Source organism: Salana multivorans (assembly GCF_003751805.1).
Classification (GTDB): domain Bacteria; phylum Actinomycetota; class Actinomycetes; order Actinomycetales; family Beutenbergiaceae; genus Salana; species Salana multivorans.
In genome coordinates, this window is record NZ_RKHQ01000002.1 from 511,340 (window position 1) to 626,682 (window position 115,343).

Annotated in this window: 100 protein-coding genes, 4 tRNA genes, 1 pseudogene and 1 riboswitch (1 of these 106 cut by a window edge); of the genes and pseudogenes, 23 read left to right on the forward strand and 82 right to left on the reverse strand. The window is 73.7% G+C overall.

Features of this window, described 5'->3' with window-relative positions; translation table 11 throughout:
- The first annotated feature begins 203 nt into the window (after positions 1-203).
- Both EDD28_RS14565 and EDD28_RS14570 read left to right on the forward strand, forming a co-directional pair.
- The gene (locus EDD28_RS14565) at positions 204-797 is read left to right on the forward strand and encodes a MerR family transcriptional regulator (protein ID WP_123740480.1); all 594 of its coding nucleotides are present in this window, start codon (positions 204-206) and stop codon (positions 795-797) included.
- 74 nt (positions 798-871) lie between these two features.
- A complete protein-coding gene (locus EDD28_RS14570; protein WP_123740481.1) occupies positions 872-2,122 on the forward strand; it encodes an acyltransferase family protein in 1,251 nt (416 codons plus the stop codon).
- On the opposite strand, the gene EDD28_RS14575 is transcribed toward EDD28_RS14570, so the two are convergent.
- Positions 2,019-2,750, reverse strand: coding sequence for an aminoglycoside 3'-phosphotransferase (locus tag EDD28_RS14575; protein WP_123740482.1), 732 nt, complete (start codon positions 2,748-2,750; stop codon positions 2,019-2,021). The genes EDD28_RS14570 and EDD28_RS14575 overlap by 104 nt on opposite strands.
- Positions 2,751-2,791: 41 nt before the next feature.
- Here EDD28_RS14575 and EDD28_RS14580 point away from each other — a divergent pair, with 41 nt between their 5' ends.
- On the forward strand, positions 2,792-3,472 hold the full coding sequence (locus EDD28_RS14580; protein ID WP_123740483.1) for an HAD-IA family hydrolase: 681 nt from the start codon (positions 2,792-2,794) through the stop codon (positions 3,470-3,472).
- Between the two features lie 14 nt (positions 3,473-3,486).
- Here the strand turns inward: EDD28_RS14580 and EDD28_RS14585 are convergent, their stop codons facing one another.
- The 3 genes from EDD28_RS14585 to EDD28_RS14595 form a co-directional block, all read right to left on the reverse strand.
- A complete protein-coding gene (locus tag EDD28_RS14585) occupies positions 3,487-3,924 on the reverse strand; it encodes an MmcQ/YjbR family DNA-binding protein (protein WP_123740484.1) in 438 nt (145 codons plus the stop codon).
- A 62-nt stretch (positions 3,925-3,986) separates the two neighbouring features.
- Positions 3,987-4,379: a type II toxin-antitoxin system VapC family toxin gene (locus EDD28_RS14590; RefSeq protein ID WP_170169509.1), complete on the reverse strand. Its 393-nt coding sequence runs from the start codon at positions 4,377-4,379 to the stop codon at positions 3,987-3,989.
- Positions 4,376-4,594: an antitoxin gene (locus EDD28_RS14595; RefSeq protein WP_123740486.1), complete on the reverse strand. Its 219-nt coding sequence runs from the start codon at positions 4,592-4,594 to the stop codon at positions 4,376-4,378. The genes EDD28_RS14590 and EDD28_RS14595 overlap by 4 nt, the downstream gene beginning before the upstream one ends.
- 136 nt (positions 4,595-4,730) lie before the next feature.
- Between EDD28_RS14595 and EDD28_RS14600 the strand changes: the two genes are divergently transcribed.
- Positions 4,731-4,955: a hypothetical protein gene (locus EDD28_RS14600; RefSeq protein ID WP_123740487.1), complete on the forward strand. Its 225-nt coding sequence runs from the start codon at positions 4,731-4,733 to the stop codon at positions 4,953-4,955.
- 133 nt (positions 4,956-5,088) lie between these two features.
- Here EDD28_RS14600 and EDD28_RS14605 read toward each other — a convergent pair whose 3' ends face one another.
- Positions 5,089-5,610 carry a pyridoxamine 5'-phosphate oxidase family protein gene (locus EDD28_RS14605; RefSeq protein WP_123740488.1) on the reverse strand — a complete coding sequence of 174 codons (522 nt, stop codon included), beginning with the start codon at positions 5,608-5,610 and terminating at the stop codon, positions 5,089-5,091.
- Between the two features lie 640 nt (positions 5,611-6,250).
- Here EDD28_RS14605 and EDD28_RS14610 point away from each other — a divergent pair.
- The 3 genes from EDD28_RS14610 (at position 6,251) to EDD28_RS14620 (ending at position 10,567) form a co-directional block, all read left to right on the forward strand.
- Entirely contained in the window at positions 6,251-7,543 is a 1,293-nt protein-coding gene (locus tag EDD28_RS14610; RefSeq protein ID WP_123740941.1) for an MFS transporter, read from the forward strand.
- A 68-nt stretch (positions 7,544-7,611) separates the two neighbouring features.
- A complete protein-coding gene (locus EDD28_RS14615; protein ID WP_123740489.1) occupies positions 7,612-8,100 on the forward strand; it encodes a hypothetical protein in 489 nt (162 codons plus the stop codon).
- 220 nt (positions 8,101-8,320) lie between these two features.
- Positions 8,321-10,567, forward strand: a complete 2,247-nt coding sequence (locus EDD28_RS14620; protein WP_245968097.1) for a 6-phosphofructokinase — start codon at positions 8,321-8,323, stop codon at positions 10,565-10,567.
- Between the two features lie 9 nt (positions 10,568-10,576).
- Here the strand turns inward: EDD28_RS14620 and EDD28_RS14625 are convergent, their stop codons facing one another.
- Genes EDD28_RS14625 through EDD28_RS14640 form a run of 4 tightly spaced genes read right to left on the reverse strand, consistent with a single transcriptional unit; the run spans position 10,577 to position 15,912 of the window.
- Positions 10,577-12,193, reverse strand: coding sequence for a cation:proton antiporter family protein (locus EDD28_RS14625; protein ID WP_123740491.1), 1,617 nt, complete (start codon positions 12,191-12,193; stop codon positions 10,577-10,579).
- 3 nt (positions 12,194-12,196) lie between these two features.
- Positions 12,197-14,563, reverse strand: coding sequence for an ATP-binding cassette domain-containing protein (locus tag EDD28_RS14630; protein ID WP_123740492.1), 2,367 nt, complete (start codon positions 14,561-14,563; stop codon positions 12,197-12,199).
- Positions 14,564-14,620: 57 nt separating this feature from the next.
- Positions 14,621-15,151 carry a shikimate kinase gene (locus EDD28_RS14635; RefSeq protein ID WP_123740493.1) on the reverse strand — a complete coding sequence of 177 codons (531 nt, stop codon included), beginning with the start codon at positions 15,149-15,151 and terminating at the stop codon, positions 14,621-14,623.
- Complete coding sequence (locus EDD28_RS14640) at positions 15,148-15,912, reverse strand: type I 3-dehydroquinate dehydratase (protein ID WP_170169510.1); 765 nt, start codon at positions 15,910-15,912, stop codon at positions 15,148-15,150. The genes EDD28_RS14635 and EDD28_RS14640 overlap by 4 nt, the downstream gene beginning before the upstream one ends.
- A gap of 200 nt (positions 15,913-16,112) precedes the next feature.
- Here EDD28_RS14640 and EDD28_RS14645 point away from each other — a divergent pair, with 200 nt between their 5' ends.
- Positions 16,113-16,454: an RNA polymerase-binding protein RbpA gene (locus EDD28_RS14645; protein WP_123740495.1), complete on the forward strand. Its 342-nt coding sequence runs from the start codon at positions 16,113-16,115 to the stop codon at positions 16,452-16,454.
- 17 nt (positions 16,455-16,471) lie between these two features.
- Here EDD28_RS14645 and EDD28_RS14650 read toward each other — a convergent pair whose 3' ends face one another.
- The 8 genes from EDD28_RS14650 to EDD28_RS14685 all read right to left on the reverse strand — a co-directional run bounded on the left by EDD28_RS14650 (position 16,472) and on the right by EDD28_RS14685 (position 26,026).
- On the reverse strand, positions 16,472-17,248 hold the full coding sequence (locus EDD28_RS14650) for a polyprenol monophosphomannose synthase (RefSeq protein WP_123740496.1): 777 nt from the start codon (positions 17,246-17,248) through the stop codon (positions 16,472-16,474).
- Positions 17,245-18,831: an apolipoprotein N-acyltransferase gene (gene lnt, locus EDD28_RS14655; protein WP_245968098.1), complete on the reverse strand. Its 1,587-nt coding sequence runs from the start codon at positions 18,829-18,831 to the stop codon at positions 17,245-17,247. The genes EDD28_RS14650 and lnt overlap by 4 nt, the downstream gene beginning before the upstream one ends.
- Positions 18,832-19,153: 322 nt before the next feature.
- A complete protein-coding gene (locus EDD28_RS14660) occupies positions 19,154-19,954 on the reverse strand; it encodes a serine/threonine-protein kinase (protein ID WP_123740497.1) in 801 nt (266 codons plus the stop codon).
- Complete coding sequence (locus EDD28_RS14665; RefSeq protein ID WP_123740498.1) at positions 19,951-22,788, reverse strand: DEAD/DEAH box helicase; 2,838 nt, start codon at positions 22,786-22,788, stop codon at positions 19,951-19,953. The genes EDD28_RS14660 and EDD28_RS14665 overlap by 4 nt, the downstream gene beginning before the upstream one ends.
- A 9-nt stretch (positions 22,789-22,797) precedes the next feature.
- On the reverse strand, positions 22,798-23,760 hold the full coding sequence (locus EDD28_RS14670) for a diacylglycerol/lipid kinase family protein (protein WP_123740499.1): 963 nt from the start codon (positions 23,758-23,760) through the stop codon (positions 22,798-22,800).
- A 7-nt stretch (positions 23,761-23,767) separates the two neighbouring features.
- The gene (locus EDD28_RS14675; protein ID WP_123740500.1) at positions 23,768-24,097 is read right to left on the reverse strand and encodes a hypothetical protein; all 330 of its coding nucleotides are present in this window, start codon (positions 24,095-24,097) and stop codon (positions 23,768-23,770) included.
- Entirely contained in the window at positions 24,097-25,077 is a 981-nt protein-coding gene (locus EDD28_RS14680; RefSeq protein WP_123740501.1) for a helix-turn-helix transcriptional regulator, read from the reverse strand. Before EDD28_RS14680 ends, EDD28_RS14675 begins: the two co-directional genes overlap by 1 nt.
- Complete coding sequence (locus tag EDD28_RS14685) at positions 25,070-26,026, reverse strand: helix-turn-helix transcriptional regulator (RefSeq protein WP_148059637.1); 957 nt, start codon at positions 26,024-26,026, stop codon at positions 25,070-25,072. Before EDD28_RS14685 ends, EDD28_RS14680 begins: the two co-directional genes overlap by 8 nt.
- A gap of 74 nt (positions 26,027-26,100) precedes the next feature.
- Between EDD28_RS14685 and EDD28_RS14690 the strand changes: the two are divergent.
- Both EDD28_RS14690 and EDD28_RS17990 read left to right on the forward strand, forming a co-directional pair.
- Positions 26,101-27,267 (forward strand): annotated as a pseudogene (locus EDD28_RS14690) (DUF3866 family protein); the annotation flags it as partial.
- A 6-nt stretch (positions 27,268-27,273) separates the two neighbouring features.
- Positions 27,274-27,621 (forward strand): DUF952 domain-containing protein, encoded by a 348-nt coding sequence (locus EDD28_RS17990; RefSeq protein WP_245968152.1) that lies wholly within the window; start codon positions 27,274-27,276, stop codon positions 27,619-27,621.
- A 23-nt stretch (positions 27,622-27,644) separates the two neighbouring features.
- On the opposite strand, the gene EDD28_RS14695 is transcribed toward EDD28_RS17990, so the two are convergent.
- The 5 genes from EDD28_RS14695 to EDD28_RS14715 form a co-directional block, all read right to left on the reverse strand.
- Complete coding sequence (locus EDD28_RS14695; RefSeq protein ID WP_245968099.1) at positions 27,645-28,127, reverse strand: PH domain-containing protein; 483 nt, start codon at positions 28,125-28,127, stop codon at positions 27,645-27,647.
- A 2-nt stretch (positions 28,128-28,129) separates the two neighbouring features.
- The gene (gene hisG, locus EDD28_RS14700; RefSeq protein ID WP_123740504.1) at positions 28,130-28,972 is read right to left on the reverse strand and encodes an ATP phosphoribosyltransferase; all 843 of its coding nucleotides are present in this window, start codon (positions 28,970-28,972) and stop codon (positions 28,130-28,132) included.
- A gap of 68 nt (positions 28,973-29,040) precedes the next feature.
- A complete protein-coding gene (locus EDD28_RS14705) occupies positions 29,041-29,304 on the reverse strand; it encodes a phosphoribosyl-ATP diphosphatase (RefSeq protein ID WP_123740505.1) in 264 nt (87 codons plus the stop codon).
- 22 nt (positions 29,305-29,326) lie between these two features.
- Positions 29,327-30,373 carry an ABC transporter substrate-binding protein gene (locus tag EDD28_RS14710; RefSeq protein ID WP_123740506.1) on the reverse strand — a complete coding sequence of 349 codons (1,047 nt, stop codon included), beginning with the start codon at positions 30,371-30,373 and terminating at the stop codon, positions 29,327-29,329.
- 30 nt (positions 30,374-30,403) lie between these two features.
- The gene (locus EDD28_RS14715) at positions 30,404-31,216 is read right to left on the reverse strand and encodes an ABC transporter permease (RefSeq protein WP_123740507.1); all 813 of its coding nucleotides are present in this window, start codon (positions 31,214-31,216) and stop codon (positions 30,404-30,406) included.
- A 92-nt stretch (positions 31,217-31,308) separates the two neighbouring features.
- Positions 31,309-31,451, reverse strand: a riboswitch (FMN riboswitch).
- Positions 31,452-31,554: 103 nt separating this feature from the next.
- Here EDD28_RS14715 and EDD28_RS14720 point away from each other — a divergent pair.
- Positions 31,555-32,133, forward strand: coding sequence for a hypothetical protein (locus EDD28_RS14720; RefSeq protein WP_123740508.1), 579 nt, complete (start codon positions 31,555-31,557; stop codon positions 32,131-32,133).
- Here EDD28_RS14720 and rpe read toward each other — a convergent pair.
- Positions 32,130-32,807, reverse strand: a complete 678-nt coding sequence (gene rpe / locus EDD28_RS14725) for a ribulose-phosphate 3-epimerase (protein WP_123740509.1) — start codon at positions 32,805-32,807, stop codon at positions 32,130-32,132. The two genes, EDD28_RS14720 and rpe, sit on opposite strands and share 4 nt — an antisense overlap.
- A gap of 55 nt (positions 32,808-32,862) precedes the next feature.
- Between rpe and EDD28_RS14730 the strand changes: the two genes are divergently transcribed.
- The gene (locus tag EDD28_RS14730) at positions 32,863-33,843 is read left to right on the forward strand and encodes a squalene cyclase (RefSeq protein ID WP_123740510.1); all 981 of its coding nucleotides are present in this window, start codon (positions 32,863-32,865) and stop codon (positions 33,841-33,843) included.
- On the opposite strand, the gene EDD28_RS14735 is transcribed toward EDD28_RS14730, so the two are convergent.
- From EDD28_RS14735 to EDD28_RS14785, 11 genes are all read right to left on the reverse strand, one after another.
- Positions 33,840-35,282, reverse strand: a complete 1,443-nt coding sequence (locus tag EDD28_RS14735; RefSeq protein WP_123740511.1) for an RsmB/NOP family class I SAM-dependent RNA methyltransferase — start codon at positions 35,280-35,282, stop codon at positions 33,840-33,842. The two genes, EDD28_RS14730 and EDD28_RS14735, sit on opposite strands and share 4 nt — an antisense overlap.
- On the reverse strand, positions 35,279-36,292 hold the full coding sequence (locus EDD28_RS14740) for a methionyl-tRNA formyltransferase (protein ID WP_425469985.1): 1,014 nt from the start codon (positions 36,290-36,292) through the stop codon (positions 35,279-35,281). The genes EDD28_RS14735 and EDD28_RS14740 overlap by 4 nt, the downstream gene beginning before the upstream one ends.
- A gap of 23 nt (positions 36,293-36,315) precedes the next feature.
- Positions 36,316-38,403, reverse strand: coding sequence for a primosomal protein N' family DNA-binding protein (locus EDD28_RS17520; protein ID WP_170169511.1), 2,088 nt, complete (start codon positions 38,401-38,403; stop codon positions 36,316-36,318).
- A 46-nt stretch (positions 38,404-38,449) separates the two neighbouring features.
- Positions 38,450-39,043 (reverse strand): GNAT family N-acetyltransferase, encoded by a 594-nt coding sequence (locus EDD28_RS14750; RefSeq protein ID WP_123740512.1) that lies wholly within the window; start codon positions 39,041-39,043, stop codon positions 38,450-38,452.
- On the reverse strand, positions 39,040-40,242 hold the full coding sequence (gene metK / locus EDD28_RS14755) for a methionine adenosyltransferase (RefSeq protein WP_123740513.1): 1,203 nt from the start codon (positions 40,240-40,242) through the stop codon (positions 39,040-39,042). Before metK ends, EDD28_RS14750 begins: the two co-directional genes overlap by 4 nt.
- Positions 40,243-40,516: 274 nt before the next feature.
- Positions 40,517-41,788, reverse strand: coding sequence for a bifunctional phosphopantothenoylcysteine decarboxylase/phosphopantothenate--cysteine ligase CoaBC (gene coaBC, locus EDD28_RS14760; protein WP_123740514.1), 1,272 nt, complete (start codon positions 41,786-41,788; stop codon positions 40,517-40,519).
- Between the two features lie 2 nt (positions 41,789-41,790).
- Positions 41,791-42,054, reverse strand: coding sequence for a DNA-directed RNA polymerase subunit omega (rpoZ, locus tag EDD28_RS14765; RefSeq protein WP_123740515.1), 264 nt, complete (start codon positions 42,052-42,054; stop codon positions 41,791-41,793).
- Between the two features lie 133 nt (positions 42,055-42,187).
- The gene (gene gmk, locus EDD28_RS14770) at positions 42,188-42,781 is read right to left on the reverse strand and encodes a guanylate kinase (RefSeq protein WP_123740516.1); all 594 of its coding nucleotides are present in this window, start codon (positions 42,779-42,781) and stop codon (positions 42,188-42,190) included.
- Between the two features lie 8 nt (positions 42,782-42,789).
- Positions 42,790-43,101, reverse strand: a complete 312-nt coding sequence (gene mihF, locus EDD28_RS14775) for an integration host factor, actinobacterial type (RefSeq protein ID WP_123740517.1) — start codon at positions 43,099-43,101, stop codon at positions 42,790-42,792.
- A 175-nt stretch (positions 43,102-43,276) separates the two neighbouring features.
- A complete protein-coding gene (locus tag EDD28_RS14780) occupies positions 43,277-44,080 on the reverse strand; it encodes a tyrosine-protein phosphatase (protein WP_148059638.1) in 804 nt (267 codons plus the stop codon).
- Between the two features lie 146 nt (positions 44,081-44,226).
- Complete coding sequence (locus EDD28_RS14785; RefSeq protein WP_123740519.1) at positions 44,227-46,548, reverse strand: helix-turn-helix transcriptional regulator; 2,322 nt, start codon at positions 46,546-46,548, stop codon at positions 44,227-44,229.
- Positions 46,549-46,909: 361 nt separating this feature from the next.
- Between EDD28_RS14785 and EDD28_RS14790 the strand changes: the two genes are divergently transcribed.
- Together EDD28_RS14790 and EDD28_RS14795 are read left to right on the forward strand one after the other, a co-directional pair.
- Complete coding sequence (locus tag EDD28_RS14790) at positions 46,910-53,554, forward strand: DUF5979 domain-containing protein (RefSeq protein ID WP_123740520.1); 6,645 nt, start codon at positions 46,910-46,912, stop codon at positions 53,552-53,554.
- Between the two features lie 513 nt (positions 53,555-54,067).
- Positions 54,068-54,721: a dihydrofolate reductase family protein gene (locus tag EDD28_RS14795; RefSeq protein WP_123740521.1), complete on the forward strand. Its 654-nt coding sequence runs from the start codon at positions 54,068-54,070 to the stop codon at positions 54,719-54,721.
- 57 nt (positions 54,722-54,778) lie between these two features.
- Here the strand turns inward: EDD28_RS14795 and pyrF are convergent, their stop codons facing one another.
- The 27 genes from pyrF to aspS all read right to left on the reverse strand — a co-directional run bounded on the left by pyrF (position 54,779) and on the right by aspS (position 85,056).
- Positions 54,779-55,657, reverse strand: coding sequence for an orotidine-5'-phosphate decarboxylase (pyrF, locus tag EDD28_RS14800; protein ID WP_123740522.1), 879 nt, complete (start codon positions 55,655-55,657; stop codon positions 54,779-54,781).
- Positions 55,654-59,004, reverse strand: a complete 3,351-nt coding sequence (gene carB / locus EDD28_RS14805) for a carbamoyl-phosphate synthase large subunit (protein ID WP_123740523.1) — start codon at positions 59,002-59,004, stop codon at positions 55,654-55,656. Before carB ends, pyrF begins: the two co-directional genes overlap by 4 nt.
- Positions 59,004-60,173: a glutamine-hydrolyzing carbamoyl-phosphate synthase small subunit gene (gene carA / locus EDD28_RS14810; RefSeq protein WP_123740524.1), complete on the reverse strand. Its 1,170-nt coding sequence runs from the start codon at positions 60,171-60,173 to the stop codon at positions 59,004-59,006. The genes carB and carA overlap by 1 nt, the downstream gene beginning before the upstream one ends.
- Complete coding sequence (locus tag EDD28_RS14815; RefSeq protein ID WP_211339239.1) at positions 60,170-60,751, reverse strand: PH-like domain-containing protein; 582 nt, start codon at positions 60,749-60,751, stop codon at positions 60,170-60,172. The genes carA and EDD28_RS14815 overlap by 4 nt, the downstream gene beginning before the upstream one ends.
- On the reverse strand, positions 60,748-62,091 hold the full coding sequence (locus EDD28_RS14820) for a dihydroorotase (protein ID WP_123740525.1): 1,344 nt from the start codon (positions 62,089-62,091) through the stop codon (positions 60,748-60,750). Before EDD28_RS14820 ends, EDD28_RS14815 begins: the two co-directional genes overlap by 4 nt.
- Complete coding sequence (locus tag EDD28_RS14825; RefSeq protein ID WP_123740526.1) at positions 62,088-63,068, reverse strand: aspartate carbamoyltransferase catalytic subunit; 981 nt, start codon at positions 63,066-63,068, stop codon at positions 62,088-62,090. Before EDD28_RS14825 ends, EDD28_RS14820 begins: the two co-directional genes overlap by 4 nt.
- On the reverse strand, positions 63,065-63,664 hold the full coding sequence (gene pyrR / locus EDD28_RS14830; protein ID WP_123740527.1) for a bifunctional pyr operon transcriptional regulator/uracil phosphoribosyltransferase PyrR: 600 nt from the start codon (positions 63,662-63,664) through the stop codon (positions 63,065-63,067). The genes EDD28_RS14825 and pyrR overlap by 4 nt, the downstream gene beginning before the upstream one ends.
- A 75-nt stretch (positions 63,665-63,739) precedes the next feature.
- On the reverse strand, positions 63,740-64,366 hold the full coding sequence (gene nusB / locus EDD28_RS17995) for a transcription antitermination factor NusB (RefSeq protein ID WP_342769948.1): 627 nt from the start codon (positions 64,364-64,366) through the stop codon (positions 63,740-63,742).
- A gap of 1 nt (position 64,367) precedes the next feature.
- On the reverse strand, positions 64,368-64,925 hold the full coding sequence (gene efp / locus EDD28_RS14840) for an elongation factor P (RefSeq protein ID WP_123740528.1): 558 nt from the start codon (positions 64,923-64,925) through the stop codon (positions 64,368-64,370).
- Positions 64,926-64,986: 61 nt separating this feature from the next.
- A complete protein-coding gene (locus EDD28_RS14845; RefSeq protein ID WP_123740529.1) occupies positions 64,987-65,424 on the reverse strand; it encodes a hypothetical protein in 438 nt (145 codons plus the stop codon).
- A gap of 110 nt (positions 65,425-65,534) precedes the next feature.
- Positions 65,535-66,119 (reverse strand): helix-turn-helix transcriptional regulator, encoded by a 585-nt coding sequence (locus EDD28_RS14850; RefSeq protein ID WP_123740530.1) that lies wholly within the window; start codon positions 66,117-66,119, stop codon positions 65,535-65,537.
- A 79-nt stretch (positions 66,120-66,198) separates the two neighbouring features.
- Entirely contained in the window at positions 66,199-67,278 is a 1,080-nt protein-coding gene (aroB, locus tag EDD28_RS14855; protein WP_123740531.1) for a 3-dehydroquinate synthase, read from the reverse strand.
- Positions 67,271-67,828: a shikimate kinase gene (locus EDD28_RS14860; protein ID WP_170169513.1), complete on the reverse strand. Its 558-nt coding sequence runs from the start codon at positions 67,826-67,828 to the stop codon at positions 67,271-67,273. Before EDD28_RS14860 ends, aroB begins: the two co-directional genes overlap by 8 nt.
- Positions 67,825-69,012 (reverse strand): chorismate synthase, encoded by a 1,188-nt coding sequence (aroC, locus tag EDD28_RS14865; RefSeq protein WP_123740533.1) that lies wholly within the window; start codon positions 69,010-69,012, stop codon positions 67,825-67,827. Before aroC ends, EDD28_RS14860 begins: the two co-directional genes overlap by 4 nt.
- 124 nt (positions 69,013-69,136) lie before the next feature.
- Positions 69,137-69,868: a prepilin peptidase gene (locus EDD28_RS14870; protein WP_148059639.1), complete on the reverse strand. Its 732-nt coding sequence runs from the start codon at positions 69,866-69,868 to the stop codon at positions 69,137-69,139.
- Between the two features lie 2 nt (positions 69,869-69,870).
- Positions 69,871-70,758 (reverse strand): shikimate dehydrogenase, encoded by an 888-nt coding sequence (locus EDD28_RS14875; protein WP_123740535.1) that lies wholly within the window; start codon positions 70,756-70,758, stop codon positions 69,871-69,873.
- Positions 70,759-70,780: 22 nt separating this feature from the next.
- Positions 70,781-72,295 carry an endolytic transglycosylase MltG gene (locus EDD28_RS14880; protein ID WP_148059640.1) on the reverse strand — a complete coding sequence of 505 codons (1,515 nt, stop codon included), beginning with the start codon at positions 72,293-72,295 and terminating at the stop codon, positions 70,781-70,783.
- Complete coding sequence (locus EDD28_RS14885; protein WP_123740537.1) at positions 72,274-73,521, reverse strand: endolytic transglycosylase MltG; 1,248 nt, start codon at positions 73,519-73,521, stop codon at positions 72,274-72,276. Before EDD28_RS14885 ends, EDD28_RS14880 begins: the two co-directional genes overlap by 22 nt.
- Entirely contained in the window at positions 73,518-73,988 is a 471-nt protein-coding gene (ruvX, locus tag EDD28_RS14890; RefSeq protein ID WP_245968100.1) for a Holliday junction resolvase RuvX, read from the reverse strand. Before ruvX ends, EDD28_RS14885 begins: the two co-directional genes overlap by 4 nt.
- Before the next feature lie 14 nt (positions 73,989-74,002).
- Positions 74,003-76,708 (reverse strand): alanine--tRNA ligase, encoded by a 2,706-nt coding sequence (gene alaS, locus EDD28_RS14895; protein WP_123740539.1) that lies wholly within the window; start codon positions 76,706-76,708, stop codon positions 74,003-74,005.
- A gap of 72 nt (positions 76,709-76,780) precedes the next feature.
- The gene (locus tag EDD28_RS14900) at positions 76,781-77,104 is read right to left on the reverse strand and encodes a hypothetical protein (RefSeq protein WP_123740540.1); all 324 of its coding nucleotides are present in this window, start codon (positions 77,102-77,104) and stop codon (positions 76,781-76,783) included.
- Positions 77,104-77,466 (reverse strand): DUF948 domain-containing protein, encoded by a 363-nt coding sequence (locus EDD28_RS14905; protein ID WP_123740541.1) that lies wholly within the window; start codon positions 77,464-77,466, stop codon positions 77,104-77,106. Before EDD28_RS14905 ends, EDD28_RS14900 begins: the two co-directional genes overlap by 1 nt.
- A 191-nt stretch (positions 77,467-77,657) precedes the next feature.
- On the reverse strand, positions 77,658-78,281 hold the full coding sequence (gene rpsD, locus EDD28_RS14910) for a 30S ribosomal protein S4 (RefSeq protein WP_123740542.1): 624 nt from the start codon (positions 78,279-78,281) through the stop codon (positions 77,658-77,660).
- Positions 78,282-78,510: 229 nt separating this feature from the next.
- Positions 78,511-79,908, reverse strand: coding sequence for a replication-associated recombination protein A (locus EDD28_RS14915; protein ID WP_123740543.1), 1,398 nt, complete (start codon positions 79,906-79,908; stop codon positions 78,511-78,513).
- Between the two features lie 96 nt (positions 79,909-80,004).
- Complete coding sequence (locus tag EDD28_RS14920; protein WP_123740544.1) at positions 80,005-82,299, reverse strand: MMPL family transporter; 2,295 nt, start codon at positions 82,297-82,299, stop codon at positions 80,005-80,007.
- A 133-nt stretch (positions 82,300-82,432) separates the two neighbouring features.
- Positions 82,433-83,245 carry a GNAT family N-acetyltransferase gene (locus tag EDD28_RS14925; RefSeq protein ID WP_123740545.1) on the reverse strand — a complete coding sequence of 271 codons (813 nt, stop codon included), beginning with the start codon at positions 83,243-83,245 and terminating at the stop codon, positions 82,433-82,435.
- Positions 83,242-85,056 (reverse strand): aspartate--tRNA ligase, encoded by a 1,815-nt coding sequence (gene aspS / locus EDD28_RS14930; protein WP_123740546.1) that lies wholly within the window; start codon positions 85,054-85,056, stop codon positions 83,242-83,244. The genes EDD28_RS14925 and aspS overlap by 4 nt, the downstream gene beginning before the upstream one ends.
- A gap of 388 nt (positions 85,057-85,444) precedes the next feature.
- Between aspS and EDD28_RS14935 the strand changes: the two genes are divergently transcribed.
- Complete coding sequence (locus tag EDD28_RS14935) at positions 85,445-87,262, forward strand: DEAD/DEAH box helicase (protein ID WP_211339240.1); 1,818 nt, start codon at positions 85,445-85,447, stop codon at positions 87,260-87,262.
- A gap of 78 nt (positions 87,263-87,340) precedes the next feature.
- Here EDD28_RS14935 and hisS read toward each other — a convergent pair whose 3' ends face one another.
- Complete coding sequence (gene hisS, locus EDD28_RS14940) at positions 87,341-88,732, reverse strand: histidine--tRNA ligase (protein ID WP_123740946.1); 1,392 nt, start codon at positions 88,730-88,732, stop codon at positions 87,341-87,343.
- Between the two features lie 147 nt (positions 88,733-88,879).
- Here hisS and EDD28_RS14945 point away from each other — a divergent pair, with 147 nt between their 5' ends.
- From EDD28_RS14945 to EDD28_RS14955, 3 genes are all read left to right on the forward strand, one after another.
- Entirely contained in the window at positions 88,880-89,731 is an 852-nt protein-coding gene (locus EDD28_RS14945) for a peptidylprolyl isomerase (protein ID WP_123740548.1), read from the forward strand.
- Complete coding sequence (locus tag EDD28_RS14950; RefSeq protein ID WP_245968101.1) at positions 89,728-91,572, forward strand: DUF349 domain-containing protein; 1,845 nt, start codon at positions 89,728-89,730, stop codon at positions 91,570-91,572. Before EDD28_RS14945 ends, EDD28_RS14950 begins: the two co-directional genes overlap by 4 nt.
- A 66-nt stretch (positions 91,573-91,638) precedes the next feature.
- A complete protein-coding gene (locus tag EDD28_RS14955) occupies positions 91,639-92,226 on the forward strand; it encodes a hypothetical protein (protein WP_123740549.1) in 588 nt (195 codons plus the stop codon).
- A 12-nt stretch (positions 92,227-92,238) separates the two neighbouring features.
- Here the strand turns inward: EDD28_RS14955 and EDD28_RS14960 are convergent, their stop codons facing one another.
- The 19 genes from EDD28_RS14960 to EDD28_RS15050 form a co-directional block, all read right to left on the reverse strand.
- Positions 92,239-94,581 (reverse strand): RelA/SpoT family protein, encoded by a 2,343-nt coding sequence (locus tag EDD28_RS14960; RefSeq protein WP_123740550.1) that lies wholly within the window; start codon positions 94,579-94,581, stop codon positions 92,239-92,241.
- A gap of 33 nt (positions 94,582-94,614) precedes the next feature.
- A complete protein-coding gene (gene secF, locus EDD28_RS14965; RefSeq protein WP_123740551.1) occupies positions 94,615-95,706 on the reverse strand; it encodes a protein translocase subunit SecF in 1,092 nt (363 codons plus the stop codon).
- Entirely contained in the window at positions 95,706-97,883 is a 2,178-nt protein-coding gene (gene secD, locus EDD28_RS14970; protein WP_245968102.1) for a protein translocase subunit SecD, read from the reverse strand. The genes secF and secD overlap by 1 nt, the downstream gene beginning before the upstream one ends.
- 49 nt (positions 97,884-97,932) lie before the next feature.
- Positions 97,933-98,313, reverse strand: coding sequence for a preprotein translocase subunit YajC (gene yajC, locus EDD28_RS14975; RefSeq protein WP_123740552.1), 381 nt, complete (start codon positions 98,311-98,313; stop codon positions 97,933-97,935).
- A gap of 60 nt (positions 98,314-98,373) precedes the next feature.
- The gene (ruvB, locus tag EDD28_RS14980; protein ID WP_123740553.1) at positions 98,374-99,405 is read right to left on the reverse strand and encodes a Holliday junction branch migration DNA helicase RuvB; all 1,032 of its coding nucleotides are present in this window, start codon (positions 99,403-99,405) and stop codon (positions 98,374-98,376) included.
- 4 nt (positions 99,406-99,409) lie between these two features.
- Complete coding sequence (gene ruvA / locus EDD28_RS14985; RefSeq protein ID WP_123740554.1) at positions 99,410-100,027, reverse strand: Holliday junction branch migration protein RuvA; 618 nt, start codon at positions 100,025-100,027, stop codon at positions 99,410-99,412.
- Between the two features lie 53 nt (positions 100,028-100,080).
- The gene (ruvC, locus tag EDD28_RS14990; protein ID WP_123740948.1) at positions 100,081-100,731 is read right to left on the reverse strand and encodes a crossover junction endodeoxyribonuclease RuvC; all 651 of its coding nucleotides are present in this window, start codon (positions 100,729-100,731) and stop codon (positions 100,081-100,083) included.
- 171 nt (positions 100,732-100,902) lie between these two features.
- Positions 100,903-101,664 (reverse strand): YebC/PmpR family DNA-binding transcriptional regulator, encoded by a 762-nt coding sequence (locus EDD28_RS14995; protein WP_123740555.1) that lies wholly within the window; start codon positions 101,662-101,664, stop codon positions 100,903-100,905.
- A gap of 121 nt (positions 101,665-101,785) precedes the next feature.
- A complete protein-coding gene (locus EDD28_RS15000; RefSeq protein ID WP_123740556.1) occupies positions 101,786-102,358 on the reverse strand; it encodes an NUDIX hydrolase in 573 nt (190 codons plus the stop codon).
- Positions 102,359-102,383: 25 nt separating this feature from the next.
- Positions 102,384-103,850, reverse strand: a complete 1,467-nt coding sequence (locus EDD28_RS15005; RefSeq protein WP_245968103.1) for a PrsW family intramembrane metalloprotease — start codon at positions 103,848-103,850, stop codon at positions 102,384-102,386.
- A 130-nt stretch (positions 103,851-103,980) separates the two neighbouring features.
- On the reverse strand, positions 103,981-104,562 hold the full coding sequence (locus EDD28_RS15010; RefSeq protein WP_211339241.1) for a hypothetical protein: 582 nt from the start codon (positions 104,560-104,562) through the stop codon (positions 103,981-103,983).
- A complete protein-coding gene (locus tag EDD28_RS15015; RefSeq protein WP_123740557.1) occupies positions 104,559-105,734 on the reverse strand; it encodes a glycosyltransferase family 4 protein in 1,176 nt (391 codons plus the stop codon). The genes EDD28_RS15010 and EDD28_RS15015 overlap by 4 nt, the downstream gene beginning before the upstream one ends.
- A complete protein-coding gene (locus tag EDD28_RS15020; protein WP_123740558.1) occupies positions 105,734-106,702 on the reverse strand; it encodes a phosphatidylinositol mannoside acyltransferase in 969 nt (322 codons plus the stop codon). The genes EDD28_RS15015 and EDD28_RS15020 overlap by 1 nt, the downstream gene beginning before the upstream one ends.
- Positions 106,699-107,352, reverse strand: coding sequence for a phosphatidylinositol phosphate synthase (gene pgsA, locus EDD28_RS15025; protein ID WP_123740559.1), 654 nt, complete (start codon positions 107,350-107,352; stop codon positions 106,699-106,701). Before pgsA ends, EDD28_RS15020 begins: the two co-directional genes overlap by 4 nt.
- Before the next feature lie 2 nt (positions 107,353-107,354).
- Positions 107,355-107,981, reverse strand: coding sequence for an HIT family protein (locus tag EDD28_RS15030; RefSeq protein ID WP_123740560.1), 627 nt, complete (start codon positions 107,979-107,981; stop codon positions 107,355-107,357).
- A gap of 3 nt (positions 107,982-107,984) precedes the next feature.
- A complete protein-coding gene (gene thrS, locus EDD28_RS15035) occupies positions 107,985-110,018 on the reverse strand; it encodes a threonine--tRNA ligase (RefSeq protein ID WP_123740561.1) in 2,034 nt (677 codons plus the stop codon).
- A 114-nt stretch (positions 110,019-110,132) separates the two neighbouring features.
- Positions 110,133-110,207, reverse strand: a tRNA-Val gene (locus EDD28_RS15040).
- 5 nt (positions 110,208-110,212) lie between these two features.
- Positions 110,213-110,283 (reverse strand) — tRNA-Cys (locus EDD28_RS15045).
- A 42-nt stretch (positions 110,284-110,325) separates the two neighbouring features.
- Positions 110,326-110,398 (reverse strand) — tRNA-Gly (locus EDD28_RS15050).
- A 283-nt stretch (positions 110,399-110,681) separates the two neighbouring features.
- Here EDD28_RS15050 and EDD28_RS15055 point away from each other — a divergent pair.
- Positions 110,682-110,753 (forward strand) — tRNA-Val (locus tag EDD28_RS15055).
- Positions 110,754-110,885: 132 nt separating this feature from the next.
- On the forward strand, positions 110,886-111,842 hold the full coding sequence (locus tag EDD28_RS15060) for a hypothetical protein (protein WP_123740562.1): 957 nt from the start codon (positions 110,886-110,888) through the stop codon (positions 111,840-111,842).
- A 27-nt stretch (positions 111,843-111,869) separates the two neighbouring features.
- Here the strand turns inward: EDD28_RS15060 and EDD28_RS15065 are convergent, their stop codons facing one another.
- A complete protein-coding gene (locus tag EDD28_RS15065; RefSeq protein WP_123740563.1) occupies positions 111,870-112,934 on the reverse strand; it encodes a LacI family DNA-binding transcriptional regulator in 1,065 nt (354 codons plus the stop codon).
- Positions 112,935-113,096: 162 nt separating this feature from the next.
- On the opposite strand from EDD28_RS15065, the gene EDD28_RS15070 reads away from it, so the two are divergent.
- The 3 genes in view from EDD28_RS15070 to EDD28_RS15080 are tightly spaced (at most 2 nt apart) and all read left to right on the forward strand, a layout consistent with a single transcriptional unit that may run on beyond the window.
- Complete coding sequence (locus EDD28_RS15070; RefSeq protein WP_123740564.1) at positions 113,097-114,386, forward strand: extracellular solute-binding protein; 1,290 nt, start codon at positions 113,097-113,099, stop codon at positions 114,384-114,386.
- Positions 114,383-115,318: a carbohydrate ABC transporter permease gene (locus tag EDD28_RS15075; RefSeq protein ID WP_245968104.1), complete on the forward strand. Its 936-nt coding sequence runs from the start codon at positions 114,383-114,385 to the stop codon at positions 115,316-115,318. The genes EDD28_RS15070 and EDD28_RS15075 overlap by 4 nt, the downstream gene beginning before the upstream one ends.
- A 2-nt stretch (positions 115,319-115,320) precedes the next feature.
- A protein-coding gene (locus tag EDD28_RS15080) for a carbohydrate ABC transporter permease (protein WP_123740565.1) crosses the window boundary here: on the forward strand, positions 115,321-115,343 show its start. Its footprint extends 859 nt past the window's final position; only the first 23 of its 882 coding nucleotides appear in the window; it begins with the start codon at positions 115,321-115,323; its stop codon lies off the right edge, out of view.

A 115,343-nucleotide genomic window follows, 5' to 3' on the forward strand; every position in this document is an offset into this window, starting at 1 on the left:
TCAGGTGAAGCATGAGACTCTCCGGTGCGACACGCCGTCGGCGTGTCGCGGGCACGGACGTTGACGCCCGGGTGCGCCGTCCCTAGGTTGGCTACGATGGTGGACGGACACCATCGGGACGGGACCGCCGACGGCGTGGTCCCGCGGCCAGCACAGCAGGTAGCGCGGCACCGGGACGGTGTCGTGAACGGGAGGAGTCCGGCGTGGCGACGAGCAAGGCGGATGCAGTGCCGACGCACCAGATCGCCCAGGGTCTGCTGTTCGGTGAGGAGCTGCCCGACCTCGACGAGTTCACGGGCTACCGCGGCCCCGTCGCGTGCCGCGTCGCGGGGATCACCTACCGTCAGCTCGACTACTGGGCGCGCACCGGCCTCGTCGAGCCGACCGTCCGCAACGCCACCGGCTCCGGGACGCAGCGCCTCTACTCCTTCCGCGACATGCTCGTGCTCAAGGTCGTCAAGCGCCTGCTCGACACGGGCGTCTCGCTCCAGCAGATCCGCGCCGCCGTCGACCACCTGCGCGAGCGCGGGGTCGAGGACCTCGCCCAGATCACGCTCATGAGCGACGGCGCCTCCGTCTACGAGTGCACGTCGCCCGACGAGGTGTTCGACCTCGTCCAGGGCGGCCAGGGTGTCTTCGGCATCGCCGTCGGCCGGGTCTGGCGCGAGGTCGAGACCTCGATCGCCGAGTTCCCGACGGAGGCCGCCGAGACCTCCCAGGACGGGTCCGACGACGACGTGGTCCACCCGGGCGACGAGCTCGCCCGCCGCCGCGCCGCGAGGCTCCGCGCCGTCTGAGCCCCGTCCGCGGTCCGTCGACCGCGCGACGCCCGCCCGGCCGTGCGGCCCGGGGCGAGACGTACCCTGAGGTGATGTCCGAGCTCCGCCCGACCACCGGTCGGTCAGCCGCGCCGCGGCTTCGAGCCATGGACGCGCTGCGCCTGGTCGCCGCGCTCGCCGTCGTGCTGTTCCACTTCACGGCTCGCGACCACGTGCGCTGGGGGAGCGACCGCCTGCCGCACGACGTCTTCGGGGCGTTCTCCGGGGTGACCGTCTACGGGTACGCCGGGGTGCACCTGTTCTTCGTCGTCAGCGGGTTCGTCATCCTCATGTCGGTCTGGGGCCGGAGCGTCCCGCAGTTCCTCGCGTCGCGGGTGAGCCGGCTCTACCCGGCGTACTGGGTCGCGGTGCTGCTGACCGCGACGCTGCGCTGGTGGTGGCCGACGTTCGGCACCGTCCCAGCAGGGGCCGTCGCCGTCAACCTCACGATGACCCAGGACGCCTTCCACGTCGAGCGGGTCGACGGGGTCTACTGGACGCTCTGGGTCGAGCTGCAGTTCTACCTGCTCATGCTCGGCTTCCTGCTGTGGGGGATCACGGCCCGACGCGTGCTGGCCGTGGCCGCGATCGCGCCGCCGGCCATGGTCGCGCTCTCGTTCCTCGCGCCGAGGGCCGAGGCGGCGGTCGGGCTGCTCGGCTGGGCGCCCCTGTTCGCCGCCGGGATGGTGCTGTTCGTCATCCACCGGGAGGGCTCGAGCCTCGCGCGGTGGGCCGTCGTCGTCGGCAACGCGCTGCTGGCGGCGGTCGCGTCCGGGCTGCGGACCGTCGGCGCGATCGACGCCGTGGCGAGCGGCGGGCACGTGGTGCCGGTGGTGCTGGGAGCCGTGGCGGTCGCGGTCGTCGGGCTCGTCGCCGCGGTTGCGCTGGTGCCGACGCTGCGCGACCTCGACTGGGCGATCCTCACCGCGCTCGGCGCGCTGACCTACCCGCTCTACCTCATCCACGAGTACGTCGGGTGGGCGATCATCGAGACCACGCACGAGGCCCTGGGCCGCTGGCTCACGCTCGCCGTCGCCGTCGGGGGGTGCCTCGGCCTCGCGTGGCTGCTCCACCGGTTCGTCGAGGAGCCCGTGCACCGTCCGATGCGCCGGTGGCTGCAGACCCGGTTCGAGCGGGTCGGCGAGCTCCTGCGCGCCGCGGTCCGGCGCCCGGGTGCTGTCGCCGCGGACGCTAGAGGTACTAGAGGTACAGGTCGAGCACCCGGTAGAACGTCAGGCGCTCCGGATCGGCTCCCGTCGCCTCCGCGAGCTCCCGAGCCCGTGCCGGACCGAACGCGGGGTTGAGTCGAACGTCCGCCATCGATCGGTGCAGCAGCGCGAGGTCGAGGTGCCGGTCGGCGACGCCGAGGCGTCCGACGTCGAGCACGCCGGTCGGGCGCAGCGTCCCGGGATCGAGGTGGAAGTTCGGTAGGCACAGGTCGCCGTGGCAGACCGCGAGGTCGGCGGGCTCGGCCGCGCGGACGCGGTCGAGGATCGGGGCGTCGACCACGACCGCCGGCGGTGAACCGGCCGCCCGGGCGAGCGGGACCGTGACGGCGAGCCGACGGTCGAACGGGCAGTCGGCGGGGGAGAGGGCGTGCAGGGCCGCGAGCAGCTCGACCATCCCGCGCACCGCCCGTGCCGCGTCGGTGCGCGGGACGGAGCTGCCGGGGACGCCGGGCAGCGCACACGTCACGAGATGACTGACGCGGACGGCGGCGCCCGCCTCGTCGCTCCCGTCGACCCAGTCCAGGACGCGGGGCGCGCCGACGGGCGTCGTGGCGAGCCAGGTGAGCCGGTCGTGCTCGGCGGCCAGGGCGGTCCGCTCGACGCCGGTGGCGGACTTGACGTAGCTGCGACCGTCGGGGCTGCGGCGCACGACGGCGGCGCTGTGGCCGATGGTGACCCGGTCCCAGTCGTCGAAGGCCGCCATGGGGCACAACGGTAGCCGGGGGGCGTGGCTAGGGTCGGGGGATGCCGCTCACGATCCACGCCGCAGGCGTCCTCCTCGACATGGACGGGACGCTCGTGGACTCCACGGCCGTCGTCGAGCGGCTCTGGGTCGAGTGGGCGCGGGCGCACGCGCTGGAGCCGGCCGCCGTGCTCGGCGTCGTCCACGGCCGGCAGAGCCACGCGAGCATGGCGCTCCTGCTGCCCGAGCGGCCGCACGAGGCGAACCTGGCGGACGCGGCGCGGATGCTCGAGCAGGAGGTGGTCCAGCTCGACGGGGTGGTCGAGGTGCCCGGCGCCGCGGCCTTCGTCGCGTCCCTCGCGGGCACGCCGCACGTGCTGGTCACTTCCGCGTCGCGCGCGCTCGCGCACGCGCGGATGCGCGCGGCGGGCGTCGCGGTGCCGGAGGCGGCGGTCACGGCGGAGATGGTGCGGGCGAGCAAGCCCGACCCCGAGGGGTTCCGTCGGGGTGCCGAGATGCTCGGGGTGGAGCCGGGGGAGTGCGTCGCCTTCGAGGACTCCGAGGCCGGGATCGCGGCGGCGCGGGCGGCGGGGATGCGGGTCGTCGGGGTCGCCGTCCCGGTTGGTTCCGCGGCGGCGCGGGCAGTCGACTGGATCGTGCCCGACCTGCGGGAGGTCCGCGTCGTGATGAGCGGGGACGGCGGGGGAGTGACGATCGAGCTGCCCGACCGCGCGCCGGACTGAGGGTCAAGAAATGGTCAAGACTCGCGGGGGAGTCGGTCGTCGTCGGCGGGTGCGTTGTCGGCCAGCCACTGCCGGGCGACCCGCGCGGGCGCCCGCGTCAGCCACGCCTCGACGACCAGCTCGCGAAGATCGTCGGGGGAGACGCGGTCCAGGCGGCACAGGACGGCCGGGTAGCCGTCGAAGTGCGGGATGGTGAACACCGTGTCCGGTAGCTCGGCGAGCAGCGCGTCCTTCGTCTCCAGCGAGTCGGTGCGGACGCCGAGGACGACACCGTCCGGCCAGGAGCTGCCGAGGCTCGCCAGGGTCGCGAGGTCGGTCTTGCTCGGGCCGCGCTCCCAGACGAAGCCGCCGCTGGTGGTGCGCCACACCGCGCCGCCGCGGTGGCCGTCGACGGTCTCGGTCACCCCGGGCAGCCCCATCGCGATCGCGCGCACGTCGTCGAGGGTTGCCATCCCAGGATTGTGCTCTCGACAGGGGTCGTCGCGCTAGGAGCAGGCCGGCCGTCGTTGGTGAGCTACGGCAGCACGGTGTACCCCATCTGCCGTGCCTTCGAGGCGAGGCGCTCGTCGAACGTCAGAATCGGGTTGGCGTCCGAGACCGGTCCGGCGCTGAGGATGACGAGACAGTCGGGGATGGGGAGTCCAGCGGACGACCTCATCAGCGCGACGTCGAGGGGCGACGCGACCCGATCGAGCGGTGAGACCCCCAGCTCCTGGATGGCGGCCCAGACCTGCTGTGCCGCCGCGCGGCCGAGCTGAGCGGGGCCTGCCAGGACCTCGGCGATCGTGACCTCGTGCATGCCGAGAGGTTTGCCCAGGCGGGATCCGAGGAGTGCGACGGCTTGTTCGTGGTTCGCGTTCGCGCCGTCGAGGAATCCGATGACGACGTTCGCGTCGAGAACGTTCACTCCGCCCACTCGGCATCGAGGTCATCGAGGACGTTCGGTGGGAACATGCCGGTGGCCGAGCCGGCGAGGTCCTCGAGCGGTGTGGGAGCGGTCCGAACGGCGTCGTGCAGAAGTCGTCGGAGGTACTCGGACTGCGAGATGCCGAGGCGCGCCGCGCCGGCGGCGATACGGGCAGCGTCCCCGTCGGGGACGGCTCGGACGAGGATGTCGACCATCCCAGAATGATAGCATGGTGCGATATCATCCGCTAGGGCTGCGGTCACTGTCGGCTGGGCCGCCGGAGCGAGGGCGTCCCGTCTCGACGTCTCGACCAGATCGTGCCGGCGCTCACCGCGCATTGAGGACGGTGGTGTGCTCACCGCGTTCCGCGGCCTCGACGGCGTCGCGTCCTTCGGTGCCGACAGCGCCGGGCTCACCTCGGGGAACGTTGCGACGCCGCTGGCCGACGGCGCGCTGATCGTCGACCGCGCCGGCGTCAACCTGGACAACCAGCCGATCGCTCCCGACCACGTCGTCGGGACGCTGTACGCGGACCGCGACGCCCGCGAGTGGCTGGCGACGCAGGGGTGTGGCTAGCCGTCCCGCGCGTCGTCCTCGGGGGAGCACGCGATGCTGCTCGCTGTCGTCCTCTTCGTTCTACTGGAGACGCTGCATATCGAGGTTGGTCGTACTGCCGAGCCAAAGGGTGCGCCCGGTACCTGGGAGGGCTCTACGCGCCATCTGGTCGCCAGGTCTGGCGAGGGTGGTGGCCGGTGCGTCGCAGCCAGTGGTCGGTGTAGAGGATCCGGTGTGGCGTGATGACCGTCAGCGGATCCATCGGTGGCTCGTCGAGTGGCCGACCGCGCTCCGCGTGGTCGGATTGCCACCGGAAGGCCTCCCAGTACCGGTCGGCCTCTGGATCGACTCGCTCAAGAGTTCTGGCTGTGCCGAAGATCTGGGCGCCGCGGCTGCTTGCTTGGCCGACCAGCGGTGCGACGATTCCGGCTGAGACCCTGGGGTCGCGCCTGAGGTTGCGGGACTTCACCGAGGCGTTCCAGCTCGTGTAGAAGATCTCAAACCCGAGGCTGTAGTAGCGCACGGGCGTGGCGGCAGGGCTGCCGTCGGCGTTGACGGTTGCCAGGACCGCCACGTTGTTGGTGGACAGCAGGTTCAGGATGCGCTCCTCCAGCACTGCGCGCTCAAGGACACCATGCGGCGTCGGTCCTGCGAGCCAGGGATTCGTCAGAGGCATGAGTTCAGGGTGCCACGCGCTCGGGCGCAGCCGGCTACTCGCGGCGGCTGCCAGCGAGCCAGTTTCTCCTCGGAGGCATTAGGGCCCGGGTACGCGTCGGCCGGCGTAGCGGGCCCAGGGTTCGGCGGCGGCGGCTGCGTGGTTGTGGGCGGTGACGGCGTGGTACCCGAGCGCATCTGCCACGAGGGAGGGCGGGCATTCCACGACGAGTTCGCCGAGCGCGCGGTGGCGCCCGCCGAGGAGGTTGGTCCCAAGATCGCGCAGCCGGTCCATGACGGTGTTCGGGTGGAGATGTTGGCCAGCGCGCGTACTTGGGAACAGCCACGGGCTGTCGGGCCCGGCGCCAGTGCGCAAGTTGGGGCGGTTGGCGGCGTGGGAGCGCACGAGTTCAGCGAACGGTTCAGGAACGTCGAGAGAAGAGTTCGATTAGGTCGGCTCGGATCACGCCCGGACGGGGCGTCGCCGTAGGCCAGACAGGGGTTCCGGAGCGCAGTCGTCCGATCCCAAGGGGAGGGTGCGGCTGTTGCATCTGCTGCGATACGCAGGGGTTGTAATGACATAATGTCCATTATCGGCGTGAGGGGTGTGCGGCTGGGACCAGCCGTCCGGCGCCCACGGCGTGCCCACTACGCTCGACAGCGTGAGCGGCGAGAGACCCCCGGGTGCGGCCACCGCCACGACGCCGCCACGCGAGATCCTTCGCCATCCGGCGTTCGCCTACTTCTGGGGCGCGACGACGATCCGCGCCTTCGGCGGTGCGATCGCCGGGGTCGCGTTCCAGGTGCTCGTCGTCACGGTCGTCAACGCGACCCCGATGCAGATCAGCGTCTTGAGCGCGCTCGGTGTCGTGCCGTACCTCTTCCTCGGCCTGATCGTCGGCGCGCTGATGGATCGCTGGCGGCGCCAGCGCACCCTCGTGCTCACCACCATCGGGCGCGCGCTGACCCTCGCCGCGATCCCGGTGCTGCTGCTCCTGGACGCACTCGACTTCCGGTCCCTGGCCGCCGTCGTCCTCGTGCTCGGCGTGCTCACGCTGTTCGGCGACTCCGCGTCGCAGCCGCTGCTGCCACGCATCGTTCCGCAGCGGTCGCTCGTGATGGCCAACGCACGGCTCGGTCAGAGCCAGACCGTGGCGGAGACGACGGGGCCGGCGCTGGGAGGCGCACTGTTCACCCTCGTCGGGGCGCCGACCCTCTTCGCGTTCGACGCGGTCATCAACCTGATCGCCGCCGGTCTGCAGGCGCGGATCAGGGTCGACGAGCCGAAGCCGAGACCGCGCCCGGCGGGACGGCACGTCGGGCACGACATCGCCGATGGCATCCGCTACACCTACCGGCATCCGACCCTGCGCCCCCTCGCGCTCTCGGTGCACGTCTGGTTCCTCGGCAACAGCATCGTCACGACCGTCTTCGCCGTCTTCGTCCTGCGTCAGCTGGCCCTTCCGACGTGGGCGTACGGCGTCGCGCTCGCGATCGGGGGCGCCGGCGGCTTCGTCGGAGCGATGATCGCGCCCCGCGTCGGCTCCGGGCTCGGCGCGGGCAGGGCGATCCTGCTGGGTCGCGTCCTGGTCGCCGTGCCGTGGCTCGTGCTCGCTCTCGCTCCGCTCACCGCCGACAGCGGCGTCGCCGCCATCCTCGGAGTCGTCGCGACCGCGCAGTTCCTCTACTGCCTGGCCATGGGCATCGAAGACACCAACGACATCTCCTATCGCCAGTCGGTCGCGCCGGACGCCATCCAGGGACGAATGAACTCGACGATCCGCACCGTGAACCGCGTCGTGTTCCTGTTCGGCGCTCTCCTGGCCGGTCCGCTCATGACGCTCCTCGGCTTCCAGCTCACGATCGGCATCGGCGCGGGCGTCTTCGTCGTGGCCGCGCTGGTGATCGCGCTCTCGCCGCTTCGCGACGCCCGGCACGAGGGCGCACCCGACTGATCGGGCACGCCCCTCCCCCGGCGTCCGTCCGGTCCCGACCGGCGTCGAGACCTCGGTAGCCTGGCGGGATGCCGCGCGAGACGTCCGCACCGACGACCCCAGCCCCCGAGAAGGGCGCCGTCGTGCGCGGGATGCGCGCGGCCCTGCCGGCCATCGCCGCCACGGCGGTGCTGCTGGTCCTGGACACCGCCGTTCGCGGCCTCGCCGGCAGCGCGCCGAGCGTGGCGGCGGCGCTGCTCTCGGGACCCGCCACCGTCCTGCTCGTGTTCCTGCTGCCGGCAGCGCTCGTCGCGCTGGCCGTCGTCGCCTTCCTCGCGACGATGCAGGGCAGGGCGCCCACGGTTCGGACCGCATCGCTCCTCGTCGGCCTCTCGACGCTCGCGTGGATCGGGACCGCCAACCGGACGCTCGTCGGGCTCCTCTACGCCGCCGTCATCGCGATCGGCGGCGCGCTGATCGGCTGGATCATGAGCCAGCCCTGGCCGCGGACGCGGCGCATCGTCGCCTCGCTCGGGATCGCCGCCGGCGCGCTCGTGGTCCTCGGCTTCGGCTCGTAGCCGGCCCGGCCCGCCGCTCCCCCGCGGTGTCCACCCCGGCACCGGATGACGACGAGAACCCGGTCCGCCACGGGACACGGCGGTGACGGTGTCCACCGCGGGACCGCCCGGTGTCGCGGAGCCGAACCAGCGGTGGCCATCGACCCGGCACACCGCCGCGACGCTCGCGGGAGACCTTGGTCGTACCGACGACCCCGCGGCATTCGGCAGGATGGTGCCCATGGCACTCGACCACCACGCCACCGACCGCTCGGGTCACGGCGCCCCTCTCCGGATCGGCATCCTCACCAGCGGCGGTGACGCGCAGGGCATGAACGCGGCCGTGCGCGCCGTCGTGCGGACCGCGATCAGCCGCGGCGCCGAGGTCTACGCGATCTACGAGGGCTACCAGGGCATGATCGACGGCGGCGACCGCATCCGCCGGTTCGGCTGGGAGGACGTCGGCAGCATCCTCAACAAGGGCGGCACGACGATCGGCACGTTCCGGAGCAAGGAGTTCCGCGAGCGCTCGGGCCGGCTCCGCGCCGCCCGCAACCTGCTGCTCCTCGGGATCGACCGGATCGTGGTGATCGGCGGCGACGGGAGCCTGTCCGGGCTCGACCTGTTCCGGGCGGAGTGGCCGGGCCTGCTCGCGGAGCTGGTCGAGAACGGGGAGATCGCGCCGCAGATCGCCGAGGCCCACCCGACCCTCATGATCGCTGGCCTCGTCGGGTCCATCGACAACGACCTGGTCGGCACCGACATGACGATCGGCGCGGACAGCGCGCTGCACCGGATCGTCGACGCCATCGACGCCCTGGCCAGCACCGCGGCCAGCCACCAGCGCTCGTTCGTCGTCGAGGTGATGGGACGCCACTGCGGCTACCTCGCCCTCATGAGCGCCATCGCAGGCGGGTGCGACTACGTCCTCATCCCCGAGCACCCCCCGGCCGATGGCTGGGAGGACCGGATGTGCGCCGAGCTGCGCCGCGGACGGGCTGCCGGGCGGCGCGACAGCATCGTCATCGTCGCGGAGGGCGCCCGCGACCGCGCGGGCAACCCGATCACCTCCGAGTACGTCCGCCAGGTCATCGAGCGCGAGCTCGACGAGGACACCCGCGTCACGATCCTCGGCCACGTCCAGCGCGGTGGCGTGCCGTCGGCGTTCGACCGCTGGGCCTCGACGTGGCTGGGCTACACGGCCGCCGAGGAGCTGCTCGCGGCGACCCCCGACTCCGAGGCGAACGTCATCGGCATCCGCGGCAACCGGATGTCGGCGATCCCGCTCGTCGAGGCCGTCCGCCAGACCCGCGAGGTCGCCGCCTGCATCGAGCGCGCCGACTACGAGGAGGCCATGGCGCTGCGCGGCAGCTCGTTCACGGAGATGACGAAGATCTTCCGCGAGCTGGCCGAGCCCTCCCGCGTCGACGCCTCCGACTGCGCCAAGCGGATCGCCATCGTCCACGCGGGCGGCCTCGCGCCGGGGATGAACACGGCGGCGCGCGCCGCCGTCCGGCTCGGCATCTCGCGCGGGCACACGATGCTCGGCGTGCGCAACGGCTTCCACGGCCTGCGCGACGGCGAGATCGAGGAGATGGACTGGGGCACGGTCGAGGGCTGGACCGCCGACGGCGGGGCCGAGCTCGGCGTCCGGCGCAGCGTCCCGAAGCTGGACTGGCTCTACTCGATCAGCCGCTCCCTCGAGGAGCACCGCGTCGACGCGCTCCTCGTCATCGGCGGCTGGAACGCGTACGAGTCGGCCCACCTGCTCTACTCCGAGCGCGAGCGCTACCCCTCCTTCACCATCCCGACCGTCTGCGTCCCGGCCAGCATCGACAACAACCTGCCGGGCTCCGAGCTGTCGATCGGGTGCGACACGGCGCTCAACGTGCTCGTCGAGGCGATCGACCGGCTCAAGCTCTCGGGCAGCGCGACCAAGCGGGCGTTCGTCGTGGAGACGATGGGGCGCTACTGCGGCTACCTCGCGCTCATGAGCGGCCTCGCCGGCGGTGCCGAGCGGGTCTACCTGCACGAGGACGGCGTCCAGATCACCGACCTGGTCCGCGACATCGCGTGGCTGCGGGAGAGCTTCGCCGCCGGCCGGCGACTCTTCCTCGCCGTCCGCAACGAGAACGCGAGCGAGAACTACACGACCGACTTCATGGCCCGGCTCCTGCGGGAGGAGGGCGGTGACCTGTTCGACGTGCGCCAGGCCGTCATCGGGCACATCCAGCAGGGCGGCTCCCCCACGCCGTTCGACCGGCTGTTCGCGACGCGGCTCACCTCGCACGCGATCAACCTGCTCGGCGACGAGCTGGCGGCCGGCACCAGCAAGGGCTACTACGTCGGCCTCATGGGGTCGAAGGTCGGCGCCTCACCGATCGCGCACATGATGGAGCACATGGACAAGGAGTTCCGCCGGCCGCTCGACCAGTGGTGGCTCGCGCTGCGCGACGTCTCCAAGGCGGTCGCGGGCGAGGCCCACTGACCCGCTCCCCTACAGCTCCTGCGGCGTGTCCGGGGCCGGCAGCAGCGGTCTCCCGCGGGCCAGCCGGTTCGCCTGGTCGGCCAGCTCGGCGCCGGCGCCGGCGTAGACGTTGAACGCCTCGTCGACGCCGTGCTCGCGCGCCCAGGTGACCTCGTCCTGGTACCGCGCCACGGTCGCGACCTTGCCGTCGTACCCGGACTCGCGCAGGCAGTCGAGCGCCGTCACGTTCGCGCCGTGCTCGTGCATGGCGAGCACGGCCGTGCGCACCGAGTCGCTGCGCCGCAGCCGGTTCCAGAAGTCGAGGTCGGTCGCGTCCCCGAGCACGACGTCGCGTCCCTCGGCCCGGTGGGTGCGCACGCGCGCGTCGTCGTAGTCGACCCCGACGACGCGCAGCCCGTGCACGTCCCGCATCCGGTCGTAGGCGGCGACGCCGACGCGGCCCATCCCGAGGACGACGACCTCCGCGTCGCCGGCGTCGGCCGGCAGCTCCTCGGGGTGCATCCGGGACAGCGGCTGCTTCGGCAGGCGCAGCGCGAGCTTCTCCACCATGAGGTGCCCGCGGCCGTTGAGCAGCGCGGCGACGACGAAGCTGAGCGCGACCGCGATCGAGATCTCCACCAGCCACGTCGAGCCGAGCAGCCCGGCCTCGACGCCCATCGCGACGACGATGAGCCCGAACTCCGAGTAGTTCATGAGCGACAGCCCCGCGAGCAGCGACGTGCGCAGCCGCAGCCTCAGCAGCCACATGAGCGCGACGTACAGGGCGCCCTTGAACGGCAGCAGCAGCACCATGAAGAGCGCGATCTCGAGGATCGGCAGGTCCGGCAGCCCGGTCAGCCCGATCGAGACGAAGAAGCCGACGAGCAGCAGCTCCTTGATGTGGAACAGCGAGCGCGCCAGCTCCGACGCCGCCGGGTGCGACGCGAGCAGGATGCCCATGACGAGCGCGCCGAGGTCACCCTTGAGCCCCACCGCCGAGAACAGCCAGTAGCCGGGAACGAGCGCCATGACGACGCCGAACAGCGACTGCATCTCGCCGTGCCCGATCCGGCTCCACGCCCAGCGCAGCACCCGCGAGGCCGGCCATAGCAGCACCAGGGCGAGCGCCCAGGGGCTCGGCAGGTGTCCGCTCGTCGCCGTGAGGAACACGACCGCCGCGATGTCCTGGATGACGAGGATGCCGATGGCCACCCGGCCGTACAGCGAGTGCGACTCGCCGCGCTCCTCGAGCACCTTGACGACGAACACCGTGCTGGAGAACGACAGCGCGAACGCGAGCAGCGCGAACGTCTGGACGCTCTGCCCCGTGATCATCGGCAGGCCGACGAGCGAGGCGGCCCACAGCACGCCCGTGCCGAACGCAACGGACAGCACGAGGTGCGACGTGGCGGTCAGCCAGACCTCGCGCCGGATGAGCATGCGCAGGTCGAGCTTGAGGCCGATCCCGAACAGCAGGAGCGTGACGCCGAGGTCGGCGATCGTGTCGATGGCCGGCAGGTACGGCTCGTGCATCCAGTTGAGCACGAAGCCCGCCGCGAGGAAGCCGACCAGCGGCGGCAGCTTGAGCAGGACGGCGGCGAACCCCAGGACGAGGGTGACGGCGAGGTAGACCGCGACGACCTCCACGGCTCAGCCGCTCGTCCGCGTGCCGGCGGCGACGTAGCGCGCGAGGTGCTCCCCCGTCGTCGTCGATCGTTGCGCGACCAGCTCGGCCGGCGGTCCGGAGAAGACGACGCGGCCGCCGTCGTGCCCCGCCCCCGGTCCGAGGTCGATGATCCAGTCGGCGTGCGCCATGACGGCCTGGTGGTGCTCGATGACGATGACCGACGTGCCCGACTCCACGAGCCGGTCCAGCAGCGCGAGCAGGTGGTCGACGTCGGCGAGGTGGAGGCCGGTGGTCGGCTCGTCGAGCACGTAGACCGTCCCCTTCTCCCCCATCCGCGCCGCCAGCTTGAGTCGCTGCCGCTCGCCGCCGGACAGCGTCGTGAGCGGCTGGCCGAGCGTGAGGTAGCCGAGCCCGACGTCGACCATCCGACGCAGGACGGCGTGCGCGGCCGGGGTCGCCGCCGGTCCCTCGCGGAAGAACGGCTCGGCCTGCGCGACGGGCATCTCGAGCACCTCGGCGATGTTCCGGCCGCCGAGCGTGTACTCCAGGACGGAGGCGTCGAACCGCCGGCCCTCGCAGTCCTCGCAGCGCGTCGTGACGCCGGCCATCATCGCCAGGTCCGTGTAGATGACGCCGGCGCCGTTGCAGGTCGGGCAGGCTCCCTCCGAGTTCGCGGAGAAGAGCGCCGGCTTGACGCCGTTGGCCTTGGCGAACGCCTTGCGGATCGGCTCGAGCAGCCCCGTGTACGTCGCCGGGTTGGACCGCCGGGAGCCCTTGATCGCGCGCTGGTCGATGACGACGACGCCCTCGCGGCCCGCGACGGACCCGTGGACGAGCGAGCTCTTGCCCGAGCCGGCGACGCCCGTGACGACGACGAGCACGCCGAGCGGCACGTCGACGTCGACGTCCTCGAGGTTGTTGAGCGTCGCCCCGCGCACCTCGAGCGTCCCGGTCGGCGTCCGGACCTCCTCCTTGAGAGCGACGCGGTGGTCGAGGTGGCGACCGGTGAGCGTTCCGCTGGTGCGCAGCCCGTCGACCGAGCCCTGGTAGACGACCTGTCCCCCGGAGCTGCCGGCGCCCGGTCCGATGTCGACGGCGTGGTCGGCGATCGCGATGGTCTCGGGCTTGTGCTCGACGACCAGCACCGTGTTGCCCTTGTCCCGCAGCGCGAGCAGCAGCCGGTTCATCCGCTCGATGTCGTGCGGGTGCAGGCCGATCGTCGGCTCGTCGAAGACGTAGGTGACGTCCGTGAGCGAGGAGCCGAGGTGGCGGATCATCTTGGTCCGCTGGGACTCCCCGCCGGACAGCGTCCCGGAGGACCGGGCGAGCGAGAGGTAGCCGAGGCCGATCTCGACGAACGAGTCGAGCGTCTCGACCAGCTTCTCCACGAGCGGCGCCACGTCCGGGTCCTCGATCTCCCGCACCCACGCCGCGAGGTCGCTGATCTGCATCGCGCAGGCCTCACCGATGTGGATGCCGCGGATCCTCGAGGACCGCGCGCCCTCGTTCAGCCGGGTGCCGCCGCACTCGGGACAGGTCCGGAACACGATCGCCCGGTCGACGAACGCACCGATGTGCGGCTGCATCGCCTCGCGGTCTTTGGACAGGAACGACTTGCGAATGCGCGGGATGAGGCCCTCGTAGGTGACGTTGATCCCCTCGACCTTGATCCGCGTCGCCTCCTTGTGCAGGAGGGCGTCCAGCTCCTTGGGCGTGAAGTCACGGATCGGCTTGTCCGGGTCGAAGTAGCCGCACTCGCGGTAGATCCGCCCGTACCAGCCGTCCGCCGTGAACCCGGGGACGAGCAGCGCGCCCTCGCTGAGCGACCGGTCGGCGTCGAAGAGCTGGGTGAGATCGAAGTCGGAGACGTTGCCGAGACCCTCGCACCGCTCGCACATGCCGCCCGTGATCGTGAACGAGCGCCGCTCCTTGACCTGCCGGCCGCCCTTCTCCACGGTGACGGCGCCGGCCCCGCTGACCGAGGCGATGTTGAACGAGTACGCCTTCGACGAGCCGAGGCTCGGCCGGCCGAGTCGGCTGAACAGGATCCGCAGCATCGCGTTCGCGTCCGTCGCGGTGCCGACGGTCGAGCGGGGGTTGGCCCCCATCGACTCCTGGTCGACGATGATCGCCGTCGTCAGCCCCTCGAGCACGTCGACGTCGGGGCGCGCCAGCGTCGGCATGAACCCCTGGACGAAGGTCGAGTAGGTCTCGTTGATGAGCCGCTGGGACTCGGCGGCGATCGTGTCGAAGACGAGCGAGCTCTTGCCGGAGCCGGACACGCCCGTGAACACGGTGAGCCGCCGTTTCGGAAGGTCGACGTCGATGTCGGCGAGGTTGTTCTCCCGCGCGCCGCGGACCTGGATCACGTCATGGCTGTCTGCTTGCATCGCACGCGACGCTAACAGGTCGTCGTCACCGAGGTGTGACGCACGTCTCCCGTGGACTCAGGCGTCGGGCAGCAGCGCGAGGATGCGCCGCGCGACGGCCGCCGGCGTGCCGCGATCGGTCGTGACGACGTGCGACGCGACCTCCTCGTAGACCGCGCGCCGCTCCGCCGCGATCCGGTTCCACCGCTGCCGAGGCGACTCGCCGTCGCCGTGCAGCATCGGGCGACGCTGGTCTGTGCCGATCCGCAGCAGCGCCTGTCGCGCCGACACGTCGAGGAACACGACCACGCCCCCGTCCGCGCGATAGCCGGCCAGGGCGCGGCGCGTGTCCGGGTGGAGCACGGCTCCCCCACCGAGCGCGAGGACGCCGGCGGTCGTGCCGAGCGCCTCGACCACGACGTCACGCTCGATCTCGCGGAACGCCGGCTCACCGTCGGCGGCGAAGATCTCCGCGATCGTGCGGCCGGCGCGCTCCTCGATCATCGCGTCCGTGTCGTGGATCGCGACGCCGAGCGCGGTGGCGGCGCGGCGTCCGACGGCGCTCTTGCCCGAGCCCATCGGGCCGCACAGCACGAGCGTCGGCCTCATCGGGCCGCCTCCCCGAGCAGGTCGAGCACCTGCGCGGCGGCGCGCACGTCGAGCTGGCCGGGGGCCGACCCCTCCCCCAGGCGCGCGAACGTCAGCGGCGCGCGCCACAGCGCGCCGCCGACGCGGGACAGCACGCCGAGCCGGCCCATCGCGACGGGCAGCACGACACGGTTCAGCGCCGTGCGGGCGCGGACGGCGGAGGTGAGCAGCCGGAGCACGTCGGCGTCGGAGTCCGGGGTGGTGGCGACCTTGAGCACGTCGCTCCCCCGGCGCGCGAGCTCGGCGAACCGCACGTCGAGGTCGTCGGGCGTCCCGCCGAAGTCGTGGCTCGACCCGACGACGGCGACGCCGGCGTCGCGGGCCAGGCGCACCGGGCCGGTGACGACCTCCTCGCCGCGGGTCAGCTCGACGTCGATCGCGTCGGCGCCGACCGCGACGAGGGCCGCGAGCAGATCGTGGTACCCGTCGTCGTCGAGCCCGCCGGGGCCGCCCTCGAGGAGCGAGCGATAGGTGGCGAGGACGGGGAGGCCGCCCTCGGCCCGCAGCGCCGGGAGCTGCGCGACCGCCGCGAGGAGGTCCGCCGTGGCGAGCCGCCCGCCGGAGCCCTCGGAGCCGTCGGAGCCGAGCGCGTCGAGCCGCCACTCGACGACCTCGGCCCCCGCCTCGCGGGCGCGGACGGTCGCGGCGATCGCCGCCGGGACGTCCGGCGCGCTGACCGGGACCGCGACGGCGGGTCGGACGGGGTGCAGGTCGAGGCTCACGGGACCATCCCACCACGGATCGGGGCCGGCCATCCGGCACGTTCCCGGTGCGACCTTCACGCGACCTTCACAGGGCCGTCGGGAACATAGGACGCACCGTCCGACGTTGACTCTCAGTACGGCGAACGGCCGACAGTGATCGCAGGGTCGGCGGCCTCATACGGGGGTCGTCCGGATGCGCGGTCAGGAAGGAGTCAACCATGGCAGAACGCACCCTTCGCGGCATGAAGATCGGCGCGAACAGCATGGAGTCCGAGACGGGGGTCGAGCTCGCCCCTCGGATCGAGGCCGTGTACGACTGCCCGGACGGGACGGTCCTCGTCGTCCCCTTCTCGGCGGAGGCGGAGGTTCCGGCCATCTGGGAGGTTCCCTCCGGTGAGGCTCTGCTCCGGGACGCCGAGCGCCCCGAGCCCAAGGCGACCAAGCCGCAGCGCACCCACTGGGACATGCTGCTCGAGCGCCGGTCCATCGACGAGCTCGAGGACCTGCTCAACGAGCGGCTCGAGCTGCTCCGCTCCGGTCAGCTCCGCAAGAGCGCCTGACCGACCAGCACCCGTGGTCAGCGCGCGAGCGACTGACCGTCCGACGCCTGGCGCCGCATGCGGCGCCAGGCGTCCTGCATTCCCCACCGGGTCACGTTGACGAAGGCCTCCCGCACGATCGACCCCGTCATCTTCGAGACGCCCTCGACCCGCTCGACGAACGTGATCGGCACCTCGACGATCCGCCCGCCCATCCGGTGCACGCGGTAGGTCATGTCGACCTGGAACGCGTACCCGTGCGACTCGACCTCGTCCAGCGGGAGCGTGCGCAGCACCCACGCCGGGTAGGCGCGGAAGCCGGCCGTCGCGTCCTTCACCGGCAGCCGCAGCACGAGGCGCGGGTACGCGGTCCCGGCGCGGCTGATGAGCTGGCGGTACCACGGCCAGTTGACCGTTCCGCCGCCGCGGACGCGGCGCGAGCCGATCACGAGCGCGACCCGCTCGTCCCGCGCGGCCTCCAGCAGCCGGGGCAGCTCCTCCGGCCGGTGCGAGGCGTCGGCGTCCATCTCGACGACGAGGTCGTAGCCGTGCTCGAGCGCCCAGCCGAACCCCGCGATGTAGGCGCGGCCGAGGCCGTCCTTCGACGTGCGGTGCAGGACGTGGACCTGGGCGTCGCGCTCACCGAGCTGCTCCGCCCACTCCCCCGTGCCGTCCGGGCTGGCGTCGTCGACGACGAGGACGTCGGCGCCCGGGACCGACCGGCGCAGCCGGTCGAGCGTCCCCGGCAGGGCCTCGCGCTCGTTGTAGGTCGGGATGATGACGACGACGCGGGGGTCGCTCTCCTGCGAGGTCACCTGGGGCCTTTCGTGTCGGGGCGGCGGGTCCTGCCCGCCGAGACGAGGCCGAGCAGCAGCGCGAGCCCCGCAACACCATACGCGCCCCACTGCAGCCGCGGGGCGAGGTTCGTCGCGGGCGTCACGCTCGTGCGCAGCGGCAGGTCGGCGAGCATCGTCGCGGGCGTGAACAGCTCGGTCCGCTCCGAGACCACCCCGTTCGGCCAGACGATCCCGGAGACCCCGACGGTCGAGACCTGCACCGCCGCGCGGCCGTGCTCGACGGCCCGGAAGACGGTCATGGCGAGCTGCTGCTCCGACTCGGCGGTGAGGCCGAACGAGGCGTTGTTCGTCGGGACGACGAGGATCTCCGCGCCGTCGCGCACCGAGTCGGCGACGATCTCGTCGTAGGCGACCTCGAAGCAGATCGCGACGCCGAACGGCACCTCCCGCTCCCCCACCGGGACCGGCAGGATGGCCGGCCCGGTGCCCTTGGCCATGTCGACGGTCACGAGGTCGACCGCCGAGGTGACCCGGCGGGCGAGGTCGCGCAGCGGGATGTACTCGGCGAACGGCGCCGGGTGCTGCTTGGCGTAGACGGCGACGGCGCCGATCCCCGGGTCCCAGCGCACCATGTCGTTGTACCGGGCCGTCGCCCGCCCGTCGTCCCCGTAGACGTAGCTCTGCGTGCCGAGCAGGATCGGCACGCCGGCCGCCTCGGACGCCTCGGTCACGGCGGCCTGCGCCTGGGCGTCCGTCCGCGGGTCGTAGTCGGCTGCGTTCTCCGGCCAGAGCACGACGTCGAGCGACCGGCCCTCGGCCTCGGCCCGCTCGAGGAGGTCGAGGGTGCCGGCGACGTGGTTGGCGATGACGCCGCGCGCGTTGGCGAAGGCGTCGAGGCCGGCGTTCGGGACGTTGCCCTGGACGGCTCCGACGGTCACGGTCCCGGCCTCGGCGCGCGTGCCGAGCGGCACGGCGAGGCACAGCAGGGGCACGAGCACCGTGACCCCGAGGCTCACGAGCGCCCGGCCGGGCCGGCCCTCGCGCATCCGCCACCACACGAGGGCGAGAGCGAACCCGAGCCCGGCGACGATGCCGCCGACCAGCGGCGTCCCGCCCAGCGACGCGAGCCGCAGGAGCGGTCCGGTGGTCTGGGAGAACGCGAGCCGCGCCCACGGGAACCCCTCGAACGGCGCGATCGACCGGACGCCCTCCAGCGCGACCCACAGGGCCGACCAGGCGAGCGCGCCGACCCAGCCGCGCCGGGCGGGCGGCCAGCGCCGGATCCACGCCCACGCGGCGCCGACGAGGCCGACGTAGGCGGCGAGGACGAGCGAGAACAGGACCCAGGTGGCGCCGCCGACCGAGTCGAACACCCACCACAGGTGGACGAGGTAGAAGACCGCACCCCAGGTGAGCCCGACCAGGAAGCCCCACCGCGCCGAGTCGCGGCGCAGGGCGAGCACGAGCAGGGCGATGCCGACGAAGGCGAGCGGCCACAGGTTGCGCTGTGGGAAGGCCGCGTCGGTCAGCAGGCCACCGAGGGCCGCGAGGAGGAGGGTCAGCGGGCGCCGCGGCTCGGTCACGGACACGGGGGCTGGCACCCCGCCAGGATACGTCGCGCCCGGGCCGCGAGAGGGACGCGCGCTGGGTTGGGAGCGGGCGTCGGCCGCGGGAATGCGAACGCGACCCGGGCGCTCGGACTTCGGGCCGCCAGTGGCGTTGTCTAGTGTCCGAGCGAGCGGGTCGCGTCCAGCCCCGTTGCGGGTGGAACTCTGGTGGCGTTGCCCCCCACCGCCGCGGTGACTCGAACGAGACAACCCCGGCGAACGGCAGGTGTCAAGCCGGTAACGATGCAGGTCACGACCGTCGCCGCAGGTCAGAGCGAGCCCGATTGGTCCGAGTGAACCGCCGGTGCCCGGCGTGTCACCGCGGGATGACCGCTCGGCGTGTCGCGTCGGTGTCGGGGAACGCGACGGCACCGTCGACCTGGACGACGTCGGCGGCCGGTCCGTGCCAGCCGGGCTCGTCGAGGGCGCCGAGCCGCGGCAGCGGCGGGAGGCCCGCGCGAGCGTCGACGGACCACGTCGACCGTCCCGTGTCCGCGACCTGCGTGACGAGCTCCGTCGGCTCCCACACGACGAAGGTGGCGGGCGCGCCGACGTACAGCCGGGCCGGTGAGCCGTCGCCCGGGAGGCCGCGACCGCCGGCCCGCCAGGCGCCGCGCGTGTGGGCGAGGAACGCGGCGCGCGCCGACAGCCCCCGCGCCAGTGCGTGCCGCAGCAGGTCCCACGGGTCGAGCGTCCAGCCCGGCGCGGTGCCGAGGGCGAGCGGGACGCCGTCGGCCGCCCAGGCCCCGAGGTCGACGGATGCCGGCAGCGTGCGCGGGTCGACGACGGCGACGACGCCCGGTGCCGGGGGCCGCACCTGCCCGTCGGGTCCGGCGGTGACGAGCTCGGCGCCCGGGGTGCGCTCGACGCGCGCGACCACGCCGGCGCGGATCAGGTCGTCGGGGGTGCCGGGCGGCTCCCCCGCGTCGGCGAACGCGGGCGTGAGGAGCCGGCCGGCGAGGTCGAGCACGTCGGTCCCGGGCGACTCCGTCACGTGCCGCTGCGCCGAGGCGTCGTCCCCGATCCACGTGACGAGGCCGTCCTCGACGAGGAGCGCGGTCGCGAACCGGTCGGCGTCGGTGTAGACCGTCCCGCCGCGCACGAGCAGCCGGCTCATACGAGGTCCTGCCCGACGACGCCACGGCGGACCAGGTCGATCGCGTCACGGGCGGTGTCGCGCAGCCCGGCGTCGGGGGCCGCCACCGCGATCTGGTCGAGGACGTCGAGGACCTGCCGTGCCCACCGCACGAAGTCACCGGCGAGCAGGTCACCGCGCGACAGCACGTCGGCGAGCGAGCCGCCGCGGGCCCACTCGAGCATCGTCCGGACGAGCCCGGGGTGGACGGCGTCGGACGACGCCAGCCCGACCCGCCGCTCGAGGTCGCCCACCTCGTCGCCGCGCCCCATCGCCGTCCCGACCGCCAGCTCCAGCCGCGCGCCGAGACCGCGGGGGACGACCGGGTCGCCCTCGTCGTCACCCCGCGGGGAGTAGACGATGCAGGTGGCGGCGGCCGCGAGCTCGGCCGCGTCGAGGTGGTCCCAGTGCCCCGAGCGAAGCGTCTGCGCGAGGACGAGGTCCCGCTCGGCGTACAGCCGGCGCAGCCAGCGACCGGAGGCCGTCACGCGCACGGCGCCGTCCTCGCCCTCCTCCTCGGCGAGGTAGCCGAGCGTGAGGAGCACCTCGCAGACCTTGTCGAAGTCCCGAGCGATCGAGGTGGTGCGGTTCGAGATCCGCTGGACGAGCTTGTCGCGCTCGGCCTCCAGCGACGTGAGCCGGCGCGCCCAGCGCAGGTGGTCCTCCCGCTCGGCGCAGCCGTGCACCGGGTGCGCGCGCAGGAGCCGGCGGAGCGAGGCCAGCTCCTCGGCGCGATCGCCCGTCCGGTCGACGCTCGGCAGCTCGGCTGACGCGCCGCCCGGGAGGCCGTCGGCGAGCGCGTTGCGCAGCGAGGAGGCCAGGTCGCGCCGCTGCCGCGGGTCGCGCGCCGAGAACCCCCGGGGGATGCGGACGCGGCCGGCCACCCGGACGCCGTGCGGCGCCTCGGCGTGGCCGATCGTGCGGACCTGACGGTCCTCGCCGAGCACCTCGGGGCGCGGGCCGTCCAGCCCCGGCGTTCCGGCCTCGAGCACCACCGCCCAGCCGGCGCGGCGCCCGCGCGGGATCTCGATGACGTCGCCGGGGCGCAGCGAGCCGAGCTGGTCGGCCACCGCGCGGCGGCGCCCGGCCGAGCGCTCGCGCTGGTCGGACGACTCGATCGCGGAGATCCTCGCCTGCAGCTCCAGGTACTCCGCGACGTCGCCGCGGTCGCACGCGGCGGAGGCGAGGTAGCCGGCGATCGCGTCCTCGTGCTTGCGGAGCTGTCGCGCGAGGTGGACGACGCCGGCGTCGGCCTGGAACTGCGCGAAGGACTGCTCGAGCAGCTCCCGCACCCGGTCGCGGGGCCGGCTGCTCAGCAGGTTGACGGCCATGTTGTAGGTCGGCCGGAAGCTGGAGCGCAGCGGGTAGGTGCGGCGCGACGCGAGCCCGGCGACGCCGACCGGGTCGACGCCCGAGGCGTAGAGCACGACGGCGTGCCCCTCCACGTCGATCCCCCGCCGGCCCGCACGTCCGGTGAGCTGCGTGTACTCCCCCGGCGTCACGGCGACGTGGGCGCGGCCGTCCCACTTGACCAGGCTCTCCAGCACGACCGAGCGCGCCGGCATGTTGATGCCGAGCGCCAGCGTCTCGGTGGCGAAGACGACCTTGATGAGCCCGGCGGCGAAGAGCTGCTCGACCGCCTCCTTGAACACCGGGAGCATCCCGGCGTGGTGGGCGGCGACGCCGCGCGAGAGCGCCTGGGCGAAGGAGGTGAACCCGACCGCGGCGAGGTCCTCCCCCGGGATGCGCATCGAGATCTCGTGCAGCGTCTCGGCGATGAGGTCGCGCTCGCTCGGGGTGGTGAACCGGGCGCCGGACGCGAGCACCTGCTCGACCGCCGCCTCGCACCCGGCGCGGGAGAAGATGAAGTAGATCGCGGGCAGCAGCCCGCCCGCGTCCAGCGTCGTCACGACGGTGGAGCGGCGCGGAGCCCGGACGCCGCCGCGCTCGCGCCCGTGCCGGGAGCCGCGTCCCCGGCGGTCGTCCCGCCGCCCCCGGCCGCGGCGGTCCCCACCGGAGCCCTCGGCCCGCTCCGCGCGCCGGATCGCCTCGACCAGGTCGGGGTTGACCCGCGGGTCGCGGCCCGGGTCGGCCGCGTCGACGCCGGTGGCGGCGTAGAGCGGGATCATGTCGTTCCGGACCATCATCTGCTGCCACAGCGGGACCGGGCGGCGCTCGGAGACGACGACGGCCGTCGATCCGCGCACCTCGGACAGCCAGCTCCCGAACTCCTCGGCGTTCGAGACGGTCGCCGAGAGCGAGACGAGCCGGGCGTCCGGCGCGAGCAGGAGGATGACCTCCTCCCACACGCCGCCGCGCGAGGCGTCCGCGAGGTAGTGCACCTCGTCCATGACGACGTACCCGAGGCCCTCCAGCGTGGCCGAGCGCGCGTAGATCATGTTGCGCAGCACCTCGGTCGTCATGACGACGACGTCGGCCTCCCCGTTGATCGTCTGGTCCCCGGTGAGCAGTCCGACCCGGTTCGCGCCGTGGACGGCCGCCAGCTCGAGGTACTTCTGGTTCGACAGCGCCTTGATCGGCGTCGTGTAGAACGCCTTGCGCCCGGTCGCCAGGGCCAGGTGGACGGCGAACTCCCCGACGATGGTCTTGCCCGCGCCGGTCGGTGCGGCGACGAGCACGTCCTGCCCGCCGGCGAGGTGCTCGCAGGCGGTGAGCTGGAAGTCGTCGAGCACGAACTCCTGGCGTCGGACGAACGAGTCGAGGTCCTCGGCCGTCGCGCCGACGGCCCGCTGACGCCTCGTGCGGGCGGCGTGGGCCGCGTACCTCTCGGCGGGTGAGAGCTCCGGGGAGGTCATGTCGTCAGCCTAGGCGAGCACCGGGATCGCTCGTGGCAGCAGGTCGACCCGCGCCGGGAGCTCGCACAGCTCCTCGCCGTCTGCGTGCAGCCGCGGTGCCGGCGCGCGGCCGAGGACGTCCGGGTCGGGCAGCACGTCGACCGTGCGCGCCCGGACCACCCGGACGATGGGGTGCGTGACGTGGCTCCCGCTGTAGACGCGGGGGAAGACCGAGGCCAGCAGCGCGCGACCGACCGTGCGGGCGACGACGACGTCGAGCAGCCCGTCGCTCAGGTTCGCGGCCGGCGCGATGAGCATCCCGCCGCCGATGCTGCGCGAGTTCCCGACGGCGACGATGGTCCCGCAGTCGCCGAGGTCCGCCCCGTCGGCCACGACGCGCACCGCGTACCCGCGGAACCGCACGAGCTCCGCCGCGAGCCCGAGCAGGTAGCGGCTCTTGCCCCGCGGCCGGCGCATCGCGTTCGCCCGGGCGTTCACGGCCGCGTCGACGCCGGCGCTCGCCACGTTGAGGAACCACAGCGGCTCCCGCGTCTCGTCGACCGCGCCGTCGGGGCCGAGCGGCCGGACCCGGCCCAGGTCGAGCATCCGCGCGGGCCGGCTCAGCGAGGCGAGCAGGTGCGCGGTCTGCGTCACCGGGTCGCGCAGCGGCAGGTCGAGCGAGCGCGCGAGGTCGTTGCCCGACCCGGCCGCGAGGATCCCGAGCGGGACGCCCGGCGCGTGCTCGCGCAGGACGCCGAGCGCCACGTGGATGCCGCCGTCGCCGCCGACCGAGACGACCGCGTCGACGGGGACGCCGCCCGCGGCGGGACGCGTCACCTCCCGCGTCAGCAGTGCGGCGGCCTCGGCGACGCTCGACCCGCGCAGCTCCACGACGTCGTGCCCGGCCTCGCGGAGCATCCCGACGACCCCGGGCGCCACCCGGGCTCCGCGGCCGCCGCCGGAGCGGGGGTTGACGAGGACGGCGAGCCGCACGCGCGGGCTAACCGGTGATCCCGTCCCAGGTCGCGCTCACCTTGCGGTAGCGCGCCTGGCGGCGGGCGTTGCGCCGAGCCTTGATCTCGGCGCGCAGGGCGTGCAGCTCGGCACGCTCCCGCGGGGTCAGGACGATCCCCGGCCCCTCCGACGTCCCCTCGGCGGCGGCCAGCTCGTCGAGCTCGGCCATCCGGGCCTCGAGCCGGTCCATCAGCTCGCCGAGCGCCTCGAGCTCGGCCAGGAGCGCGCGGAAGGCGCGCCACAGCCGCAGCAGGACCCAGCCGAGGAAGACGAGGGCGGCGACGGACAGCAGCACCCAGACGAGCCACCAGGGCATCAGCTCCGCCCTCCTTCCGGTTCGTCGTACGCGGCGAGCGCGCGACGGGCGGCAGCCGCGACGCGGCGGGCGTGCTCGGCCGGGGCCAGCGCGTGCAGGTCGGGGCCGAGATCGAGGACGAGGGCGTCCAGCCACGACGGGTCGGCCACGTGCAGCAGCACCGTGATCGCCTCCGCGGACTCGGCGAGGATCTGTCCGTCGAACCGCTCGGCGACCCAGCGGGCGCGCGGGTCGAGCGTCAGGGTGACCTCGTGGTCGCCCCGCGGACGGACCGAGTCGGCCGCGGGGTCGGCCGCCTCCGGACGGCGCTCGCTCGCCTCGTCGGAGACGCTCGCGCTCACCACCCGGTCGAGCCGGAAGTGCCGCACGTCCCCGGCGCGCAGGCAGTGCGCGCGCAGGTACCACTGGTCGCCGTCCGAGAGCAGGGCGAGCGGCTCGACCGTGCGCCGCGTGACCTCGTCCGACGCCCCGACGTAGACCAGGTCGAGGCGGCGGCCGCGCGCGAGCGCGTCGCGGACCGTCGCGAGGTGCGCGGCCACCTGCGGCGCGTCGGCGGCGGCCGGTCGGTCGACCGCGACGGCGGCCGCCGTGCTCGCGGCCTCCCCCGCCGCGGCCGTCAGCTTGTCCAGCGCCGAGGTGAGCGCCGGACCCGCGAGTCCCGGCAGCTCGGCGATCGCGCGCAGCGCCACGACGAGGGCGACCGCCTCGCCGTGCCCCAGCCGGACCGGCCGCTCCATGCCCTGGGAGTCGAGCAGGCTGACCCGGCCCTGCTCCCACCGGTCGTACTGGAAGTCGATGAGGTCGCCGTGCAGGTAGCCGGGGCTGCCGGTCATCCACAGCGTCTCGACGTCGCGGCGCGCCTGCGCCTGGGTGACGCCGAAGTGGGCGGCGAGATCGGCGAGCGTCACCTCCTCGCGCGCCGCGAGGTAGGCGATCATCGCGAGGAGGCGGGCGACGCGGTCCGCGGTGCGCTCACGCATCGGCGTCCCCCGCGTCCAGGGCCGCGACGGCGAGCAGCCGGGTCCGGACGGCGTCCACCAGCTCCGGCGGCTCGAGCACGACGACGGCGTCGGCGTAGCCGGCGACCAGCGAGGCCAGGTCGCCGAGGTCGCCCGGGGCGAGCACGACGCGGTCGTACCCGGGCCGCGCGTCGGGCTCGACGGAGGCGGCGCGCAGGCGCAGCGCCGTCGCGCGGTCGGGCCGCACGAGCAGCACGGCGTCGGTCCGGGTGCGCCGGCCCTCGTACGCCGGCCCGACGGGCTGACGCTCCGACTCGTCCGGCGGGAGCACGCGGACGCCACCGGCGACGCGGGAGAGCCGGAACAGCCGCTCCCCCGCCCGCACGCGGTCGTACCCCTGGAGGTACCAGGCGCCGCCGGAGACCAGGAGGCGCCACGGCTCGACGACGCGCTCCTGCGTCGCGCCGGAGTGGGCGGCGCGGTAGGCGAAGGTGACGAGGCGGCGCTGGCTGATCGCGGCGAGCAGGGCGTCGAACTGCTCGTCCGGCGTCGGCAGCCGCAGCCGGCCGGCGAGCGGGTCGGTCGAGGCGGGCGCGACGGCCAGCAGCTTGGTGAGGCCGCGGCGCGCGGGCGAGGCGAGGTCCGCGCCGTCCCAGACCTGGGCCGCGGCGCCGAGCACGCCGATCTCCTCCGGCGTCAGCTCGATCGGCGGCAGGTCGTAGTCGGAGACGTCGATCCGGTAGCCGTACTCGTCGCCGTGCGCGTCGCCCGTGATGGTGAGCAGCGGGATGCCCAGCTCGCGCAGGGCCACCTTGTCCCGCTCGAACATCCGCTCGAAGGCCGCGTCGTTCTCGGCCTCGTGGTACCCGTTGACGCCCGAGCGGATCTGGGCGCGCGACATCGGCGCGCGTGCGTTGCGCAGCGCGATCACGAGGTCGAAGAGCCGTTCGGCCGGGGACACCGTTGCCATTGCGGACCAGCCTAGATGTTCCACCGGTCACGACCCTCCCGTCCGTCGCGGCCGACGCCTCCTAGGGTTGGCCCATGATCATCTGGCGAGAGGGCGTCGTGACGGCCCGCGGGGCGTCGTGGCGGGGAGTCCAGGAGCTGAGCGTCCAGGTCACCGGCGGCGGTGCGGCCGGTGGCGGGCCGGCCGCCGTCGCCCCCGGCGTCGCGCTGCGGGCTCTCGCCTACCCCGGGCTGGTCGGCGAGCCCGAGGTCGGCGACCGCGTGCTCCTCAACGTCTCGGCCCTGGCCCGCGGTCTCGGCACGGGCGGGTACGCGCTCGTCGTCGCGGTTCCCGACCGCCTCCCGGCCGACCCCGAGCCCGGCCCGGGGCACGTCGTCAAGGCCCGCTACACGCCCGAGCAGGTGATGGTCCTCGGCGTCGACGAGCAGGAGTCGCCCGACCACGAGCTGCTGCGCGAGGCCGACTCGCTCGACGGCATGCCCGTCGTCGTGGCCGACCTCCACTCGGCCCTGCCCGCGATCATCGCCGGCGCGCGCGACGAGGCGGCGGCGACCGGTCGGGTCATGCCGCGGATCGCCTACGTCATGTCCGACGGCGGCGCCCTGCCCGCCTGGTTCTCCCGCGCGGTCGCCGGCCTGCGGGAGGCCGGCTGGCTGGCGTCGACCCTCACGGTCGGCCAGGCGTTCGGCGGCGACCACGAGGCCGTCACGCTCCACACCGGGCTGCTCGCCGCCCGGCACGTGGTCGGTGCGGACATCGCGATCGTCGCCCAGGGGCCCGGCAACCTGGGCACCGGGACGCGGTGGGGCTTCAGCGGCGTCGCGGCGGGCGAGGCGATCAACGCCGCCGCCGCGCTGGGCGGGCGTCCGATCGCCTCGCTCCGGGTGTCCGGCGCCGACGGCCGCGGGCGCCACCGTGGCGTCTCCCACCACTCGACGACGGCGTACGGGCGCGTGGCGCTGGCCGCCGCCGACGTCGTCCTGCCCGTGACGCACGGGCGGGACGAGCCCGGCTATCCCCGGGACCTCGAGGAGTCGGTGACGGACGCGGCGCGCGAGCTGGCGGCGACGCCCGGCTCGCCGTCGCGTCGCGAGGACCGGCGCCACCGGCTCGTCCGGGTCGGCACGGCCGGGCTGCGCGCCGCGCTGGAGACCTCGCCCGTGCGCCTGTCGACGATGGGCCGCTCGCTCGAGGCCGACGCGTCGCCGTTCCTCGCCGCGGCCGCGGCCGGGCGGTGGGCCCAGCGCGTGTCGGTCGGCTTCACGGGGATCGCGCGGCACCTGGCTCTGCGCTCGGACTGGGCGGCGGCGCAGGACTCCGGCGAGTACGCCGTCTCGACCCGCGGGGCGGGCGTGGCGGAGGTCGGGTTCGTCCACGCGAGCCGTCCGGGGCAGCTCGTCGCCATCCGGGACGCGTTCTACTCCGACGTGCCGGACGCGGACCTCGTCGCCCTCGAGCTCGACCTCGTGGCGCTCGGCGAGCGCGGGATCGTCGTCGTCGAGGAGCCGGGCGACCCGCGCGAGCCGGCCGGCGAGCGGTTCCCGCACGTCTACGGCACGCTGCCGCTGGACGCGGTGACGCCCGTCGACCTCTGAGCCGCGGGCGGGCCGCCCTCGGCTCAGGCGTCGAGCGCCGTCCCGTAGTGCTGGACGAGGGCGGCCAGCCGCGCCGCGGCGTGGCGCGCGCGCTCGCCGTCGGCGCTCTGGATCGCCATGACGGCGAGCTGGTCGCCGTCGGCGAGGTCGAGCTGGGCCCAGGCGCGGTCCGGGGAGAACCGCACCGAGACGATCTGGGCCCACTCCAGCCGGGTCGTCCCCATGAGGTTGCGCACGGCGAGGCCCCGCGGCGTCGGCGTCGCGCTCACGGAGCTCTGCCGCCACAGGATGCCGAGCAGGAGACCGGCGACCACGACGACGAGGAGGTAGTCGCCGATGCCCAGCCGGGTCGCGGCGTTCGGCTGGACGAACACGAACAGCAGGACGACGCCGGCGAGCACGAGGATCGACAGGACGACCCCGACCACCGGGGCCCAGCGGGGCCGGAACGGGGTGAGGTCCGGCGCCGGGCCGACCCGCCCGTCGGGCTCACGCGGGGCGGTCACGGCTAGATCCGGGACGCGTGGATCTTGGTGACGAGGATCGCGCGCGCGCCCATCTCGTAGAGCTCGTCCATGACGCGGTGGCTCACGCGACGCGGCACCATCGTCCGGACGGCGGCCCAGCCGCTCTCGTGCAGCGGCGAGACGGTCGGCGACTCCAGCCCCGGCGCGACCTCAACGGCCCGCTCGAGCAGGTCGGCGGGGATGTTGTACTCCATGAGCACGTACTCGCGCGCGGTCAGGACGCCCTGGATGCGGCGGTCGAGGACGTCGAACCCGGGCCGCGGGTCGCCCAGCGGACGGATGAGCACGGCCTCGGACTCGAGCAGGACGTCGCCGAACGTCGACAGTCCGGCGGCCCGCAGCGTCGAGCCCGTCTCGACCACGTCGGCGACGGCGTCGGCGACGCCGAGCTGGACGGTCGACTCGATCGCTCCGTCGAGCCGGATGACGTCGGCCGCGACGCCGCGCTCGGCGAGGTACCGCTCGACCAGGACGCGGTAGGACGTCGCGATCCGCTTCCCCGCGAGGTCGGCGACGCTGGAGATCGCGACCGACGGGGCAGCGAAGTGGAACCGCGACCGCGCGAAGCCGAGCGGTCGGTGCTCGATCGCCTCGACGCCGGAGTCGATGAGCAGGTCGCGGCCGGTGATCCCGGCGTCGACGGTGCCCGAACCGACGTACACGGCGATGTCGCGCGGACGCAGGAAGAAGAACTCGACGTCGTTGTCGGCGTCGACGAGGACGAGCTCGCGCCCCTCGCGGCGCTGCCGGTAGCCGGCCTCGGCGAGGATCTGGCACGCGGGGTCGGACAGGGAGCCCTTGTTGGGGACGGCGATTCGCAGCATGGTCTCTTCAGATCGGGTCAGACAGGTGGGGTGAGGCAGGTCGGGGGCGGTGAGCTGCGCGTGCCGGCTCACAGGTGGCGGTAGACGTCCTCGAGGTCGAGTCCGGCCGCGATCATCATGACCTGCGCGTGGTACAGGAGCTGGGACAGCTCCTCGGCCGCGCGCTCGGGCCCCTCGTGCTCGGCGGCCATCCAGGACTCCGCGGCCTCCTCCACCAGCTTCTTGCCGATGAAGTGGACGCCGGCGTCGAGCTCCTGGACCGTGCCCGATCCCTCCGGCCGCAGGGCGGCCTTCTCGCGCAGCTCGGCGAACAGGTCATCGAAGGTCTTCACGGGCAGCGAGTCTACCGAGGGCTCATTCGGGCGGGTTGACGTAGCCGTTCTCCGGGATGCTCTCGATCATCCCGGCGTCCACCATGGCGCGCGCCATGGACTGCCAGCGCGCCGGATCGGTCAGGCCGTCGTGGCCGTAGAGCTTCGTCGTGGCCGTGATGACGGCGAGCGCGTCCTTCTTCGCGGCCGAGGTCATGCCGGGGATGTAGGTGGCGGCCAGCTCGACGGCGGCCTCCGGGTCGGCGGTGACGGCGGCGGCGCCCTGCATCGTCGCGTCGCGGAACGCCGCGAGCTGCTCCGGCGTGAGGGCCGTGTCCTGCGGGGCAGCGATGCCGATGCTCACGAGGTTGCCGACCGGGAAGACCGTGACCTCGACGCCGGCGTCCGCCAGCCGGATCGCGTCCGAGGTGGAGAAGCCCACGACGGCGTCCACCTGGTGCGTCACGAGCGCCGTCACCTGCGTGTAGCCGATGCTCTTGACGGTGATGTCGTCGAGCGTGAGGCCGGCGTCGGAGAGCAGGATCTGCAGGGCGAGCCAGGTCGAGCCGAACTCCCCCGGGATGCCGACCGTCGCGCCGGCGACCGACTCGAGCGAGCTGACGCGCCCCCCGGTCGGCGCGAGCAGCGCCTGCGGCGACTGCGCGTAGACCGTCGCGACCTGCTGGAGGTTGCTGCCCCCGGCGCGGCTCATCAGGACCTCGTCCCCGCTGGCGACGACGAGGTCCTCCTCGCCCGCCTCGAGCGCGGTGAACAGGCCCTCGTTGACGCCGTGGTGGCGCAGCGTGACGTCGAAGCCGGCGTCCGCGTAGTACCCGTTCGCCACGGCCGTGTAGAACGGCGCGAACTGGACGTCGGGGACGTACGTCAGCCCGAGCACGACGGGGACGAGGTCGTCTGGGGCGCGGGAGGAGCCCTCCGACGAGCCGGCCGAGCCGGTCGGCGATCCGTCGGACGACGGCGGGGTCGGCGCCCCGACGGTCGCGCAGGCGGTCAGCGCAGCGAGCGCCGCGACGACGGCGAGTCCGCGCAACGGGCGGAGCTGGCGGGGGCGGTGGGTGGTGCGTGCCATGGATGGGTCCTCTCGGGTGGGACGCGTCGGTCAGGCCTGGGTGAGCCGCCGAGCACGGTGCTCGGCGAGGCGGACGAGGAAGTAGCCGGCGGCGGAGACCCCACCGATGACCACGAGGGTGGCGAACATGCCGGCCGTGTCGGTGCGGTCGCGCTGCGCGACGAGGAGCTGGCCGAGGCCGTGCCCGCCGAGGACGAACTCGCCGACGATCGCGCCCGTCATGGCGAGCGCGACGCCGGCGCGCAGGCCGGCGAGCGTCTCCGGCGCCGCGAGCGGGATCTCGAGGTGGCGCAGGAGCTGCCACGTCCCGGCGCCGTCGACGCGCGCGGCCCCGATGACGTCCGGGTCGAGCGAGCGCAGGCCGAGCGTCGTGGCGATGACGACGGGGAAGAACACGATGACGGCGGCGAGCAGCGCCGTCGTCCCGTTGCCGTACCCGAACCAGAGGGCCAGCAGCGGCGCGATCGCGATGGCCGGGATGGCCTGCGAGATCGCGACGTAGGGCTCGACGGCGGCGGCCGCCGCCCGCGAGTGGACGATGATCCAGGCGAGCGGGAGCGCGACGACGACGGCGATGCCGATGCCCCAGAGCGCGACGCCGGCGGTCGCCAGCGTCGCTGGCCACAGGTCGCCCGTCGCGGCCAGCTCGCGCAGCGCCGCGACGACCGCTCCCGGGGACGGCAGGAGCGTGCGGCCGAGCCGGCCGGAGCCCCAGGTCCACAGGAGCAGGAGGGCGACGGCGAGGACGAGCGCGGGCAGGAGGGTCGTCGCGATGCGTGTGGCTCGGCGCGGAGCGCCGGCGCGCGCGCCAGCACGGGGTGGGGCCGTGGTCAGCCGCGTCATCTCGCCTCCCGGTCGCGTCGTCGCGTTCCGGGGTGGTCGAGCAGCGTGGTGGTGCGGGCGCACCACCACGCAGGGGGCGCGAGAGCGCTCCCCCGTGCTTCCTCCCATCCGGACTTTCACCGTCGGTCCTGGAGTTCCACCAGGTCAACCGCCACCGAGGCCGGACGAACCGGCCACGGCTGCGGGTCGCGGACTGTCACCGCCGGCTCGGACTTTCACCGACCCCGGAGCACGTGTGTGGTCACAGCCTAGTCGAACGGGTGGAGGTTGCGTGGCGATCGTGCGCGACGGGGAGCGCGGCCATGGACACCGCGGGCGGCCACGCCAGGGTGGGAGGCATGACGACGGAGCACGGAGACGTCCCCCTGCCGGCGCACCCGGTGGCCGAGCTGCCGCCCGGGACCGCCGATGCCGTGCCGGTGCGCGCGCCGGTCGATGCACCCCGCCTGGGCCGCGTCGTCCTTCACGCGCTGTGGGTCGGCGTCGTGGCGGTGGCGGTGCTCGGCGTCGTCCGGTTCACCGTGGAGGACGCGAACCCCGTCGACGGACAGCTGATCCTCAACTCCCTGGCCGCGGTCGTGGTCACCATCTTGATCTGGGGCGTGCCCGCCCTGATCTGGGCTGGCGTCGTCGGGGTCGTGACCTGGTGCGTGCTGGTCGGGGCCGCGCCGCTGGCCCGGTGGTCGCGGATCCTGACCGCCGGCATCGTTGGCGCCGCGACGGGAGGACTGCTGCGGCTGGTCTCGCAGCCGGTGGACCTCGTGGTGTACGGGCTCGGTCTGCTCGACGGCGGAGCCGGCCTGCTCGCCGGCGTCGGGCTGGCCGCGGTCACGGCCGCGCTGACGGCGGCCCTGGTGACGCGGACCTGCCGGCCGCGCCGACGCCGTCGACGGGGCCCCGCGTCCTCGCCGAGCTAGTGCCGGTGCGCCCGCGCGTGACCGGCCTCGGCGAGCTCGCGCAGGCGCGCGATGGCCCCGGCCGGGTCCTCCGCGCGGAACACGGCGGTCCCGGCGACGAACGTGTCGGCACCGGCCTCGGCGGCCCGCTCGATGGTGTCCGGGTTGATCCCGCCGTCGACCTGGATCCGGATGTCGAGGTCGCGGTCGGCGATGGCGCGGCGGGCGCGGCGGATCTTGTCCAGCATGGGATCGATGAACGACTGCCCGCCGAACCCGGGCTCGACCGTCATGACGAGGAGCATGTCCAGCTCCGGGAGCACCGGGAGGTAGGCGTCGAGCTCGGTCGTCGGCTTGAGCGCCATGGCCGAGCGGGCGCCCAGCCGGCGCAGCTCGCGCGCCAGCCGGATCGGCGCGCTCGCCGCCTCGGCGTGGAACGTGACGCTCTGCGCACCCGCCTCGGCGTAGGCGGGCGCCCAGCGATCGGGGTCGGTGATCATGAGATGGATGTCGAGCGGCACCGGCGTGATCGGCACGAGCGCCTCGACCACCGGCAGTCCCCAGGTGAGGTTGGGCACGAAGTGGTTGTCCATGACGTCGACGTGCGCCCAGTCCGCCGTGGCGATGAGATCGAGCTGCGCGCGCAGGTCGGACACGTCGGAGTTGAGGATGCTCGGAGTGATGCGGATACCCACGCCCCGACCCTAGCGTCAGCTCCCCAAGGCGGCCCGCGTGCCGTACCGTCCTGACATGGACCCCGAGGTGCGTGACTGGCTGCTCGACACCGACCCGGCGCTGCGCTGGCAGGTCGAGCGCGACCTGCTGGACGAGCCCGAGCCCGTGTGGCGTGCCACCCGAGAGCTCATGGCGACCGAGGGCATGGCCGCCCGGCTGCTCCGGCTGCAGGACCCCGACGGTCAGTGGGCCGGCGGCGCGTTCTTCCCCACCCGGCGCGATCCCCGCGCGCTCGTCACGCCGGGCGACGAGGACCAGCCCCTGTGCCAGCCGTGGACGGCCACGACCTGGACGCTCGCGACGCTGCGCGAGTGGGGGCTGGACGCGGCACTCCTCGCCGGCACGGCCGAGAAGCTGACGACCGTCCGGTGGGAGTACGACGACCTGCCCTACTGGGGCGGTGAGGTCGATGCCTGCATCAATGCCAAGACCCTCGCCACGGGCGCCTGGCTCGGCGCGGACATCGAGCCGATCGTCACCTGGTTCCTCGAGCACCAGCTCCCCGACGGCGGGTGGAACTGCGAGTGGGTCGAGGGCTCGACGCGCTCGTCGTTCCACTCCACGATCAACTCCCTCGCCGGGATCCTCTGGTGGGAGCAGCACACGGGCCGGGACGACCTGCGGGACGCGCGCCACCGCGCCGAGGAGTACCTGCTGGAGCGCCGGCTGATGTACCGGCTGTCCTCGGGCGAGCCGGTCGGGCCGTGGGTCAGGCTGCTGCACTATCCGTTCCGCGCCGTGTACTCCTCGCTCCGCGCGCTCGACCACCTGCGTCGGGCCTCGGCGACCGACGGCGCGCCACCCGACCCGCGCGCGGCCGAGGCGGTCGAGGTGCTCCGCTCCCAGCGGCACGAGGACGGTCGGTGGTACCAGGGCTACCGGCTGCCAGGTGAGCGCTGGTTCGAGATCGACGTCCCGGTGGGTGAGCCCTCCCCCTGGCTCACGCTCCACGCCCTGCGGGTGCTGCGCTGGTGGGACGCGGGGCAGCGCTCCTAGCGGCGGCGCAGCAGCGCGAGGAACATCGCGTCGGTGCCGTGGCGGTGCGGCCAGAGCTGGAGGAACGGTCCGCGTCCGTCGGTCTCGGCGATGCCGGCGAGCCCCGGCGCCACCGCCCGCGCCACCTCGACCGCGTCGATCGGCTCGACGTCGTCGCGTCCCGCCAGGACGGGCTCCACGATCCCCCGCGTCTCGGCCAGGTGCGGCGAGCACGTCACGTACCCGACCACGCCGCCGGGGCGCGTCGCGTCGATCGCCGAGGTCAGGAGCGCGGTCTGGAGGCCGGTGAGCGAGTCCAGGTCGGCCGGGGTGCGCCGCCAGCGAGCCTCCGGGCGGCGGCGGAGCGCGCCGAGGCCCGTGCACGGGGCGTCGACGAGCACCCGGTCGAACCGGCCCGGCTCGTCCCGTCCGAGGTCGCGGCCGTCCCACTGGCGGACGTCGATCAGCCCCCGCGGCACGGCCTTGACGCTGCGCTGCACGAGCCCGACGCGGTGCGGCTGGACCTCGCCGGCGACCAGCACGGGCCGGGCGTCGGTCTCGGCCTCGTCGTCGAACCGGCCGTCGGCCTCTCCGTCGGCCCAGCCGGTCCGCTCGGCGAGCAGCGCCCCGAGCAGCGCCGACTTGCCGCCGGGGCCGGCGCACAGGTCGGCCCAGACGCGATCGCGTCCCGTGACCGGCGCCCCGGCGAACGCGAGCGTCACGAGCTGCGACCCGGCGTCCTGGACCCCCAGCCGGCCCTGGCGCACCGCCGGGATGCGGCCGGGGTCTCCCCCGTCCAGGTGCCACGCCGTCGGGACGCCGGGGAACGGCGACACGTGGTGCTCGCGCTCCAGCTCCCGCTCCGACACGAGGCCGGGCCGAGCCGCCAGCGTGACGCGCGGTGCGGCGTTGTCGGCGGTCAGCAGCTCGCCCAGCTCGCCGGCTGCGCCGTCGGCCGCGAGGGACTCGCGCAGCGCGCGGACGATCCACGCCGGGTGCGACGTGCGGGCGGCCAGCAGCTCGAGCCGGTCCGTCGCCCGCTCGGCGAGGCGTCGGTCCCACTCGGCCGGGTCGGCCCGACCGACCTGGCGCAGCACCGCGTTCGCGAACTTCGCCGCGCCGGGGCCGGCGACGTCCCGCACGAGGTCGACCGTCGAGGCCACCCCCGCGTGCGGCGGGACGCGCATCCCGAGGAGCTGGTGCGCGCCCAGCCGGAGCGCGTCGAGCACGCGCGGGTCGATCTCTGACAGTGGCCGGGTCGCACACAGCGCGAGGACCGCGTCGTAGTAGCCGCGCAGCCGCAGCGTTCCGTAGGCCAGCTCGGTCGCGAACGCCGCGTCGCGACCGGAGATCCGGCGCTCGGCGAGGAGCGGCGGCAGCACGAGGTTGGCGTAGGAGTCCGACTCGGCCACCGCGCGCAGGACGTCGTACGCCGCGCGACGGGGGGCGTCGACGCTCATCCGGACACCTCCGGCCCGGACCCGGCGGCGGACCAGTCGAACCTTGCCCCGGGCTCGAGCCGCGCGCCGCGCGCCCAGTCCGACGCCCGCATCCAGCTCTTCCCGGCCGGAGCGACGTCGCCGAGCTCGACCGCGCCACCGCCCGTGCCGACCCACACCCCGGTCCGCGTCACGGCGATCTCGCCCGGCTCCAGCCCCTCGGGGACCTCGGGCGGCCCTCCGCGCCGCGTCGCCCAGGCGGGGAGGACGGGGCCGAGCTTGACCCGGACGCCGCCCAGCTCCGTCCACGCCCCCGGGGCCGGCGTCATCGAGCGGACGAACCGGTCGACGGCCAGCGCGGGCGCCGTCCACGGCACCCGCGCGTCGGCGGGCAGGATGCGCGGGGCGAGGCTGACGCCGTCGGTCGGCTGCTCCGCGAGGACGGCGGTGCCGGCGGCGAGCGCGTCGAGGCACCGGAGCACGAACGGGGCGCCGGCGACGGACAGCCGCGCCAGCAGCTCCCCGCTCGTGTCGCGGGGGCGGACGACCTCGGTCATGGCGCCGATGACCGGACCGGTGTCCATGCCGGTCTCGAGCCGGAACACGGTCGCGCCGGTGAGCTCGTCGCCGTTGCGGACGGCCCACTGCACGGGCGCTGCGCCCCGGTAGGCGGGCAGGAGCGAGAAGTGCAGGTTGACCCAGCCGAGCCGAGGGACCTCCAGCAGCGCGGCCGGGACCAGCACGCCGTAGGCGACGACCACCGCCACGTCGACGTCCAGCTCCTCGACGGCGGCCCGGGCCTCCGGCGTGCGCAGGGTCGGCCACTCCAGGACCTGGAGCCCGAGCTCGCGCGCGGCGACGGCGACCGGGCTGGGCTCGTCGGAGCCGCGCCGCCGACGGCGCGCCGGCGGCCGGGTGAGGACCGCGACGACGTCGTGCCGCTCGGCGAGGGCGCGCAGCGTCGGGACCGCGACGTCGGGGCTGCCGGCGAACAGGACGCGCAGGCGCGGTGAGCTGAGGTTCTCGGGCACCGGAGAAGTCTAGGTGTCCGGCGTCACCAGTCCTTCGGATCGACGACGACGCGCACCGTTCCCTCCCGCTTGTGCGCGCTTCGCACGGCCATGCCGGTCCGGACCGCGGAGCTGAGCTCCGCGCCCGCGGCCAGGGGGGCGCGCACGAGCGCTCGGACGGTGTCGGCGGCGGCCTCGGTCTCCGGTTCAGCGGCGCCTGCCCGGCGCTGCCGTCCGCCGCTCGCCCGGCCTTCGAGCGGAGCCGGGAACGGGCCGAGGAGCTCGGCGCCCTCAGGCAGGTCGATCTCCATGAGCAGGTCGGTGACGGCGTCGAGCCCGCCAGTCAGCGTGATCGCCCGCACCGTCGGCGGGAAGTGCAGCTCGCGGCGCTCCGCGAGCTCGCGGTCGGCCTCGCCGTCGGGGTCCCACCGCACGAGCGTCTGGGCGAGCCGGACGTCGCCGCCCCCGGCGATGAGGACGGGCCGGTCGGCGCGCACGAGCGAGGCGGCGTTGAACCAGCGGCGCAGCGCCTCCTCACCGCCGGTGAGCCCGGGAAGGGACGTGGCGAGCGGGGCGTCCAGCAGCATGCCGGCGGCGTAGCCGTCCTCTGCCTCGGGCTCCGCGCCGGGCGTCGCGACCACGATCCGCGGCCTCCGGTCGACCTCGAGCGTGAGGCTGCCGGCCTCGCTCGCCGTGACGAGCGTGCGCGGGAACGCGCGGCCCAGCTCCTCGGCCGTGCGGCGGACGCCGACGCGCATGGCGCGCAGCCGGGTCGAGCCGCACTCGACGCACCGCCACCGCGTCGCGAGCTCGCCGCAGACCACGCAGACGGGGTCGCGGGAGGTGTCAGTGAAGGCCAGCGCGCCGTCGCAGCCGAGGGTGGCGGAGCAGCGCGCCACCTCGCGGCACTGCGCGCAGACCAGGTGCGGGACGTAGCCGGCGCGGGGCGACTGGACCAGCACCGGGCCGTGCTCCAGCCCGTCGCCGATGGCGCGCCACACGGGCGTCGGGACGCGCGCCGGCGCGCCGGTCCGGGCGACGTCCTCCTCGTCCAGCGCGTGGACGCGCGGCGTCAGCGCGCGGACGGTGGCCCGGTCGGCCCGCAGCGGGGCGGCCCAGCCCGTCGCGACGAGGTGGTGGGACCACACCGACCGGCCGACGCTGCCGTACAGCAGCGCGGTCCGCTCCGGCTCGGCGCGCATCGCGAGCACCTGCGGCGCGAACGGGTACGGGGCCCGCTGCTCCGCGTAGGAGTCGTCGCCGTCGTCCCAGCACACGACGAGCCCCAGGTCGACGAGCGGCGCCCAGACGGCCGACCGCGTCCCGACCGCAACCCTCGCGAGCCCGGTGAGCGCCCGCAGGTGCGCGCGCGCCCGGACGCTGGGACCGTCGGAGGCGACGAGCCGGACGACCTCCTCGCCCAGCGACTCGCTCAGCACGGGGGCGATGCGGTCGACGTCGCGCACGTCGGGCACGACGACGAGGACGGACCGCCCGGCCGCGCGCGTCGCCCGAGCCGCCAGCGCGATCATGGCCCGCGCCGAGTCGGGGCCGCCGAGGTGCGTCCAGACCGCGCGCGGTGCCTCGCCGGCGGCGAGCCGGCGCAGCAGGGCCTCGCCACCGTGGATGCGCGCCCAGCCGCCCGGGTCCGTCGGCGGGTCGGGCCGCGTCGACGGCGCGACGGTGCCGGCCGGCTCCCCCGCCTTCTCCAGCGCCGTCAGGACGCCCGTCTCGGCGCGCGCGTGGCGGCTCGGCACGGCGAACCGCAGCACGTCCGTGAGCGTGCCGACGTACCGGTCGGCGACGGCCCTGGCGAGGGCGGCGATCGTCGGCGTCAGGGTCACGACGGGTGAGACCAGCCGACGCAGCGGCTGGAGGGTGCGGCCGTCGTCCTGTGGGCCGCGGTCCCGGACCGCGAGGACCCAGCCGTCCCGGTCGCGGCCGGCGAAGCGCACCTTGACGCGGGTGCCGGGGACGACGTCGTCGGGCGAGCCGGCGCCCGCCAGGTCGCGCGGGATCGTGTAGTCGAACGGCCGGTCGAGATGGAGCAGGGGCGTGTCGACGGCGACCTCGGCGATCCGCGTCGCCTCGGCCTGGTCGGCGCTCTCGCCCCCGTCCCGTCCCTCCGTCATGGGCACCATCCCACCACGGACCACCGACACCCCGCGGCCCGGGTGGCTAGACGAGGTGGAGGGCCCGGACCGTCGCGTCCGGATCGGTCGCGAGGCGCGCGTGCAGCTCGACGTCGAACCTCTCCGCGCCGTAGCGCAGCTTGCCCCGCTCGATCCCCTCGACGAGGTAGCCGGCCCGGCCGGCGACCCGGCACGAGGCGGGGTTGTTGACGCGGTGCCCGAGCTCGAGCCGGAACAGCCCCGCGTCGAACGCCCACGCGGACACCGCGGCGAGGGCCGAGGCGGCGAGCCCGCGCCCCCGGGCGGACGGCGCCACCCAGTAGGAGGCCCAGGCGGTCCCGTGCCGGCTCTCGATGGCCGAGAGGGTGACGCTGCCGACGGCCAGCCCGTCGTCGTCGATCGCCCACGAGCGCGTTCGCGGCAGCGCGCTCGGTCGTTGCGGGGCACGGTCGGTGCCGTCCTCCGGCGGTGCCGCGTCCGGATCGGCGAGCGTGCTCGCCAGATAGGCGGCCGCGGCGTCCGTCGTCGAGAGGTCGGCACCGCCGACCTGGACGGCGAGCGCGGGGTCGGCCCGGAAGGCCGAGCTCAGCGCCCCCGCGTCCGAGCGACGCCACGCGCTGGCCGTGGGCCGCGATCTCACAGCGCCGCGGTCAGCTCCGCGACGCGGTCGGTGCGCTCCCACGTCAGCTCGGGCAGCTCGCGGCCGAAGTGGCCGTAGTTCGAGGTCAGGCGGTAGATCGGCCGGAGCAGGTCGAGGGAGTCGATGATCGCGGCCGGTCGCAGGTCGAACACGCGCGAGATCGCGCGGGCGATCGCCTCCGGCGTCACGCCGGGCGCCTCGGTGCCGAACGTCTCGACGTACACGCCGACGGGGTGCGCGCGCCCGATGGCGTACGCCACCTGCGCCTCGCAGCGGCGGGCGAGACCGGCCGCGACGACGTTCTTGGCCACCCAGCGCATGGCGTAGGCGGCCGAGCGGTCGACCTTCGACGGGTCCTTGCCGGAGAACGCGCCGCCGCCGTGGCGGGCCATGCCGCCGTAGGTGTCGACGATGATCTTCCGGCCGGTCAGCCCGGCGTCGCCCATCGGGCCGCCGATCGTGAACGCCCCGGTCGGGTTGACGAGCACCCGCAGCCCGTCGAGGTCGAGCCCGGCCGGCGCATGCTCGGCCAGGACCGGCTCCAGCACCTCGGAGCGCAGTGCGGCGGCCAGCTCGTCCTCCGCGAGCTCGGGCGCGTGCTGCGCCGACATGACGACGGTCTCGAGCGCGACGGGCCGGTCCCCCTCGTACCCGATCGTCACCTGCGTCTTGCCGTCCGGCCGCAGGTGCGGGACCGCCCCGGACCTGCGCACCGCGGCCAGCCGCTCGGCGAGCCGGTGCGCGAGGTGGATCGGGAGCGGCATGAGGGTGGGCGTCTCGTCGCTCGCGTACCCGAACATGAGCCCCTGGTCGCCGGCGCCCTGGAGGTCGTAGGGGTCGATGGCGACGCCCTCGCGCAGCTCGTGGGACTTCACCAGGCCCTGCTCGATCTCGTGCGACTGCTGGCCGATGGAGAGCGAGACGCCGCAGGAGGCGCCGTCGAACCCGACCTCGGACGACGTGTAGCCCACCCCCGTGATGACGCCGCGGACCAGGGCCGGCATCTCGACGTAGCCGGTCGTGTTGATCTCGCCGGCGACGTGGACGAGCCCCGTCGTCACGAGCGTCTCGACGGCGACGTGTGCGCTGGCGTCCTCGGTCAGGAGCGCGTCGAGGATCGAGTCGGAGACGAGGTCGCTGAGCTTGTCGGGGTGACCCTCGGTGACGGACTCGGACGTGAAGGAACGAAGCTGACTCACGGGGAGCCAGCCTAGTCGCGCCCACCGAGTGGAAGGTCGTGCGTCCCGCGCCTCTTGCGGGTCAGGACGAGTCCGATCGCTCACGCACCGGAGACGGCGAGCCCACCGATGAGCCACCGTGCGTCGAACCCTTGAGGCGGGCTGTCCGCCAGGTGGTCGGCGCCCCCGACGTGCGGCTCCGCGGGGTCGTACGCCTCGGCCTCGGCCAGGTAGTCGGACAGCTTCTGGCGATACTCCTCGAGCGGGTAGAAGTCCTTGCCGTTCGTCGGGATGGTTAGTCGCGCCCTCCGACACCCAGGCGCGCCGCGACGAGATCGACCAGTCCGTGGGCGACGTCGTCCTTCGAGCCGGCGACCTCGCCCACGACGTCGCCGGCCGCGTCGAGCACGGTGACGGCGTTCGGCACGTCGCCGAAGCCGGCGCGCTCCCCCACGGCGTTGACGGCGAGCAGGTCGGCGCCCTTGCGCCGCGCCTTCGCGCGGCCGTGGTCGAGCACCGTCGCACCACCGCCGTCGGCGGTGTCGCCGGCCGCGTCGCCCGTCTCGGCCGCGAAGCCCACGACGACGGACGGTCGCGTCGACCCGCTCTCGGCGTCACCGGACTCCCGCCGCAGCGCGCGGTCGCGGACGAGGCCGGCGAGGATGTCGGGGTTCTCGACCAGCTCGAGCGTGAGCCCGGGCGAGTCGGCGGACTTCTTGATCTTGGCGGAGCTGACCTCGGCCACCCGGTAGTCGGCCACCGCCGCCGACATGACGACGACGTCGGCCGTCGGTGCGAGGGCGCGCACGGCACGTTCCAGCTCGAGTGCCGTGGAGACCCGCTCGACGGTGACGCCGGGCAGGTCGAGCGGCACCTCGACGTGGGCGGCGACGAGCGTGACGTCGGCTCCGCGGGCGGCGAGCGCGGCCGCGACGGCGCGGCCCTGGCGGCCCGAGGAGCGGTTGCCGAGGAAGCGCACGGGGTCGAGCGGCTCGCGGGTCCCGCCGGCGGTGACGACGGCCCGGACACCGACGAGGTCCCGCGGCGCCACGAGCGCCAGCGCTGCGGCGGCGATGTCGGCGGCCTCGGGCAGTCGGCCCTGGCCGGAGTCGGCCCCGGCGAGCCGTCCGGAGGCGGGGTCGAGGACGAACGCGCCGCGCGAGCGCAGCGTCGCCACGTTGGCCTGCGTCGCCGGGTGCCGCCACATCTCCGTGTGCATCGCTGGCGAGAACAGCACGGGGCAGGTGACGGTGAGCAGCGTCGCCGTCAGGAGGTCGTCGGCCTGGCCGGTCGCGGCGCGGGCGAGCAGGTTCGCCGTGGCGGGGGCGACGATCGCGAGGTCGACGCTGCGCCCGAGGTGGACGTGCTCCGTCTCCGCCGCACCGGTGAACACGTCGGTGTGGATCGGGTGCCCGGCCAGCGACTCCCAGGTGGCGCGGCCGACGAACTCGAGCGCGGCGGGCGTGGGCACGACGTGGACGTCGTGCCCCGCCTCGGAAAGCAGACGGAGGAGGCCCACCGCCTTGTAGGCGGCGATGCCTCCTCCGACTCCGAGCAGGATGCGCAGGACTACTCCTCGGTGGGCGTGTAGTCGAGCAGCCCCTTGTTGATCTCGCGCATCGCGATCGACAGCGGCTTCTCCTGGTTGCGCGTCTCGACGAGCGGCCCGACGTACTCGAGCAGGCCCTCGTGGAGCTGGGCGTAGTAGGCGTTGATCTGACGAGCGCGCTTGGCGGCGTAGAGCACGAGCGCGTACTTGGAGTCCGCGACCTCGAGCAGCTCGTCGATGGGCGGGTCGGTGATGCCCTCGGGGGCGGCGACGGTTCCGGCCATGGTGGTCCTCACAGTCCAGTGGTGGCGCCGGTGGTGGCGCCGAGTGGGTCGATGGGCTGCCTCGGCGACGTGGGGCCGGGTGTCACCCGGGTGCTCCCGCGTCGCGGCAACGACCTCTCATCCTAGCGCGGGTTCACCCCAGCATGAGGGAGGCGAGCTCGTCCGTCGCGCGCTCCACGTCGTCGTTGACGACCACGACGTCGAACTCCCCCTCGGCCGCGAGCTCGACCCGCGCGGTGGCCAGGCGCCGCTCCTGCTCCTCGGCCGTCTCCGTCCCCCGGCCGATGAGCCGGTGGACGAGCTCGTCCCATGAGGGCGGCGCGAGGAAGACGAACCGCGCGTGCGGCATCGTCTCCTTGACCTGCCGAGCGCCCTGGAGATCGATCTCGAGCAGGACGGGGACGCCCTGGGCGAGGTGCTCCTGCACCGCGCGGCGGGGGGTGCCGTAGCGGTGCCGACCGTGGACGACCGCCCACTCGAGCATGTCGCCCGACGCGACGAGGTCGTCGAACTGGTCCTCGGAGACGAAGAAGTAGTGGACGCCGTCGACCTCGCCCGGGCGGGCCGGGCGGGTCGTGGCGGAGACGGACAGCCACACCTGCGGGTAGCGCCGGCGGATGCCGGCCGAGACGGTCCCCTTGCCGACGGCCGTCGGCCCGGCGAGGACGGTGAGACGCGCGGCCCCGGCGGGCTCGGCGGTCCGGGGAGGCTCAGGGGTCGAGGTCACCCGGCCACTCACCCGAAGCGCGTGACGAGCGCGTCACGCTGGTGCGGTCCGAGGCCGCGCACGCGGCGCGTCTCGGCGATGCCGATCTCGGCCATGATCTGGCGGGCGCGCACGGGACCGACGCCGGGCAGCGACTCGAGCAGGGCGCTGACGCGGAGCTTGCCGATCGCCTCGTCGGACTCGGCCGCCTCGAGCACGCTGGACAGCGACGCGCCCGAGTACTTGAGACGGTTCTTCACCTCGGCGCGCGTGACCCGTGCCTGGGCTGCCTTCTCCAGCGCTGCGGCGCGCTGCTCAGCTGTCAGGTGGGGAAGTACCACGATGTCTCCTTCGTGCGTGGGGGCGTCGCTGGACGGGCCGGGTTCGCCCTGGTCGGTGAGCGTGCCGCTCCTGGCAACCTAGTCGAGTCGGTGGCGGTGCGGCAACGCGATCGGTCCCGGGATCACCCCGGTATGACGCGCCGATCGGGCCGAGTCGCCCGACCGGGCGGGTGGCTCAGGACGGGGCGCCGAGCCGCTCGCGGAGCAGGCCGGCGACGTCGGGGCCGACACCCGCCGCGTCGAGGAAGCCGTGCAGCCCGCCGTACGTCGAGTCCAGGGCGCTGCGCATGGCCTGGAGCGAGACGAGGTGGACGCCGAGCAGCGGCTTGATGACCTCCAGCGCCTCCTGCGGCACCGCCGCCGGCACGATCGTCACCTGGTCGGCGAGGGCGTGGTTGGAGTAGAGGAAGTCGGCGTCGATCGCCTCGACGTCGGCGCCCGCGAGGTGCGCGGACAGCGCGCACAGGACACCGGTGCGGTCCTTTCCGGCGGAGCAGTGGACGAGGGTCGCCCCGTCGGCACGCGCGATCACCTCGAGCGCACGGCCGAGCTGCGCCACCCACGCCGGGGCGGTGACCATCTCGACGTAGACGGACGTGAGCAGGTTCTCCGCGAAGCCCGGCTCCTGGAGCCGCGCGAACAGCTGCGCCATGACGTCGGGATCGATCTCGCCGCTCTCGGGCACGGCGGAGCCGGGGCTGATCGGCAGCTGGTGGAGCGCGACCGGCCGCGTCGTCCCCGGACCGTCGACGGCGTCGGGGCCGTTGGCGGCGACCTCGTGCGGGGAACGCAGGTCGACGACGTCGCTGATGCCGAGCCGGGCCAGCTCCGCCCGGCCGTCGTCCGTGAGGTTCATCAGGGCGGCCGAGCGGACGAGCACCCCCCTCGTGAGACCGGTGAGGCTGCCGGCGTCCCGCGCGTTCCACGTCCCCGGGATCGTGAGGGCGATGTCGGTGGTGGAGGCGTCGGCGCTCGTCATGCGTCCATCCTGGCAGCGATCGGCGCGCGCGTCGGCGACCGACCGGCGGGTGACGCACGACGTGAGCACCGCGCTCGCCGTCCGTGAGTGCCGGCGGGTCCCCGGCTGAGCAGCCCGACGCTCACGATCCGGGTGCGTCGTGAGCGCTACTGCAGCAGCCCGTAGCTCTCGGCGAGCAGGACGGCCTGCGCGCGCGAGCTGACCTCGAGGCGCTGGTAGAGCTTGCGCAGGTGGGACTTGATCGTGTTCTGCGAGATGTGCAGCTCCGCGGCGATCGAGCTCGTGCTCCGGCCGAGGGCGAGCAGCCTCAGCACGCGCTCCTGCTGCTGCGTGAGCGTCGGCAGCCCGCGCTGGATGAGTGGCGGGCTGGCGAGCAGTCGCGTCACCACCTCCCGCGGCAGTGCGGTCGGGAGCCGGTCGAGGTCCAGCCCCTCCAGCCACTCGCGGTACTCACGGGTCTCCGCGCACGCCAGCGCGAGGTACTCGTCGTGCAGGTGCGCCTGCTGGGTCGCCCGCAGGAACAGCTCGGCGGCCGCCGCCCGCGCACCCTGCTGCGCGAAGGCGCTCCCCCGCAGGAGCAGCACGGCCGAGACGTACCGGCGCAGGTGGGTGCCCTGGATCTGGTGCTCCCCCAGCACGCCGTCGTTCGACGTCATCGCGATGGTCCTCCGGTTCTTGCCCGCCGCCAGCTCCAGGCGCAGCGAGATGAGCCCGTGGATGACGTCGTCGGCGCCGTCGGAGCGGCTGTCGCCCCGCGCGGCCAGCCGCGACAGCTCGCGGTGCGCGGCCGTGAACTCCCCCTGCGCGGCGAGGTGGGCCGCGTAGGACAGGTGGCTGAGCCGGTCGAACCGTGGGTTGGACTGGGCCCACTGGCCGTCGCGCTGGATCTCGGTGAACGACAGGAGGGCCGAGCTGCTGTCCTTGCTCACGTAGCTGGTGAGCATGACGACGTAGTGGAAGAACGGCCAGTACGCCGTTCCCTGGCTCGTGCGGTGGGCCGCGGAGACGAGCTCGGCGCGACCGGCGGCGTCGGTCGAGATCCGGGAGCCGAGCAGGAACAGCCGGGCGATGCGGGCCGGCGCCAGCATCGGCCCAGCGGCGAGCCCGTCGGCCCGGGCCCGCGCGAGGGCGAGGATGTCCTCGACGCCCTGGCGCTCGCCGAACAGCAGGAGGATGAGGGCGAGGAAGCCGAGCGCCTCGGCGGACAGGTCGGGACTCGCCTCCCGGGCCGTGTCGGCCTCGAGGGCGCTTCGCAGGTTCGCGAACCCGGTCGCGAGGTCGATGACCAGGACCTCGGTGAGCGCCGCGACGATCCGGGCGTCGGCGAGGAGTCGCACCGGCGTCTCCGGGTCGTCGTGCAGCTCGTGCTCCAGGAGCGCCTCCGCCGCGTTGCGATGACGCAGCGCCGAGCGGAAGTCGCCGGCCGCGAGCGAGACCCGCTGACCGGCCAGCTCGACCTCGAGCAGCTCCCGCGGAGTGAGGCTCGCGTCGTCGGGCGATCCGAGAGCGACGTAGGCGGCGCGGAACTGCTCGTCGATGCTCATCGGTTGGATCGGCAGCCGGCGCAGCCGGTCGACGGCCGCCCGGACCTCCGCGAGGACGACCCGCGGGTCGCGGTCGCCCACGGTGGAGCGCCGCGGCTCGGCACCGCGCGAGCGCAGCAGCGACAGCGGCAGCGCGAGGCGCGGGGAGAAGGCGTCGTGGGAGGCGATCCGGTGGACGGCGCGGTCGAGCCGCAGCACACGGTCCAGCGTGAGCGTCAGCTCGTCGACGATGCCCGGGACGAGCGCCTCGACGAGCTCGTGCCGCAGCGGGTCCTCCGACGGCGACTGGTCCGGCGGGAGGGAGAGCAGCGTCTCGACGAGACGGTGCCGGACCCCCGCCTGGACCTCCTGGAGCTGACGGTTGAGCGCGATGGTGCCCGCGGCGCGCAGTGCGCGCGGCGTCGGGTGGTCGCGGACGATCGGGAGCAGCCGGTCGAGGTCGGCCGGGGTGCCGACGAGGGCCGCGTACCCGGGCGCGACCGAGGCGAGGTGTCCGCGCAGCTCCTCCCGCACGTGCTCCGCGCGCGCCGTCAGCCGTTCCCGCGCCGTGAGGAAGGGGGCGAGCAGGACGACGTCGGCCGCGCTCAGCACCGCCCGGGGGCTGGCACCGGACCAGGCGCGCGCGACGGCCTCGGCGCTCAGGAAGGCGGGGTCGAGCCGGTCCGGCGGGACGAGGCCGATCCGGACCGTCGGGGCCGTGGCGGCGAGCGCCGGGCCGACGGCCGCGTCGGTGAGGAGCGAGTAGTCGGCGACGACGAGCAGCGGCACGCTCCCAAGCACGGCGGAGAGCGACCCCGGCGCGACCCCGCGGCCGCGCAGCGGTGCGCCGTTCTCCCCCGCGAGCGTCAGCTCGCTGCGACCGCCGGAGCGGCCGAGCGCGACGAAGCCGTTCCCCGCCTGAATCCCTGTCCAGGCTCTCAGCACTGATGTCCCCCCAATGACTCGGTCAGGTGACCGCGGTCCGATCAGCCCGGTGGCAGCCAGGCCTCGTACCTCCCCCGAGGGTGATTAAAGCGTGAACGAGATGCCAACGGCAGGTGAGTGTGACCCCAGGCAAGGAGTCACCCCCAAATCACCCCCTATGGCACCCGTTCTCCACCCCTTGAAGCAGAGCCTCCCACCCCAAGAGCACCCTCGCGCGGCGAGCGCCGGGAGTCGGGGGTTCACCAGAGTGGGGGCAGCCCCCTTCAGGGTGGCGAGCGCGGTGCACGGTCGAGGGGGCGCATCCGCAGGCTCGTCCCTGTCGAAAGGACCTCTGTTGAGAATGCGGACACTGCGCAGAGCCGTGCCCGTCCTGGGGGTGGCGGCGCTGCTGGGCGCCATGCTGTCCCCGGCGGGAGTCGCGGACGCGGCCCCGGGCGACTTCGCCTGGGGAACCGTGACCGTCGACGCGAACAAGAACGGCGTGCTCGACGCGAGCGGCCCGGCCGGGGAGGTCGACCGGGGCCTCCAGGGCGCGACGGTCGAGATCCTCGACGCCACGGGCGAGCCCGTGGCCGACACGACCACCGCGGCCGACGGGACGTGGTCCGTCGCGGCGGAGCCCGCCGGCACCGGTCCCTTCACCGTCCGGGTGACGACGGTGGACGCCAACGGGAACGTCTACAAGCAGACGAGCCCCGCGCCCGTCGCCGTCCCCGCCGACGGCCGGATCGACACGCTCGTCTACCCGGTGTGGAAGCTCGACGCGAAGCTTGCCGACGACCCGAACGGTGTCGGCGGCCGGTCCATCATCACGGGCGCCGGGCCGTGGGACGCGAACGACACCGAGCCGGGCTTCGACAGCGGCTCGACGAACACCGTCGTCCGCTCGGCCGACATCGTGGCGTTCAACTGGACGCTCACCGTCGAGAACGAGGACGGCTCCCTCGGCCACTCGTTCGAGGACGCGATCTTCGAGCAGACCATCGTGCTGAACGACGGCGCGCTGGCCAACTTCGCGTCGATCCCCGCGGTGTGCCGGACCGGCAGCCAGATCGTCGCGCACCCCTCCGGCACGGTGATCGCCGCCAAGGCCGACCCGCCCGCGGGCACGACGAGCATCACGCTGTCCTGCCTCCTCGGTGAGATGGGCAACGCTCCCGCGCCGACCGCCTACATCCTCGGCACCCAGGTGCAGCCGTCGGCGAAGTCGCCCAACGGCTCGAGCTTCGAGACCGAGTCGCGCTTCTACGCCGTCGACGCGAACGGCGCCGCGACCGCGCAGCCGACCGACGGTCCCGAGGTCCCGCCGATCGACATCACCTCCGCCCCGCGCTACGACGTCGAGAAGATCAACGGCGACGCCTCGGGCAACTACGCGGGCACCCGCAACGGCGAGCCCGGCACGTACAGCTACTACACGGTCCAGATCTCGACCGACCGCAAGGTCGGCGTCGAGGCGTTCCAGCAGCCCATCACCATGGAGGAGAGCTTCTGGGCGCTGATCCCGCCACCCGAGGGCACCAACCTCCAGATGGACGACCTGCGCTGGTACCTCACGGACTGCCGCCCCACCCCGGCCCCGAACTCGGGCCAGACCACGACCGGGCTCGTCTACGGCAAGGTCGGAACCGGCGCATCGGTGGCGACCACCGCGAACGCCGTCCGCGACTCGGGCACCTGCACCATCGGTGGCCGCACCGGGGGCGATGACACCGGCAGCTACCAGCTCTCGATGAGCGGGATCGACACCTCGGGGTCGACCTACCCGACCCAGACGGTCGCCGGGGCCTCGCTCGCGGCCGGTCCGTACTACGTCGCCTCGTACCGGACCCAGATCTTCGTCCCGTACAGCGAGCTCGACCGCACCGACGGCGTCATGGACGGGAACGGGAGCCTCTCGCTCTACAACCGGGTCGGCGACTTCGACCCCACCGGGATCTCCGGGGCGAGCAACTTCGGCTCCGGCGTCGAGCCCGGTTACTGCGACCCCGGCCCCAATACCGACCAGGCGGCGAACTGCGACGCCATGGAGGACGACCGGCGCAGCAACAACGTCGTCGGTCCGCACACCAAGCGGATCAGCCCCGGAAGCTGGTCGAAGTACTTCTTCGACCTGACGACGGGCTGGCGCGGTGGCTACACCGTCATCCCCGCGTCGACCACGAGCCATGACGGCGCGGGCCAGGTCCAGCCCGGTCAGACGTTCACGAGCTTCCAGAGCCTCAACAACACCGGGACGCAGCCGATGTCTGAGGTCGGGATGTGCGACGTGTTCGACGCCACGATGCTCAAGCTCGTCCCGCTCAACCAGGATGCGACGGCGGCGGGCCAGTCGGCGCACGCGTTCCCGGACGGCATGTACTCCGCGATCATCAACCGGACCACCTCCAGCGTCGTCGACCCCACCGCGACGCTGCAGGCGGACCAGGCCAACTGGGTGACCGAGTACGGCACGGTCGACACCTCCGGCGACGACCCCGACCTCGGGACGTTCGACACCGCCAACGACCGCTGGACCGGCGACTGGACGAGGCAGAAGGCCGCGACCAACCGGCAGTGCGGTGACGCCGCCATGACGTGGTACGCCTCCCCGGAGGACGTTCCCGGTGGCGTCGACGCCGTGAACGCGGTCCGCGTGCGCGCCGTGGCCGGACGCGAGATCACGTCCGGCTACGGGGTCTACTGGCTCCTCGCCATGGAGCAGCGCGACACCTACAACGGCGGTCCGCACGCCGGCGAGGCGATCAGGTCGGGGACGGTCGCGGCGAACTTCGGCTCGGTCCGGACCTCGAACTGGCTCTCGACCTGGCGCAACGCGGACTACATCCCGGGCGCCGGCACCACCGACGGCGGGACGCACATCGGCGAGAGCTCGATCAGCTCGGGCGACCGCTGGACCGTCACGCGGGCCGTGATGCGGCTGCAGAAGCGCACGGTCGCCGGAGAGGTCGGGGGCGAGCCCGCCTCGGGTGTGTCCGACTACGGTGTCACCGGCGCCGCGCTGGCCGGCAAGCCGGTCATCTGGGAAATCACGCCGACGCTGACGGCGAGCTCCGACAGCCCAGCACCCGTCCAGAACGTCGTCGTCACGGACACGCTGCCCGCCTACGTCGTCTACGACGAGGCGGGGACGCAGGCGCTCGCGACGGCCGGCGGCTTCCCCGTCCCCTCCTCCGCCACGGTGAACGGCGACGGCACGACGACGCTCGCCTGGAACCTGGGGGCGCGCACGCCGAACCAGGACCTGCCCGTGCTCAGGATCGCCACGCACACGGACGCCATGGCGCCGCCGAACACGACGGCGATCAACTGGGCGGAGATCACCGCCGACGGCGTCGTGTCCGTCCGGGCGCACCGGGACGACCACGTCATCCGCATCGAGCAGTCGGGTCAGGTCCAGCTCAAGAAGTCGGTGGACCGGACCCTCGACCTGCAGGACGACGACCAGCTCTACACGCTCGAGGTGAAGAACTTCAGCGAGACGCTGGCGATCCAGCCCCCGACGGTCTACGACGTGCTGCCGTACAACGGTGACGCGACGAACGCCGCCAACGTCCAGCGCAACCCCGAGTCGACGTACGCGGGCACCAACCTCCTCCGGGAGGCCCCGACGGCGTTCGACTTCGACGGCACGACGGAGCGTGCGGGCACGTTCTACTACACGACGGTTCCGGGCGCCGACGTGCCGCAGCGCCAGCAGGACGACACCGACCCGTCGATCTGGTCGACCACGTTCACGCCGGACGCGACGGGCTTCAAGTTCGTCTCGGACAGCGCCCTGGCGACGACCGCCGACGCCTCCCGGTCCGGCATCAGGATCACCTTCCGGACCGACCAGGCCGACAACGACCCGGGCGACATCTACACCAACCGGTTCACCGCGACCAGCCCGACCCTCAACCAGGGGAACCAGCTGCTCACCTCGAACACGGTCTCGGTGCGCGTCGTCGGCTTCTCGGTCGGCGACCTCGTCTGGATCGACGTCAACGCCAACGGCAGGTACGACGTCGGCGTCGACCGTCCGGCGCCCGAGGGCGTCGAGGTCCGCGTGCTGTGCAACTGCGGCGACGAGGACGGGCCGACGATCCTTGCGACCACCCACACGGACGCGGATGGCCGGTGGGTCGTGAACGACCTCGCGGCCGGCAACTACAACATCGCGATCCCGAGCGCCGAGTTCCGACCCGGCGGGCTGCTGGAGGGCTACCTCCCGGCTCCCGGCGCGGTCGAGGCGGGGAACGAGGCGAACGGTCTGCCGGACGTCAACGAGGACGTGGACCACCACGCCGCGGCGTACCCGGCCGACGCGCCCGACGCCTACCGGGACGGCGTCTACGTCCTCGGCGGCGTCACGCTGTCGGCCGACACCGACGCGGACCCGATCCAGGGCCTGGAGCCGCTGAACGACAACGTCGCCGGCCTGGTCCTCCCGCCGCTCACCACGGACGACTTCACCAACCTCACGCTCGACATGGCCCTCGTGCCGCCGGGCGAGTTCACGGTGGCGAAGGCGCTCGCCGGTGACGGGGCCGATGACTACGGCACGGGCCCGTTCTCGATCGTCGTGACCTGCACGAGGAACGGCGCCGACGTCGCGGGCTACCCGAGGACGGTGACGTTCACCGGCGCCGGCTCGGAGACGCTCAGGGCTCCCCACGGCTCCGTCTGCACCGCGGTCGAGTCCGTCGACGGTGGCGCGACGTCCCACGTGGTCGCACCGGAGAACGGCCTCGTCATCACGGGCGAGAGCGCCGAGCAGAACGGGTCGCTCACCGCGACCAACACGTTCGACCTCGGCTCGCTCCGGGTGCGCAAGACGACCTCCGGCGTCGGCGCGGCCCTCGCGGAGAGCCGCACGTTCGACTTCTCGGTCGCCTGCTCGTTCAACGGGACGGCCAACGCCTTCACCGGTACCACGTCGGTCACCGTGAACGGGGCGGGCGAGGCCGTGTCGGAGCCCGTCACGGGCATCCCGGTCGGCGCGTCCTGCGTCGTCACGGAGACGAGCAGCGGTGGCGCCGACACGACGCCCGCGCCGTCGTCGCCGGTGATCATCGACGGCGACGCCGGGACCGTCCAGGAGGTGGCGTTCGAGAACGTCTTCTCGGCGGGCACGGTGTCCGTCGTGAAGCGGATCGACGGTGCGCTCGCCGACGACGCCTTCCTTGCCGGTCTCTCCTACCGGGTCCAGCTCACCTGCGCCACGAGTGCCGACGCGGAGCCGCTGTACCAGGAGGCACTCACGCTGACGCCGGGCACCCCGGTCAGGGCCGTGCGCGGCGGCGTGGACGTCCTCCTCCCCCTCGGCACGCACTGCTGGGCGACGGAGACGGGGACGCAGGGCGCGTCGGCGGTCACGATCACGCAGAGCACGTTCGCGACCGGCGCCGTCGTCGCGGCGGGCAACACCGCGACGCCGCAGGCGCTGGCGATCGAGGTGAGCAACGAGTTCGAGCCCGCCGAGATCACGGTCTCCAAGGCCGTCGTCGGTCCGCCGTCGACCGCCGACTACGTCTTCAACGCCACGTGCACCTACCCGGTGACGGATGCCGAGGGCAACGTCACGGACACGCCGTACCCGCTCGCCGAGGAGGACGCGACCTTCACGCTCGCGAACGGCGGATCGAAGACGTTCACGGTCCCGAAGGGCGCCACCTGCGCCGTCACGGAGGATCTCTCGGGTCTCGACGACACCGAGAGGGCGAACCTGACGGTGACCTACCAGGACACGGACCGGGCGACGGAGGACGACCCGGACGCCGACGCGACCGACGGCGTCGTGACGGACGTCGAGGGTGGCGACAACGGGGTGGCCGTGACCAACACGTTCGCCGCCGGCACCTTCGACATCGTCAAGACGGTCACCGGGTCGGGCGCCGGCCTGGGCGAGGGTGCGTACACGTTCGACGTCGTCTGCACCGCCTACGGCCAGGAGGAGCCGTGGTACACCACCACGGTCACCCTCACGGGCGACGGGGCGGGCGAGATCCGCTCCGACGTGATCGACGGGCTGGAGAACGAGGGCACGGGGCTCCCGGTGGGCGCCGCCTGCGTCATCACCGAGGTCGCCGACGGCGGTGCCGACGCGACGCCGGCTCCGGTCCTGGTCACGATCGACGACGACCCGCAGACGGTCCAGCACGCGCTCTTCACGAACGCGTTCTCGGCCGGAACGGTCGAGATCGTGAAGACGCTCGACGGCACGGCCAAGGACTCGGGGCTCCTCAACGGTCTCACCTACCCGACCCTCCTGACCTGTGCCGTCGAACGCGGCGAGGAGACGCTGGAGCTGTACTCCGGCATCCACGACCTCGTGCCCGGCGTGGTCCAGACCGCGCAGGTCGAGGTCGAGGGCGTGCTCCAGGACGTGCTCCTCCCGATCGGCACGCACTGCTGGGCCGAGGAGCTCGTCTCCCAGGGCGCCAGCACCGTGACGATCGCGAACGGCTCGTACGAGACCGGCGCCGTGGTCGAGACCGGCAACGTCGAGGCGCCGCAGCGGCTGTCGCTCGAGGTGGTCAACACCTTCGAGCTGGCCGAGCTGACCGTCGCCAAGAAGGTCGTCGGCCCGGACCCGGGAGGCCCGTACTCGTTCGAGCTGGCCTGCACGTTCGACGTCACGACGCCGGGCGGCACGACGGCGACGGCCGTCCCGCTCGACGCCGAGGACGCGTCCTTCGCCCTCGAGGCCGGCCAGTCGCGCACCGTCGCGGTGCCGGCGGGCGCGACCTGCCAGGTGAAGGAGACCAACGTCCCGGCGACGGCGACGGTCGGCATCCTCGACAGTGACGGCACGACCGCCGGGGGCAGGACGGACGGCGTGGTCGCGACGATCACCGGCGCCGACAACCGGGTCGACGTGACGAACACCTTCCCGGTGCCGACCGGGACCACCCCGGAGACGGGCGTGAGCGGCGGCCTCGTCGGCGCCGGTGTCGTCGGGACGCTACTGGTGGCGGGAGGCCTCGTGCTCCTCGCCCTCCGGCGTCGTCGACAGGCCGCCTAGCGGCACGTCGTCCCGGTCGGTGGAGCCACGCTCCGCCGACCGGGACGAGGCCGGCCGGGGCTCCCTGGCTGGCCCCAGGACGCGGTACCGCGGTCGTGGAGCTGCCCTCACAGCTCCCGGCGAGGCTGCCCCCATCGGCCCCGCCAGGACCCGGTTCCGTACCGGAACGGAGCGATGTCCCCTCACGCCACCGACCGGCCCCCACCCTCTCACCGACCCGATGCCCCGACGGGTCGACGGTCAGGGGACTACCGAGCTGAGCGCCGACCCGACGGTCGAGCCGGGTCGGTGAGAGGGCGAAGGGCCGGGCACCGGAGATCTCCGGTGCCCGGCCCGTTCGTCGTCCTCGGCCGTGGGCCAGCCCGGGTCTGCCACCCGCGCGCGAGGAACCGAGGGGAATATGCTCGCCGCATGGCACGGGCAGCGACGACATCGGACGCGTGCGGCAGGGTCGTCGAGCCGCGCGCCGGCCGATCCTGACCTCGCCCGCGGACCGATGAGCCAGGAGGCACCATGTCACTCGTCCGGGTCCACAACTTCTCGGTCTCGCTCGACGGCTTCGGCACGGGCGAGGGCCAGCGGCTCGACGCACCGTTCGGCCATGCCGGGCACCGGCTGCTCGAGTGGGCAATCCCGACGCGCACGTTCACCGAGATGGGCTTCCACGGTGACCAGGTCGGCACCGTCGGCGTCGACGAGGCCTTCGCGAGCCGGTGGAACACCGGTGTCGGGGTCGAGATCATGGGGCGCAACAAGTTCGCGCCGAAGGCGGGGCCGTGGCCCGACGAGGAGTGGCGTGGCTGGTGGGGAGACGACCCGCCCTTCCACACCCCGGTCGTCGTGCTCACGCACCACCCGCGTCCGCCGCTGGAGGTAGCGGGCGGGACCACGTTCTACTTCGTCGACGCCGAGCCCGCCGAGGCGTTGGCCCGGGCCCGGGAGCTCGCGGGTGGCCTTGACGTCCGCATCGGCGGTGGCACCACCACCATCCGTGAGTTCCTGCGGGCCGATCTGGTCGACGAGATGCACATCGCCGTCGTGCCGATCGTCCTCGGCCGAGGGGAACGGCTCTGGGACGGGCTCGAGGGTCTCGAGGAGCGGTTCACCGTCGAGGCCGTCGCCTCGCCGAGCGGGGTCGTCCACCTGACGTTCGCACGCCGAGGCTGACGGTGGCTGGGACGGTCGACCGTCCCGGCCACCGGCACCCGTCGCTAGGGGCCGCCGTCAGGCCAGCGAGGCGGCCGCTCGCGCGGCGGCGGAGCGCAGGTCGTCGGCCGACGGGCCGGCCCCGAGCACCTCGCGCGAGGACGAGGCGAGCACCTGCTGCCAGGCCTCCCCCACCACGGCGCGGACCGACTGGGCCGACCCGCCCTGCGCGCCGACGCCGGGCATGAGCAGGGGGCCGCGAACCCCGACCAGGTCGACGCCGGCCGCGCGCGCCGCCTCGCCGATGGTCGCGCCGACGACGAGGCCGACGCTGCCGAGCGACCGGGACGCACCCGGGTCGCCGCCAGCGGCCAGCTCCTCCGCGTTGAGCGCGGCGGCCGCGCGCGCGATCGTCGCGGCGACGCTGCGGCCCTCGTCGGTGTCGGAGCGCGCGAGCTGCACCGATGCGCCCTCGGGGTTCGACGTCAGGCACAGGACGAACACGCCCCGGCCCACGGCCAGCGCCGTGTCGATCGCCGGGGCGAGCGAGCCGAAGCCGAGGTACGGCGAGAGGGTCACGGCATCGCCTGCCAGCGGCGAGCCCTCGCGCAGGAAGGCGTCGGCGTACCCCTGCATCGTCGAGCCGATGTCGCCGCGCTTCGCGTCGACGATCGTGAGGACGCCGGCGGAGCGGGCGGCGGCGATGGTCTCCTCCAGGACGGCGATGCCGGCCGAGCCGTGTCGCTCGTAGAAGGCCGCCTGCGGCTTGAGGGCCGCGACGGACCCCGCCAGCGCCTCCACCACGCGCAGCGAGAACTCGCGCAGGCCGGTGGCGTCGTCGGACAGCCCCCAGGAGGTCAGCAGCCCCGGGTGCGGGTCGATGCCGACGCACAGCCGGCCGGTGGCGTCGATCGCCCCGGCCAGCCGCTCGCCGAACGGCCGCGCGCCGGCGCTCACGCCGACGCCCCGACGCTCGTCGCCGCCTCGTCGAGCGCCGCCTGCCGTGCCGCGTCGTACTCCTGGAGGGAGGCGACGGTGAACGGGCCGCGGCGCAGCGCCTCGATCGCGAGGACCGCGACGCCGAACTGCTGCGTCGTGGTGATGATCGGCTTGTCCGCCGCCGTCGTGGCCGTCCGGATGTCGTAGCCGTCGGCGCGCGCGCCCTGACCGTTCGGCGTGTTGACCACCATGTCGATCTCTCCCCCGGTGATGAGGTCGAGGATCGTCGGCTCGTCGTTCGGACCGCGGCCGTCGGACGCCTTGCGCACGACGCGCGCCTCGATCCCGTAGCGGCGCAGCACGTCGGCGGTTCCGGCGGTCGCGATGACGTCGAACCCGAGCTCGACGAGCCGGGCGACCGGGAAGACGATCGACCGCTTGTCGCGGTCGGCGACCGAGACGAAGACCGTCCCCGACATCGGCAGCCCGCCGTACGCCGCGGCCTGCGACTTGGCGAACGCCAGCGGCACGTCGGTGTCCATGCCCATGACCTCGCCGGTCGAGCGCATCTCCGGCCCGAGCACCGTGTCGACCACGGTGCCGTTCGCCGTCCGGAACCGCTTGAACGGCAGCACGGCCTCCTTGATCGCCACGGGCGAGTCGGCCGGGAGCTGCGAGCCGTCGCGCTCGGGCAGCACACCGCGCTCGCGCAGGGACGCGATGCTCTCCCCCGCCATGACGTGCGCGGCCGCCTTCGCCAGCGGGACGCCGGTCGCCTTGGCGACGAACGGGACGGTCCGCGACGCGCGCGGGTTCGCCTCGAGCACGTAGAGCGTGTCCGACGACAGCGCGTACTGGACGTTGAGCAGCCCCCGCACGCCGACGCCGCGGGCGATCGCCTCGGTCGAGGCCTTGATCCGCTCGATCTCCTTGCGCGAGATGGTCACCGACGGCAGGACGCACGCCGAGTCGCCGGAGTGGATCCCGGCCTCCTCGATGTGCTCCATGATCCCGCCGAGGTACATCTCCTCGCCGTCGAACAGCGCGTCGACGTCGATCTCGATCGCCTCGTCGAGGAACCGGTCGATGAGGACCGGGGCCTCGAACACCGCGCCGTCGCCGTCCGACCCCGCCAGCATCGGTGTGGCCCGGCGCACGTAGTCGGTGAGCTGCTCGGCGTCGTACACGATCTCCATGCCGCGCCCGCCGAGCACGTAGGACGGCCGCACGAGCACGGGGAACCCGACGCCGTCGGCCACCTCGAGCGCCTGCGCCAGTGTCGTCGCCGTCCCGAAGGCCGGCGCCGGCAGACCGGCGGAGACGAGGACGCCGCCGAACACGCCGCGGTCCTCGGCCGCGTCGATCGCCTCGGGCTGCGTGCCCCAGATCGGCACGCCGGCGCGGGCCAGGTCCTCGGCCAGCGAGAGCGGCGTCTGGCCGCCGAGCTGGACGATGACGCCGGCGACCGGGCCGACGGCGCACTCCGCGTCGTACACCTCGAGGACGTCCTCGAGCGTGAGCGGCTCGAAGTAGAGGCGGTCGGCCGTGTCGTAGTCGGTCGAGACCGTCTCGGGGTTGCAGTTGACCATGACGGTCTCGTACTCGTCCTTGAGGGTGAGCGCCGCGTGGACGCACGAGTAGTCGAACTCGATGCCCTGGCCGATCCGGTTCGGCCCCGAGCCGAGGATGAGCACGGCCGGGCGGGTGCGCGGGCGCACCTCGGTCTCGGCGTCGTAGGAGGAGTAGTGGTACGGCGTGCGCGCCTCGAACTCGGCCGCGCAGGTGTCGACCGTCTTGTAGACGGGACGCAGGCCGTAGGCGTGCCGGATCTCCCGCACGGTCTGCTCCGACAGCCCCCGGATCTGCGCGATCTGCCGGTCGGAGAACCCGTGCCGCTTGGCGAGCGCCAGCACCTCGGGGTCGAGCGCGTCGGCGGCCTGGAGCTGCTCGGCGATCTCCTGGAGCAGCACGATCTGGTCGAGGAACCAGGGGTCGATCTTGGTCGCGTCGAACAGCTCCTCGACGGTCGCGCCGCCGCGGATCGCCTGCTGCACCTGGAGCAGCCGCTCCTCGGTCGGGACGCGCGCCGCCTCGACCAGCGCGAGGGCCTCCTCGCGCGTCGGACGCGGGGAGTCCCAGTGGAACGCCACGCCCTTCTTGTCGATCGAGCGCAGCGCCTTCTGCAGCGCCTCGGTGTAGTTGCGCCCGAGCGCCATCGCCTCACCGACGGACTTCATCGTGGTGGTGAGCGTCGGGTCGGCGGCCGGGAACTTCTCGAACGCGAACCGCGGCACCTTGACCACGACGTAGTCGATCGCCGGCTCGAAGCTGGCCGGCGTCGAGCCCGTGATGTCGTTGGGGATCTCGGCGAGCGTGTAGCCGACAGCCAGGCGCGCCGCGATCTTCGCGATCGGGAAGCCCGTCGCCTTGGAGGCGAGGGCGGAGGAGCGCGAGACGCGCGGGTTCATCTCGATGACGATGACGCGGCCCGTCTCCGGGTGCACAGCGAACTGGATGTTGCAGCCCCCCGTGTCGACGCCGACCTCGCGGATGACCGCGATCGCGATGTCCCGCAGGTTCTGGTACTCGCGGTCGGTCAGCGTGAGCGCCGGCGCCACCGTGATCGAGTCGCCCGTGTGGACGCCGACCGGGTCGACGTTCTCGATCGAGCAGACGACGACGCAGTTGTCGCTCCGGTCCCGCATGAGCTCGAGCTCGTACTCCTTCCAGCCGAGGATCGACTCCTCCAGGAGCACCTCGGTGGTCGGCGAGTACTGCAGGCCGGCGCCGGCGATCGAGCGCAGGTCGGCCTCGTCGAACGCGATGCCCGACCCGAGACCGCCCATGGTGAACGAGGGCCGCACGACGAGCGGGTAGCCGAGCTGGTCGGCCGCCGCCAGGCACTCGTCCATCGTGTGCGCGATGACGGAGCTGGCCACCTCGGCGCCGCACCGCTCGACGACGGCCTTGAAGAGCTGGCGGTCCTCGCCCTGCTTGATGGCGTCGACCTTGGCGCCGATGAGCTCGACGCCGTACTCGTCCAGGACCCCCGACTCGTGCAGCGCGACGGCCGTGTTGAGGGCCGTCTGGCCGCCGAGCGTCGGCAGCAGCGCGTCGGGACGCTCCTTGGCGATGATGCTCGTGACGACCTCGGGCGTGATCGGCTCGACGTAGGTCGCGTCGGCGAACTCCGGGTCCGTCATGATCGTGGCCGGGTTGGAGTTGACGAGGATGACCCGCAGGCCCTCCTCGCGCAGGACGCGGCACGCCTGGGTGCCGGAGTAGTCGAACTCGGCGGCCTGACCGATGACGATCGGGCCGGAGCCGATGACCAGGACGGAGCGAAGGTCCTCGCGGCGAGGCATCAGGCGTTCTCCTTACGGACCTTGATCAGGTCGACGAGCCGGTCGAAGAGGTAGCCGGCGTCGTGCGGGCCGGCCGCCGCCTCCGGGTGGTACTGGACGGAGAAGGCCGGGATGTCGAGGCAGCGCAGCCCCTCGACCACCCGGTCGTTGAGACCGACGTGCGACACGACGACGCGGCCGTAGCGGCCCCCGCCGAACGGTGCGAGGGCCTCGGGGCCGACGGGCACGTCGACGGCGAACCCGTGGTTGTGGGCGGTGATCTCCACGCGCCCGGTCGCCACGTCCATGACGGGCTGGTTGATCCCGCGGTGGCCGAACGTCAGCTTGTAGGTGTCGAACCCGAGCGCGCGGCCGAGGATCTGGTTGCCGAAGCAGATGCCGAAGTACGGGATCCGGGCGTCGAGGACGCCGCGCAGCAGCTCGACCTCCTGGTCGGCCGCGGCCGGGTCGCCGGGGCCGTTGGAGAAGAACACGGCGTCGGGCGAGTAGGCGAGGATCTCCTCGAGCGTGAGGCCCATCGGGACGACGACGACGCGCAGCCCGCGCTCGGCCATCCGGATCGGCGTCATGTCCTTGATCCCGAGGTCGACGGCGACGACGGTGCCGATCTGCTCGGTCCCCTCGGGCGGCTCGACGACGTAGGCCTCCGGCGTCGTGACCTCGCGGGCGAGGTCCGACCCGGCCATGACGGGCGCCGACCGCACGCGCTCGACGAGTGCGCCGACGAGGTGCTCCCCGACCAGCGGAGGCAGCGCCTCGCCCGAGAAGATGCCGGCGCGCATCGCCCCGGCGTCGCGCAGGTGGCGGGTGAGGGCGCGGGTGTCGATCCCGGCGAGGCCGACGATCGACTGCGCGGCGAGCTCCTCGTCCAGCGTCGTCGTCGAGCGCCAGCTCGACGCCCGGCGGGCGGGCTCGCGCACGACGAAGCCGGCGACCCAGATCCGGGTCGACTCCTCGTCGTCGAGGTTCATGCCCGTGTTCCCGATGTGCGGGGCGGTCATGACGACGATCTGGCGGTGGTAGCTGGGGTCGGTCAGCGTCTCCTGGTAGCCGGTCATGCCGGTGGCGAAGACGATCTCCCCGAGGGTCTCGCCGCGCGCGCCCCAGGCGCGGCCCTCGAAGCAGGTGCCGTCCTCGAGGACGAGGTAGGCGACGTCAGGTGTGCTCATGCGGTGGGCTGCCCTTTCTGGGTGGTGCCGGCAGGTGAGTCGAGTGGGGCGGTCGGCGCGTCCGGCGGAGCTGACGGCTCGCCGGGGGCGAGGGTGTTGACGGCGTCGACGAGCCGGTCGAGGTCGCGGGAGTAGCGGGGGCGGACACCCGTGTCGAGCTCGCGGTCGCCGAGCCGCCAGCGCACGACGACGAGGCCGCCGGCGTCGGCCACCTTTCCGGCGATGCCGCGCTCCCGCCGGGCGACGACGAGGTCGCGGGCGGGCACGGCGACGTCGGGGGCGCCGCGCCGGGCGAGCAGCAGACCGCGCTCGTCGACGTAGGCCGTGACGGCCGAGCGGACCCCGAGGCCCGCCGCGGCGATCCGGTCGAGCCAGTCCCCCGCCGTCGTCGTCGAGACGTAGATGCCCTCGACGACGAGCCCTCCGCGGGCGTCCGCGGGGAACGGCTCCCACGGCTCGGTCAGCTCGGCCAGGCCGGCGCCCGTGCGGCGGGCGCGGCGTCGCCAGCCCCACCACATGGCGCCGAGCGCGACCAGGGCGATGAGCACGCAGACCGCGGCGGCGAGCCCCCGGTTCATGCGCCGGCCACCGGGGCGAGCTCGCCGTCGGCGACGGTCGGGCGTCCGCGCAGGAACGTCCAGCGCACGCGCCCCGGCAGCTCGAGCCCCGCGTACGGCGAGTTCCGGCTCCGCGAGTGGTGCTCGGCCGGCGCGACCGTGCGGCGCGCGGCGGGGTCGTAGAGCACGATCGTCGCCGGCTCCCCCGCCTCGAGCGGGCGGCCGTGGTCGGCGAGGCCGCCGATCCGGGCCGGCTCGACCGACAGGACACGCGCGACGTCCGCCCAGGTGAACAGGCCGCTGTCGACCATGACCTGCTGGACGACGCTGAGCGCCGTCTCGAGCCCGGTCATGCCGAACGCTGCGGCCGACCACTCGCAGTCCTTGTCCTGGAGCGCGTGCGGCGCGTGGTCGGTCGCCACGACGTCGATCGTCCCGTCGGCCAGGCCGGCCCGCACGGCGGCGACGTCCTCGGCCGTCCGCAGCGGCGGGTTGACCTTGTACACCGGGTCGTAGGAGCGGGCGAGCTCGTCGGTCAGCAGGAGGTGGTGCGGCGTGGCCTCGGCGGTCACGTCGATCCCGCGCTCCTTCGCCCACCGGACGATCTCGACGCTGCCGGCGGTCGAGAGGTGCTGGACGTGCAGACGTCCGCCGACGTGCTCGGCCAGCAGCACGTCGCGCGCGATGATCGCCTCCTCGGCGACCGCCGGCCAGCCGGCGAGGCCGATCTCCGCCGAGACCGTTCCCTCGTGCATCTGGGAGCCCTCGGTGAGTCGCGGCTCCTGCGCGTGCTGCGCCACGACGCCGTCGAACGCCTTCGTGTACTCCAGCGCGCGGCGCATCAGGACGGGGTCGTGGACGCACTTGCCGTCGTCGGAGAAGACGCGGACGCGCGCGGCCGAGTCGGCCATCGCGCCGAGCTCGGCGAGCCGCTCGCCCCCCAGCCCGACCGTCACGGCGCCGACCGGGATCACGTCGGCGTAGCCGGCGTCGCGGCCGAGCCGCCAGACCTGCTCGACGACGCCGGCCGTGTCCGCGACGGGCGAGGTGTTCGCCATCGCGTGGACGGCCGTGAAGCCGCCGGCGGCCGCTGACCGCGTGCCGGTGAGGATCGTCTCGGCGTCCTCCCGGCCGGGCTCGCGTAGGTGGGTGTGCAGGTCGACGAGACCCGGCAGCGCGATGAGCCCGGTGCCGTCGACGACGACGAGGTCATCCCCGTCGCGGTCCTTCGCCGCCCCGGCGGCGTCCGCGCCGACCGCGGCGATGACGCCGTCGGCGAGCAGGAGGTCGGTCGGCTCGCCGCCGAGCGGCGAGACGCCGGTGACGAGGTAGGCGGTGGTCGGGGTCGTCGGGGCGGTCACGGGAGCTCCTCCTGGCTGGTGCCGGCGTGGCCGGCGAGGACGGTGTAGAGCACGGCCATGCGGACCGAGACGCCGTTGGAGACCTGTTCGACCACGGTTGAGCGCGGGGAGTCGGCGGCCTCGGCCGAGATCTCCAGCCCGCGGTTCATCGGGCCGGGGTGCATGACGATGGCGTGCGGCGAGACGGACTCGAGCCGGGCGAGGCGCCCGGAGTCCAGCCCGTAGCGGCGCGAGTACTCCAGCTCGGACGGGAAGAAGCCGCCGTTCATCCGCTCGCGCTGGACGCGCAGCATCATGACGGCGTCGGGCGCGCCGGCCGCGGCGTCGCCCGCGATGGTGGCGTCGAGGTCGAACGACGTGTCGCACGTCCACTCCTCGACGCCGACCGGCAGGAGCGTCGGCGGGGCGACGAGCGTGACGCGGGCGCCGAGCGTGTGCAGCAGCTCGACGTTCGAGCGCGCGACGCGGGAGTGCAGGACGTCGCCGACGATGACGACGTGCCGACCCGCGAGGTCGCCCTGACCGTCGGAGAGGTGCCGGCGCAGGGTGAAGGCGTCGAGCAGCGCCTGCGTCGGGTGCTGGTGGGTGCCGTCGCCCGCGTTGACGACGGGGGTGTCGATCCAGCCGGCGTGCGCCAGCCGGTGCGGGGCGCCGGAGGCCGAGTGGCGGACGACGACCGCGTCCGCGCCGATCGCCCGCAGCGTCTGCGCCGTGTCCTTGAGGGACTCGCCCTTGGAGACGCTCGACCCCTTCGCGGAGAAGTTGATGACGTCGGCCGAGAGGCGCTTGGCCGCGGCCTCGAACGAGATCCGGGTCCGCGTGGAGTCCTCGAAGAACAGGTTGACGACCGTGAGGCCACGCAGCGCCGGGAGCTTCTTGATCTGCCGGGACTGGGTCTGCGCCATCGCCTCGGCGGTGTCGAGCAGGCTGACGGCCTCGTCGCGCGTGAGGTCGCGGGCGTCGAGAAGGTGCTTCATCGCCGTGCTCCGTCCGGGGTGGGCTGGGCCGAGATGCTGACGTAGTCGTCGCCGTCGGTCTCGACGAGGCGGACCTGGACCCGCTCGCTCGTCGCCGTCGGCAGGTTCTTGCCGACGTAGTCGGCCCGGATCGGGAGCTGACGGTGCCCGCGGTCGACGAGTGCCACGAGCTGGACGGCCGCCGGCCGGCCGACGTCGGTGAGCGCGTCGAGCGCCGCGCGGATCGTCCGGCCGGAGAAGAGCACGTCGTCGACCAGGACGACGGTCCGGCCGTCGATGCCGCTCGCCGGCAGGCGGGTCGGGGTGAGGGCGCGGGTCGGGTTGGCCCGCAGGTCGTCGCGGTAGAGCGTGATGTCGAGCTCGCCGACCGGGACCTGGGTGGCGGGGGTCTCCCCCGCGCGGCCACGGCCCTCCGCGAGCTCGATCCGCTCGGCGAGCCGCTTGGCCAGCGGGGCGCCGCGGCGAGGGATGCCGAGCAGGACGATGTCCTGGGCTCCGTGGTTGCGCTCGACGATCTCGAACGCGATGCGGGTGAGTGCCCGGCCGATCTCCTCGGCGTTCAGCACCACGCGCTCGTCCGGATGGGACGCGGACATGGTTTCCTCCTTCCCCGCCTCACGGGACGGGCTTAAAGGTGGGACGGTCTCGCCAGCTGCGGACCGGGCGTCACACTACTCCTGTGCCGCGCCGGTGGCCTCGTCGTCTCGCGGGTCGGCCGTGCTCGCCGGCTCCGGGTGCTCGGCGGCGTGCGCGTCGTCCTCGGCGGGGTCGGCCGCGTCCCGCAGGGACGGCGCGAGCCGCTGGACCTGACCGAGCAGACCGTTGACGAACGCGGGCGAGTCGTCGGTGGACAGGTCCGCCGCGAGGTCGACGGCCCCCTTGACCGCGTTGGCGTCCGGGACGTCCGGGTTCCACAGGATCTCCCAGACGCCGATCCGCAGGATCGAGCGGTCGACGGCCGGCATGCGGTCGAGCGTCCAGCCGTGGGAGTTGGCCGCGATGATCTCGTCGATCCGGCCGGCGTGCTCGGTGACGCCCTCGACGATGGTCGCGGCGTAGTCGCGCATCGGCTTGAGCCCGTCCTGGCCGGCGATCCGGCGGCCGAGGAGGGTGAGGACGTCGATCCGCTCCCCCGCCCGGGCGCGCTGGTCCGCCTCGAAGAGGAGGTCCAGCGCGCGCTGACGGTCCTTGTGGTGACGCTCGGTGCGACGCTCGACCCGCGGCGTGTCCGACGGCGTGGCGGCGGAGCAGTCGGACCCGTGGTCGTGCGACATGGACGGCGTGGGTTCCAGCGTCATCTCAGACGCGGCTGAGGTAGTCGCCCGAGCGGGTGTCGACCTTGATCTTGTCGCCCTGGTTGAGGAAGAGCGGGACCTGGACCTCGTGGCCGGTCTCGATCGTCGCGGGCTTGGTGCCGGCGTTCGAGCGGTCGCCCTGAAGGCCCGGCTCGGTGTAGGTGATCTCCAGCACGACGGAGGCCGGGAGCTCGAGGTAGAGCGGGTTGCCCTCGTGGAAGGCCATGATGACCTGCTGGTTCTCCAGCAGGAAGCGCACGGCGTCGCCGACGATCTCGGGGCTGACGAAGACCTGGTCGTAGTCGGAGACGTCCATGAAGACGTACTGGTCGCCGTCCTTGTACAGGTACTGCATGTCGCGGCGGTCGACCGTGGCGGTCTCGATCTTGAGGCCGGCGTTGAACGTCTTGTCCACCGTCTTGCCGGAGAGCACGTTCTTGAGCTTGGTGCGGACGAACGCCGGGCCCTTGCCGGGCTTGACGTGCTGGAACTCCACGACGCTCCAGAGCTGACCCTCGATGTTGAGGACCATGCCGTTCTTCAGGTCGTTGGTGGTAGCCACAGAGAAAATCCTTGCCGTTGGTCGGACACGAAACACCCCATTCTAGGGTTGTCGGGCGCCGTCACCCGACGTGGGCCAGCGTCCAGACCGCGACGACGCCGCACACGCCGGCCCACAGGTAGGAGGCCAGCGTCCCGATGATGAACCGCTCGGAGACCGCGGCGCCGATCGCGGGGTCGACCGGGGGCGCCGCGCCCGGTCCGGCCTCCTCGCCGCGGGGCGCCTCGCCGGCGGCGGTCGCGGCGTTGCGCAGCTCGGGGTAGCGACCGAGGCCCTTGATCGCGAGGACGACGCCGACCGCCTCCGGTCGGCCGACGATGAGGGCCCCGGTGATGGCGAACCGCTCGAGGATGCCGATGACGAGGCCGCCGCGCAGGAGGTCGGCCGCCCTGGCGCGCGGCACCTCCTTGGCGGGGGCGAGCCGGAGCACCGCGGGGACGAGCACGATCCCGAGCACGCTCGAGACGAGCAGCGCGAGGATGACGACGACGGCAGCCATGCGGCCATCCTTCCAGCCGCGTCCGACATCGCGCCCGGGCCCCGCCGAGGAGGCGCGTCTCGGCGAGGCGCCCGACCCGTCCGGGCGAGGACTGCCCGGGTGAGGACGACCTACGCGCCGGCCGCGTCGATCCTCGTCAGCAGCCGGGCGAGGGCCCGGCGCGCCGCGACCTCGGTGTCCCAGAGCGCGCGGCGACGGTGGTGGCTCACGTTCTGCGGCGTCATCCCCAGCTCCTCGGCGATCTCGACGCCGCTGCGTCCGGCGGCGAGCAGGTCGAGCACGCGCCACGTGGCGTCGGTGCGCTCCTCGACGGCGGCGGCGAGCAGGTGCAGGAACGGCTCGGCGTCGGGCGTCGCCTCCCCCGCCGCCAGCGCCAGCGCGACCGGGACGGTCCGGCCCTTGGCGCGCTCGACGGCCTCGCGCGCGCGGACGAACGCCTCGCCGTCGCTGGCGGACGCGGACTGCGCGAGCCGCCCGGGGCCGACGCCCAGCCCGATGCTCCAGCCGCCGGCGCGGACGAGCCGCAGCACGGCGTCGACGGCGGCCTCGGCGCTCGCCGGGACGCCCTGCAGCTCGTCGCCGACGGTGCGCTCGAACGGCAGCAGCACCTCGACGTCGGCGAGCAGGTCGAGGGCGGAGGGCACGCGGTCGCTGCCGCGGCGCGACCCCTGCTGGTCGACGGTCAGGACGAACATGGATCAAACGTAACGACTTGATCTACCAAGATCAAGCCTCTGCGCTTGATCCCCGGCGACCGGTCCTCGGGCGAGGCGCCTACGCGCTGACCTCCGCGTAGGCGGCGGCGAGCAGCGTCGGGTCGGGGCCCTCCAGGCGTGCCGGCGAGGCCACGTCCTCCAGGACGACGAACCGCAGGAGGCTCCCCCGCGTCTTCTTGTCGCGCCGCATGGCCTCGAGGAGCCGGGGCCACCGGTCGCCCCGGTAGGTGGTCGGCAGGCCGAGCAGCTCCAGGACGCGGCGGTGCCGGTCGACGACCGCGTCGTCCAGCCGGCCGGCCAGCCGCGCGAGCTCGGCGGCGTAGACCATGCCGACGCTCACGGCGGCTCCGTGCCGCCAGGAGAACCGCTCGACCTGCTCGATGGCGTGCGCGAACGTGTGCCCGTAGTTGAGGATCTCGCGCAGGTCGGCCTCGCGCAGGTCGGCCGAGACCACCCGCGCCTTGACGGCGACGGCCCGCTCGACGAGCTCCCGCAGCACCGGCGACCCGGGGGTCGTCGCCCCCTGCGGATCCGATTCCACGAGGTCGAGGATGACGGGGTCGGCGATGAAGCCGCACTTGACGACCTCGGCCAGCCCGGCGACGAGGTCGAACCGCGGCAGCGTCTCGAGCGTCCGCAGGTCGGCCAGCACGCCGATCGGCGAGTGGAACGAACCGACGAGGTTCTTCCCCTCGGCGGTGTTGATCCCGGTCTTGCCGCCGACGGCCGCGTCGACCATCCCGAGCAGCGTCGTCGGCACCTGGACGACGGCGACGCCGCGCAGCCAGGTCGCGGCCACGAACCCGGCGAGGTCCGTCGTGGCCCCGCCGCCGAGGCCGACGACCGCGTCCGAGCGGGTGAACCCCGCCTGGCCGAGCACGCCCCAGCAGAACGCAGCGACCTGCGCGGTCTTGGCCTCCTCCGCGTCGGGCACCTCGGCGATGTACGCCTCGTACCCGGACGCGATGAGGTCCTCGCGCATGCTCTCGGCCGTCGCGGCCAGCGCCTTGGGCGCCAGCACGAGCACGCGCTGGACGCGCTCCCCGAGCAGCGGCGCGAGCTCGCCGAGCAGTCCCTCGCCGATGACGACGTCGTAGGTGCGCTCGGCGGTCACCGTGATCCTGGTGGTGTCACTCATCGTCGCTCTCCCTCGGTCCCGCGATCACGTCGAGCACCCGCCCGGCGACCTCCTCGACGTCCGCGTCGTCCGTGTCGACGACGACGCGGACCACGCGCGCGTACAGCGCGCGGCGCTCCTCGGCCAGCCTCGACCACTGCGCGCGCGGGTTCCCGAGGAACACCGGGCGCGCGAGCGAGAGACCGAGGCGGGGGGCGGCGTGCGCGAGCGTCACGGTCAGCTCGACGACGCCCGGCGCCTCGAGGGCGGCCGCCGCCTCGCGCACGCGCTCGGCCGCGAGCACGCCCGAGCCGAGGACGAGGACCCGGGGCTCCCCCGCGGCGACGGCGGCGAGCTCGGCGAGCGCGACGGTCGTCTCCGCGTCGTGGAACGCCTCCTCGCCCGCGACGACGAACGCGCCGCTCACGGAGTCGTGGCCGAGGGCGCCGGCGGCCAGCCGCTCGGTGTCGCGCAGCTCGACCCCCAGCCGGTCCGCGAGCACGGCACCGACGCTCGTGCTGCCCGCGCCGGGCACGCCGACGAGGACGATCGAGGACACGGTCCGGGTCACCGCATGGTGTCCGGGACGGCGGCGAGGTACCCCTCGAGGTTGCGGCGGCACTCGGCGACCGAGTCCCCGCCGACCTTCTCGACGAGCGCCTGCGCCAGCACGAGGGCGACCATCGCCTCGGCCACGACCGCCGCGGGCGGCACGGCGCAGACGTCGCTGCGCTGGTGGATGGCCTTGGCGGCGTCTCCGGTCGAGGTGTCGACCGTGTCGAGCGCGCGCGGAACGGTGGAGATCGGCTTCATCGCGGCCCGGACGCGCAGGACCTCGCCGTTCGTCATGCCGCCCTCGACGCCGCCGGCGCGGTTCGTCCGACGGCGCAGCACGCCGTCGTCGCCCCGCTCGATCTCGTCGTGCGCCTGCGAGCCGCGGCGCCGGGCGGTCGTGAAGCCGTCCCCGACCTCGACGCCCTTGATCGCCTGGATGCCCATGAGGGCGCCGGCCAGCCGCGCGTCGAGGCGGCGGTCGGACTGGACGTAGCTGCCGAGCCCCGGCGGGAGCCCGTACGCGAGGACCTCGACGACGCCGCCGAGCGTGTCACCCGCCTTCTTCGCCTCGTCGATCTCGGCCACCATCGCCTCGGACGCCGCGCGGTCGATGCTGCGGACCGGGTCGGCGTCCAGCGCCGCCACGTCCTCGGGCGTCGGCAGGGGTGCGTCGTCCTCCGACCCGGCCGTGCCGATCGAGACGACGTGCGAGACGAGCCGGACGCCGGCCACCTGCTCGAGGAAGTGCGCGGCGACCAGGCCGAGGGCGACGCGGGCCGCGGTCTCGCGGGCGCTGGCGCGCTCGAGGACGGGGCGGGCCTCGTCGAAGCCGTACTTCGTCATGCCGATGAGGTCGGCGTGACCGGGCCGGGGCCGGGTGAGCGGCGCGCCGCGGGCACCGGTGAGCACGCCCGGGTCGACCGGGTCGGGCGACATGACCTGCTCCCACTTGGGCCACTCGGTGTTGCCGATCTCGATGGCGAGCGGGCCGCCCTGGGTCAGCCCGTGCCGCAGACCGCCGAGCACCGAGACCTCGTCCTGCTCGAAGCTCATCCGTGCGCCGCGGCCGTAGCCGAGCCGCCGTCGGGCGAGCGCGTCCTGGATCTCGGCCGTCGTGACCTCGACCCCCGCGGGGAGGCCTTCGAGGACTGCGACGAGGGCGGGGCCGTGCGACTCCCCCGCGGTCAACCACCTGAGCATGGGCTCCATCCTTCCACGGGCCCGGCGGCGCCAGCGCGGTCGGCCAGGGGGCGGACACGGTCGGTCCGCCCTCGTCAGGCCCCGCCCCGGCGCGGGAGGAGCTCGACCCGCTGGTCGCCCGGCGTCACAGGAGGCGGGTCGCCAGCGACACGAGCGCACCGAGGAGGAGGAACGGCCCGAACGGGACCGCGTCGCGACGTCCGACGCGGCGCAGCGCGAGCAGCGCGAGCGACGTCAGGCCGCCGAGGATGAACGCGGCGGCGAGCATCCCGCCCGATGCGGCGGCCGCCCGGCCGACGACCGCGCCGAGGTGCTCGCCCGAGCCGAGCGTCCCGGCGAACCCGGCCCCGACGGAGGCCACGGCGCCGAGCAGTCCGCCGAGCAGGGTCGCGAGCTTGACGTCGCCAAGACCCATCCCCGGCGGGTAGAGGAGCACGAGGAGGCCGAGGACTCCCCCGGCGACCACGGCCCCGGAGGCGAGCGCGGCGAGCCCGGCCCAGCCGGCGACGTAGAACGCTCCGACCCCCGCGAGGACGAGTGCCGCACCGCCGGCGCGCACCGTGAGGACGTCGGGGAGCCGGTGGCTCGCGGCGTCGACGAGGCAGGCGAGCGTCGCGGCGGCGAGCCCGACGACGAGGCCGGGCCACAGCGCCGGTGCCGTCCTCGGCAGGGCGAGCAGCGTGACGGCGAGGACGGCCAGCGCCTGGACCGGCCGGGCGAGCCACCAGCGACGCGCACCCTCGCCGGCGAGGGACGCGACCCGCGGCGCGAGCACGACCGCCGTCAGGACCGCTCCGACGACGAGCACCGCGCCGGCCGCCAGCATGCCCATTACGACGGCGCCGAGCGACTCCACGGCTACCGGCCGGCCGGCTCGTGCGGGCCCAGCGCGCGGACGAGCGCGTCCCGCATGGCCTCGACGGGCGCGACGAGCCCCGTCATGAGGCGCACCTGCTCGGCCGCCTGGTGCAGCAGCATGAGCCAGCCCGGCGCCACGCTCCCGCCGCCGTCGGCCCACACCCGGGCGAGCTCGGTCGGCCACGGGTCGTAGATCGCGTCGAGCAGCACCTGGTCGGGCCGGAGCCCGCCGCGCGAGTCGGCGAGCACCTGCGCGAGCTCGGCCGCCACCGCGTCGGCCGCCCCGGCGACCGCCGTCTGCACGACCACGTCGGCGTCGAGGACGAACCGCGAAGCGTGGTCGAACCGCCGCAGCGTCACGTCGACCCCCATCCGGTGGGCGGCCTGCATGAGGTCGGCGGCGCGAGCCGAGGAGCGCACGCACACGGTGGGCGCGGTGGCGCCCAGCTCGGCCAGCGCCGCGAGGGCGGCGGCCGCCGTCCCCCCCGCGCCGAGGACGACGGCCGACGAGAGGCGCTCGGACGCACCGGCCGCGCGGCGGGTCCCGCGGATCGCCTCGGCCACGCCGTAGACGTCGGTGTTCGCGGCGACGAGCAGCCCGCCCGGCTGCGGCAGCAGCGTGTTGGCGGCGCCGACCGTCGCGGCCAGCGGCTCGACGACGTCGGCCGCGGCCAGCGCCGCCTTCTTGTGCGGCATCGTGACCGACAGGCCGAGCCACTCCGGGCCCATCCCGCGCAGGAACGGCTCCAGCTCGCCGTCCGCGACGCGGACCGCCTCGTACTCGTGCCCGGTCAGGCCGAGGGCGGCGTACGCGGCGTTGTGCAGCGCCGGGGAGAGCGAGTGCCCGACGGGGTCACCGACCACCGCGGCGCGTCTCGTCGTGGTCATGCGGTCCTGCCCTCCACGGTGCTCAGCCCTCCGGTGTCGGGCACGCCTCGCCACCGGCCTCCCAGGTCTCGATCCACTCCCGCAGCTCCTTCTGCCGCGCGATGATCTCGTCGTAGGAGTCGGTGAAGGTCAGCTGTCCCGAGCACAGGTCGGTCTCGACGAAGTAGATCCACGGCCCCTCCTCGGGCGAGACCGCCGCGTTCAGCAGCACCGCGTCGACGCTCCCGATCGGCGAGGGCGGCAGACCCGCCAGCAGCCGGGTGTTGTAGGGCGACGGGTCCGTGTCGTGCAGCGCCGGGTCCATCTCCTCGACCGCGAGGTGCTGCATGGCCCACGCGTAGGTGAGCGTCGAGTCCATCTGGATCCGGCCGTCCGTCGGGCTGTCGACGGCCAGGCGGTTGACGATGACCCGGGTCACGCGCGGGAAGTCCTCGGCGACGTGCGCCTCCTTGCCGGCGATCGACGCGATCGTCAGGATGCGCGCCCGCTCCTCCGGCACCACCCCGAGGGCGTCGAGCTGGGCGATCGTCGCGTCGTACATCTGCCGCAGCACCTCGGTCGGCGTGCTGGTGCGGCTCACCGTGTAGGTGCCCGCGAGCAGCCAGCCCTCGAGCGGGTCGAAGACGCCGTCGGCCGTGTTCGGCGACCCGTCGATCCCCAGCGCCGCGTAGTCCTGCGCCGCCGCCCGCACATCGTCGACGGGCACGCCGAGCACGTCGGCGACGCGCGCGTAGATCTGGTCGGTCCGGTAGCCGGTCGGGATGGTGAGCTGGAGGTCCTGGCGTCGGGCCGGGTCGAGCAGCGCCGTGATCGCGTCCTTCGAGGTCATCTGCCCCAGCAGCCGGTACGAGCCGGGCTGGATCGACGCGGCACCGGGGTTCGCGGCGTACGCGGCCTCGAACCCCTCGACCGTGAGCACGACCCCGCTGTCGACGAGGACCGTGCCGATGGCCGTCGCGTCGGCGTCGGCGTCGATCGTGACGAGGACCTCGCCCGATCCCGGGCCGGGGTAGTCGAGCTGGACCGCCTCGGTCGTCGACGGGGTCGCGCCGCCCTCCGGCAGTCGGGGACGGACGGCGCTGAGGATGAGCACGCCGAGCCCCAGCACGATCGCGACCGCGAGGATCACGCCGATGATCGAGCTGCGGCGGTGGGAGCGCCCGCCGGGCGGGACGGACCGCGACGGGCGCGCCGGCTCGTCGACGACCCGCTCCGCGGTCGGGACCGGCTCCGCGGTCGGGACCGGCTCCGCGATCGACGGCTCCGCGGCGGTCTCGGCGGGTCCGTCGGTCCGGGCGGGCTCGGCGGCCGTCGGCTGGGTCACCGACCCGTCCCGCGCCGAGGCGTCGACCGCGGCGACGTCGGCTCCGGCGTCCTCGGGCGCACTCGGCCGGGCGGTCGCCCCGCCCGCCTCCCCGGCGGCGCGGGCGGCGTTGCGGCGCAGGTCTCGACGCCGCACCGGAGCCGAGTCGGGCTCCGGTGCGGGCGTCGTGGGATCCTCGGGGCCCGTCGCCATCAGCTCTCCGGGAGCGGGCACTTCTCGTCGTTGGCCTGCCACCGCTGGAGGAAGTCCTGGAACTCGGCCTTCCACGGCAGGAACTCACCCTGGTAGTCCTTGGTGAACCGCGTCTCACGGGTGCAGTAGTCGACCGTGATCCAGTAGGTCCAGTCGCCCTCCTCGGGCGAGAGCACCGCGGACATCGCGCCGACCTCGACTGTGCCGATCGGCGACGGCGGGAGCCCGGCCACGAGCCGCGTGTTGTACGGGCTCGGGTCCGTGTTGTGCAGGTTCGGGTCCATCTTCTCGCCGGGGTGCTGGAGCGCCCAGGCGTACTCGAAGGTCGAGTCGACCTGGAGCTTCCCGCCGAACTCGCTGCCCTCGGCCAGCCGGTTCTCCATGGCGCGGACGGTCTTCGGCCAGTCGACCGCGTCCGTCTCCTTCATGGCGATCGAGCCGAGCGTCAGCACGTGCAGCCGCTCCTCGGGCGCGATGCCGAGGCCGTCGAGCTCCGCGATCGTGCGGTCGTACATCTGCTTGAACATGTCGGTCGCGGTGCCGCTGGGCTTGATCGAGTACGTCGAGGGGTAGAACCAGCCCTCCATCGGGTCGATGACGCCCTCGTTCGTGTTCGGCGGGCCTTCGAGCCCGAGCGCCGCGTAGTCGTGCGCCGCGGCGTAGGCGTCGTCGTAGCTGATCCCGAGCGCGTCGGCGACCTTCTGGTAGAGCTGGTCGCTGCGCAGGCCCTCGGCGATCGTCACGCGGATGTCCGCGCGGTTCGCCGGGTCGAGCAGCGCCGCGACCGCGTCCTTGGCCGCCATCTGCTGGAGCAGCTTGTAGGTGCCCGGCTGGATCGACGTGGCCGCGCTGTTCTCGGAGTACGCCTTGCTGAACGCCTCGGTCGTCGCGACGACGCCCGCGTCCTTGAGGATGAGCCCGATCGCGTTGCCGCTGGACCCCTCGGGGATCTCCACGAGGATCTCGGTCGCGCCGGGGCCGGGGTAGTCCGACACGTTCGCCGACGGGTCGCCGCCGCCGGAGAACAGCGGCTTGACCACGAACCAGCCGCCGGCCACGAGGCCGACGAGGATGCCGATCATGACGACGAAGCTGAGCACCGAGCGGTGCCGGCGCCGGGACTCGCGGTCCGGTCGCCGAGGGGGCTGACCGTCGTCGGACGCGACGGCCCGTCGGGCGCGACGCGACTGCTGGTCTCCGTCCGCGTCGTCGTGTCCGCCCTCGAGGTGGTCGAACAGATCGGTCACGAGCTCTCCTCGGGTGTTCGAGCGGCGGCGATCAGCCGTCCGCGAGGTGCGCCCCCCGCGCGTTCGTCATCCAGGGCCGCCTGCAGCAGGACCACGGCCGCAACCTGGTCTACCACGGCCCGCTGGTCCTTCGCTCGACGACCGGAGGCCGTCATCGCCCGCTGCGCGGTCGTCGTGCTGAACCGCTCGTCGACCATCCGCACCCCGACCGGGGCGAGCAGGTCGGCGAGCCGCCGCGCGTACGCGCGAGCCAGGCCGGCCGCGGCGCGCTCCCTGCCGTCGAGCGAGCGCGGCAGGCCCACGACGACCTCCATGGCCTCGAGCTCGCGCGCGAGCTCGGCCACGCGCAGCGTGCCGTCGTCGTCGCGGGTGCGCTGGACGGTCTCGACCGGCGTCGCGAGCAGGCCGTCGCGGTCGCTCCGCGCGACCCCGACCCGCACGCTCCCGACGTCGACGCCCAGTCGCACCCCGCGGCGCATGCTCAGGCCCCGACCTTCGTGCCGACGATGCCGGGAGCGCCCGCGAGCGCTCCGGCCAGGTCGGCCCCCTCGGCGCCCCCGCCCTGCGCGACGTCGTCGCGGCCGCCGCCCCGGCCGCCCATGGCGGCCGCCAGCTCGCGGATCAGCTCGCCGGCGCGCAGGCCGCGCTCGCGCGCGTTCGGCGACGTCGCGACGACCACCGACGGACGGTCCTTCACGGTCCCGCCGATGACGACGACGGCCGCGCCGCCCAGCCGCTCGCGCAGGTCGAGCGCGAGCGTGCGCAGGTCGTCCGCGCCCGCGACCGTCCCGGCGTCGTGGCTCAGGACCCGGACGCCGTCGACGTCGACCGCCCCGGCGACGAGCGCGCCCGCCTCGGCGAGGAGCGCGGCCTGGCGCAGCGCCGCGACCTCCTTCTCGGCGTCGCGCAGCTTCGTCAGGAGGCCGGAGATGCGCTCGGGCAGCTCCTCGCTGCGCACGCCGACGAGCTGGGAGAGCTGGGAGACGAGGACCTGCTCGCGGGCGTGGAAGCGCGTGGCCGCGTCGCCGACGAGCGCCTCGACGCGGCGCACGCCGGAGCCGATCGACGCCTCGCCGAGGATCGTCACCGGGCCGAGGTGGCCCGTCGAGGTCACGTGCGTCCCGGCGCACAGCTCGCGCGACCAGTCGCCGCCGATCTCGACGACGCGCACGCGGTTGCCGTACTTCTCGCCGAACAGCGCCATCGCGCCGAGGGCGCGGGCGTCGTCGATCCCCATGACGCGGTCGGTGACCTCCAGGTCCTCCGCCGCCCGGAGGTTGACCCGCTCGGCGATCTCGGGCAGCGCCGAGGCCGGCGGCTGCGAGCCCGAGCGGAAGTCGAACCGGAGACGGTGCGGCGCATTCTCCGAGCCGGCCTGCGTCGCGCCCTCGCCGAGCGTCTCCCGCAGTGCCTTGTGGACGAGGTGGGTGGCGGTGTGGGCGCGGGCGATCGCGCGGCGCCGCTGCGTGTCGATCCGCGCGGTGCCGAGGTCGTCGAGCGTGACGGCACCGTCGACCAGCCGGCCGCGGTGGACGCTCAGGCCCTTGATCGGCGCCTGCACGTCGTCGACCTCGACGACGCCGCCGCCGTCCAGGCCGATGGTGCCCGTGTCCGCGAGCTGTCCGCCCGCCTCCGCGTAGAACGGCGTCCGGTCCAGGACGATCTCGACCTCGGCCGGCGCGACCGCCGTCGCGACCGGCTGGCCGTTCGACAGCAGCCCGACGACGCGCACGCGCGCCGTGGCGTCGGTGTAGCCGAGGAACTCGACGGGCGCGCCCAGCTCGCCGGCGAGCGCGTGGTAGATCGAGGTGTCGACGTGGCCGGACTTCTTCGCGAGCGCGTCGGCGCGCGCCCGCTCCTTCTGCTCGGTCATGAGCCGGCGGAAGGTCGGCAGGTCGATGTCGAGGCCCTGCTCGGCCGCCATCTCGACCGTGAGGTCGATCGGGAAGCCGTGCGTGTCGTGCAGCCGGAAGGCGTCCTCGCCGGTGATCGTCGTCCCGCCCCCGCTGCGGACCTGCGACGACGCCGCGTCGAGCAGGGCGATGCCGGACTCGAGCGTGCGGCGGAAGGAGTCCTCCTCGCCGTACACGATCGCCGAGATGCGCTCGAAGTCGCGCTCCAGCTCCGGGTAGGACTCCTTCATCGCGTCCTTCGACACGGGCAGCAGCTCGCGCAGCGTCGGGCCGGTGAGGCCGAGCAGGCGCAGCGAGCGGATCGTGCGGCGCAGGAGGCGGCGCAGCACGTAGCCGCGGCCCTCGTTGCCGGGGCGAACGCCGTCGCCGACCAGCATGAGCGCGCTGCGGACGTGGTCGGCGACGACGCGCATCCGCACGTCGTCCTCCTCGGTGCCGGGCTCGCCGGAGGCGTAGACCTTGCCCGAGAGCTCCTGGACCCGTCCGATGACCGGGAAGATCTCGTCGATCTCGTACATGTTGTTCTTGCCCTGGAGCAGGTACGCGATGCGCTCCAGGCCGGCGCCGGTGTCGATCGCCTTGGAGTCGAGCTCCTTGAGCAGCGGGTAGTCCTTGCCCGTGCCCTCACCGCGCAGGTACTGGTCGAAGACGAGGTTCCAGATCTCGAGGTAGCGGTCCCCGATCTCGTCGTTCCAGCCCGCGGCGCCCGTCGCGGGGTCGTAGTCGGGGCCGAACTCGGGCCCGCGGTCGACGTGGAACTCCGCGCACGGCCCAGCGGGGCCGGGCTGGCCCGTGTCCCAGAAGATGTCCTCGCGCGGGAGCCGGACGACGTGCGCGGGGTCGACGCCGACCTCGCTCAGCGCGGCGGCGGCGACCTCGTCCTCCTCCCAGATCGTCACCCACAGGCGCTCACCGTCGAAGCCGAGGCCGCCCTGCTCCTGGGAGGTGGTGAGGAACTCCCACGCGTAGCGGATCGCCCCCTCCTTGAAGTAGTCGCCGAAGGAGAAGTTGCCGAGCATCTGGAAGAACGTGCCGTGCCGCGTCGTGCGGCCGACGTTCTCGATGTCGTTCGTCCGGATGCACTTCTGCGCGCTCGCGGCGCGCGGCCACGGCGCCGGCTCCGTCCCGATGATGTACGGGATGAACGGGACCATGCCGGCGATCGTGAACAGGATCGACGGGTCGGGCGAGACGAGCGGGACGCTCGGCACGATCTGGTGGTCGTTCTCGGCGAAGAAGTCGAGGTAGCGACGGCGGATCTCGGCGGTGCGCATCTGGGTTCCTCTGGTGGTCCGCGGCTGCGGCCGCGGTGACGTTGGGGTGGGACGGTCCGACGGCTCGGTCGGCTAGAAGTCGGCGTCGTCCCAGGGGTCGTGCTCGACGCGGCGGCCGACGGCGCGCGGCGAGCCGCCGCGCAGGGTCCGCGCGTCGTCCAGGACCTCGGGCGGCGGGAGCAGGTCGGCGCCGAGCCGGGCCTCCTGCTCGCGCATCGCGGTCCGGAGCTCGGCTCCGACGAGCCGGAGCTCCTCCACGCCCTGCGTGAGCGCCTCGGCGAGGCCCTGCGGCGTCAGCGTCCTGGCGACGGAGTCGGCGGCTGAGCGGGCCCGGCCGACCTGGTACAGGACGGCGACGGCGACCGCGGCCCCGACGCCGGCCCAGACGAACCTCATCAGCGGCGGCCCGTCCGCTTGGCGACGACCGACCGGACGGCGTAGGAGAAGGCCGCGACCTTGATCATCGGTCGGGCCAGCGTGGCCGACACGAGCGTCGTGAGCGCCGAGACGTTCTGGCCAACCTCGGCGGCGGACGTCGTGACCGTGTCGACCTTGGCGAGTTGGGCGTTCGCCCCGCGGACCGTCTCGGCCGCCTCGTCGATGACCGGGACGGTGTGCTCGGTCAGCTCGGCGACCGAGAGCCTGGTCTCGTCGAGCACGGCCCCGAGCTTGAGGAGCGGGACGGCGATCGCCACGACGAGCGCGACGAAGGCGAGGGCGGCCACGAGGCCCGCGATGTCACCGAGCGATACCGACACTGCTGCCACCTTCTCCTTGGGCACCTGGGAGGACACCTGGGACGCTGCGACGACTCGTCACGGGTGCGACCCGATCCGTCGTCGTCCGTCGAGAGTACCCGCAGCGACCGACCCGGCCCGGAACGAACGTCACGCGTGTGCCCCGGTCGCCCGGGGCACACGCGTGGACCGCCCACGTGGGGCGGAAGGGCTCAGCGGGCGTAGAGCTCGACGATGAGCTGGACGTCGGCCTGGACCGGGACCTCGGCGCGCTTGGGCATCCGCACGAGGACGGTGCGCAGCTTCTCGAGGTTGACCTCGAGGTACTCCGGGACGGCCGGGAGGACGTCACGGTGCGCACCGGCGGCGGCGACCTGGAACGGGACCATCGTCTGGCTCTTCGGCTTGACCTGGAGGACCTGGCCCGGCTTCACGCGGAACGAGGGGCGGTCGACGATCTTGCCGTCCACGAGGATGTGGCGGTGCACGACGGCCTGGCGGGCCTGGGCGATCGTGCGGGCGAAGCCCGAGCGGAGGACGAGCGCGTCGAGACGGCACTCGAGCAGCTCGACGAACGTGTCACCGGTCAGGCCCGGGTGACGACGCGCCTCGTCGAACGTGTTGCGGAACTGGGCCTCGCGCAGGCCGTACTGCGCGCGCAGACGCTGCTTCTCCTTGAGGCGGACGGCGTAGTCGCTCTCCTGCTTCCGGCGGGCGCGGCCGTGCTCGCCGGGCGGGTAGGGGCGCTTCTCGAAGGCGCGGGCGGCCTTCGGGGTGAGGGCGATTCCGAGGGCGCGCGAGAGGCGCACCTGGTGGCGGGCGCGGTTGTGGGCCACGTCAACTCATTCCTGTTGCTGCTGTCACCCCGGCGCGGCGTGTCCGCGTGGGGGTGGGGCCGACCACGATGGGCTAGGACCCCAGGAGTGCCGACGGACGGACCGAGCCGTCCAGGCAACCGCAACAGTCTAGCCCATCCCGCCCGCGGCCGGGCCCGGACGCTCGGGACCGGTCCGTGGCCACCTCGGGGCCGGCCGCGAGGCGACCTGGGGCCGACCTCGGACCACGTCAGGGCTGGGAGTCGAGGATCTCGCGGATTCGCTCCAGCCGGGCCGCGACGGCGCGCTCGTTCCCGCGGTCGGTCGGGGCGTAGTACCGCGCGTCCTCCAGCCCCTCCGGCGCGTACCGCTGCGGCGCGACGCCGTGCGGCGCGTCGTGCGCGTACTGGTAGCCCTTGCCGTGGCCGAGGTCCTTGGCGCCCGCGTAGTGCGCGTCGCGCAGGTGGAACGGCACCGCCCCGGCCTTGCCGGACCGCACGTCGCCGAGGGCCGCCGCGATCGCGAGCGTCGTCGCGTTCGACTTCGGCGCCGTCGCGACGTGGATGACCGCCTGGGCGAGGATGAGCTGCGACTCGGGCATCCCGATGAAGCTCACGGCCTGGTGGGCCGCCACGGCGGTCTGGAGCGCCGTCGGGTCGGCCATCCCGATCTCCTCGCTCGCCGCGATGACGATCCGCCGCGCGATGAACCGGGGGTCCTCCCCCGCCGCGATCATCCGCGCGAGGTAGTGCAGCGCCGCGTCGACGTCGCTGCCGCGCATCGACTTGATGAACGCGCTCGCGACGTCGTAGTGCTGGTCGCCGTCCCGGTCGTAGCGCACGGCGGCCACGTCGACGGCGCGCTCGACGACGTCGATCGTGATGACGGCCGGCGCGCCGGCGTCGTCCTCGCCCTGGTCGGTCTCGTCGTCGTCCGCCTGCTCCTCCAGCGCCGTCGCGGCGGCGGCCTCGAGGACGGTGAGCGCCTTGCGGGCGTCGCCCCCGACGAGCCGGACGAGCTGCTCGAGTGCCTCCTCGCTCAGCTCGACGGTGCCGCCCAGCCCCCGCTCGTCGGCGACGGCGCGCCTGACGAGGTCCGCGACGTCCTCGGGCTCGAGCGAGTGCAGCGTCAGCAGCAGCGAGCGCGACAGGAGCGGGGAGATGACGGAGAACGACGGGTTCTCGGTCGTGGCCGCCACGAGCGTGACCCAGCGGTTCTCCACGCTCGGCAGGAGGGCGTCCTGCTGCGTCTTGGAGAAGCGGTGCACCTCGTCGACGAAGAGGACGGTCTCCTCTCCCCCGCCCGCGAGCCGGCGGCGCGCGTCCTCGATGACCATCCGGACGTCCTTGACGCCGGCCGTGACGGCGGAGAGCTCGACGAACCGCCGCCCGCCGGCCCGCGCGATGAGGTAGGCGATCGTCGTCTTCCCGGTGCCGGGTGGGCCCCACAGCACGACGGAGGACGGCGGCGGCGATCCAGCGCGGGTCGGCTCGACCAGCCGGCGCAGCGGGGCGCCGGCGCGCAGGAGGTGGCCCTGGCCGACCACCTCCTCCAGGCTCGCCGGACGCATCCGGACGGCCAGCGGCGCCGCGGGATCGACGCCGGGGACGCCGGCCTCGTCGGTCGAGGCGGCTTCGAAGAGATCCACGGATCGAGCGTACGTTGCCGGTCCGACATCGACCGGTCGCTCTCGGTCGGGGCCGGCTCGGCGGAGGCCGGCGACGGTGAGGGCAGACAGCCGGGGTCAGTGCGCGATGGTGAACCGGTTCGCGAGCGGGCGCAGCCAGCGCGGCGCCCACCAGTTGGCCTCGCCCAGCACGGTCATCGTGGCGGGGACGAGCAGCATCCGCACGAGCGTGGCGTCCAGCGCGACCGCGACGGCGAGCGCGAAGCCCGCCTCCTTGATCGGCAGGAGGTCGCCCGAGGCGAACCCGGCGAACACGACGATGATGACGAGCGCGGCCGACGTGATGATCCGACCCGACCGTTGCAGCCCGACGACGACCGCCTCGTCGTTGCCGACCCCGGTGTCGTACAGCTCCTTGATCCGCGCGATGAGGAACACCTCGTAGTCCATCGCGAGGCCGAACCCGAAGGCCACGACGATCGCGACGACGTAGCTCTCCAGCCCGCCGGCCGCCGTGAACCCCAGCAGCGAGGCGCCGTGCCCCATCTGGAACACCCACGTCGTGATCCCGAGCGAAGCGGCGATCGAGATCGCGTTCGTCAGCAGGGCCTTGACCGGGACCAGGACCGAGCCCGTCATGAGGAAGAGCAGGACGAACGTCGCGATCAGCACCATGCCGCCCGCGACGGGCAGCCCGCGCACGAGCGCGCCGGTGAAGTCGGCCTGGCCGGCCGCCTGGCCGCCGACGAGCACCGGCGTGCCGAGGTCGAGGTCGCGGATCTCGCGGACCAGCTCGACGGCGGCCGGGGAGTCGGGCTCGACGTCGTCGGCCAGGTGGACGCCGATCATGACGTGACCGTCGCCGTCGTCGAGCGGGGCGGCGGCATCGACCGACGCGACACCGGCCAGCCCCTCGAGCCCGGCCGCGACCGAGTCGAGCGTCGCGTCGTCGGCCGCGGTGTCCTCCGGCACGACGAACAGGTCGGCGGACGCCGTGCCGGGGAAGCGCTCGTTGATCGTGTCGATCGCCACCCGCGCCGGCGCGTCGGCCGGCAGCGCGTCGATGCCGGAGTTGCGCAGGTGCAGGCTCCCGAGCGGCACCATGGCCGTCACGAGGATCGCGAGACAGCCGATGAGCACGGGCCACGGGTAGCGCTGGACCCACGTCGCGAGCGCGGAGAACACGCCGCGCCGGGGCGCGACGTCGCCGAGCCGGCCGACGACGCGGCGCAGCCCCGGGATCCGGGACAGCACGGACGGCCGGAGGAACCGGCGGCCGCTGAGCGTGAGCAGCGCCGGCACGAGCGTGATGGCCGTGAGGAGCGCGATGACGACGATGACCGAGCCCGCGACGCCCAGCCCCTTGAGCAGCGACGGCGACATCGCGATGAGGCCGGCGACGCAGATCGCGATGGTGAGCGCGGAGAACGTGACGGTGCGACCGGCCGTCGCGACCGTCCGCTCCACGGCGCGCACGACGAGCGCGTCGCGCCGGCGTCCGCCGCGGCGCCGCTTGCCGACGGCGATACCGGCCGTGATCGCGGCGGTCTGCTCGTCGACGAGCTCCTTCAGCTCCTCCCGGAACCGGGACACCATGAGGAGGCCGTAGTCGATGGACAGGCCGAGACCGAGCAGTGTCACGACGTTGATGACGACCGAGTCGAGGTCCATGACGTAGGACAGCGACCAGATGCTGCCCAGCCCGGCCCCGATCGAGGCGACGGCGCCGACGATCGGCATGCCGGCCGCCAGCGCGCCGCCGAAGACGACGACCATGACGAGCAGCGAGATCGGGAGCGCGACCAGCTCGCCCCGCACGAGGTCGGACTCCATCTGCTCGTTGAACTCGCGGACGAGGATGGCGGAGGACGTGATGAGCGATCCCGTCGCCAGGTCGTCGTCCCTCAGCTCGGTCCCGAGCGCGGTCAGCCGCTCCTCGACCTCGCCGCCGACCTCCTTCTCCCGGTCGGACGGCAGGTCGGCATCGAGCGTCACCTGGACGAGGAAGGAGCCCGTCGCGGTGTCGACGAGCGCCGCGACCTCCGGCTGGGTCGGCCCCAGCGGGTGCTGGTAGGGGTCGGTCACCTCGGCGACGCCGTCGAGCGCCGCGAGGTCGTCCCGGGTCGCGGTCAGGACGTCGCCGGTCGCCGCGACGGCGTCGGTGTCCGTCAGGTCGGCGCCCTCGACCATGAGGACGATCGACGCGCCGTCCGCCGAGGCGCGCATGAGCTCCGACACCCGCTCGGACTGGCTGCCCGGAACGGTCGGCTGGTCGGTCTCGAGCTTTTGGAACAGGGGCGTCCCGCCCAGGCCCGTCATGGCGGCGGCCGCGAGGAGCCCGGCGATCAGCACCCAGGCGGCAAGGACCCACAGCGGGCGACGGGTGACGAGGCGGCCAAGACGCGCAAACACGGGGTCAACTCTCGCACGTCGGGCGCCGCCGGACGGCGTCGGCGGAGCGTCGCACGACCGGCGTGTCGACGGCCGGTTCGCCGCCGCGGTCGCGGGTGCCGCGGCCGGCCGACCGCGCCGCCACCACGCTGGGCTAGCGGGCGAGCGTCGCCGGCGCGTAGGAGGCCATCTCGGCCTCGAGCCGGAAGCCGATCCGGGTGTAGATCCGGCGGGCGGCGTCGTTGTCGGCGTAGAGACCGAGCGAGACCCAGTCGGCCCCCGCCGCGAGCCCCGCCCGCACGGCAGCCGTGGTCAGCGCCGCGCCGTAGCCGGCCCGGCGCGCCCCGGGGGCGACGCCGAGCCCGTGCAGGTGCCAGGAGAACGAGCCGTCCCGAGCGGGGTCGCCCTGGGCGAGCCGCGCGCCGATGACGCCGACCGCCGCGCCGGCCTCGCCCGCCGGTCCGTGCGCCGGCGCCGACTCCGACACGGCGAACCACGCGACCTCGCCGTCGCCGAGCGGGTCGGCCGTCGAGATGGGGTTGGCGACCGCCAGGAGGGCGCGCGCCTCCTCGACGTCGCTGGAGCCCGGCGCGAGGTCGAGCCGGCGCACGCGCTGGTCGACGTCGCCGTCCGGCATCGTGTCGATCGACATCCAGTCCCACTGCGTCGCGGGGGCGAGCCGCAGGGCGTCGAGCACCCACGGCGGCACGTCGACGGCGCGCGGCGCGCTGAGCCACATCGCGCCGGGGGCCTCCGAGCGGTGGTGCAGCCGCGCCTCGCCGTCGAGCAGGTCGATCACCTCGTCCGACTCGCCGAGCGCGAGGAGGACGTCGCCGTTGGGGCGCGCGCGGGCGACGAGGACGGAGTCGCCGAGCACGGCGACCCGGCCCTCGCGCCAGTCGTCACGCTCGGCCAGCAGGATCCGGTACCGGGCGAACGCCTGGAGGCGTGCGGGGTCGAGCGTCATTCCGCGACCGCGGTCCCCTCGCCCGCCGTCGCCCGCCCGCTCGTCGCGGCGGGCGCGGCGTCGACGCCGGCCTCCTTGCGCTGCTGCGCCGTGATGGGCGCGGGGGCGCCCGTCAGCGGGTCGTAGCCGCCGCCGGACTTCGGGAACGCGATGACCTCGCGGATGGAGTCCTCCCCGGCGAGCAGGCCGACGACCCGGTCCCAACCGAACGCGATGCCGCCGTGCGGGGGCGCGCCGAACGAGAACGCCTCGAGGAGGAAGCCGAACTTCTCCTGCGCCTGCTCCTCGTCGATCCCCATGACCTTGAAGACGCGCTCCTGCACGTCCCGCCGGTGGATACGGATGGAGCCGCCGCCGATCTCGTTGCCGTTGCAGACGATGTCGTAGGCGTAGGCCAGCGCCGCGCCCGGGTCGTCCTCGAACGTGTCGATCCACTCGGGCGTCGGCGACGTGAACGCGTGGTGCACCGCGGTCCAGGCGCCCGCGCCGACGGCCACGTCGTCGTCCTCGCCGACCGGCTTGAACAGCGGCGCGTCGACCACCCAGACGAACGACCACGCGTCGGGGTCGATGAGGCCGCCGCGGCGACCGATCTCCAGCCGCGCCGCGCCGAGCAGCGCACGCGAGGAGGTCGGAGCGCCCGCGGCGAAGAAGATCGCGTCGCCGGGCCGGGCACCGGTCGCGGCCGCGAGCCCCGCCCGCTCGGTCTCGGTGATGTTCTTGGCGACCGGACCCCCGAGCTCGCCGTCCTCGCCGATGGTGACGTAGGCGAGCCCGCGCGCGCCGCGCTGCTTGGCCCACTCCTGCCACGCGTCGAACCCACGCCGCGGCGTCGCCGCGCCGCCCGGCTGGACGACCGCGCCGACGTAGGCCGCCTGGAACACCCGGAACGGGGTGTGCGCGAAGTAGTCCGTCAGGTCGACGAGCGGCAGGCCGAAGCGCAGGTCCGGCTTGTCCGTCCCGTAGGTCTCCATGGCGTCGCGGTAGGTCATCCGCTGGATCGGCGTGGGGACCTCGACGTCGATCAGCCGCCAGATCTCGACGAGCAGCTTCTCGGTCAGCGCGATGATGTCGTCCTGGTCGACGAAGCTCGCCTCCACGTCGAGCTGGGTGAACTCCGGCTGGCGGTCGGCGCGGAAGTCCTCGTCCCGGTAGCAGCGGGCGATCTGGTAGTACCGCTCCAGCCCCGCGACCATGAGGAGCTGCTTGAACAGCTGCGGGCTCTGCGGCAGCGCGTACCAGGAGCCCGGCGCCAGACGCGCGGGCACGACGAAGTCGCGTGCGCCCTCGGGCGTCGAGCGGGTGAGCGTCGGCGTCTCGACCTCGACGAAGCCCTCGGCGTCGAGCACCGCGCGGGCGGTCCGGGAGACCTGGGCGCGCAGCCGCAGCGCGCGGGCGGGCGCCGGCCGGCGCAGGTCGAGGTAGCGGTACTTCAGCCGCGCCTCGTCGCCGATCGTCGCGGACTCCGCCGCGTCGAGCGCCGTCGAGACCTGGAACGGCAGCGGGGCGGCCTGGTTGAGGACGACGACGTCCGTCGCCACGACCTCGATCTGGCCCGTCGCGAGGTTGGGGTTCTCGTTGCCCTCGGGCCGGTGGGAGACCTCGCCCGTCACCTGGAGCACCCACTCGCTGCGCAGCGGGTGCGCCACGTCCTCGTCCCGGACCACGACCTGGGCGATCCCGGAGGCGTCGCGCAGGTCGAGGAAGGCGACGCCGCCGTGGTCGCGACGGCGATCCACCCACCCCGTGAGGGTGACGGTGCTGCCGATGTCGGTCGCGCGCAGGTCGCCTGCGTTGTGGGTGCGAAGCACGAACGTTCCTTCCGGGATGGTGGGGCGGCTGAGGGTCGCGCCGTCGTGATCGCGCGGTTCAGGCCGAACAGCAATCCTAGTCCGCGCCCCCAACGCGGGAGAACCGTCCTCGACGTCGTGACGGGTATCACCGCGCCGCCTCCCCCGCGCGCGGGCCCGCGCCGGTAGACTCGGACGGTTCCTGGAGCGCATGCCGCATCAGGCCCACGAAAAGCTCCCGCCTTGGGCTCGCATCGAGCCGCGGCACGCACGTGCCGGTCGTTCATGGGTGTGGCGGGACCACGCGCGTCGCAGAGTGCGACGGCGAGAGGACGGGTCGAGCGGACGGTCACGAGGTGACCGGGTCCTTCCTAGCTCCCCTGAAGTCCCAGTGAAAGCAGTCACCACCATGTCCACCCCTGCCATCTCCTTCTCCGACCTCGGCCTGCCCGAGGACCTCCTGGGCGCCGTCGAGGCGCTCGGGTTCACCACGCCGACGCCGATCCAGGTCGAGGCCGTCCCCGTCCTGCTCTCCGGGCGCGACATCGTCGGCGTCGCCCAGACCGGGACCGGCAAGACCGCGGCCTTCGGGCTGCCGCTCCTCGCCGCGATCGACCCGGCCGAGCGCGACGTCCAGGCGATCGTCCTCGCGCCGACGCGCGAGCTCGCCATCCAGGTGTCCGACGCCGTCCAGTCCTTCGCCCCCGACGGCGCCCGGCTCGACGTGCTGCCCGTCTACGGCGGCTCCGCCTACGGCCCGCAGCTGAGCGGCCTCAAGCGCGGAGCCCAGGTCGTCGTCGGCACCCCCGGCCGCGTCATGGACCTCATCGACAAGCGGGCGCTGGACCTCTCGACGGTCAAGTTCGTCGTGCTCGACGAGGCCGACGAGATGCTCCGGATGGGCTTCGCCGAGGACGTCGAGACGATCCTGGCCGGCACGCCGTCGACCAAGCAGGTCGCGCTCTTCTCCGCGACCATGCCGCCGGCGATCCGCCGGGTCGCCGACACGCACCTGACCGACCCGGTCCGCATCTCGATCGCCCCGCAGTCGACGCCGATCGAGTCGGTGACGCAGGAGTACGCGATCGTGCCGTTCAGCAACAAGAACGAGGCGGTCGCGCGGATCATCCAGACGGCCGACGCCGATGCCGCCATCGTGTTCGTCCGCACCCGCGAGGCCGCCGAGGAGGTCGGCGCGGACCTGCTGCGTCGCGGCATCTCGGCCGCGTCGATCTCGGGCGACGTCCCGCAGCGCGACCGCGAGAAGATCGTCGACCGTCTCCGCGCCGGCCAGCTCGACGTGCTCGTCGCCACCGACGTCGCCGCCCGCGGCCTCGACGTCGACCGGATCGGCCTCGTCGTCAACTACGACGTCCCCCGCGAGACGGAGACCTACGTCCACCGCATCGGCCGCACCGGCCGCGCGGGCCGCACGGGCAAGGCGTTCACGTTCCTCACGCCCAAGGAGAAGCACAAGCTCCGCCAGATCGAGCGCGCGACGGGCTCGACGCTGACCGAGGCGGCGCTGCCGTCCCGGACCGACGTGCTGCAGCACCGCGCGAACGGTGCGCTCACGCTGGCCGACGAGCGCCGCGTCGGCGGGCCGCTGGCGCTGCACCGCGCCCACGTCCAGGCCCACGTCGACGCCAACGGCACCGACCCGATCGACATCGCGGCCGCGCTCCTCGCGCTCGCCGTCGGTGATGACGGCGGCATCCGGGCGAGCGAGGACGAGGCGCTCTCGATGCCCGACCGCGGTGACCGGGGCGAGCGCCGCGAGCGCTCGTTCGACCGGGACCGCGGCGAGCGGCGCGAGCGCTCCTTCGACCGTGGCGACCGCGCCGAGCGCGGTCCGCGCGAGCGCGCCAACCGCTCCCGCGTCGGCGACAGCGACAACCGCTACCGGATCGCCGTCGGCTACCGCGACGGCGTGACGCCGCAGGGCATCGTCGGCGCCATGACGAACGAGGGCGGCCTGCGCGGCTCGGAGATCGGCAAGATCGACATCTTCCCGACCTTCTCCCTCGTCGAGATCCCGCTCGGGCTCGAGCCGGAGATCGAGCGGCGGATCGGCGGCGCGTCCGTCGCCGGTCGTCAGCTCCGGATCCGTCGCGACACCGGCGCCCCGTCGCGGGGTGGCAGCGGCGGCGGCAAGGGCTACGGCGAGCGCGGGGACCGCGGCGACCGGTTCGCCCGGACCGAGCGTCGCCCGCGCTACTCCCGCTGAGCCCGCCCCCGGCACACGCCGAGCCCGACCCCGCAACCGCGGGTCGAGCTCGGCGCCCGGGTGGGTCGTCCTCGGCGCTCAGCCGGGGGTGGGGACGGCGCGGGGACGCCGGTCCTGCGCCGGCGGCTCCCACGTCGCGGGGTCGGCCTCGACCTGCTCGCCCGACCGGATGTCCTTGACCTCGTGCCGCACGGCCCCGTCGTCCTGCGTCGAGAGGAACCAGACGTACGGGATCCCCCGGCGGTCGGCGACCCGGATCTGCTTGCCGAACTTCGCCGCGCTCGGCGCGACGTCGGCGGCGATCCCGCGGTCCCGCAGGGCGTCGGCGACCGCGTCGGAGGCCGGCCGCGTCGCCTCGTCGGCGACCGCGACCAGCACCGCCGTCGGCACGGCCCGCGTCGCCTCGACCAGCCCGGCCGAGAAGAGCCGCGAGAGCACCCGCGAGACGCCGATCGAGATGCCGACCCCCGGGAAGGTGCGCCGGCCGTCGCTGGCGAGCGAGTCGTACCGGCCGCCGGAGCAGATCGAGCCGAGGTTCTCGTGGCCGAGCAGCACGGTCTCGTAGACGGAGCCCGTGTAGTAGTCGAGGCCGCGCGCGACGGACAGGTCCGCCGTCACGACCCCGGGCGCCCGGTCCTCCGCCTGGCGCAGCAGCTCGCCCAGCTCGGCCAGCCCGTCCTCCAGCAGCTCGGCTGCCGGGTCGTCGTCGAGCACGACGCGGTGCTCGGCCGCGAGAGAGCGCACCCGCTCGACCACCTCGACGCCGCCGGACAGGCTCGCCAGGGCCAGGCACGCTTCGGCCTGGTCCGAGCTCGCGCCGACCTCGTCGGCGAGCATGCCCGCGACCCTGGCCGGGCCGACCTTGGCCAGCTTGTCGACGATCCGCAGCACCTCCTCGGGCCGGTCCAGCCCGATGCTGCGGTAGAAGCCCTCCGCGACCTTGCGGTTGTTGACGAGCACCCGCACGGGCGGCAGACCGAGCTCGCGCAGGGCGCCGAGCGCCCGCGCCGCGACGATCGGGACCTCGACCTCGTAGTGGAACGGCAGCGTCCCGTCGCCCACGACGTCGATGTCGGCCTGGACGAACTCGCGGAACCGGCCGTCCTGGGGACGCTCGCCGCGCCAGACCGGCTGGATCTGGTAGCGCTTGAACGGGAAGGCGAGGTGCCCGGCGTTCTCCAGCACGTACCGCGCGAACGGGACGGTGAGGTCGAAGTGCAGGCCGAGCCGGTCCGCGTCGGACTCGGCCGCCGGGTCGCTCGGGTCGGCCTGGAGCCGGGACAGCACGTAGACCTCCTTGGAGGTCTCCCCCTTGCGCAGGAGCTCGGTGAGCGGCTCGACCGCGCGCGTCGCCACCGACGCGTACCCGTGCAGCTCGAAGGTCTCGGCGATGACGTCGAGCACCGCCTGCTCGACGATGCGCTGGGCGGGGAGCCACTCGGGGAAGCCGGACAGAGAGGTGCGTGCCATGGCGACCATCCTTCCATCGGCCGGCGCCTGACTTCACGCCGAGCTCGGGGACCTAGACTCTTGGTCGCCGCTCGGACCCCTGCGCTCGCAGGACTGCACCCGCAGGACGCCCGGGCGGAGCACGCGATCCCGAGGGGAGCAGGCCCGATGGCCAGCCGCAACGCCAGCAAGTCCACCGCCCAGCGCCGGGCCGCCAAGGCCCAGGCGCGGTTCGAGCGGGCCGAGGCCCGCCGCCGGGAGCGCCGGATCGTCGGCTGGTCCCTGGCCGGCGCCGTCGTCGTGCTCGGCGGGATCACGTGGGCGATCTGGGCCAACGCCGACGCCGGCGCCGATCCCGCGCCGACCCCGACGGCCTCGGAGGCAGCGTCCGACGGCTCCACCGAGGGGCCCAGCGAGGAGGCGACCGACGGCGCGACCGACGGCGCCGAGGCGACGCCCGACCCGACCGCGCTGCCGACGACGCTCCCCCGGATGTACGACAGCCCGCCCCCGGCGACGGACTCGCTCGGCATGACGTGGGACGTCACGCTCCACACCAACGTCGGCGACATCGAGCTCGAGCTGGACGGCGCGCACGCCCCCCAGGCCGTCGCCAGCTTCCTCATGCTGTCCAAGGACGGCTTCTTCGACGGGACGGCCTGCCACCGGCTGCTGCCGAGCTCGCTGCTCCAGTGCGGCGACCCCACCGCGTCGGGCATGGGCGGCCCCGGCTACGGCTTCGGTCCGATCGAGAACGCGCCGGCCGACGACGTCTACCCGGCCGGCACCGTGGCGATGGCCCGCGTCGGCAACGACGCCGAGAGCCAGGGCAGCCAGTTCTTCCTCGTCTTCAACGACGTCACCCTCCCCTCCGACAGCGCCGGGGGGTACACGGTGTTCGGTACGGTTGTCCAGGGACTGGAGATCCTCCAGTCCGTAGGCGCAGCGGGCACCCAGACGGGTGCCTCCGACGGACCACCCGCCACGGTGGTCATCATCGAGGATGTGACGATCGCGTGACGACGAGCGAGCAGCCCACCCAGGGCCCTGACGAGACCACGACCGAGCAGGTCGAGGTCTCCGGCGACGAGGTCGCGGAGGTCACGCCCGAGGCGGTCGACACCGCGGAGGGGATCGCCGAGACCGCCGAGGAGACGGTGGACACGGCGGCGGAGCCGGTGACGCAGACGCCGACGCTGGCCGAGGCGGCTGCGACCGTCGAGGCGGACGTCGCCGACGTCGTCGAGCAGACCGCCCCGGTGGAGGACATCGTCGAGGACGTCGCGGCCGAGGCGGCCCTCGAGGCGCACGACGTGCCGGCCGAGGAGCCCGCCGCGGAGCCGGCGGCGGCCCCCGAGGCGGAGGACGCCGAGCCCGCGGCAGCCGAGCCCGACGTCGTCGAGCCCGTCGAGGACGCGCCGGTCGCGGCCGAGACCGCCGCCGCGGAGCCGACCGAGCCCGAGACCGCCGCCGCCGAGGAACCGGCCGACCAGCCGGCCGCAACGCCCTCGGCCCCGCGTCCCGCGCCCCGGCCCGGACCGCGTCCTGGCGCCCGTCCCGGTCCGCGTCCCCAGGGCGCGCCGCGCCCGGTGGCCGCGGCCCCCGCGCCCGTCGCGCCGCCGGTCGACGCCGCTGACGCGGCGGCCGCCGCCGAGTTCGGCTCGGTCGCCGAGGACGGCACCGTCAGCGTGCGCGACGGCGAGGAGGTGCGCGTCGTCGGCCAGGTGACCGTCGGCGAGGAGCCGCTCGCGCTCTACATCCGCCGCTACCTCGACCTCAAGGCCCAGGTGGCCCTGCTCGAGGCGCGGCTGCCCTCGATCAGCCCGAAGGAGGCGCAGGCCTCGATCGCGTCGCTGACCGACCAGCTCACGGAGCCGGCGGCCGTCGGTGACCTCCCGGCGCTGCGCGAGCGGGTCGCCTCCCTCACGACGCAGGTCGAGGCCCGGGCGGCCGAGGTCGCGGCGGAGCGCGAGGCCGCGAAGGCCCAGGCCGTCGCCGAGCGCGAGGCCATCGTGGCCGAGGTCGAGGCCATCGCGGCCACCGATCCCGAGCGGACGCAGTGGCGGGACGCCACGACCCGGCTCGCCGAGCTCCTCGACACGTGGAAGAAGGCGCAGCGCGAGGGCGTCCGGATCGACCGCCCGGTCGAGGAGGCCCTCTGGAAGCGCTTCTCGCACGCGCGCACCGCGTTCGACAAGGCGCGTCGCGCGCACTTCGGCGCCCTCGACAAGCGCAACCAGGCCGCCCGCAGCGCCAAGGAGGAGCTCGTCGCCCAGGCCGAGGCCCTCGCCGGCTCGACCGACTGGGGTCCGACCAGCTCCCGCTTCCGCGAGCTGATGGACGCCTGGCGCGCCGCCCCCCGGGGCGCCCGCAAGGACGACGACGCGCTGTGGGCGCGGTTCAAGGGAGCGCAGGACCGGTTCTTCACCGCCCGCAAGGAGGAGAACGCGGCGATCGACGCCGAGTACGAGGGCAACCTCGCCGTCAAGCTCGAGCTGCTGACCAGGGCCGAGGCGCTCCTGCCCATCTCCGACCTGGCCGCGACGAAGCGTCAGCTCCGCGCGATCCAGGACGCGTGGGACGAGGCTGGCCGCGTGCCGCGCGCCGACATCCAGCGCGTCGAGGGTCGGCTGCGCGCGGTCGAGCAGGCCGTCCGCGACGCCGAGCAAGCCGAGATGAAGCGCAGCGACCCCGAGCTGCGCGCCCGGGCCGACGGCATGACGGCTCAGCTCCTCGACCAGATCGCCGAGCTCGAGTCGCGGATCGCCGCCGCGTCCTCCCCCGGCCAGGCGAAGGCGCTCGAGCAGGAGCTGGCCACGAAGAGGCAGTGGCTCGACGTGGTCAAGGGCACCCAGCGCTAGGACTCCTCCACAGGGATCCGTCCACAGGCCGCGCACGTCGTGCGCGGCCTGTGGCACGCTCGCGGCATGTCGCAGCCAGCACCGTCCGCATCGAGCGACGTCTCCTCCCTCCGCTGGCTGGCGCTCCAGCTCACGCCGGTCCGCACCCTCGACGATGGCCGCGAGTCACGGGAGCTGCTCCGGGTCGGACTCGTGAGGTCCGCCGCGCCGGGAACGGCCGCATCGCTGGACCTGCCGGACGGACCGGCCGAGCGCGCCGCCGGGCTGCGCCGGCTGGTGCCCGGCGACGGGACGGTCGTGCTGACGACGGCCGCGTGGGTCCACCTCGGCGGCCGGCCGCCCCTGGTCGTCGACGTCGCGGTTCCCGAGCCCCGGCTCTCCCGCCGCCGCGGCATCCGGCTGCGCATCACGCGGCACCGGCCGGACGGGGTCGCCGTCCTCGGTGGCGTCCGGGTGACGACGCGGGTGCAGACGGCCGCCGACCTCGCGCGCGCGGCACACGGAGCGCAGGACGACGGCGCCGCCGACGCGCTCGCGGCGCTCCTCGCGGCCGGCGTCGACCGGGCCAACGTGCGCACGCTGCTGCTGACGGAGCCCCGCCGGCAGCGGGGACGGCTCGCGCTGGAGGTGCTGGCGGGAACGAGGACGGGCTAGGACGGGGGCGCGTCAGACCGTCGGCACGGGCCGGCCGACGGGCACGGGCGCCGCGTCCGGTCGGACCCCGGTGACCCGGTAGACGTCGTAGACGCCGTCGATGTCCCGCACGGCGCGCAGGACGGCGCCCAGGTGGGAGGTGTCGGCCATCTCGAAGACGAACTTCGACAGCGCGAGGCGGTCGCGCGACGTCGAGACCGTCGCCGACAGGATGTTGACGTGGTTGTCCGAGAGCACGCGCGTGACGTCGGACAGCAGCCGGGACCGGTCGAGCGCCTCGACCTGGATCTGGACGAGGAACACGCTCTGCGCGTCCGGGGCCCAGGCGACGTCGACGAACCGCTCCGGCTGGTCGCGCAGCGCCTCGGCGTTCGGGCAGTCCGCGCGGTGCACCGACACGCCCTGGCCCCGCGTCACGAAGCCGACGATCGGGTCGCCCGGCACCGGCGTGCAGCACTTGGCGAGCTTGGTCCAGACGTCGCCCATCCCGGCGACGATGACGCCGACGTTGCTCGGCCGGGCGCGCGCGACCCCGATGTGGCCGGGCGTCGTGACCTCGGCCAGGTCCTCGGACGTGCCGTCCTCGCCGCCGAGGGAGTCGACGAGGCGCTGGACGACGTTCGCGGCCGAGACGTGGCTCTCCCCCACCGCCGCGTACAGGGCTGAGACGTCCGCGTACCGCATGTCCGAGGCGAGCGCGACGAGCGTGTCGTGCGTGAGCAAGCGCTGGATCGGCAGGTTCTGCTTGCGCATCGCCTTGGCGATCGCCGTCTTGCCGGCCTCGATCGCCTCCTCGCGGCGCTCCTTGGTGAACCACTGCCGGATCTTGTTCCGGGCGCGCGGGGAGGCGACGAAGGTGAGCCAGTCGCGGCTCGGTCCCGAGTCGGGCGAGCGGGAGGTGAGGACCTCGACGGTGTCCCCGTTCTCCAGCGTCGACTCCAGCGGGACGAGCCGGCCGTTGACCTTGGCGCCGACGGTGCGGTGGCCGACCTCGGTGTGGACGGCGTAGGCGAAGTCGACCGGCGTGGAGCCCTGCGGGAGCGCCTGGACGTCACCCTTCGGCGTGAAGACGTAGACCTCGCTGCCGGCCATCTCGTACCGCAGCGAGTCGAGGAACTCCCCGGGGTCGGACGTCTCGCGCTGCCAGTCGACGAGCTGGCGCAGCCACGGCATCTCCCCGCCGCCGCCCTCGTTGCCCTTGGGCGCCGGGGCGCCGGCGCGCGCCTTGTACTTCCAGTGCGCGGCGACGCCGTACTCCGCGCGCCGGTGCATCTCGTGGCTGCGGATCTGGATCTCGACGGGCTTGCCGCCCGGGCCGATGACCGTCGTGTGGAGCGACTGGTACATGTTGAACTTCGGCATCGCGATGTAGTCCTTGAACCGTCCGGGGACGGGGTTCCACCGCGCGTGGAGAGCGCCGAGCGCCGCGTAGCAGTCGCGCACCGAGTCGACCAGGACCCGGACGCCGACCAGGTCGTAGATGTCGGCGAAGTCGCGACCGCGGACGATCATCTTCTGGTAGATCGAGTAGTAGTGCTTCGGCCGGCCCGTGACGACGGCCTTGATCTTGACCGCCTTGAGGTCCTGCATCACCTGCTCGCGGACGACGCCGAGGTACTCCTCGCGGGCCGGGGCCCGCTCGCTGACGAGCCGGACGATCTCGTCGTAGACCTTGGGGTAGAGCGTCGCGAACGACAGGTCCTCCAGCTCCCACTTGATCGTGTTCATGCCGAGCCGGTGCGCGAGCGGCGCGTAGATCTCGAGGGTCTCGCGGGCCTTCTTCTCCGCCGAGGAGGAGGAGACGTACTTCCACGTCCGCGCGTTGTGCAGCCGGTCGGCGAGCTTGATGACGAGGACGCGGATGTCGCGGGCCATCGCCACGACCATCTTGCGCACCGTCTCGGCCTGGGCCGCCTCGCCGAACGTCACCTTGTCGAGCTTGGTGACGCCGTCCACCATGGCGGCGATCTCCTCGCCGAAGTCGGCGCGGAGCGCCTCCAGCGTGTAGGAGGTGTCCTCCACCGTGTCGTGCAGCAGCGCCGCCGCGAGCGTCGGCGGCGTCATGCCGAGCTCGGCGAGGATCGTCGCCACCGCGACCGGGTGGGTGATGTATGGGTCGCCGCTCTTGCGCAGCTGTCCCTCGTGGGCTCGCTCCGCGACCTCGTACGCGCGCTCCAGGAGCGTCACGTCCACCCGCGGGTGGTTCGCGCGCACGACCTGGATCAGCGGCTCGATCGCCGGCGGGGTCGAGTGACCCCGCGAGCCGAGCCGGACCAGCGTGCTGCGCACCCGGGAGCGCGGCACCAGTGGTTCGGTCGTCGCCCCCGGGACGCGCCGGTGTGCGTCCTCCGTCATCCGGACAGTCTAGGAGCCTCGGCGCAGGTCGCGTTACTTCTTGCGCCGCCGGGGCTGGGCGCCCTGCCCGAGGTGGCCGCCCGGCGTGGTCGCCGTGACGCGGTCGTGCACGTCGGAGGAGGAGATCTGGACGTCGTCCTCGACCCCGTCCTTCGCCCGCTGCGCGAGCACGTCGGCCGTGTGCTTCTGGTACGCCTTGCGCCGCATCCGGAGCGTCGTCTCGAGCGGCGAGGCGAGGAAGATCGACGAGAGCGTCGAGGCGATCATGCCGATGAAGAGCGCGAGCGAGATGTCGCGCAGCGTCCCGGCGCCGAGCAGGAACGCGCCGACGAACAGGATCGACGCGACCGGCAGGATCCCGACGACCGAGGTGTTGACCGAGCGGACGATCGTCTGGTTGACGGCGAGGTTCGCCGCCTCGGCGTACGTCACGCGGCGCTGCTCGAGCACGTGCGCGGTGTTCTCGCGCACCTTGTCGAACACCACGACCGTGTCGTACAGCGAGTAGCCGAGGATCGTGAGGAACCCGATCATGCTGGCCGGCGTCACCTCGAAGCCGACCAGGGCGTAGAGCCCGACGGTGACGACGAGGTCGTTGAGCAGCGCGATGATCGCGGCGAGGGCCATCGACCAGGTCCGGAAGTACAGCGCCATGACGGCCGTCACGATGAGCAGGAAGATCACGAGCCCCTGCAACGCCTTGGCCGTGACGTCCGCGCCCCAGGTCGGGCCGACGAACGAGGAGGTCACCGCGTTCGGCTCCACCTCGTACGCCGCCGCCAGCGCCTCGGCCATCGCCGTGGTCTCCTCGGCACCGAGCGGCTCGGTCTGAACGCGGACGGACGAGCCGCCCACGACCGTGACGCGCGCGACCTGGCCCGTGACGATGGAGTCGAGCGAGGCCTGGGCCGGCTCGGAGGCCGTCGTGGCCGCGCCCGAGACGGTGAACTCCGAGCCGCCGCGGAACTCGATGCCGAGGTTCAGCCGGACGGTCGAGAGCAGGACGATCGACAGCACCGCGAACGCCGCGGCGATGGCGTACCACAGCCGGCGGCGGCCGATGATGTCGAACGACTTCTTCCCGGTGTACAGGTCGTTGCCCATCTGGGCGAAGCTGAACCCCATCAGCGGGCCTCCTCGTTCCGCTCGGACGCCGCGGCGTCGTCGCCGCCGGTCTCGTCCACGTCCTCGTTCTGGTCCGCGCTGTCCTCCGGCGCCAGGACGACGCCCTCGGCGGCCGCCTCGGCGATCGGCGAGTGCGCGGCGATCTCGCCGTCGATCGCGTCCGTCGCGGTCTCGGACGGGTCGATCGCCGCCACCGGGAGCTCGCCGGCCAGCTCGGCCTCGGCCGCCTCGGCGGACTCGCGCTCGGCGGCCTCCTTGGCCAGGCGCGCCTCCTCGGCGCGCCGCTCGGCGATCGTCCGGACGTCGGCGTTCGCGGCGACCGCGACCTTCTCCGGGGCCGAGCGCACCCGGCCGCGGCCGGCGTAGCTCGCGACGGACGCCCCGAGGTGCACCGGGTCGAGCCCGCTCCACCGGTGGCCCTCCCCGAAGAACGGGATCTTGATGAGCAGGCGCATGAGCGGGTGGGTGAACAGGAACACGACGACGAGGTCGATGAGCGTCGTGAGCCCGAGCGTGAACGCGAAGCCGCGCACGCCGCCGACCGCGAGCAGGTAGAGCACGATCGCCGCGATGAAGTTGACGGCGTCCGAGGCGAGGATCGTGCGGCGGGCGCGCAGCCAGCCGTGCTCGACGGCGCCGGCCAGCGAGCGGCCCTCGCGCACCTCGTCGCGGAGACGTTCGAAGTAGACGATGAACGAGTCCGCCGTGATGCCGATCGCGACGATGAGCCCGGCGACGCCGGCGAGCGACAGGCGGTAGCCCTGCGTCCAGGACAGCAGCAGGATGACGCCGTACGTCAGCGCGGCCGCGATCGCGAGGCTGGCCACCGTGACGACCGCGAGCCCGCGGTACTGGAGGAAGGAGTAGATGACGACGAGGATGAGGCCGATCACGCCGGCCAGCAGGCCGCGCTCGAGCTGCTCGCCACCGAGCGTCGCGGAGATCTGCTCCTGGGACTGCACCTCGAACGTCATCGGCAGCGCGCCGAAGCTGAGCTGGTTGGCGAGCGTCGTCGCCTCGTCCCGGGTGAACGGGGACTGCGTCGGGCCGGAGATCGTCGCCTGGCCGTTCGGGATCGTCTCGGTCACCCGCGGGGCGGAGATGACCAGGCCGTCCAGCACGATCGCGAACTGGTTCTGCGGCTGCGCCAGCTCCTTGATCCGCGCGGTCACCTCGGCGAACTTCTGGCCGCCCGCGTTCGTGAAGTTCATCTGGACGATCGGGATGTTCGTGACCCCGCCGCCCTGGAGCGACTGGAAGCCCATCTGGGCGCCGGTGAGGTCCTGCCCCGTGAGCTCGGCCGGGCCGAGGACGTACTTCGCCCCGCCGTCCTGGCTGCACGTGACGAGCGGGGCCTCGGTGTCGTCGTCCTGCAGGCCCGTGCGGTTGGCCGGGTCGTAGCAGTCGAGCGTGTAGTAGTCGAACAGCACGCGGGGCGTGAGCCACGCGAGGTCGGACGGGCTGGTCGGCTCCGTCGCCGGGGTGTCCGAGAGCTCGTCGACCGAGGCGACGCCGAGCACCTGGAGCGCTGCCTGCTCGACGGTGAGCGTCGTGGTCGGCTCCGTGGACGCCTCGGTCGGGGTGTCCGTCGCGCCGTCCGACGGCTCGTCCGTCGGGGCGGTCGCCTCGTCGGTCGCGCCATCCGTCGCGCCGTCGGTCGGGGTGTCCGTCGCACCGTCGGTCGCGCCGTCGGTCGCCTCGTCGGGCGTCCCGTCCGTGCCGTCGGTCGCGTCGTCCGTCCCCTGGGCGACGGCGGCCGGGTCGATCGTGCCCGGCAGACCCTCGACCAGGACGGTGCGCATGCGCATCTGGGCCGAGGCCGTGATGAGCTGGACCGTGTCCTCGGAGACCTCGCCGGGGATCGCGACGACGATGTTGTTGCCGCCCTGGGAGGTGATCTCGGCCTCCGCGACGCCCGAGCCGTCCACGCGCTGGCGGATGATGGCGATCGCCTGGTCGAGGTCGCTCTGCGTCACCGCGTGGCCGTCGTCGGTGCGCGGCGTGAGGATGAGCTGCGTCCCACCCTCGAGGTCGAGCGCGAGGTTCGGCGTGAACGAGGCGCCACCGGCGGCGTCGTCATCGCCCGTGACGACCCCGATGCCCACCGCGGCGTACACCGCGACGAGGATCAGAGCCAGGAAGTAGAGCGGGCGTGCGAGCCTGCGTCGTCGAGCCACTGTCGTCCTTCGAAGGTCATGGGGGCTCCACGCCCCCTGGGTACTGCGCTCAGGCGGTGCGGTCGTCGCGCGGGTCGTCGACGGTGACGTCGATCGAGTCGGTCGCGTCCGTCGTCCCGACCGGCTCGACGCCCTCGATCACGGTCGAGTCGTCGGCGGGCTGGAGCACGCTCGCGAACTGCGCGGGCACCTCCTGGATGGCGGCCTTGACCCAGCGCGTGAGCACGCCCGGCGTCGTCTCGATGACGACGGCGTCGCCGTCGACCGACACGATCGTCCCGAGCTGGCCCGAGGAGGTCATGATCTGCTTGCCCGGCGTCAGCGAGCTGCGGAACTCGTTCTGCTTGGCCTGCTGCTTACGACCACGCGAGCTGACGAAGAAGAGTCCCACGACCGCGAGGCCGAGAAAAACGAGGAGCAGGGGGTCCATGGGAGAGACGTCAACCTTCGTGATGGGTCGTGTGGGTGCAGTGCACCGGCGAGTCTATCCTCAGTCGAACAGTACGGCCGTCTCGCCGCTCGGCGGGGTGAGCCCCAGGTGCTCCCACGCCGCGCGCGTCGCGACCCGCCCCCGCGGGGTCCGCGCGATGAAACCCTCCCGCAGGAGGAACGGCTCGGCGACCGTCTCGACCGTCTCGGGCTCCTCCCCCACGGCCATCGCGACGGACGTGAGGCCGACCGGGCCGCCGCCGAACCGGAGGCACAGGGCACGCAGCACCGACCGGTCCAGCCGGTCGAGACCACGCGGGTCGACCTCGAACACCCGCAGGGCCGCCTCCGCCGACGCGACGTCGGCGCGACCGTTCCCGCGCACCTGGGCCCAGTCCTGGACGCGGCGCAGCAGCCGGTTCGCGATCCGGGGCGTCCCGCGCGAGCGCGACGCGATGACGTGGCCGGCCGTCGGCTCCAGCTCGATGCCGAGCAGCCTGGCCGAGCGGGTGAGGACGCGCTCGAGGTCCTCGGTGGAGTAGAAGTCCATGTGGCCGGTGAACCCGAACCGGTCGCGCAGCGGCGCCGGCAGCAGGCCCGCCCGCGTCGTCGCGCCGACGACGGTGAACGGCGGCAGCGCCAGCGGGATCGACGTGGCCCCGGCGCCCTTGCCGACGACGACGTCGACGCGGAAGTCCTCCATCGCGAGGTAGAGCATCTCCTCGGCGGGGCGCGCGAGCCGGTGGATCTCGTCGATGAAGAGGACGTCGTTCTCCTGCAGGCCCGACAGGATCGCGGCCAGGTCGCCCGCGTGCCCGATCGCCGGCCCCGACGTGAGCCGCAGGCTCGCCCCGACCTCGCTGGCGACGATCATCGCGAGCGTCGTCTTGCCGAGGCCGGGTGGACCCGCGAGCAGCACGTGGTCCGGCGGGCGGTGCCGGGCGACCGCGGCCTCCAGCACGAGCGAGAGCTGGTCCCGCACGACCGGCTGGCCGACGAACTCGGCGAGCCGGCGCGGGCGCAGGGCCGCCTCGGCCGCGCGCTCCAGCTCCGACGCCTCCGCCGCGAGCAGGGTCTCCTCGTCGAACGTCATCGGCTCAGCGCCCGTCCGTCGCGAGCGAGCGCAGGGCCGCGCGCAGGATCTCGCCCGCGTCCGTCGCCGGGGCGTCGCCGGCCTCGAGCACGCCGGCCACCGCGTCGGCGGCGACCTTGGCGTTCCAGCCGAGCCCCTGGAGCGCGACGACGACGTCCTCGGCCACCGCGCTCGGTGCCGTCACCGCCGTCGCCGTGCCGCCGACCCCGCCGCCACCCGTGGGGGCGCCGAGCCGGCCACCGAGCTCCAGCACGATCCGGCTGGCGCCCTTGCGACCGATCCCTGGGACGCGCTCGAGCGCCTTGAGGTCCTCCGTCGCGACGGCCTGGCGCAGCGCGTCCGGCGGGTGGACGGCGAGCATCGCGAGCGCGAGCCGGGGCCCGACGCCGCTGACGGTCTGCAGGATCTCGAACGTGTCCCGCTCGTCGACCTCGAGGAAGCCGAACAGCGTGAGCGAGTCCTCCCGCACGACGAGCGTGGTGTGCAGCTCGGCCTCGTTCCCGTGCCGCAGACCGGCGAGCGTGTTCGGCGTCGCGTGGACGCGCATGCCGACACCGGAGACGACGAGAACCGCGTGGTCCAGCCCGATGGCTGCGACCTCTCCGCGGACCAGGGCGATCATGCTTCCTCCCGCCGGGTGCGGACACCCTCAGCGAACACGTGTACGAAAGAAGCCTACCGGCCGACGGTGCGCTGAGCTGCGACGACGCGCCGCCCGGCGCGGCGGGCGCTCGCCTCGGCCCGCAGCCAGCGCTGCTGCGCCGACGTCGGCTCCCCGGTGGCGCCGGGCGAGCTGGCCGAGGCGACTCCGCCGGGCGCGGCGGCCCCGCCGGGCGCACCGGCGAGTGCAGCGACCGGGACGGGGCCGCCGCGCCACGCGTGGCAGATCGCGAGCGCGAGGGCGTCGGCCGCGTCGGCCGGGCGCGGCGGGGCGTCGAGCCCGAGCACCCGCGTCACCATCGTCGTGACCTGCTCCTTGCCCGCGCGGCCGTTCCCCGTGACGGCGGCCTTGACCTCGCTCGGGGTGTGCAGCGCGACGGGGATGCCGCGCCGGTGGGCGGCGACCATGGCGAGACCGGCTACCTGCGCCGTGGCCGTCACGGTCGAGACGTTCGACTGCGCGAACACCCGCTCGACCGCGACCGCGTCCGGAGCGAGCCGGTCCAGCCAGGTGTCGAGCGCGTCGGCGACGGCCACGAGGCGGGCCTCCAGCGGCAGGTCCGGCGAGGTGGTGACGACGCCGACGTCGACGATCCGGACGGTCCGCCCGGTCGCCGTCACGGCGCCGAGGCCGCACCGGGTGAGACCGGGGTCGACGCCGAGCACGGTCCGCCCGCGCGCCGCCGCGGCCCCGGTGTGGGGACGCAGCTCGAGCGGCGCGGGACGGTCGGAGCGCTGGGTCACGCCGTCAGCCTGCCTCCTCCGTCGCACTCGGCCGGGTTCCGACACGCGCCGGCGCGTCGCGCTCCCCCGGTGCGGGCACGTCGGTCCGCCGCGTCAGTCCTCCGCGTCGAGCGCGGCGAGGACCTCGTCGGAGGCGTCGAAGTTCGCGTAGACGTTCTGCACGTCGTCGGAGTCCTCGAGGGCCTCGATGAGCCGGAGCACCCTCCGGGCGCCCTCGACGTCGACCTCGATCGACACCGACGGGCGGAACTCCGCCTCGGCCGAGTCGTAGTCGAGGCCCGCGTCCTGGACGGCCTTGCGCACGGCGACGAAGTCGCTCGCCGGCGAGATGACCTCGAACGCCTCGCCGAGGTCGTTGACCTCCTCGGCGCCCGCGTCGAGGACGGCCAGCAGCACGTCGTCCTCCGTCAGGCCCTCCGACTTGGGCACGATGACGACGCCCTGGCGGGAGAACATGTACGCGACGCTGCCCGGGTCGGCCATCGAGCCGCCGTTGCGCGTGAACGCGACCCGCACGTCCGCCGCGGCCCGGTTGCGGTTGTCGGTGAGGCACTCGACGAGGAGCGCGACGCCGCCGGGCGCGTAGCCCTCGTACATGATCGTCTCGTAGTCGACCCCGCCGCCGTCGGCGCCCGAGCCGCGCTTGACCGCGCGGTCGATGTTCTCGTTCGGGACGGAGGACTTCTTCGCCTTCTGGATCGCGTCGTAGAGCGTCGGGTTTCCGCCGGGGTCACCGCCACCAGTGCGCGCCGCCACCTCGATGTTCTTGATGAGCTTGGCGAACAGCTTTCCGCGCTTCGCGTCCTTCGCGGCCTTCTGGTGCTTGGTGGTGGCCCACTTGGAGTGACCCGACATCGGCGATCCTCGTCCCTGGTAGTGGTGAGTCCCGTCGAGGTCCGGTCGCTGGGCGGATCGAGCACCCAGGTCGCGGGACACGCCGACGGCTCGTCAATCTTACCGGTCCCGTCCACCGGGCCTATCCGACGGCGGTGCCTTCCACCTGCGTCCCGAGCTCACGGACGCTGCCGTCCCAGCCGGGACGCAGCCATGCGAGCAGCTCGACCAGCTCGACGGGGAACAGCTCGACCTCGACGGAGGCGAGGTCCTCCGGCCGCCACCACGCGACCTCGTCCATGAACGAGCGCTCGACGTCGGTCCAGCCCGTCCGGTCCAGCTCGGCGTCGCCGACGACGCGGTCGAGCCGGGCGAGGAAGAAGACCTCGTCCTGACGCACCGAGCGGGCGTAGAAGTCGAAGACGGCCCGCCGGGTGGCGACCGGACCCTGCAGGAGCTCGGGATCGATCCGCAGCCCCGTCTCCTCCGCGACCTCGCGGGCGGCGGCGGCGCGCGGCGACTCCCCCGGGTCGATGCCGCCCCCGACCGTGAACCACCAGGTGCGCTCGACCTGGTGGGCGTCGTGGCCGCGCACGAGCAGGACGCGGTCCTCGGCGTCGAGCAGCAGGACGCGCGCGGCGCGGCGGAACGGGATGCCGTCCGGTCCGAGCCGCCACTCCTCCCCCGGCAGCCAGTCCCGGGGCGCCTCGGTCATCGGGACGGCTCCGTCGGACGCAGCATCAGCCCAGCGGGCCGGCGGCGGTGAGGAAGGCCTGCCGGTCACCCCGGATCCGTCCGAGCAGCTCGGTCTCGGTCGTCGTGTGGGCGCGCAGGTCGGAGCGGCCGGTCGCGGCCCGCTGGCGCAGGTACGCGAGCGAGGTCGCGTCGCGGATGAACGACTTCATCGCGGTGCCGGCCCGCGGCCCCTTGCGCGCCGCCCACGCCCGCGCCTGGGAGCGCTGACGCAGCGACGCGATCATGGCGACCTCGTGCGGGGCGAACCAGCCGGCGGCGGCATACTCCCCGAGCCGCTGCGCGATGGCCGCCGCCTCCTGGCGCCGCAGCCAGAACGCGAGGATGACCGCCGCGGCGAACAGCGGCACCTGGACCAGGATGTAGAACGTGAAGAAGCTCGTCTCCCCGCCGAACCCGGCGAGCGTGGCGGAGGCGTTCCACAGCGCGTGCAGCAGCGCGGCCGAGAGCAGGCCGAGCGGGAACATCCACCAGGCCGCGTTCCGGTTCCGGCTGCGGCTCGCGATCCCGAGCGCGATGCCCGTGCACGCCGTGAACAGCACGTGCGCGAACGGCGAGAGCAGCCCGCGCATGACGAACGTGCTGGCGAGCGCCGACCCGGACGCGCCGAAGTAGAGGATGTTCTCGGTGAACGCGAACCCCGCCGCGACCACGGCGGCGTAGACGATGCCGTCGACCACGCCGTCGAAGTAGGAGCGGCGCATGAGGAAGATGACGAGGACACCGAGGCCCTTCGTCGTCTCCTCGACGATCGGCGCCGACACGACGGAGCTGACGACGTCGGCGACCACCGGGTCGCCGGTCAGCGCATAGGCCGTCTCGGCCACCCAGGTGTTGCCGTAGAACGAGAGGACGACGGAGACGCCGGCGCCCCACAGCAGCGCGAAGAGCAGCATGAGCTTCGGCTCGGGCTCCCAGCGGTCGAGCCACATGACCGCGGCGAGGACGACGATCAGCGGCAGGAGCGCCGCGACGAACGCGACGATGCCGTTGCCGATCCCGACGAGCGACAGGACGATCCACAGCCCCCACAGCGAGGCGAAGCCGACGAGCAGGAGGGCGATCGTCCCGCCGAGGCTCCCCCCGCCGGACGCGCTCCGCGGGTGCCACACCGACTGGACGGGCGGACCGGCGTAGGCGGGCGCGCCGTGGACCGGTCGCGCGGTCGCGGCCATGCCCGGGCGCTGCGGCGTCGGGTAGGAGGTCGGTGCCCCGTAGCCGCCGGGCGCCGGCGTTCCGTACGCACCGGCCGGCGGCGCGCCGTACGCGCCGGGCGCCGGCGTCTGGCCGCCCTGCTGGGCGCGATGGACGTCGGGATAGGGACCGCTCGGAGGAGTCGTCACGTCGAGCACCCTATCGGCGTCCGGGCCGGGACCGGCCAGCGCGACGCGGCCGGTCGCGACTCGGACCCGGCCGACCTCGACCTCGACCTCGCCGACCTCGTGCTCCGCCACCGAACGATCAGGGTCGACGTCCGTCACTCCGGATCAGTCGACGGTGCTGACGTTCGCCCGGCCCTGCGTCGACCTCGCCGACCTCGTGCTCCGCTACCGAACGGTCAGGGTCGACGTCCGTCACCGCGGGTCAGTCGACGGCGTCGTCCATCTCGAACGTCCGCGGCATCCGGGCGTGCCCGGCGAGCCGGAACAGCCGGACGCCCGGCTTGAGCCGGACGCGCCGCGTCTGCATGACGGCGTCGTTGTGGAACCGCCGGGCCAGCCCGACGCGGTGGGACGCCTGCGTCACCTCGACCACGAGCTGGTCCTCGGCGAACGACGGGTCCTCCTCGTCCTGCTCCAGGACGGCGCGCAGCACGCGCGTGAGATCGCTCTCGACGACCTCGCGCTCGGGGGTCAGCGTCGCCCGTCCGGGCTCGCGGTGCCCGCCGGCCGACGCGGCACGGTCGGCGTCGAGGTCGGCCTCCAGCGCCTCCGACAGCGCGGCGTCGGCCGCCGACGCGAGCAGGAGCGAGGACGCCGGGTCGAGCCGTCCCGACGCGGCCAGCTCGGCCGAGAGCCCGGCCCGGCGCAGGAGCTGGGCGTCCAGCGTCGCGCCCGTCCGGCTCACCTTCTGGTGCAGCAGGTCGATCCGGTTGGCGTGGGCGAGGGTGATCCACAGGAGCAGCGCGAGCACCCCCACGACGACGAGGGCGATCTCGGCGGTCACGGTGTCCTCCCCTCGCTCGTCCCGTCGGTCCTCGGCTCGGCCACGTCGTCCAGGACGGCGCGGGGGTCCTCGCCGACGGCCAGCCGGTAGACCTCGAGCACCTGCTGCGTCACGACGTCCCAGTCGTACTGCTCGCGCCACGTCGCGGCGTGGGCCCGGCGCCGGTCGGACTCCTCGCGGTCGGTCAGGGCGACGGCGACCGTCCGCGCCAGCTCCTCCGGGTCGCCGACGGGGAACGTGTACCCCGCGCGCCCCTCGTCGAGCACGCGGCGGAACGCCGGGATGTCCGACGCGACGACGACGGCGTCGGCGCCCATCGCCTCGACCAGGACGATCCCGAAGCTCTCGCCGCCCGTCTGCGGCGCCAGGTAGACGTCGGCCGAGCGCAGCAGCTCCGCCTTCTCCGCGTCGGTGATCTCGCCGAGCAGCTCGAGCGTCCCCGGGTGCCGCGCGTCGATCGCACGCGCCTCGGCGAGGTCGCCCCGCCCGGCCACCAGCACCCGCACGCCCGGCACCAGCTCGCGCAGCCGCGGCAGGGCCTCGAGCAGCACGCCGAGCCCCTTGCGCGGCTCGTCGGTCCGGCCGAGGAACACCACGGTCGGGCGCTCCGGCGTGCCCCGCCACTCCGGTCGCGGGCTCGCGGCGCGGAACTGGGCGAGCTCGACGCCGTTCGGGACGACGACGGCGTCGCCGCCGATGTGCTCGACGACGGTGCGCCGCGCCTCCTCGGATACGGCGATCCGGGCGGCGATCCGCTCGAGCGACGGCCGGAGCATCGGGTAGGCGATGTGCATCGCGCGGGACCGGTCGGTCGCGGTGTGGAACGTGCAGACGACCGCCGTCTCCGCGTTCCACAGCGCGAGCAGGCTGACGCTCGGGCTCAGCGGCTCGTGGATGTGCACGACGTCGAAGTCGCCGCGCTCGAGCCAGGCGTTGACCCGCCGCGCGGTGACCGGCCCGAACGCCAGGCGCGCGACGGAGCCGTTGTACCGGACGGCGACGCTGCGCCCGGTCCCGACGACGTAGTCCGGCAGGTCCGTGTCGTCCTCGGCCGGGGCGAGCACGCTCACCGTGTGCCCGAGGGCGATGAGCCGCGCGGCGAGGTCCTTCACGTGGATCTGGACCCCGCCGGGGGCGTCCATCGAGTACGGGCAGACGATTCCGATCCGCATCAGCTCGGCGCCCCCTCGGACGCTCGCGCGCGCTGCCGCGCGAGCCGGTCGGCGTCGAGGTCGGAGAGGAACACCTTCTGGAGCATGTGCCAGTCCTCCGGGTGCCGGGCGTAGGCGTCGAACAGGGCGGTCACCCACTCCTGCGTCACCAGGTCGAGCGGTCGCCGGCGACCGTCGGCGTCGCGGGTCGGGATCGCCGGCAGGAACTCGACGACCAGCCCCCACGGCGAGCCGGCGGCGCGGCGCCGCTCGCCGCGCAGCCGCTCGTAGTGGATCGCGACGGGCAGCAGCTCGTGCGAGCCGGTCGAGGCGAGCGCGGCCGGGCCGGCGGCGACGCGGGCTGCGTGCCCGGCGATCGTCACCTCGACGCCGTGCGCCGACAGGTCGCGGTCGGCCAGGAGCGGCACGATCCTCGGTCCGGTGCGCGCCTTGCGCACGAGCGTGCGGAACGTCCCGCCGCCCTTCTCGAACGGGACGATCTCGATCCCGAGCCCGGAGCGGAAGGCGAGGAACTCCTCGTAGAGGCCGTCCGGCAGCTTCTCCGCGACGGTGAGGACGGGCGCGATGTGCGCCCCAGCCCAGGCGCCGGCGAGGTCCCAGTTGCCGGAGTGCCCGAGGGCGAGGACGGCCGTGCCGGCGTCGTCCGTCACGCGCGTGACGCGCTCGACGCCGACGGGGCGGACGCGGGCCGCGATGCGTTCCGGCGTCCACCCGGGAAGCTGGAACGCCTCAGCGAAGTAGCGCAGGTAGGAGCGCATGCCGGCGCGGGAGCACCGGCGCAGCTCCCGCGGGTCGAGGTCGGGGCGCAGCCGGTGCAGGTTGCTCTGGAGCTGGCGGACGCCGCTGAGCCGGAGCGCCCACACGACGTCGGCCACGAGGTGCGCGCCGCCGCGGACGAGGGCGTCGGGCAGCCGGCGGACGTTGCGCCAGGCGAACGCGTAGAGGTCGGCCGTCCGCAGGCCGCTCATGCCTCGGCTCCGGCCGGCGGCGTCGCGTCACCGGCGGCGTCCGCCGCGCGGGCGCGGAGCTGGCGGCGCACGCCGAGGATGCGCTGGAACGCCGTGACGAGGGAGAGCGCGGCGAGCACCCAGAGCGTCACCTCGAGGACGACGAGCGGGAGCACGCTCATCCCGACGAACGCCGTGGCGACGAGCGTGATGACGAGCCGGTCGCTCCGCTCGGCGAGCCCGCCCGACGCCGTGCAGCCGATCGACTCGGCCTTGGCGCGGGCGTAGGGCACGATCCCGCCGAGCACGAGGCAGGCCAGCGCACCCCACACGCCCCAGGCGTGACCGTGCGCGGCGAGGTGGATCGCGAGCGCGACGAACAGCGCGCCGTCGGCGAACCGGTCCATCACGGAGTCGAGGAACGACCCCCACGCCCCGGCCGTCCCGGAGATCCTGGCCATCGTTCCGTCGAGGGAGTCGAAGAAGACGAAGAACGCGATGAGCCACGCGCCGCCGGCCAGCCGGCCCGTCGCGACGAGCCCGAGCGCGGCCGCGATGGTGCCGATCGTGCCGATGACGGTGACGGCGTCGGGGGTGAGCCCGATCCGCAGGAGCCCCTTGGCCAGCGGGGTGAACAGACGGCCGATGACGCCGCGCAGCCTGCCGAACATCGTCAGCTCTCCTTCTCGGGCGCCTGCGGCGCGTTCGCGTGGGTGTCCCAGCCGTCGTGGAGCGCGCGCCACGACTGGCCGAGCAGCTGCGGGAGCGGCTTCGTGCCGGCGACGATCGGCATGAAGTTCGCGTCCCCCTGCCACCGCGGCACGACGTGCTGGTGCAGGTGCGCGGCGATCCCGGCCCCGCCGACCGCCCCCTGGTTGACGCCGAGGTTGAACCCGGCCGGGGAGGAGACGCCCCGCAGCACCCGCATCGCCTGCTGCGTCAGCGTCGCGACCTCGACCAGCTCCGCCCGGTCCAGCTCGGGGTAGCCCGCCACGTGCCGGTACGGCACGACCATGAGGTGGCCCGGGTTGTAGGGGTAGAGGTTGAGCACCACGTAGGCGCGCTCGCCCCGGTGCACCACGAGGCCCGCCTCGTCGGTCATCGACGGGATGCGGCAGAACGGGCAGTCCCCCGCGTCCGTCGAGGCCGGCTTGTCCGCGCCATCGATGTAGACCATCCGGTGCGGCGTCCACAGTCGCTGGAACGGGTCGGGGTCCCCGGCGAGGTCCGCGGCCGACTCGACGGTCGCGTCCTCGCCGGGCGTCGTCCCGGCGGCGGTCGGCTGGTCGCTCACGCTCATCGCCTAGGCGGTGCGGTCCGCGATCGCCGTCGTGATGAGCTCGATCGCCTCGTCGACCGGCACGCCGTTGCGCTGCGTCCCGTCGCGGAACCGGAAGCTCACGGCCCCGGCGTCCGCGTCGTCTCCGCCCGCGATGAGGATGAACGGCGGCTTCTGCGTCGTCGCCGTCCGGATCTTCTTGTTGAACCGGTCGTCGGAGGCGTCCAGCTCGGCCCGGACGCCGGCCGCGCGCAGCCGGGCGACGACGTCGCCGAGGTAGTCGTTGAACGGCTCGGCGACGGGCACGGCGATGACCTGGACGGGAGCGAGCCAGGCCGGGAAGGCGCCGGCGTAGTGCTCCAGCAGGATCGCGAAGAACCGCTCGATCGAGCCGAACAGGGCGCGGTGGATCATCACCGGGCGCTGCCGCGAGCCGTCGGCCGCCTGGTAGGTCAGGTCGAACCGCTCGGGCAGGTTGAAGTCGAGCTGGATCGTCGAGAGCTGCCACGTCCGGCCGATGGCGTCGCGCGCCTGGACGGAGATCTTCGGGCCGTAGAACGCGGCGCCGCCCGGGTCGTCGACGAGGTCGAGCCCCGAGGCGGTCGCGACCTCGCGCAGGGTCTCGGTCGCCTCGTGCCACGTCGCGTCGTCGCCGACGGACTTCTCGGGGTTGCGGGTCGACAGCTCGAGGTAGAAGTCGTCGAGGCCGTAGTCCCGCAGCAGGTCGAGGACGAAGTCGAGCAGGCTCGCCAGCTCCTCGCGCATCTGCTCGCGCGTGGTGTAGATGTGCGCGTCGTCCTGGGTGAACCCGCGCGCCCGGGTGAGCCCGTGCACGACGCCCGACTTCTCGTACCGGTAGACGGTGCCGAACTCGAACAGCCGCAGCGGCAGCTCGCGGTAGGACCGGCCGCGGGAGTCGAAGATCAGGTTGTGCATCGGGCAGTTCATGGGCTTGAGGTAGTAGTCCTGGCCCTCGCGCTTGACGGTGCCGTCCGCGTGGTGCTCGGTGTCGAGGTGCATCGGCGGGTACATGCCGTCGGCGTACCAGTCGAGGTGTCCGGAGACCTCGAAGAGCTTGCCCTTGGTGGCGTGCGGCGAGTACACGAACTCGTAGCCGGCCTCGACGTGCCGACGGCGGCTGTACTCCTCCATCGCCATCCGCACGACGCCACCGCGGGGGTGGAACACGGGCAGCCCGGAGCCGATCTCCTCCGGGAAGGAGAACAGGTCCAGCTCGGTCCCGAGGCGGCGGTGGTCCCGGCGCTCCGCCTCGGCGAGCCGGTCGGTGTAGGCCTTGAGCTCGTCCTTGGACGGCCACGCCGTCCCGTAGACGCGCTGGAGCTGCGGGTTCTTCTCGCTGCCGCGCCAGTAGGCCGCGGCCGAGCGCATGAGCTGGAACCCGTTGCCGATGAGCCGGGTGCTCGGCAGGTGCGGTCCGCGGCACAGGTCCTTCCAGACCACCGTCTCGGACTCGCGGCCGGCGCCGCGCACGTTGTCGTAGATCGTCAGCTCGCCGCCGCCGACCTCGACGGACGCGCCCTCGGCCGCCGCGGCGGTCTCGGTGTCGGAGCCGCCCTTGAGGCCGATCAGCTCGAGCTTGTACGGCTCGGTCGCGAGCTCGGCCCGCGCCTCGTCGTCGGACACGACGCGCCGACGGAACGTCTGTCCCTCCTTGACGATCCGCCCCATCACCTTCTCCAGCTCGCGGAGCTGGTCGGGGGTGAACGGGGTCTCGACGTCGAAGTCGTAGTAGAAGCCGTCCGTGATGGGCGGGCCGATGCCCAGCCTCGCGTCGGGGTTCACCTGCTGGACCGCCTGCGCGAGGACGTGCGCCGTCGAGTGCCGCAGGATCGCGAGCCCGTCGGGCGAGTCGATCGTGACGCGCTCGACGACGGCGTCCGCCGGCAGCTCACGGTCCAGGTCGCGCAGCTCGCCGTCGACGCGAACCGCCACGACGGCCCCGGGTCCCTTGGCCTCCGCGCCCACCAGCGTCGTCGCCGTCGTGCCCGCCTCGATCTCGGTGGGAACGCCGTCGAGGGTGATGCTCACGCTGGGCACGTCAGGACTCCTGGTGGTGCGGGGAGATGGGTCGGGGTGGACCGGCCGGCCCACCCCGCGAGCCTACTGCGGGAAAGACGAAAGCCCGGAACCGTCTCCGGTTCCGGGCTTTGCTGGTGGGCGATACTGGGATCGAACCAGTGACCTCTTCCGTGTCAGGGAAGCGCGCTACCGCTGCGCCAATCGCCCGTGCGAGGTGGGTACGGGATTCGAACCCGTGTATACGGCTTTGCAGGCCGCTGCCTCGCCTCTCGGCCAACCCACCGAGCTGGGATCCAGCTGGATGACCCAAGTGTGGGTGCTTCCGAGCGGATGACGGGACTCGAACCCGCGACCCTCACCTTGGCAAGGTGATGCTCTACCAACTGAGCCACATCCGCGTTGCGCTGCTCGCCTCGGCTCTCGCTTCGGCCTTGCGGCGCGGATAAGACTCTAACCCAGGATCGGCGAGAGTGCCAAACCGGCGGAATGTCGCGGCTCGTCGGGGGTGATCGGCCGGTGATCGGCCGGTCGGACGACGACCAGGCGACGCCGACGTCCTCCCGACGTTCCATCGGCGGACGCGGCCTGGGCACGGGCGACCACCGCTCCCGAGCCGATTGGTCACGCGCCGACGTCCTCGGCTACACTCAACGGGCCGCAGGGATCACCCCGACGGCACGCGGGCGATTGGCTCAGTGGTAGAGCGCCTCGTTCACACCGAGGAGGTCACTGGTTCGAACCCAGTATCGCCCACCGCATCACCGCACGTCAGAGCCCCTCGCCCGAGGGGCTCTGGTCGTTTTCCGACCCGTTCGGCGCCGTCCCGGCCCGTCCCGCGTCGCCCCTGCTCCCCCGCGCGGACCCCGTGTGGTTGGATCGCCGACCATGAGCCGGTTCACTCCCCACCGCCGGATCGCGGCCGCCACCGCGCTGCTCGCGGGCGCGGCCCTGGTCCTGACGGCGTGCTCGGACGGCGGCGAGACGCTGGCCGTCGGCGACACGGCCCTCTCCTCCGGCGCGGAGTCGCTCGACGAGCGCGTCCTGGTCCCGATGCCCGACGGCTTCTACGCGGTCGACGCGCTGGGCGTGCGCGACGAGGCGTTCTCCGACGGCGAGACGGTCCGCGCCCCGCGCGACGCAACCCTCGTCGTCGTCGCGGTCTCCGGGACGCTGTACGGCGGCGAGCAGGCCGGCGGCGGCGTCCGCGCGGCGGTGCGGGCGGGCGACGTCGAGGTGCCCGTCGAGCTCGACGCGCGCACCCACGTCGTCGCCGTGCCGGGCGACGGCACCGACGCCGAGCTCGTCCTCACGTACGAGGGCCGCTCGGCCGTGCTCGGCGCGGCGGGTGCCGACCTGCTGGCGGCGCCGTTCGTGGAGACCGCCCCGTGGTCCGCAGCCGTCGACGCCCCGGCCGAGGCCCCGCTCGGCTGGCGCTCGCTCCCCCAGGCGGCGTTCTACGTCGATCTGCGGACCGTCAGCCACCTGCCCGACCGGGGCTGGGCCGCGGAGGGCGAGACCTGGGTCGAGGTCCGGGTCGTGCCGCGGCCGGGCGCGCTGCTGCCGGTGGACGACGACGCCCACGACGGCGTCCCCGTCGTCGGCGAGATCACCGCGGCCGCGGTCGAGGTCGACGGGGTGGAGCTGCCGCTGGAGGCCGAGACGCTCACCGGCGGCGGGGTCGACGGGGGCGACGCGGTCCTGCTGATCGGCTCGGCTCCCCTGGACGCCGCATCCCTTCGGCTGCGGCTCGACTACTCGCTCGCCGCGGACGGGCAGGTGCGGCTGGCGCAGGACGGGACCTACCTCGGCCCGGACGTCGAGCTGGCGCCGTCGACGTCCTGACCCCCGGGACGCCCTGACCCCCGGTGCTCAGCCGCAGCCGCAGCTCTCCCGCGCGAGGAGACGCGTCGGCAGGACGCTGAACTCCGGCTCGCCGCGCGGGTTCGCCACGCGCGCCGCCAGCAGCCGCGCCGCGAGCCGGCCCATCTGCTCGAACGGCTGCCGCACGGTCGTCAGGGTCGGGCGGGACAGCCGGCCCGCGAGGATCCCGTCGAAGCCGGTCACCCGCACGCGGCCGGGCACGTCGACGCCGCTCTCCGCCAGCAGGTCGAGGACGACGAGGGCCACCTGGTCACTCTGGCAGACGAGCGCCGCCGGCAGCCGGTCGGACGCCACGAGGTCGGCGAGCGACGCCGCCCAGTCCGCCGTCGTCAGGCCCTCGCGCCCGGCGGGCTCGACGGCGCCGGCGGCACGGAACGCCATCGCCTCGCGGAACCCCTCGAGCCGCTCCCGGAAGTCGTAGAGCGCCCCGTCGCCGACGAACGCGATGTCCCGCACGCCGTGCGCGGTCCACAGGTGCTCGACCACCCGGACCATCCCGGCCCGGTTGTCGACGGAGACGTGGCTGACCGACGTGTCCATCGGGGGCGTGCTGAACGCGACGAGCGGGATCGACCGCGCGATGCTGCGCACGGCGTCGAGGCTGTGCGTTCCGGGGAAGATCGCGAGGCCGTCGACGCGGCCGGCGATGTCGTAGACGGCCGAGCCGTTGGGCGCACCGGAGGCGAGCAGGAGCGTGCGGCCGCCCTCGTGGCACTCCAGCGCGAATCCCCGCTCGACCTCGTCGACGTAGAGCGGGAACGTCCGCGGGTCGAGGTCGGCCACGTCCTCCTCCCCCGGCACGTCGGCCGGGGCCCCCGCGTCGGCGTCCGAGATCATGAGGTCGAACGCGTACAGCCCGAGCGCGCCGGTCCTGCCTCGGGCCAGGCCACGGGCGTTGCCCGAGGGGACGTAGCCGAGCTCGCGGGCCGCGTCGATGACCGTCTGCCTCGTCTGCGCCCGGACGCGTTCGGGCTGGTGGAAGGCGAACGACACCGTGGTGATCGAGACTCCGGCCCGCTCCGCAACGTCGTAGACGGTCGGTCGGCGAGCCACGCCAGTCTCCTCGAGATCGATTCGGCGCCGAGGGTGAGCACACCGTTGGCCGGTTGACAGCGCAAGTCTCGCATACCTACAGTCGCCCCGATGTAATGCGCTTTACTTACGTCTCCGAACGGCTTGTCCGTGAGGCGTTGCCCATCGTTCAAGGAGGAACACATGAGTGGTACCACCGCTCGACGCGCCGCCATCGCGGCCAGCGTCGCAGCCGTCGCGCTGACGTCCATCGCCGCCTGCGGACGCTCCGACGCAGGTGAGAGCCCGGGCGGCGACGCCACGGGCACGGTCGCGGACACGGCGACCGGCGAGATCGAGATCTGGGCTGCGGCCGGCAACGGGGACGCGCTGCGGACGCTCGGCGAGGAGTTCGCCGCCGAGAACCCGGACGTCTCGATCACCGTGACCGAGATCCCCTGGGGCGAGATCATCACGATGAACCAGACGGCCGTCGCCTCGGGCACCGGCCCCGACATCGTGATGACGGGCGCCGACCAGACCGCGTCGGTCATCGCCATGGGCGGCCTCGCCCCCGTCCCCGACGGCGTCATGGACGTCGACGCCCTCTACCCGGCCGCCATCGCGTCGGTGACCGGCGAGACGGGCCTGTACTCGGTGCCGTGGTACGTCGAGACCCGGTTCCTGTTCTACCGGGCCGACATCGCGGCCGAGCTCGGGCTAGACGCGCCCACCACCTGGGCGGAGCTGGAGGAGCTGAGCACCGCGTACGCGACCCGCCCCGGCGGCGAGTTCGGGTTCGGCCTCCCCCGCCCGATCGAGAACCCCGCGCAGGTCATCGTCCCGTTCACGTCGCAGGCCGGCGGCGCGGTGGCGGACGAGGACGGCTGGACGTTCGACACCCCCGAGTTCGTCGAGGCGCTCGAGTTCTACCAGGGCTTCTTCGAGCGCGGCGAGTCCCCCCTCTCGGAGACCGAGGCCACGTTCGAGAACGGCGGCAGCCCGATGTTCATCTCCGGTCCCTGGATGGTCGGGATCTACGAGGAGATGATCGCGAGCGGCGCGGCTCCCGAGGGCTTCACGCAGGAGTCGGTCGGGTTCGTCCCGATGCCAGCCGGCTCCGCGAACAACAACTCCTACATCGGCGGCGGGAACCTCGGCGTCTTCGCCTCGTCGGACAACCAGGAGTCCTCGTGGCTGTTCCTGTCCTGGCTCCAGGAGGACGCCCAGCAGAAGAGGCTGTTCGACCTCACCGGCTCGTTCCCGGCCCGGCAGGAGTCGGCCGACTACCAGCCGATCCTCGACAGCCCCGTCATGACGGTGCTCAAGGAGCAGATGCCCGACACCGTCGAGACGCCGAGCTACCCGTCCTGGTCGCAGATCGCCGAGCAGATCGGCATCTACGCCGAGCGGGTCGCCCACGGCGAGCTGTCGTCGCAGGACGCCGCGAAGGCCATCCAGGCCGAGGCGGACAGCGTCGGCTTCGGCTGGTGACGACCACGCAGATGCGGACGACGCCGCCGCGGTCGGGAAGGCTCGTCAGCCTGACCGCCCGGCGGCGCCGGACCGCGGCCGTCGCGTGGCTGTTCGCCGCGCCGTTCGTCGTCTCGTTCGGGGTGTTCGGCGTCGTGCCGCTCGTGTCGTCGCTCGGCATGGCGTTCACCGACCTGCGGGTCACCGACATCCGCAACCCCTTCAACGTCGACTTCGTCGGGTTCGAGAACTTCGTCACGGTCCTCGGCGACTCGACGTTCCAGCGGGCCCTGCGCAACACGCTCGGGTTCGTCGTCTTCGGCGTCCCCCTGTCGCTCTTCTCGGCGCTCGTCCTCGCCGTCATGCTGAACGCGCTCGGCCGCCGGCTCGCGACCGTGTTCCGGGTCGGGTACTACACCCCGGTCGTGACGACGATCGTCGCCGTCGCCGTCGTGTGGCGGATCATGTACCAGCCGAACGGCCTCATCAACTCGCTCCTGGCCACGGTCGGGATCGACGGCCCCAACTGGCTCGGCAACCCGCTCACGGCCCTGCCCGCGCTGACGCTCATGGCCGTGTGGCGCAGCATCGGCTCGAGCATGGTGATCTTCCTCGCGGGGCTGCAGGCGATCCCGACGGAGGTGAAGGAGGCGGCCGCCGTCGACGGCGCGACGACCCTCCAGAGCTTCTTCCGCATCACCATCCCGATGATGACGCCGACCATCCTGCTCAACGCCATCCTCACGACGACCGGCTTCATGCAGTTCTTCGACGAGCCGTTCGTCATGACCAACGGCGGTCCGCTGCAGTCGACGACGTCCATCGCCCTGTACGTGTTCAACCAGTTCCAGTGGGGCAACTACTCGGTCGGCGCGGCGGGGGCCTACGTCCTGTTCGCCATCATCAGCATCTTCGCCATCGTCCAGTTCCGGTTCCTGCGGCAGAGGACTTGATCATGACCATCGTGACCTCATCGGC

Bases quoted from the DNA above. Each gene is read 5' to 3' on its own strand.
- EDD28_RS14570 (WP_123740481.1), top strand. From the start codon at position 872: ATGTCCGAGCTCCGCCCGACCACCGGTCGGTCAGCCGCGCCGCGGCTT.
- EDD28_RS14575 (WP_123740482.1), bottom strand. From the start codon at position 2,750: ATGGCGGCCTTCGACGACTGGGACCGGGTCACCATCGGCCACAGCGCC.
- EDD28_RS14580 (WP_123740483.1), top strand. From the start codon at position 2,792: ATGCCGCTCACGATCCACGCCGCAGGCGTCCTCCTCGACATGGACGGG.
- EDD28_RS14585 (WP_123740484.1), bottom strand. From the start codon at position 3,924: ATGGCAACCCTCGACGACGTGCGCGCGATCGCGATGGGGCTGCCCGGG.
- EDD28_RS14595 (WP_123740486.1), bottom strand. From the start codon at position 4,594: ATGGTCGACATCCTCGTCCGAGCCGTCCCCGACGGGGACGCTGCCCGT.
- EDD28_RS14605 (WP_123740488.1), bottom strand. From the start codon at position 5,610: ATGCCTCTGACGAATCCCTGGCTCGCAGGACCGACGCCGCATGGTGTC.
- EDD28_RS14615 (WP_123740489.1), top strand. From the start codon at position 7,612: ATGCCGCGCGAGACGTCCGCACCGACGACCCCAGCCCCCGAGAAGGGC.
- EDD28_RS14620 (WP_245968097.1), top strand. From the start codon at position 8,321: ATGGCACTCGACCACCACGCCACCGACCGCTCGGGTCACGGCGCCCCT.
- EDD28_RS14630 (WP_123740492.1), bottom strand. From the start codon at position 14,563: ATGCAAGCAGACAGCCATGACGTGATCCAGGTCCGCGGCGCGCGGGAG.
- EDD28_RS14635 (WP_123740493.1), bottom strand. From the start codon at position 15,151: ATGAGGCCGACGCTCGTGCTGTGCGGCCCGATGGGCTCGGGCAAGAGC.
- EDD28_RS14645 (WP_123740495.1), top strand. From the start codon at position 16,113: ATGGCAGAACGCACCCTTCGCGGCATGAAGATCGGCGCGAACAGCATG.
- EDD28_RS14660 (WP_123740497.1), bottom strand. From the start codon at position 19,954: ATGAGCCGGCTGCTCGTGCGCGGCGGGACGGTCTACACCGACGCCGAC.
- EDD28_RS14665 (WP_123740498.1), bottom strand. From the start codon at position 22,788: ATGACCTCCCCGGAGCTCTCACCCGCCGAGAGGTACGCGGCCCACGCC.
- EDD28_RS14675 (WP_123740500.1), bottom strand. From the start codon at position 24,097: ATGCCCTGGTGGCTCGTCTGGGTGCTGCTGTCCGTCGCCGCCCTCGTC.
- EDD28_RS14680 (WP_123740501.1), bottom strand. From the start codon at position 25,077: ATGCGTGAGCGCACCGCGGACCGCGTCGCCCGCCTCCTCGCGATGATC.
- EDD28_RS14685 (WP_148059637.1), bottom strand. From the start codon at position 26,026: ATGGCAACGGTGTCCCCGGCCGAACGGCTCTTCGACCTCGTGATCGCG.
- hisG (WP_123740504.1), bottom strand. From the start codon at position 28,972: ATGCTGCGAATCGCCGTCCCCAACAAGGGCTCCCTGTCCGACCCCGCG.
- EDD28_RS14710 (WP_123740506.1), bottom strand. From the start codon at position 30,373: ATGGCACGCACCACCCACCGCCCCCGCCAGCTCCGCCCGTTGCGCGGA.
- EDD28_RS14715 (WP_123740507.1), bottom strand. From the start codon at position 31,216: ATGACGCGGCTGACCACGGCCCCACCCCGTGCTGGCGCGCGCGCCGGC.
- EDD28_RS14720 (WP_123740508.1), top strand. From the start codon at position 31,555: ATGACGACGGAGCACGGAGACGTCCCCCTGCCGGCGCACCCGGTGGCC.
- EDD28_RS14730 (WP_123740510.1), top strand. From the start codon at position 32,863: ATGGACCCCGAGGTGCGTGACTGGCTGCTCGACACCGACCCGGCGCTG.
- EDD28_RS14735 (WP_123740511.1), bottom strand. From the start codon at position 35,282: ATGAGCGTCGACGCCCCCCGTCGCGCGGCGTACGACGTCCTGCGCGCG.
- EDD28_RS17520 (WP_170169511.1), bottom strand. From the start codon at position 38,403: ATGACGGAGGGACGGGACGGGGGCGAGAGCGCCGACCAGGCCGAGGCG.
- rpoZ (WP_123740515.1), bottom strand. From the start codon at position 42,054: ATGGCCGGAACCGTCGCCGCCCCCGAGGGCATCACCGACCCGCCCATC.
- EDD28_RS14780 (WP_148059638.1), bottom strand. From the start codon at position 44,080: ATGACGAGCGCCGACGCCTCCACCACCGACATCGCCCTCACGATCCCG.
- EDD28_RS14795 (WP_123740521.1), top strand. From the start codon at position 54,068: ATGTCACTCGTCCGGGTCCACAACTTCTCGGTCTCGCTCGACGGCTTC.
- carB (WP_123740523.1), bottom strand. From the start codon at position 59,004: ATGCCTCGCCGCGAGGACCTTCGCTCCGTCCTGGTCATCGGCTCCGGC.
- carA (WP_123740524.1), bottom strand. From the start codon at position 60,173: ATGAGCACACCTGACGTCGCCTACCTCGTCCTCGAGGACGGCACCTGC.
- EDD28_RS14815 (WP_211339239.1), bottom strand. From the start codon at position 60,751: ATGAACCGGGGGCTCGCCGCCGCGGTCTGCGTGCTCATCGCCCTGGTC.
- EDD28_RS14825 (WP_123740526.1), bottom strand. From the start codon at position 63,068: ATGAAGCACCTTCTCGACGCCCGCGACCTCACGCGCGACGAGGCCGTC.
- pyrR (WP_123740527.1), bottom strand. From the start codon at position 63,664: ATGTCCGCGTCCCATCCGGACGAGCGCGTGGTGCTGAACGCCGAGGAG.
- nusB (WP_342769948.1), bottom strand. From the start codon at position 64,366: ATGACGCTGGAACCCACGCCGTCCATGTCGCACGACCACGGGTCCGAC.
- EDD28_RS14845 (WP_123740529.1), bottom strand. From the start codon at position 65,424: ATGGCTGCCGTCGTCGTCATCCTCGCGCTGCTCGTCTCGAGCGTGCTC.
- EDD28_RS14850 (WP_123740530.1), bottom strand. From the start codon at position 66,119: ATGTTCGTCCTGACCGTCGACCAGCAGGGGTCGCGCCGCGGCAGCGAC.
- aroB (WP_123740531.1), bottom strand. From the start codon at position 67,278: ATGAGTGACACCACCAGGATCACGGTGACCGCCGAGCGCACCTACGAC.
- aroC (WP_123740533.1), bottom strand. From the start codon at position 69,012: ATGCTCAGGTGGTTGACCGCGGGGGAGTCGCACGGCCCCGCCCTCGTC.
- EDD28_RS14875 (WP_123740535.1), bottom strand. From the start codon at position 70,758: ATGACCACGACGAGACGCGCCGCGGTGGTCGGTGACCCCGTCGGGCAC.
- alaS (WP_123740539.1), bottom strand. From the start codon at position 76,708: ATGCGCACCGCCGAGATCCGCCGTCGCTACCTCGACTTCTTCGCCGAG.
- EDD28_RS14900 (WP_123740540.1), bottom strand. From the start codon at position 77,104: ATGAGGTTCGTCTGGGCCGGCGTCGGGGCCGCGGTCGCCGTCGCCGTC.
- EDD28_RS14925 (WP_123740545.1), bottom strand. From the start codon at position 83,245: ATGACGCTCGACCCCGCACGCCTCCAGGCGTTCGCCCGGTACCGGATC.
- EDD28_RS14935 (WP_211339240.1), top strand. From the start codon at position 85,445: ATGTCCACCCCTGCCATCTCCTTCTCCGACCTCGGCCTGCCCGAGGAC.
- hisS (WP_123740946.1), bottom strand. From the start codon at position 88,732: ATGGCACGCACCTCTCTGTCCGGCTTCCCCGAGTGGCTCCCCGCCCAG.
- EDD28_RS14945 (WP_123740548.1), top strand. From the start codon at position 88,880: ATGGCCAGCCGCAACGCCAGCAAGTCCACCGCCCAGCGCCGGGCCGCC.
- EDD28_RS14955 (WP_123740549.1), top strand. From the start codon at position 91,639: ATGTCGCAGCCAGCACCGTCCGCATCGAGCGACGTCTCCTCCCTCCGC.
- EDD28_RS14960 (WP_123740550.1), bottom strand. From the start codon at position 94,581: ATGACGGAGGACGCACACCGGCGCGTCCCGGGGGCGACGACCGAACCA.
- secF (WP_123740551.1), bottom strand. From the start codon at position 95,706: ATGGGGTTCAGCTTCGCCCAGATGGGCAACGACCTGTACACCGGGAAG.
- yajC (WP_123740552.1), bottom strand. From the start codon at position 98,313: ATGGACCCCCTGCTCCTCGTTTTTCTCGGCCTCGCGGTCGTGGGACTC.
- ruvB (WP_123740553.1), bottom strand. From the start codon at position 99,405: ATGACGTTCGACGAGGAGACCCTGCTCGCGGCGGAGGCGTCGGAGCTG.
- ruvA (WP_123740554.1), bottom strand. From the start codon at position 100,027: ATGATCGCCCTGGTCCGCGGAGAGGTCGCAGCCATCGGGCTGGACCAC.
- EDD28_RS14995 (WP_123740555.1), bottom strand. From the start codon at position 101,664: ATGTCGGGTCACTCCAAGTGGGCCACCACCAAGCACCAGAAGGCCGCG.
- EDD28_RS15000 (WP_123740556.1), bottom strand. From the start codon at position 102,358: ATGACCGAGGCGCCCCGGGACTGGCTGCCGGGGGAGGAGTGGCGGCTC.
- EDD28_RS15015 (WP_123740557.1), bottom strand. From the start codon at position 105,734: ATGCGGATCGGAATCGTCTGCCCGTACTCGATGGACGCCCCCGGCGGG.
- EDD28_RS15020 (WP_123740558.1), bottom strand. From the start codon at position 106,702: ATGAGCGGCCTGCGGACGGCCGACCTCTACGCGTTCGCCTGGCGCAAC.
- pgsA (WP_123740559.1), bottom strand. From the start codon at position 107,352: ATGTTCGGCAGGCTGCGCGGCGTCATCGGCCGTCTGTTCACCCCGCTG.
- EDD28_RS15030 (WP_123740560.1), bottom strand. From the start codon at position 107,981: ATGAGCGTGAGCGACCAGCCGACCGCCGCCGGGACGACGCCCGGCGAG.
- EDD28_RS15060 (WP_123740562.1), top strand. From the start codon at position 110,886: ATGAGCCGGTTCACTCCCCACCGCCGGATCGCGGCCGCCACCGCGCTG.
- EDD28_RS15070 (WP_123740564.1), top strand. From the start codon at position 113,097: ATGAGTGGTACCACCGCTCGACGCGCCGCCATCGCGGCCAGCGTCGCA.